General features: G+C 58.6%; 93 protein-coding genes and 4 pseudogenes (1 of these 97 running past the window's edge). 54 read left to right on the top strand and 43 right to left on the bottom strand.

Annotated elements, in window-relative coordinates; translation table 11 throughout:
* Nucleotides 1-129 precede the first annotated feature (129 nt).
* From LIX91_RS06330 to LIX91_RS06315, 4 genes are all read right to left on the bottom strand, one after another.
* A complete protein-coding gene (locus tag LIX91_RS06330) occupies nucleotides 130-2,457 on the bottom strand; it encodes an ATP-dependent DNA helicase (protein ID WP_003417050.1) in 2,328 nt (775 codons plus the stop codon).
* A gap of 105 nt (nucleotides 2,458-2,562) precedes the next feature.
* On the bottom strand, nucleotides 2,563-3,969 hold the full coding sequence (locus LIX91_RS06325; RefSeq protein ID WP_226488173.1) for a PLP-dependent aminotransferase family protein: 1,407 nt from the start codon (nucleotides 3,967-3,969) through the stop codon (nucleotides 2,563-2,565).
* 91 nt (nucleotides 3,970-4,060) lie between these two features.
* Nucleotides 4,061-5,563, bottom strand: a complete 1,503-nt coding sequence (locus LIX91_RS06320) for a hypothetical protein (protein ID WP_226488172.1) — start codon at nucleotides 5,561-5,563, stop codon at nucleotides 4,061-4,063.
* Nucleotides 5,564-6,155: 592 nt separating this feature from the next.
* Nucleotides 6,156-7,178 (bottom strand): zinc-dependent alcohol dehydrogenase family protein, encoded by a 1,023-nt coding sequence (locus LIX91_RS06315; protein ID WP_003426370.1) that lies wholly within the window; start codon nucleotides 7,176-7,178, stop codon nucleotides 6,156-6,158.
* Nucleotides 7,179-7,488: 310 nt separating this feature from the next.
* Between LIX91_RS06315 and LIX91_RS06310 the strand changes: the two genes are divergently transcribed.
* The 6 genes and pseudogenes from LIX91_RS06310 to LIX91_RS06285 form a co-directional block, all read left to right on the top strand.
* The gene (locus tag LIX91_RS06310) at nucleotides 7,489-8,403 is read left to right on the top strand and encodes a LysR substrate-binding domain-containing protein (RefSeq protein ID WP_003347707.1); all 915 of its coding nucleotides are present in this window, start codon (nucleotides 7,489-7,491) and stop codon (nucleotides 8,401-8,403) included.
* A gap of 578 nt (nucleotides 8,404-8,981) precedes the next feature.
* Nucleotides 8,982-9,827: a GTPase gene (locus LIX91_RS06305; protein ID WP_226488171.1), complete on the top strand. Its 846-nt coding sequence runs from the start codon at nucleotides 8,982-8,984 to the stop codon at nucleotides 9,825-9,827.
* Between the two features lie 29 nt (nucleotides 9,828-9,856).
* Entirely contained in the window at nucleotides 9,857-10,321 is a 465-nt protein-coding gene (locus LIX91_RS06300) for a hypothetical protein (protein ID WP_226488170.1), read from the top strand.
* Entirely contained in the window at nucleotides 10,318-12,171 is a 1,854-nt protein-coding gene (locus LIX91_RS06295; protein ID WP_226488169.1) for a dynamin family protein, read from the top strand. Before LIX91_RS06300 ends, LIX91_RS06295 begins: the two co-directional genes overlap by 4 nt.
* Nucleotides 12,158-13,783, top strand: a complete 1,626-nt coding sequence (locus LIX91_RS06290; RefSeq protein WP_226488168.1) for a GTPase — start codon at nucleotides 12,158-12,160, stop codon at nucleotides 13,781-13,783. The genes LIX91_RS06295 and LIX91_RS06290 overlap by 14 nt, the downstream gene beginning before the upstream one ends.
* A gap of 117 nt (nucleotides 13,784-13,900) precedes the next feature.
* A pseudogene (locus LIX91_RS06285) lies at nucleotides 13,901-14,071 on the top strand (5'-nucleotidase); the annotation flags it as partial.
* Nucleotides 14,072-15,986: 1,915 nt separating this feature from the next.
* On the opposite strand, the pseudogene LIX91_RS06280 reads toward LIX91_RS06285, so the two are convergent.
* The 4 genes and pseudogenes from LIX91_RS06280 to LIX91_RS06265 form a co-directional block, all read right to left on the bottom strand.
* Nucleotides 15,987-16,625 (bottom strand): annotated as a pseudogene (locus tag LIX91_RS06280) (DEAD/DEAH box helicase family protein); the annotation flags it as partial.
* Between the two features lie 107 nt (nucleotides 16,626-16,732).
* Entirely contained in the window at nucleotides 16,733-18,691 is a 1,959-nt protein-coding gene (locus LIX91_RS06275) for a hypothetical protein (RefSeq protein WP_226488167.1), read from the bottom strand.
* Nucleotides 18,688-20,052: a hypothetical protein gene (locus tag LIX91_RS06270; protein ID WP_226488166.1), complete on the bottom strand. Its 1,365-nt coding sequence runs from the start codon at nucleotides 20,050-20,052 to the stop codon at nucleotides 18,688-18,690. Before LIX91_RS06270 ends, LIX91_RS06275 begins: the two co-directional genes overlap by 4 nt.
* 22 nt (nucleotides 20,053-20,074) lie before the next feature.
* Complete coding sequence (locus LIX91_RS06265; protein WP_226488165.1) at nucleotides 20,075-20,872, bottom strand: HNH endonuclease; 798 nt, start codon at nucleotides 20,870-20,872, stop codon at nucleotides 20,075-20,077.
* Between the two features lie 493 nt (nucleotides 20,873-21,365).
* On the opposite strand from LIX91_RS06265, the gene LIX91_RS06260 reads away from it, so the two are divergent.
* The 7 genes from LIX91_RS06260 (at nucleotide 21,366) to LIX91_RS06230 (ending at nucleotide 28,620) form a co-directional block, all read left to right on the top strand.
* Nucleotides 21,366-22,127 carry an abortive infection family protein gene (locus LIX91_RS06260; RefSeq protein ID WP_226488164.1) on the top strand — a complete coding sequence of 254 codons (762 nt, stop codon included), beginning with the start codon at nucleotides 21,366-21,368 and terminating at the stop codon, nucleotides 22,125-22,127.
* A 56-nt stretch (nucleotides 22,128-22,183) separates the two neighbouring features.
* Nucleotides 22,184-22,828, top strand: coding sequence for a DUF2026 family protein (locus tag LIX91_RS06255; protein ID WP_226488163.1), 645 nt, complete (start codon nucleotides 22,184-22,186; stop codon nucleotides 22,826-22,828).
* A gap of 301 nt (nucleotides 22,829-23,129) precedes the next feature.
* Nucleotides 23,130-23,807: a DUF5710 domain-containing protein gene (locus tag LIX91_RS06250; RefSeq protein WP_226488162.1), complete on the top strand. Its 678-nt coding sequence runs from the start codon at nucleotides 23,130-23,132 to the stop codon at nucleotides 23,805-23,807.
* A 626-nt stretch (nucleotides 23,808-24,433) separates the two neighbouring features.
* Nucleotides 24,434-25,663: an ABC-three component system protein gene (locus LIX91_RS06245; protein ID WP_226488161.1), complete on the top strand. Its 1,230-nt coding sequence runs from the start codon at nucleotides 24,434-24,436 to the stop codon at nucleotides 25,661-25,663.
* A complete protein-coding gene (locus LIX91_RS06240) occupies nucleotides 25,653-26,162 on the top strand; it encodes an ABC-three component system middle component 1 (protein WP_226488160.1) in 510 nt (169 codons plus the stop codon). The genes LIX91_RS06245 and LIX91_RS06240 overlap by 11 nt, the downstream gene beginning before the upstream one ends.
* Before the next feature lie 15 nt (nucleotides 26,163-26,177).
* Nucleotides 26,178-26,318, top strand: coding sequence for a hypothetical protein (locus LIX91_RS06235; RefSeq protein WP_226488159.1), 141 nt, complete (start codon nucleotides 26,178-26,180; stop codon nucleotides 26,316-26,318).
* A complete protein-coding gene (locus LIX91_RS06230) occupies nucleotides 26,293-28,620 on the top strand; it encodes an AAA family ATPase (protein WP_226488158.1) in 2,328 nt (775 codons plus the stop codon). The genes LIX91_RS06235 and LIX91_RS06230 overlap by 26 nt, the downstream gene beginning before the upstream one ends.
* 201 nt (nucleotides 28,621-28,821) lie before the next feature.
* Here the strand turns inward: LIX91_RS06230 and LIX91_RS06225 are convergent, their stop codons facing one another.
* The 4 genes from LIX91_RS06225 to LIX91_RS06210 are packed head-to-tail and all read right to left on the bottom strand — an operon-like array spanning nucleotide 28,822 to nucleotide 36,396.
* On the bottom strand, nucleotides 28,822-29,868 hold the full coding sequence (locus LIX91_RS06225; protein WP_226488157.1) for a Wadjet anti-phage system protein JetD domain-containing protein: 1,047 nt from the start codon (nucleotides 29,866-29,868) through the stop codon (nucleotides 28,822-28,824).
* The gene (locus LIX91_RS06220; protein ID WP_226488156.1) at nucleotides 29,868-34,202 is read right to left on the bottom strand and encodes a hypothetical protein; all 4,335 of its coding nucleotides are present in this window, start codon (nucleotides 34,200-34,202) and stop codon (nucleotides 29,868-29,870) included. Before LIX91_RS06220 ends, LIX91_RS06225 begins: the two co-directional genes overlap by 1 nt.
* Nucleotides 34,203-34,209: 7 nt before the next feature.
* Nucleotides 34,210-34,920 (bottom strand): DUF6063 family protein, encoded by a 711-nt coding sequence (locus LIX91_RS06215; RefSeq protein ID WP_226488155.1) that lies wholly within the window; start codon nucleotides 34,918-34,920, stop codon nucleotides 34,210-34,212.
* Between the two features lie 9 nt (nucleotides 34,921-34,929).
* On the bottom strand, nucleotides 34,930-36,396 hold the full coding sequence (locus LIX91_RS06210; RefSeq protein ID WP_226488154.1) for a hypothetical protein: 1,467 nt from the start codon (nucleotides 36,394-36,396) through the stop codon (nucleotides 34,930-34,932).
* Between the two features lie 190 nt (nucleotides 36,397-36,586).
* On the opposite strand from LIX91_RS06210, the gene LIX91_RS06205 reads away from it, so the two are divergent.
* From LIX91_RS06205 to LIX91_RS06190, 4 genes and pseudogenes are all read left to right on the top strand, one after another.
* Nucleotides 36,587-37,408, top strand: a complete 822-nt coding sequence (locus LIX91_RS06205) for a WYL domain-containing protein (RefSeq protein WP_226488203.1) — start codon at nucleotides 36,587-36,589, stop codon at nucleotides 37,406-37,408.
* 670 nt (nucleotides 37,409-38,078) lie between these two features.
* Nucleotides 38,079-38,339 (top strand): annotated as a pseudogene (locus LIX91_RS06200) (AAA family ATPase); the annotation flags it as partial.
* 105 nt (nucleotides 38,340-38,444) lie between these two features.
* On the top strand, nucleotides 38,445-38,939 hold the full coding sequence (locus LIX91_RS06195; RefSeq protein WP_003393924.1) for an Hcp family type VI secretion system effector: 495 nt from the start codon (nucleotides 38,445-38,447) through the stop codon (nucleotides 38,937-38,939).
* A gap of 96 nt (nucleotides 38,940-39,035) precedes the next feature.
* Nucleotides 39,036-39,728, top strand: a complete 693-nt coding sequence (locus tag LIX91_RS06190) for a DUF4225 domain-containing protein (protein ID WP_410524745.1) — start codon at nucleotides 39,036-39,038, stop codon at nucleotides 39,726-39,728.
* 317 nt (nucleotides 39,729-40,045) lie between these two features.
* On the opposite strand, the gene LIX91_RS06185 is transcribed toward LIX91_RS06190, so the two are convergent.
* Nucleotides 40,046-40,990, bottom strand: a complete 945-nt coding sequence (locus LIX91_RS06185) for a GlxA family transcriptional regulator (RefSeq protein ID WP_226488153.1) — start codon at nucleotides 40,988-40,990, stop codon at nucleotides 40,046-40,048.
* A gap of 193 nt (nucleotides 40,991-41,183) precedes the next feature.
* On the opposite strand from LIX91_RS06185, the gene LIX91_RS06180 reads away from it, so the two are divergent.
* The 8 genes from LIX91_RS06180 (at nucleotide 41,184) to LIX91_RS06145 (ending at nucleotide 49,160) form a co-directional block, all read left to right on the top strand.
* On the top strand, nucleotides 41,184-42,128 hold the full coding sequence (locus tag LIX91_RS06180; protein ID WP_024683106.1) for a choline ABC transporter substrate-binding protein: 945 nt from the start codon (nucleotides 41,184-41,186) through the stop codon (nucleotides 42,126-42,128).
* 73 nt (nucleotides 42,129-42,201) lie between these two features.
* Nucleotides 42,202-43,089, top strand: coding sequence for a 3-keto-5-aminohexanoate cleavage protein (locus LIX91_RS06175; RefSeq protein WP_226488152.1), 888 nt, complete (start codon nucleotides 42,202-42,204; stop codon nucleotides 43,087-43,089).
* A gap of 57 nt (nucleotides 43,090-43,146) precedes the next feature.
* Nucleotides 43,147-44,112, top strand: coding sequence for an L-carnitine dehydrogenase (locus LIX91_RS06170; RefSeq protein WP_226488151.1), 966 nt, complete (start codon nucleotides 43,147-43,149; stop codon nucleotides 44,110-44,112).
* 107 nt (nucleotides 44,113-44,219) lie between these two features.
* Nucleotides 44,220-44,696, top strand: coding sequence for a thioesterase family protein (locus tag LIX91_RS06165; RefSeq protein ID WP_226488150.1), 477 nt, complete (start codon nucleotides 44,220-44,222; stop codon nucleotides 44,694-44,696).
* Nucleotides 44,697-44,884: 188 nt separating this feature from the next.
* The gene (locus tag LIX91_RS06160; protein ID WP_003364375.1) at nucleotides 44,885-45,604 is read left to right on the top strand and encodes a GntR family transcriptional regulator; all 720 of its coding nucleotides are present in this window, start codon (nucleotides 44,885-44,887) and stop codon (nucleotides 45,602-45,604) included.
* Nucleotides 45,601-46,614, top strand: a complete 1,014-nt coding sequence (locus tag LIX91_RS06155) for an ADP-ribosylglycohydrolase family protein (RefSeq protein ID WP_226488149.1) — start codon at nucleotides 45,601-45,603, stop codon at nucleotides 46,612-46,614. Before LIX91_RS06160 ends, LIX91_RS06155 begins: the two co-directional genes overlap by 4 nt.
* Before the next feature lie 160 nt (nucleotides 46,615-46,774).
* A complete protein-coding gene (locus LIX91_RS06150; RefSeq protein ID WP_226488148.1) occupies nucleotides 46,775-48,244 on the top strand; it encodes a purine-cytosine permease family protein in 1,470 nt (489 codons plus the stop codon).
* On the top strand, nucleotides 48,234-49,160 hold the full coding sequence (locus tag LIX91_RS06145; protein ID WP_226488147.1) for a PfkB family carbohydrate kinase: 927 nt from the start codon (nucleotides 48,234-48,236) through the stop codon (nucleotides 49,158-49,160). Before LIX91_RS06150 ends, LIX91_RS06145 begins: the two co-directional genes overlap by 11 nt.
* A 99-nt stretch (nucleotides 49,161-49,259) precedes the next feature.
* Here LIX91_RS06145 and LIX91_RS06140 read toward each other — a convergent pair whose 3' ends face one another.
* The 3 genes from LIX91_RS06140 to LIX91_RS06130 form a co-directional block, all read right to left on the bottom strand.
* Nucleotides 49,260-50,558 carry a type II toxin-antitoxin system HipA family toxin gene (locus LIX91_RS06140; protein ID WP_226488146.1) on the bottom strand — a complete coding sequence of 433 codons (1,299 nt, stop codon included), beginning with the start codon at nucleotides 50,556-50,558 and terminating at the stop codon, nucleotides 49,260-49,262.
* On the bottom strand, nucleotides 50,551-50,868 hold the full coding sequence (locus LIX91_RS06135; RefSeq protein ID WP_003347681.1) for a helix-turn-helix domain-containing protein: 318 nt from the start codon (nucleotides 50,866-50,868) through the stop codon (nucleotides 50,551-50,553). The genes LIX91_RS06140 and LIX91_RS06135 overlap by 8 nt, the downstream gene beginning before the upstream one ends.
* Nucleotides 50,869-50,971: 103 nt before the next feature.
* Entirely contained in the window at nucleotides 50,972-52,177 is a 1,206-nt protein-coding gene (locus tag LIX91_RS06130; protein WP_226488145.1) for an MFS transporter, read from the bottom strand.
* A 110-nt stretch (nucleotides 52,178-52,287) separates the two neighbouring features.
* On the opposite strand from LIX91_RS06130, the gene LIX91_RS06125 reads away from it, so the two are divergent.
* From LIX91_RS06125 to LIX91_RS06115, 3 genes are all read left to right on the top strand, one after another.
* On the top strand, nucleotides 52,288-52,914 hold the full coding sequence (locus LIX91_RS06125; RefSeq protein WP_226488144.1) for a TetR/AcrR family transcriptional regulator: 627 nt from the start codon (nucleotides 52,288-52,290) through the stop codon (nucleotides 52,912-52,914).
* A gap of 79 nt (nucleotides 52,915-52,993) precedes the next feature.
* Nucleotides 52,994-54,847: an ABC transporter ATP-binding protein gene (locus LIX91_RS06120; RefSeq protein ID WP_226488143.1), complete on the top strand. Its 1,854-nt coding sequence runs from the start codon at nucleotides 52,994-52,996 to the stop codon at nucleotides 54,845-54,847.
* Nucleotides 54,848-54,905: 58 nt separating this feature from the next.
* Nucleotides 54,906-55,778 carry a LysR family transcriptional regulator gene (locus LIX91_RS06115; protein WP_103695656.1) on the top strand — a complete coding sequence of 291 codons (873 nt, stop codon included), beginning with the start codon at nucleotides 54,906-54,908 and terminating at the stop codon, nucleotides 55,776-55,778.
* 54 nt (nucleotides 55,779-55,832) lie between these two features.
* Here LIX91_RS06115 and LIX91_RS06110 read toward each other — a convergent pair whose 3' ends face one another.
* The 4 genes from LIX91_RS06110 to LIX91_RS06095 form a co-directional block, all read right to left on the bottom strand.
* Nucleotides 55,833-56,258, bottom strand: a complete 426-nt coding sequence (locus LIX91_RS06110) for a VOC family protein (protein ID WP_003364399.1) — start codon at nucleotides 56,256-56,258, stop codon at nucleotides 55,833-55,835.
* A gap of 178 nt (nucleotides 56,259-56,436) precedes the next feature.
* The gene (locus tag LIX91_RS06105; protein ID WP_226488142.1) at nucleotides 56,437-57,306 is read right to left on the bottom strand and encodes a nickel/cobalt efflux protein RcnA; all 870 of its coding nucleotides are present in this window, start codon (nucleotides 57,304-57,306) and stop codon (nucleotides 56,437-56,439) included.
* A 7-nt stretch (nucleotides 57,307-57,313) separates the two neighbouring features.
* Entirely contained in the window at nucleotides 57,314-57,607 is a 294-nt protein-coding gene (locus LIX91_RS06100; RefSeq protein ID WP_003318923.1) for a metal-sensing transcriptional repressor, read from the bottom strand.
* 113 nt (nucleotides 57,608-57,720) lie between these two features.
* Nucleotides 57,721-58,833 (bottom strand): NADH:flavin oxidoreductase, encoded by a 1,113-nt coding sequence (locus LIX91_RS06095; RefSeq protein ID WP_226488141.1) that lies wholly within the window; start codon nucleotides 58,831-58,833, stop codon nucleotides 57,721-57,723.
* A gap of 139 nt (nucleotides 58,834-58,972) precedes the next feature.
* On the opposite strand from LIX91_RS06095, the gene LIX91_RS06090 reads away from it, so the two are divergent.
* The gene (locus LIX91_RS06090) at nucleotides 58,973-59,857 is read left to right on the top strand and encodes a LysR family transcriptional regulator (protein WP_103695652.1); all 885 of its coding nucleotides are present in this window, start codon (nucleotides 58,973-58,975) and stop codon (nucleotides 59,855-59,857) included.
* A gap of 9 nt (nucleotides 59,858-59,866) precedes the next feature.
* Here LIX91_RS06090 and LIX91_RS06085 read toward each other — a convergent pair whose 3' ends face one another.
* The 4 genes and pseudogenes from LIX91_RS06085 to LIX91_RS25700 form a co-directional block, all read right to left on the bottom strand.
* Nucleotides 59,867-60,829, bottom strand: coding sequence for a diguanylate cyclase (locus LIX91_RS06085; RefSeq protein WP_044309371.1), 963 nt, complete (start codon nucleotides 60,827-60,829; stop codon nucleotides 59,867-59,869).
* A gap of 18 nt (nucleotides 60,830-60,847) precedes the next feature.
* Complete coding sequence (locus LIX91_RS06080) at nucleotides 60,848-64,909, bottom strand: CHASE domain-containing protein (protein WP_226488140.1); 4,062 nt, start codon at nucleotides 64,907-64,909, stop codon at nucleotides 60,848-60,850.
* A 217-nt stretch (nucleotides 64,910-65,126) separates the two neighbouring features.
* Nucleotides 65,127-65,831 carry a methyl-accepting chemotaxis protein gene (locus tag LIX91_RS25705; RefSeq protein ID WP_371676316.1) on the bottom strand — a complete coding sequence of 235 codons (705 nt, stop codon included), beginning with the start codon at nucleotides 65,829-65,831 and terminating at the stop codon, nucleotides 65,127-65,129.
* 201 nt (nucleotides 65,832-66,032) lie between these two features.
* Nucleotides 66,033-67,055, bottom strand: a pseudogene (locus tag LIX91_RS25700) (methyl-accepting chemotaxis protein); the annotation flags it as partial.
* A 317-nt stretch (nucleotides 67,056-67,372) separates the two neighbouring features.
* Between LIX91_RS25700 and mexE the strand changes: the two are divergent.
* From mexE to LIX91_RS06050, 5 genes are all read left to right on the top strand, one after another.
* Nucleotides 67,373-68,614 (top strand): multidrug efflux RND transporter periplasmic adaptor subunit MexE, encoded by a 1,242-nt coding sequence (gene mexE / locus LIX91_RS06070; RefSeq protein WP_003417266.1) that lies wholly within the window; start codon nucleotides 67,373-67,375, stop codon nucleotides 68,612-68,614.
* A gap of 12 nt (nucleotides 68,615-68,626) precedes the next feature.
* On the top strand, nucleotides 68,627-71,818 hold the full coding sequence (locus LIX91_RS06065) for an efflux RND transporter permease subunit (protein ID WP_046235276.1): 3,192 nt from the start codon (nucleotides 68,627-68,629) through the stop codon (nucleotides 71,816-71,818).
* The gene (locus LIX91_RS06060; RefSeq protein ID WP_003417272.1) at nucleotides 71,818-73,215 is read left to right on the top strand and encodes an efflux transporter outer membrane subunit; all 1,398 of its coding nucleotides are present in this window, start codon (nucleotides 71,818-71,820) and stop codon (nucleotides 73,213-73,215) included. The genes LIX91_RS06065 and LIX91_RS06060 overlap by 1 nt, the downstream gene beginning before the upstream one ends.
* 142 nt (nucleotides 73,216-73,357) lie before the next feature.
* Nucleotides 73,358-74,452 carry a tetratricopeptide repeat protein gene (locus LIX91_RS06055; protein WP_226488139.1) on the top strand — a complete coding sequence of 365 codons (1,095 nt, stop codon included), beginning with the start codon at nucleotides 73,358-73,360 and terminating at the stop codon, nucleotides 74,450-74,452.
* A 485-nt stretch (nucleotides 74,453-74,937) separates the two neighbouring features.
* Nucleotides 74,938-75,300, top strand: a complete 363-nt coding sequence (locus LIX91_RS06050; RefSeq protein ID WP_002553302.1) for a histone-like nucleoid-structuring protein, MvaT/MvaU family — start codon at nucleotides 74,938-74,940, stop codon at nucleotides 75,298-75,300.
* Nucleotides 75,301-75,783: 483 nt separating this feature from the next.
* On the opposite strand, the gene LIX91_RS06045 is transcribed toward LIX91_RS06050, so the two are convergent.
* Nucleotides 75,784-76,392 carry a DUF4946 domain-containing protein gene (locus LIX91_RS06045; RefSeq protein WP_003411236.1) on the bottom strand — a complete coding sequence of 203 codons (609 nt, stop codon included), beginning with the start codon at nucleotides 76,390-76,392 and terminating at the stop codon, nucleotides 75,784-75,786.
* Nucleotides 76,393-76,492: 100 nt separating this feature from the next.
* On the opposite strand from LIX91_RS06045, the gene gloA reads away from it, so the two are divergent.
* Complete coding sequence (gloA, locus tag LIX91_RS06040) at nucleotides 76,493-77,014, top strand: lactoylglutathione lyase (RefSeq protein WP_003315308.1); 522 nt, start codon at nucleotides 76,493-76,495, stop codon at nucleotides 77,012-77,014.
* A gap of 92 nt (nucleotides 77,015-77,106) precedes the next feature.
* Here the strand turns inward: gloA and ahpF are convergent, their stop codons facing one another.
* The 3 genes from ahpF to LIX91_RS06025 all read right to left on the bottom strand — a co-directional run bounded on the left by ahpF (nucleotide 77,107) and on the right by LIX91_RS06025 (nucleotide 80,427).
* A complete protein-coding gene (gene ahpF, locus LIX91_RS06035; RefSeq protein WP_003315309.1) occupies nucleotides 77,107-78,669 on the bottom strand; it encodes an alkyl hydroperoxide reductase subunit F in 1,563 nt (520 codons plus the stop codon).
* Nucleotides 78,670-78,793: 124 nt separating this feature from the next.
* Nucleotides 78,794-79,357 carry an alkyl hydroperoxide reductase subunit C gene (gene ahpC, locus LIX91_RS06030; protein ID WP_002553298.1) on the bottom strand — a complete coding sequence of 188 codons (564 nt, stop codon included), beginning with the start codon at nucleotides 79,355-79,357 and terminating at the stop codon, nucleotides 78,794-78,796.
* Nucleotides 79,358-79,467: 110 nt separating this feature from the next.
* A complete protein-coding gene (locus LIX91_RS06025) occupies nucleotides 79,468-80,427 on the bottom strand; it encodes a site-specific integrase (RefSeq protein ID WP_226488138.1) in 960 nt (319 codons plus the stop codon).
* A gap of 176 nt (nucleotides 80,428-80,603) precedes the next feature.
* Between LIX91_RS06025 and LIX91_RS06020 the strand changes: the two genes are divergently transcribed.
* Nucleotides 80,604-81,614: a DNA-binding protein gene (locus LIX91_RS06020; protein ID WP_003417289.1), complete on the top strand. Its 1,011-nt coding sequence runs from the start codon at nucleotides 80,604-80,606 to the stop codon at nucleotides 81,612-81,614.
* A 9-nt stretch (nucleotides 81,615-81,623) separates the two neighbouring features.
* Here LIX91_RS06020 and LIX91_RS06015 read toward each other — a convergent pair whose 3' ends face one another.
* The 3 genes from LIX91_RS06015 to galU form a co-directional block, all read right to left on the bottom strand.
* Nucleotides 81,624-82,898, bottom strand: a complete 1,275-nt coding sequence (locus LIX91_RS06015) for a PAS domain-containing sensor histidine kinase (RefSeq protein WP_226488201.1) — start codon at nucleotides 82,896-82,898, stop codon at nucleotides 81,624-81,626.
* A 92-nt stretch (nucleotides 82,899-82,990) separates the two neighbouring features.
* Nucleotides 82,991-84,349, bottom strand: coding sequence for a glutathione-disulfide reductase (gorA, locus tag LIX91_RS06010; protein ID WP_003411255.1), 1,359 nt, complete (start codon nucleotides 84,347-84,349; stop codon nucleotides 82,991-82,993).
* 102 nt (nucleotides 84,350-84,451) lie between these two features.
* A complete protein-coding gene (gene galU / locus LIX91_RS06005; protein WP_002553293.1) occupies nucleotides 84,452-85,291 on the bottom strand; it encodes a UTP--glucose-1-phosphate uridylyltransferase GalU in 840 nt (279 codons plus the stop codon).
* 374 nt (nucleotides 85,292-85,665) lie between these two features.
* On the opposite strand from galU, the gene LIX91_RS06000 reads away from it, so the two are divergent.
* Complete coding sequence (locus LIX91_RS06000; RefSeq protein WP_003400694.1) at nucleotides 85,666-85,947, top strand: hypothetical protein; 282 nt, start codon at nucleotides 85,666-85,668, stop codon at nucleotides 85,945-85,947.
* 55 nt (nucleotides 85,948-86,002) lie between these two features.
* On the opposite strand, the gene LIX91_RS05995 is transcribed toward LIX91_RS06000, so the two are convergent.
* Entirely contained in the window at nucleotides 86,003-86,356 is a 354-nt protein-coding gene (locus LIX91_RS05995) for a hypothetical protein (RefSeq protein ID WP_003411257.1), read from the bottom strand.
* Nucleotides 86,357-86,523: 167 nt separating this feature from the next.
* Between LIX91_RS05995 and LIX91_RS05990 the strand changes: the two genes are divergently transcribed.
* Genes LIX91_RS05990 through alkB form a run of 3 tightly spaced genes read left to right on the top strand, consistent with a single transcriptional unit; the run spans nucleotide 86,524 to nucleotide 87,737 of the window.
* Entirely contained in the window at nucleotides 86,524-86,829 is a 306-nt protein-coding gene (locus LIX91_RS05990) for a DUF1883 domain-containing protein (RefSeq protein WP_003315318.1), read from the top strand.
* Between the two features lie 14 nt (nucleotides 86,830-86,843).
* Nucleotides 86,844-87,026 (top strand): hypothetical protein, encoded by a 183-nt coding sequence (locus LIX91_RS05985; protein ID WP_003364465.1) that lies wholly within the window; start codon nucleotides 86,844-86,846, stop codon nucleotides 87,024-87,026.
* 24 nt (nucleotides 87,027-87,050) lie between these two features.
* Nucleotides 87,051-87,737 (top strand): DNA oxidative demethylase AlkB, encoded by a 687-nt coding sequence (gene alkB, locus LIX91_RS05980; protein ID WP_103695642.1) that lies wholly within the window; start codon nucleotides 87,051-87,053, stop codon nucleotides 87,735-87,737.
* On the opposite strand, the gene LIX91_RS05975 is transcribed toward alkB, so the two are convergent.
* The 4 genes from LIX91_RS05975 to gnd are packed head-to-tail and all read right to left on the bottom strand — an operon-like array spanning nucleotide 87,738 to nucleotide 92,966.
* The gene (locus LIX91_RS05975; RefSeq protein ID WP_226488137.1) at nucleotides 87,738-89,555 is read right to left on the bottom strand and encodes a glycoside hydrolase family 15 protein; all 1,818 of its coding nucleotides are present in this window, start codon (nucleotides 89,553-89,555) and stop codon (nucleotides 87,738-87,740) included.
* A gap of 51 nt (nucleotides 89,556-89,606) precedes the next feature.
* Entirely contained in the window at nucleotides 89,607-90,416 is an 810-nt protein-coding gene (locus LIX91_RS05970; protein ID WP_226488136.1) for an HAD family hydrolase, read from the bottom strand.
* Nucleotides 90,409-91,941 (bottom strand): glucose-6-phosphate dehydrogenase, encoded by a 1,533-nt coding sequence (gene zwf, locus LIX91_RS05965; RefSeq protein WP_226488135.1) that lies wholly within the window; start codon nucleotides 91,939-91,941, stop codon nucleotides 90,409-90,411. Before zwf ends, LIX91_RS05970 begins: the two co-directional genes overlap by 8 nt.
* Nucleotides 91,941-92,966, bottom strand: a complete 1,026-nt coding sequence (gnd, locus tag LIX91_RS05960; RefSeq protein WP_323178387.1) for a phosphogluconate dehydrogenase (NAD(+)-dependent, decarboxylating) — start codon at nucleotides 92,964-92,966, stop codon at nucleotides 91,941-91,943. Before gnd ends, zwf begins: the two co-directional genes overlap by 1 nt.
* Before the next feature lie 263 nt (nucleotides 92,967-93,229).
* Between gnd and LIX91_RS05955 the strand changes: the two genes are divergently transcribed.
* Nucleotides 93,230-93,403, top strand: coding sequence for a DUF6026 family protein (locus tag LIX91_RS05955; RefSeq protein ID WP_003315324.1), 174 nt, complete (start codon nucleotides 93,230-93,232; stop codon nucleotides 93,401-93,403).
* A gap of 160 nt (nucleotides 93,404-93,563) precedes the next feature.
* Here LIX91_RS05955 and LIX91_RS05950 read toward each other — a convergent pair whose 3' ends face one another.
* The gene (locus tag LIX91_RS05950) at nucleotides 93,564-94,055 is read right to left on the bottom strand and encodes a GNAT family N-acetyltransferase (RefSeq protein WP_032703004.1); all 492 of its coding nucleotides are present in this window, start codon (nucleotides 94,053-94,055) and stop codon (nucleotides 93,564-93,566) included.
* 616 nt (nucleotides 94,056-94,671) lie between these two features.
* Here LIX91_RS05950 and glgA point away from each other — a divergent pair.
* The 10 genes from glgA (at nucleotide 94,672) to LIX91_RS05900 (ending at nucleotide 108,750) form a co-directional block, all read left to right on the top strand.
* On the top strand, nucleotides 94,672-96,270 hold the full coding sequence (gene glgA, locus LIX91_RS05945; protein WP_003411269.1) for a glycogen synthase GlgA: 1,599 nt from the start codon (nucleotides 94,672-94,674) through the stop codon (nucleotides 96,268-96,270).
* Nucleotides 96,271-96,286: 16 nt separating this feature from the next.
* The gene (gene treZ, locus LIX91_RS05940; protein WP_226488134.1) at nucleotides 96,287-98,101 is read left to right on the top strand and encodes a malto-oligosyltrehalose trehalohydrolase; all 1,815 of its coding nucleotides are present in this window, start codon (nucleotides 96,287-96,289) and stop codon (nucleotides 98,099-98,101) included.
* Nucleotides 98,091-100,169 (top strand): 4-alpha-glucanotransferase, encoded by a 2,079-nt coding sequence (malQ, locus tag LIX91_RS05935; RefSeq protein WP_226488133.1) that lies wholly within the window; start codon nucleotides 98,091-98,093, stop codon nucleotides 100,167-100,169. Before treZ ends, malQ begins: the two co-directional genes overlap by 11 nt.
* On the top strand, nucleotides 100,166-102,949 hold the full coding sequence (locus tag LIX91_RS05930; protein WP_226488132.1) for a malto-oligosyltrehalose synthase: 2,784 nt from the start codon (nucleotides 100,166-100,168) through the stop codon (nucleotides 102,947-102,949). Before malQ ends, LIX91_RS05930 begins: the two co-directional genes overlap by 4 nt.
* A gap of 17 nt (nucleotides 102,950-102,966) precedes the next feature.
* Nucleotides 102,967-103,368 (top strand): DUF2934 domain-containing protein, encoded by a 402-nt coding sequence (locus LIX91_RS05925; RefSeq protein ID WP_003411278.1) that lies wholly within the window; start codon nucleotides 102,967-102,969, stop codon nucleotides 103,366-103,368.
* A gap of 156 nt (nucleotides 103,369-103,524) precedes the next feature.
* Complete coding sequence (glgX, locus tag LIX91_RS05920; RefSeq protein ID WP_003315330.1) at nucleotides 103,525-105,708, top strand: glycogen debranching protein GlgX; 2,184 nt, start codon at nucleotides 103,525-103,527, stop codon at nucleotides 105,706-105,708.
* Entirely contained in the window at nucleotides 105,705-106,718 is a 1,014-nt protein-coding gene (locus tag LIX91_RS05915; RefSeq protein ID WP_226488131.1) for an acyl-CoA dehydrogenase family protein, read from the top strand. The genes glgX and LIX91_RS05915 overlap by 4 nt, the downstream gene beginning before the upstream one ends.
* A 13-nt stretch (nucleotides 106,719-106,731) precedes the next feature.
* On the top strand, nucleotides 106,732-107,505 hold the full coding sequence (locus LIX91_RS05910) for a PIG-L deacetylase family protein (RefSeq protein WP_153220532.1): 774 nt from the start codon (nucleotides 106,732-106,734) through the stop codon (nucleotides 107,503-107,505).
* Entirely contained in the window at nucleotides 107,502-108,128 is a 627-nt protein-coding gene (locus LIX91_RS05905; protein ID WP_016568340.1) for an SAM-dependent methyltransferase, read from the top strand. Before LIX91_RS05910 ends, LIX91_RS05905 begins: the two co-directional genes overlap by 4 nt.
* Nucleotides 108,097-108,750, top strand: coding sequence for a glycosyltransferase (locus LIX91_RS05900; protein WP_226488130.1), 654 nt, complete (start codon nucleotides 108,097-108,099; stop codon nucleotides 108,748-108,750). Before LIX91_RS05905 ends, LIX91_RS05900 begins: the two co-directional genes overlap by 32 nt.
* Nucleotides 108,751-108,759: 9 nt before the next feature.
* Here the strand turns inward: LIX91_RS05900 and LIX91_RS05895 are convergent, their stop codons facing one another.
* The 4 genes from LIX91_RS05895 to pcaD all read right to left on the bottom strand — a co-directional run bounded on the left by LIX91_RS05895 (nucleotide 108,760) and on the right by pcaD (nucleotide 112,691).
* Nucleotides 108,760-109,800, bottom strand: coding sequence for an alpha/beta hydrolase family protein (locus tag LIX91_RS05895; RefSeq protein ID WP_003417325.1), 1,041 nt, complete (start codon nucleotides 109,798-109,800; stop codon nucleotides 108,760-108,762).
* 376 nt (nucleotides 109,801-110,176) lie between these two features.
* Entirely contained in the window at nucleotides 110,177-110,785 is a 609-nt protein-coding gene (locus LIX91_RS05890) for an FMN-dependent NADH-azoreductase (protein WP_226488129.1), read from the bottom strand.
* A gap of 74 nt (nucleotides 110,786-110,859) precedes the next feature.
* Nucleotides 110,860-111,819 (bottom strand): LysR family transcriptional regulator, encoded by a 960-nt coding sequence (locus LIX91_RS05885; protein WP_226488128.1) that lies wholly within the window; start codon nucleotides 111,817-111,819, stop codon nucleotides 110,860-110,862.
* 80 nt (nucleotides 111,820-111,899) lie between these two features.
* Complete coding sequence (gene pcaD / locus LIX91_RS05880; protein WP_226488127.1) at nucleotides 111,900-112,691, bottom strand: 3-oxoadipate enol-lactonase; 792 nt, start codon at nucleotides 112,689-112,691, stop codon at nucleotides 111,900-111,902.
* Between the two features lie 126 nt (nucleotides 112,692-112,817).
* On the opposite strand from pcaD, the gene LIX91_RS05875 reads away from it, so the two are divergent.
* A complete protein-coding gene (locus tag LIX91_RS05875) occupies nucleotides 112,818-113,186 on the top strand; it encodes an MmcQ/YjbR family DNA-binding protein (protein WP_003411291.1) in 369 nt (122 codons plus the stop codon).
* On the opposite strand, the gene LIX91_RS05870 is transcribed toward LIX91_RS05875, so the two are convergent.
* Both LIX91_RS05870 and LIX91_RS05865 read right to left on the bottom strand, forming a co-directional pair.
* The gene (locus tag LIX91_RS05870; RefSeq protein ID WP_103695631.1) at nucleotides 113,181-113,615 is read right to left on the bottom strand and encodes a DUF1294 domain-containing protein; all 435 of its coding nucleotides are present in this window, start codon (nucleotides 113,613-113,615) and stop codon (nucleotides 113,181-113,183) included. The genes LIX91_RS05875 and LIX91_RS05870 overlap by 6 nt on opposite strands.
* The gene (locus LIX91_RS05865; RefSeq protein WP_003394753.1) at nucleotides 113,612-114,442 is read right to left on the bottom strand and encodes an undecaprenyl-diphosphate phosphatase; all 831 of its coding nucleotides are present in this window, start codon (nucleotides 114,440-114,442) and stop codon (nucleotides 113,612-113,614) included. The genes LIX91_RS05870 and LIX91_RS05865 overlap by 4 nt, the downstream gene beginning before the upstream one ends.
* Nucleotides 114,443-114,693: 251 nt before the next feature.
* On the opposite strand from LIX91_RS05865, the gene pnuC reads away from it, so the two are divergent.
* Nucleotides 114,694-115,257 (top strand): nicotinamide riboside transporter PnuC, encoded by a 564-nt coding sequence (gene pnuC, locus LIX91_RS05860; RefSeq protein ID WP_226488126.1) that lies wholly within the window; start codon nucleotides 114,694-114,696, stop codon nucleotides 115,255-115,257.
* On the top strand, nucleotides 115,254-115,343 hold the beginning of the coding sequence (locus LIX91_RS05855; RefSeq protein WP_226488125.1) for an AAA family ATPase. It continues 456 nt past the right edge of the window; only the first 90 of its 546 coding nucleotides appear in the window; the start codon lies at nucleotides 115,254-115,256; its stop codon lies beyond the right edge, outside the window. The genes pnuC and LIX91_RS05855 overlap by 4 nt, the downstream gene beginning before the upstream one ends.

The raw sequence follows: 115,343 nt of genomic DNA, 5'->3' as shown, positions 1-115,343 counted from the left end.
AATAAAGACTTGCTGCAGTTGACAAGGTAATCGATGCCGCAGTTTACTGGCAGTTCGACAGCGCTGCTTGAGTATTGATCCCCGGCATCTGCGTCTGTTTCAGCTCAATCGCCAAAACGGCAACCGAGCTCAGGTCATTGACGTTTCGGGCCGCCACCACGCTGGAAACAACTGCTTCACCTTATGCTCGGCAAAACGGTCATCGATGAGCATGACCACACCGCTGTCACTTTGGCTGCGAATAACCCGTCCGGCTGCCTGTATCACCTTCTGCACACCAGGGTAAAGGTAGGTGTAGTCGTAACCGGCACCGAACAGCGCGGCCATGCGCTGCTTGAACTGTTCGTTGACCGGATTGAGCTGAGGCAGGCCCAGGGTAGCGATGAACGCACCGATCAGGCGTGCGCCCGGCAAGTCGATGCCTTCACCGAACGCGCCGCCCAGCACGGCAAAACCGATGCCCTGACTGCTCAGGGTGAACCGGTCGAGAAAGGCGTGGCGCTCACTCTCGCCCATCCCCCGCGCCTGCTGCCAAAGGCTGATGTGCGGGTGAGTGCGCGCCATCAGCTCGGCGACCTGCTGCAGGTAATCGAAACTGCTGAAAAACGCCAGGTAATTGCCCGGCCGCGTGTCGAACTGCTCGGCCATCAGTTCGACAATCGGCGCCAGCGAAGCCTGACGATGGGTAAAGCGCGTGGAAATGCGACTGACGATGCGCACGTCGAGCTGATCGTGATGAAACGGCGATTCCACGTCGATCCATGCCGTGTTGGCAGGCAATCCCAGCAGGTCCGCGTAATAGTGGCGCGGGTTGAGCGTTGCGGAAAACAGTACCGTGCTGCGCGCAGCGGTCAGGCGCGGGCGGATGAAACGCGCAGGGACGACGTTGCGCAGGCTGAGGCGCGACAGAATGCGCTTGCCGCCCGCCTCGCGCCGAGTGATGTCGAAAATGAAATGCTCATCGAACAGCTCGGCGATGCGCGCAAAACCGATGGCTTCCAGGTAGAACCCCTGCAACGTGCCATCCACGGCCTGCGGGTGCTCGTTGAAATGATCACCGATGGTCGAAATGCACTGGTTGAGGCTGCCGATGAATTTTTCCGGTGCTGCCGAATAAGCCTGATAGGCGCCGGGCTGTACCTTGTGCAGCGCATTCCATTGGCGATCCAGACGCTGCAAGGCTTTTTTCACCGGTTCCGGCGCTGTCTGGATCAAGGCTTTCAGCTGGCTCTGGTCAAGACTGGCGCTGTACATCTGGCGTGCCCGCTCGACCATGTTGTGGGCTTCATCGACCAGCACCGCAACGCGCCACTGATTGAGCTGACCGAGGCCGAACAGCAGCGCGCTCAGGTCGAAGTAATAGTTGTAGTCCGCGATGACCACGTCAGCCCAGCGCGCCAGCTCCTGGCTCAAGTAATACGGACAGACCTGATGCTGCAAGGCGACATCGCGTACGCCCGCCTGATTCAGCCACGGCGAGGTCAGCGCCGCCGAGCGAGCGGCTGGCAGACGATCATAAAAGCCGCTGGCCAGCGGACAGGAATCACCGTTACAGGCCTTGTCCGGATGCTCGCAGGCCTTGTCGCGCGCCACCAGCTCGAGGACCCGCAGCTTCAGCTCCGGCGCGCTGTGATTGATGACTTCCAGTGCATCCAGCGCCAGTCGACGCCCCGGCGTCTTGGCGGTGAGAAAGAAAATCTTGTCGAGCTTCTGGCCGGGCGCGGCCTTGAGCAACGGGAACAGCGTGCCCACCGTTTTGCCGATACCGGTCGGCGCCTGAGCCATCAGGCAACAGCCGGTACTGACGGCCTTGTACACCGACTCGGCCAGCACCCGCTGCCCGGTACGGAAAGACGCGTGGGGGAATTTCAGGCTGCCCAGTGTCGTGTGCAGCGCCTGCGTATGCGCCAGCTCCTGCTGCGCCCAGCCGAGGAATATGGTGCACTGTCGTTCGAAGAACGCTTGCAGCGTGGCCGCGCTGAACGGCTCGCGAATCAGGGTTTCCTGCTCGCTGACAATGTTGAAATACACCAGCGCCAGCGTCACGCTCTCAAGCTGCAGGCGCTGGCAAAGCAGCCAGCCGTAGACCTTCACCTGCGCCCAGTGCAACTGACGGTGGTTGGCCGGCATCGCGTCGAGTTCACCGCGATAGGTCTTCACTTCTTCCAGTTGATTGCGACTGGCGTCATAGCCGTCCGCCCTGCCCCTTACCGTTAGCTCGCGATAATCGCCACTCAACGACAACTCGGCCTGGTAATCGGCGCCGCGCCGCGTGGCGACCGTGCGATGCCCGGCAATGCCTTCCTGAGCCGTGGGTGACGGCGTAAAGCGCAAGTCGAGGTCGCCGACCTTGGCGGTGAACTCACACAACGCGCGCACGGCCACGACATAACGCGCAGGCAGCTCGCTGGCGAGGACAGGCTCGGGATCAGGGTTTACGGGGGCGTTCGGGGTCACTGCGCTGGGGAGCCGTTGGTTGTGAATACTGGACAGGCGTCCAGTTAACAACCTTGAACCACGTCTGGCAAACACAAATGGATCGACGGCCTGCCATGTCGAGGTCTATGGCAGACGAGCCTGGCTCAATGCCTCTCCCAGCGCACCCAGCAGCCTGGCGGGTTCACGGGTCCAGTCAGTGGCATAACTGATCCACAGATGTTGCGAGTAGCGGTTCTGCACAGTGAACAGTTCACCGGGGCTGACGACAATCGACCGGGCCAGCAACGCAATGAAGACCTGGCGCAGGTCCACGGGGTATGCACTCTCGGCCCATATGCCGCAGCCGCCCTCGGGCAACTGATAACGCAGCGCCCCGCCGGTGTGTTCATCCAATTGCCGGGTCATCGCCTGCATGCGCCCGGCCAGCGTCTCTCGCAACGCCAGCAGTTGCCTGTCCAGACGCCCGCTGCTGCATAACCTGGCGATGGCCCTTTGCCGAAGCGGCGGCAGTTCGAATGCTCGAAGGCAGAAATACTGCTGCCAACGCGCATCCAGGCTCTTGCATAGCAGGTAAGCATAGGGCGCTTCAGGCCCGAGGCTCTTCTCGAATCCGCCGATGATCACCAGCCGCTGCGGGTCGATCCAGTGGCGCAGCGGAACCTGCCCGGCAGCAAACTGCAGCTCGGCGTGACTGTCGTTTTCCAGCACCCAGACCTGATGACGATTGATCACTTCGGCGACTGCCTGGCTGTTGCCCTGCGCACGCACGCTGCCTCGCACCGGGTTCAGTAACGAGGGCAACACCGCGAGCCCGATGTCATGGCCGCGCAGCAGGCCGTCGATCCGGGCCGCATCAAGGCAGCCGGTCTCGTCCAGCGGCAGTTCGATAACCCGGATATCGAATGATTGCAGCAAGCGCAGCAACCCCCAGGCACAGGGCGATTCCACCAGTACCGTGCCGCCGCGCAGGCCCAGTGTGCCGAGCACCGCCTTGAATGCGCCATGAAAGTCAGCGGCGACATAGACATTGTCAGCGTGCCAGCAATGCGCTGCATCGCGGGTGTAACGGGCGGCAATTGCAGTGCGAAGTTCCGGCTCACCGAATGGCTGAAAAACCGGGTCCAGCTGACGCGGGTAATGCCTGCCCAGCTCGCGCTCCATCGCAGGCAGCGGACTGTCCTGGGCGTGCAAAAGCGCCGGCTCATCGCAACCCAGCAACACCATGCCGGGACGCCTGGCGTTGTCATACAGGGCCTGCAAAAGATCGCCGTCTGCGTCAGGCACTACGTGACCCTGCGCACTCAAGCTGCGCGGTACCGAGTAATAACCCGATTTGGGCAGCGAATAGACGCGCCCTTCCTTTTCCAGCAGCGAGTAGGCGCTTTGCACCGTCGATATCGATACGTTCAGTCGCTGCGCCAGCTGTCGCAATGACGGCATTTTCAGCGCGGGCTCGCCCTGCTGCTGGTCAACCAGACGCACCAGGTAGCGGTAGACCGCCTGATAGGCGAAATCCGTGTTGTTTTTCATGCAGGTACCCGCCGCTCAACCAGAACAGGCTTCAAAACATCGCCGCATGACCAACGCCGTTTGCCGGCAGCAGCCATGCCTGGCGACCGGATCAGCGTCCCGAGAGCATCTCGGCCACTGCCTGCCCTGTCGCCGGGTCGACGGTCATGATCCGGCGCTTGTCGGGGTCGGCAGCGCGGATTCTGGCGATGATTGACTGCGGGTCATCGAAGTTCACCCGCTGCTTGCCGTAGAGACTTTGCAATGACTTGAGGCTCAAACCGCTGATATCCACCAGCCACTGCATGACCTGGTCCGGCGCCGTCGAACCCGACAGCGCCTTGTGCAGATCCGGCAGCGCCACCAGCATCCCGGGGTGGCAACTGCGCAGAAACGAATCCAGGCCATGGCCATGATCCACGAACGGCGAAAACAGCATGCACACCAGCTGAGTCTCGTTCAGGCCGAAGCCCTCCTGAGCGAAGCTCGATGCCAGCTCGCGGCGCGCCTCGATGCGTGCCCGACCGGCATAAGCGCTGAGTGTCTGGTCGATCAATCGTGGTGGCATCTGCTTTCTGCGCATCAGTGACGTCGCCAGCTCAAGGTATTCGGCGATCCCGTCGGCATAAGTACGCGCTTGCAAGTACTGCGCCGTCAGGCCGCGCATGTGGGCCATCAACAAAGGGTTGGCGCAATCGGATTCACTGAAGCTGAACGACAGATCATCGAAGCGGAAATCGAGGAATTCGGTCAGCAGGTTCCAGTGTTCGTCCGCCTTGCAACTGACCAGATCGGCAATGGTGATGAACGCCGGCGAACTGCTTTTTTCAGGCAGCACCATGGCTCGGCTTGCCGGCGGGCTGTCATCGCCCTCGCCGTACAGCTCGTGATAGTAAGCCTGGCCAATCGTATCGATGACCTTGAGCACGCTGGCCAGCGTCTGCTTGCCCCAACTGCCCGAGTATTGCCCGGTACGCTGGGCCAGACGCATGATCCAGGTCGCGTACTGACGCTGCTCTCTGCGCGAGTCGCCACTGACCACCGCATCAACCCCACTGCCCCAGCTCAGGGCGCGCCCCAGAAACTCCGCCAGCCCGAGGTAACAGGTATTGCAAAACGTGGTGCGGGCGTCGCCTGCGGACAGGTGGCCACCCAGCAGCATATCCAGACGATTCTGCTCACGCCCCGCGCTGGAAAAAGGCAGGTCCGGCTCGAAGGCCTGGGTGTACTGATTGTCGATCACCAGCATCTCGACACGTGGGTCGTCGTAGAGAAACAACGCTGAATAGGTGCGGTTGATGTTATCCATCACCGCAGGGGTCATGCCCGCGTGACGTCGATTGGCAACGCGCAGGTTGAACGTACCGGGCGAGCGGCAGGCAATACTCAACTGGGCAGCACGCAGAAAAGCCAGTGTGTAGGCACTGTCCTTGCCACCACCGAACGCCACCAGCACCTTGAAGCCGGCAATCCGCTCGATGCCGCCGGCCGCAACAATCAGACGCTGGATCAACAACTGCAGCGCGGTGCGCTCTGCACGCGAGAAGTACCCCAACAAGCGTTGCAGCACTTGCTGGTAGACATAATTCATTGCCTGTTCGTGAATAGAACTCATTGTGTGCCACCTGCCTGTCGCTCAAGACATGACACCGTGCAGACAGAACATTGAACATCAAGCTGACAACCAAACTTATAGTCGCGCATGACTCATTCCCTGAGTGGTAATTACCGACGCATTATCAGCATCTTTGAAACAATTACAATAGACAGTTTGACGTTGAAAAACAGTGCAGTCCCGGGCAAACTTTCAACTGATTAAACACACTGTTTAATCAGTATCATTGAACGCAGGCGACAAACGATTTTTTTCAACTTAACAGCCTGCAACCCCAACAGCTAGGCCGCTCAGGCTTTACCACAAGCGGCCGAGCACCCGTCGCTGTTAATATTTCATTCTGCCTCGTAGGAAATGATATTTATAATGCCGCCTTCACTGACAGAACTCATACACTCAAATAAACAATCCTGCCGGCCCTGTTGTCGATTTTATTTTTACCCTTCATTCAAGGTTATGCACTTCTCGGCAAACTGACAGGTGCGTCATTCGACGTCGTTTAATGCCTGGCGTCTCTTTGGCAATATGGAATGCAAAAAGCCTTCCGATCGGAAGGCTTTTCAATAACGAGCGCTGACCAGGAGGTGATGAATCAGACCGCCTCGACTTCCAGCACCGCACGCCCGCCAATCGGGCAGACATCCATGTAACGGTGCGCCTGCACTACCTGCTCGAACGGAAAGCTGCGCGTCTGCAATGGCATCAGTACCTTGTCACGGGTCATCTGGTTGATGTCCTGCAAGGCACGCTGCAGCGCTTCTTGATCCTGGGTAATGCCCAGCTCGGGCTTGCCGGTGAAATTGCCCAGGCAATGCACGTAGAACTGGATGTTCTTCTGGAACGCGGCACAGGCCGGGAACGGCGTCTGATTACCGCCCTGCAGGCCATACAGCACCAGACTGCCACGCGGCGCAAGCACATCGCCCATGATCGACATCTGCGGACCACCAAGGCCATCGAAGACCGCATCGACACCACGGTTGTCGGTGTACTTGTTGATCGCCATCAACAAGTCCTGTTCTTCGGTGACTACCACTTTTTCAGCGCCCAGTGACAGCAGATACTCACGAGCATCCTCGGTCTTGGTCGCGGCGATAACCCGAGCCCCCAGCGCCTTGCCCAACTGCACGAATGCAGGGCCGGAGCAGTGGCTGGCGTCGGTGACCAGTACGGTTTGACCGGACTTGATACGCGCCAGATCAACGTATGCAAAGTAAGCCACTAGATACGGCGTGTAATGCACGCTGGCCTGGACCGGCGTCAGTACATCCGGGTAGCGGGTCAATGCGCGGCGCGGCATGACGATGGATTCGCCATAGACCGGGTGCTGGTTGGCATCGGCCGCAGGAAAACTGGCGACCTTGTCGCCCACTTGCAGATCATCAACACCGTCGCCCAGCGCGGTAACCACGCCAGCCATCTCATAACCCAGACCGGCAGGCAGCCGGGCTTGGGTAGACGCGAGATTTTGCCGCCAAAGAACGTCGTACCAGCTGACACCGATGGCCTGAACACGCACCTGTACCTCGCCGGTGACAGGCGACGCGACAGGATGCTCTTCGACTTTGAGCACCTCGGCCGGGCCAAACTGGTGAAAACGGATCGTGCGGGACATTTAGAACCTCGCCTGGTGAACCTTGATGCCACAAACTTTATCCGGGCATTGCCGGCAACACCATCGGTGGCTATTAATAGTCGACATGCCTGTCATCGATTGTGTCCTGTGCGCTGCACGGCGCAGCCAGACAGCGTCTGGGCGTCGATGCGCGTAATGGCCGCCATTGTTCGCATGTCGACGAAACATTGCAAGCCGTGTGGACATTCAGTAACCCCCACAGTAATTTTCGCTGCGCCCGACCCGCATTTGCTCGTACTATCGCACCCTGCTCACGTCCTCAACCGACAAATGGCCCGAGATATTCCGCATGAACCGCAACGACCTGCGTCGCGTCGACCTCAATTTGCTCATCGTTTTCGAGACCCTGATGCATGAGCGCAGCGTCACGCGTGCGGCGGAAAAGCTGTTTCTCGGTCAGCCGGCAATCAGCGCTGCGCTGTCAAGGCTACGCGGCCTGTTCGATGATCCACTGTTCGTGCGCACCGGGCGCAGCATGGAGCCCACCGCCCGAGCAACGGAAATCTTCGCCCTGCTCTCCCCGGCACTCGACTCCATCTCGACAGCGGTCAGCCGCGCCTCGGAGTTCGACCCGGCGACCAGTACCTCGGTCTTCCGCATCGGCCTGTCCGATGACGTCGAGTTCGCACTGTTGCCCACCCTGCTCAAGCGTCTACGCTCCGAAGCACCGGGCATTGTGCTGGTAGTCAGGCGAGTCAATTACATCCTCATGCCGCCCCTGCTCGCCTCCGGAGAGATTTCCGTCGGCGTCAGCTACACACAAGACCTGCCCGCCAACGCCAAGCGCAAAGTCTTGCGCAGGAGCAAGCCGCAACTGCTGCGCGCCGACTCGATACCCGGCCCGTTGAGTCTCGACGACTTCTGCGCCCGCCCCCACGCACTGGTCTCCTTCGCCGGCGACCTGAGCGGCTTCATCGACGAACACCTGGAAAAACTCGACCGCAAACGCCACGTCGTCCTCGCCGTGCCCCAGTTCAACGGCCTGGCCACACTGCTCACCGGCACCGACATCATCGCCACCGTGCCCGATTATGCGGCGCAGGTCCTGACCGCCGCAGGAGGCGTGCGGTCTGAAGACCTGCCGATTGAAACCAGGACGTTCGAACTGCACATGGCCTGGCGCGGCGCGCAGGATAATGACCCTGGGGAGCGTTGGTTGAGGTCGCGGATTCAGATGTTTTTTGGGGATCCGGATAGTCTTTAGGCCACATAGGACAGGCTGCTCTTCTGATCATTTTTGCCTTTCCACAAACTATCGAGCTCCATTCACTTCCAGTTGATTGCTAAATTGGGGGCATATTTGAGGGCATGCTTTGGATGGTTGGAAAAGGATGCCCCCAGCCTAGAGTTCAACAGTCCCCTCTCGAAAACTCACCCGTTACTCTTCCCAAACACCGCGGAGTGAAGGTAGGCCGATGAGATGCACTACTCTGCCCAAGTGCGTGAGCAACCGAGTGAAACCTCCTGTGCAATTAATATCGCAGGTGTAGCTTGCCAAGCTGAATTCAGACCTCATCCCGACGCTTTTCAAAGCGCTGCCAGAAAGTCGGCCGCTCACTCCTAGTGATGCTGGAGGCTTGACCAGACTTCTAGCAGACGTGACACCGTAATCCTTCGTACATCGTATGGAGCACGTACACTCCATTCGCTTCTGGGCTATTTGGATGCCAATGACATGATTGCCCCATGCAGCCTACGCTCTAACGACTAATAGCCAGTTGCCATTTAGCCATCTCATCGCCATGCTATGCACCAAACGGGATCCAACATATGGAGCGAAAGGTGCCGGACGACGACCTGCTGATTCAGCTTACCCAGCAACACCCTGACTTCTGCCGCCTGCGCACGGAGCTGGAAGAGGCGAAAAGCCTTGGCCCGGCACCTCGGATTGCCGTATGCGGACTCATGAATGCGGGCAAGAGCGCACTGCTCAACGGCCTGACCGGGCATATTGAAACGGAAGTCTTTGAAACCAAGGAAATACGGGCAACCACGCAATTACAGGCGTTGGAGCATGAAGGACGCCTCTATCTGGATACCCCGGGAATCGATGCCTGCGATGAGGATGATCGACTCGCGTGGTTGGGCCTGGCCAATGCCGATGTCATTTTGTTCGTGCACAACTTGCGTACCGCCACGCTTGAACAAATCGAAACGGCCTTCTTGTGCGAACTCAAGCGCCGTCGCCCGGATCTGGAGCGCCACCTGGTGGTGGTGCTAACCCATGCCGAAAGCGTCACCCAGCGGGAAGTCAGCGAGCAGGCGATCGGCAAGATCTTGCAGTCGCTGTTCGGGACCGTGCCGGCTGCCTTCGCAACCTCGTTCACCACCTTGCGCAACGGTGTGCGTAAGGGCAACACGAAGCTGCGCGTACTGAGCGGCTTCGACTCTTTGCGCGAGCATCTGCAGGCGCATCCGGGGCTGCTTGAGCGAGGCGTGAGCAAACAGCGTGCCGAACGCGACGATCACCGTCGCGACGTCCTGGAGCATTTCCTCGACCAGCAGATTGCCCAGCGCAGAAAGCGACTGGGCAAGCTCGAGGGCACGCAGGCCGCTCAGCTCGAACAGTTGCAAAGCAGTGTCGACGGACTCTTCGAATCGGTAAGCCATGGCTTGGCCCGCGGCTGACTGATTGATATCACGCAAGGAGAATCAACATGTGGTGGTTACTGATACCCGTGATCGGAACCGTTGTGGCAGCGGTCGTCAGTTCCGACAGCAGTGAAAAGGAAGAAGCCGAGCGCCAGGCACGCGCCAAGTCGCGCGAACGCGCCGAGGCGCGGGCACGCAAGCAGGCAAGGAATCAGCTGCAGGCGCAGCGCAATCAACAGCTCACTCAGGACATCGACGCACAGCTGAGCGAGCTGATGGCCTCGCACAAGGCCGACATCATACTTTCAGGCAAAGGCCACGCCGGTGTGACGATAGAAAGCCTGCAGGCGTTTATCGCCAGCCCGCCTCAAGCCACGGCCCAAGGCCAGCTCAAGGCCCTGCGTCTGCTGGCCCCCAACACCCGATTCAGCCCTAAATGGCTAGAGTGCGAAGGCCAAGTCAAAGCCCTGCGCACTGAAATTCAAGGCCTCAAACGCTTGAAACGACAATTACTGGACAGATCGCTATGACGCCCGCTCCCGCCAACCGCAGCGAACTGTTGCATGTCTTTGCGCAGGTCGCGCAAGGGTTCAACGAAGTGCAAAGCCAGGTCGAGGAGCGCGAAGCGCGCCTTAAGCAGACTCTGGATGCGCTGGAGCGGATTCGCACAACTTCGCCATGGAGCCGCTCCGGCCTGGCTCCCGATCACCCCTTCCTGACCTTTGCCAAGGCCTGCCAAAACAATCTGGATGAGCGCTTCGACGCCTGGATCAAGAACGTCAGGAACTACGAGCGCAACACGCAGTTTCGCAGCAAGTTCGGCGACTCCCTGCTGGTGTTTGTCTTTGGCAAGGTCAAGGCTGGCAAGTCATCGCTGGGTAATTACCTGGCTTATGGCCGCACCGAACCCGATGCGCAACTGATCGCCCAGGCACAGCCCAAGCCTGAGTTTTTCAGCGAAACCTCCACTCGGTTGTGCGAGCAGACCAGCGATGCGCAGATCCGCGAAAACTGCTGTTTCGGCGTCGATGTCGTGGAGGCCACCAGCGCCATCCAAGGGTTCCGCCTGCCAGGGTTGACTTGGGTCGACTCGCCCGGGCTGCATTCGGTCAACGCGGGCAACGGTGAGCTGACCAAGGACTACGTCGACGCCGCCGACCTGGTGATCTTCCTCAGCAAATCCGAAAGCCCAGGCCGTCGTTCGGACTTGGACGAGGCCAGGGCTCTGTTGCACAGAGACAAGAACATGATCGTGCTGCTCACCGGTAGCGACGAAAACGACGTGGACGTCGATGATGACGGTGAGGTCGTGGAGAAGCTGATCATGAAAGGCGACAGCGCACGCCAGCTGCAAGTCGACTACTTCATCCAGTCCCTGCGCGAATCAGCCCCCGAATGCTCGCAGGATGATCTCAAGGTTCACTCCATCTCCTCCTGCTATGCCGAGCAAGGCCCCGCCGAGGAACAGCAAGAGCGCTGGCAAGTCAGCGGCTTGGCCGACTTTGCGGCAGAAATCGGCCGCCTTGCCGTTGCCGAAGGCCTGCAGATCAAGCAGCAAGTGCCGTTGAAGAATCTGCAAACCTTCTGCCGCCAATTGAGCGAGTCGATCAGTTTGCAGCAGACGCTCTTGAGCGAGTTGCAGAGCGAACTGACCAATGCGCGCAAAGAGCTGAAAAACAACACCAAGCGGGTGCTCTCCCAACTGCAGCAGCGCCTGCCCATGGAGATCAACAAGCTGGCTGATCAACACGCGCTGGACGACCAAGGATTTTCCGACGCCTGCTGGGCGCTGTTCGACCGCCAATTTGCCGAGTGCGCCGGGGCACTGTGCGAGGCCATCGGGCAGAAGTTCGAAGACTTGGGCTATGCAGCCCAGAGCGTGGCGCCGGCCGGCAAGGCGCTACCGGGGTTTACCCCTCGCACGCGCAGCGTCAACTACCAATCGCGGCGCAACGAAGGCATCGGCAAGGCCGGGGGTGCCGGGCTCGGCGGTTGGGGCGGGGCTGAGGCCGGTGCCGCCCTTGGTACGATGCTGCTGCCGGGACCCGGAACCATCATCGGCGGGTTGATCGGTGCAGTCATCGGAGGCTGGATGGGGGCCAAGGCTGGGGCGGCGGCGGGCGGCCAGTTCGATGAAACGACCCAATTCGAGATCATCGTCGGCGACAACCGTGACGAAGTTTCTCTAACGACGCGCGAGCATTTCATTGACTACGCCAAAGATCGCCTCAACCGGCTCTACCTCCAGCTCGATGCGCTGTGCTTCGTCGATGTATCGACCTGGCTGTCAAATCTCAGCCAGGCCCTGAAAAACTTGGACGACCTCGCTGCACAACAGATCAACGCCATTAGCAAGGAACTCGATCATGGCCCTGCCTGACTTCACTCGTGTACTCGCCACTTACGACACAGTCACTGCGCCGCTCCAGCGCTGGTTGCCAGCCGAACGCGTCAGCGAACTGGGCAACCAATTGCATAGCCGAGCGGCACGCCTGCGTCCGCAGATCATGGTCTATGGGCTCTACAACGCGGGCAAGAGCACGCTGCTCAACGCCCTAATGGGACGCGCCGAAGCGCCAATGGCCGACCACCCGGAAACCTCGGTGGTGGCCGAGTATCCTTGGCAGGGGTATGTGCTCCTGGACACACCGGGTATCGATGCGCCGATCAGGCATGAGCAAGTTGCGACGCAGCAATTGCAGGACAGCGAAGTGGTGCTGTTTGTGGTGGCAGCCGGCGGTACGATCGACGAGGCCGCCACCTGGGAACGCCTGGCGCAGATCGTCGTCTCGGGCCGCCGGGTGATGCTGATCGTCAACAACAAGGCCGGTGTGCAGCACGACAGCCGCGACTTCGTCAGCATCAACGACAACCTGCGCCAGCATCTGCAGAGCGCCGCCCTCGCCCATGGCATCGGCGATATCCTGGAGCAGGTGCCGATTCACTGGGTCAACGCCAAGGCAGCCCTGCGCGGCCGTGTCGAAAGTAAGGAGCCACTGGTGGAGTTCAGCGGCATCCCCGAACTGGAACAGGCGCTGGGCGATTTCCTTGCCAGCAGTGACAGTGGCGTGATCTTCAAGACCTGCCGCAAAGACCTGCAAGAAACCATCGAACTGGCCCTGATGCGCCTGCATCAGGCCGGCGGCGATGAACAGGCGCAGGCGCTGGACAAAGCCCGCATGCAGATCGATAGCGAGCGTGACCGGCTGCAGAACGTGCTGCGTCATCACCTCGACAGCCGCTGCGTGCGCGCCAAGTCGAGCGTCGTAGCGCTGATCAACGATGCGCACCTCCAACCCGCTGGACAGGGCGAGCAGGCCATGGAAGACGGCGCCTCAAGAGTCATCGCAGCGCTGACCGCCGACATGATGACTGCCCTCAAGACCGAGTTGCCGGCAACCCAGCGCAAACTTGAAGACATTGGCCAGACTTTGGCCGACAGCGCCTTCGGTGCTGCTCACGCCTGCGTGAATGGCGTTACTCGCGAGAGCAACGGCAATGACGACAGTGGATTGTCGCCAGCGCTCAAGGATGCCATGCGCAAAATGCCCATGGGCGACCTGAAAACGATGACCGAGCAAGGCGTGAAGAAGGCGCTGGAGCTGGGCAAAGAGCTGTTGCCCACCTTGTTCAAGGGGATCGGCAAGAAGACCATGGAACGTTGGGCCGCTATGGCCGGACGCTGGGCTGGCCCGCTGGTACAGGCAGGGATGGCCATCTACGGCATCTACCAGGCCATCAGCAGTGAAAAGGCCGAAAAGGCCACGCTGGAGCGCCAGACCAAGGCGGTGGAGGATGCGGCCAGCACCTTTGTCGAAGACTTGCGCCAAGCCTATCTGAACCAGATTGCCCTGGTGATTGAGGAAGTCTTCAAGCCGATCGATGAATGGATGGCGACCCAGCGCGCGCTGCTCGTGCAGAGCGGGCAAGAACAGACGCAAGACCAGCATTTGTTCGAAGAAGCCCTGCTGGCACTGCGTCAAGCGTATTGACTCGGTAAGGGGGGGCGTGCCCCCTCCTTACGCGACTGCGCAAGGCTCGATGGCGCTCAATTAATATACAGCCCGCTTCGCCAACATCAACTATTGCAACTCAGGCTGCGGATCATGAAGGTACTGTCGATCCTCAAGCCCCACGTGTTCTTCGACGATCAACGCAGTCAACTGCTGTCTCCAGCGGATGATCTGCCGATGGTGCATGTGCCATTTGGGGTAGCAAACACTGTCGGCCCGGCGCAGGAAACACAGCGCCATACGGATCCTGCAGAGGCTCGTCGCTGATGGGCACTGGTTTGCGCAGGAACCTACGCCACTGTTGAGCGTCACTGATCCTTAGCTGTTTATCGAAGTGCACCTGCACGCACGCATCCATTTGCTCTTCCACCTGATGCTTGCGCTCTATGAACGAAGCAACCTGGTCTTCATCGACCGATCCCTGCAAAAACGGATAGTAAATGCTCAACTCTGCGTTGCCTGACCGCTGCAGCCGCTGGTTCACGCAGCCAAACAGGCGATCCAGCCTCCCCACGCGTTGCTCATTGTCACCGGGTGAGCCGGCCAGGCCGTAATGATGGATCTGGTGGCACTGCAAATGCAGGTTGACCCCTTCCTGGAGTACCGAAGTGGAGACCAGCACGTTGGGATAGAACGGACTATTGAAGCCCAGGATGAGGCGCGGGCGCCCTTCGCTGTTGTCGCCACAGGCATACCAGCATGGGCTGGTGAGGCGCTTGAGGCTGCGCCACTCCTCGTCCCACTGCTCTAAACCATGATCGATGATCTTGCCGCACAGCGTGTCGAACGTCTCCAACGCTGCGATGAAATAGCGCAGCATCAACGAGTCATCGACACGTGCGCTTACCCACTCTTGAAAACCACGGTACGCACGCTGCGCTTCACGCTCATGGGTCTGCTGCCAGTATTCGACAAACCAGGCATAAAGCTCGACGACGACAGAACTCGCATAAAGAAACCCGGCCTTGATGTAGTTCGCGAAGTTTTCCGCGATCGCCTTGTTGTCGCGCGCCCAGCCTTCGAGCTTGCGATACAGGGTCTGCGGCAAGCGCGGTACCAACAGCGACCAAACGCTGTGCAGCGGATGCTCCAGGTGGTCGTGCGGCGCACCGCGCTTGCGGGCAGCGGTATCGTGGATCTGCGGCCCGTCCCAACCGTGCAAACGCACATACTTGGCAGCATTGGCATAATCAACCCGGCCGGTCTCCGTCTTGGCGTAGAACGCGGTGTAACCGCCAATCAAGTAGTCCGATGCCGGTTCCAGGAACAGTGCAAAGACGCTTTCCGGTTTGCTGAAGCGCAGGCGCACATTGGCACAATCGGTTTGCCCACCAGCGCCTTTCTTGACCACGAACAGCTCGGCAATCCGCGACGCCAGTTGCGTGCCCTCTCCCTCTCCCTCGTCTTGCTCTGCCTCCTCGTGCGCGTCCACTTCGGCAAACGAATGCTTCACGCCTTTAAGAAACTGGGTATAGCCATCGCGCGACCAACCCTGATCGCGCCAGTGCTTGACTGCAGGATCGTCCGCTTGCTTGCCCCATGCATTGACAATTATGCCGGCCAACAGCTCGTCATAGCGCTCGTTGATGCGCTGGGTCAACTCGCGGACAGAGGAAATACGCCGAACGAAAATCAGGTGTTTCAAGTCTTCGAGCGCGGTGCAGAGGTCACCCACTGCCGTGGGCACGCACTGGTCTATCAGCAAGCCGTACTTGGGATGATCGGGAAAGGTGTGAAACTGATCGTGATAGCTGCGGGTGAGGTCACGCAACAGTTCGGTATCGGTGGCCTTGGTGAAATCCTCGACCACCCGATCTTCGACCGCGTCCTGATAATCTGCATCGCCGCCAACGCCGATCTGCGGTTTCCAGCCAAAAGACTCGAATCCTTCCAGGTAGCCATAGGTAAGGCTCTTGTTCTCCTTCTGCCGGCCCAGGTCGGCCACCAACCGCTTCTGATACAGGGCAAAGAACATCTCGGCATTCGGGCGCCCATCGAAGCTTGCAGGAACAGCTTTTTCGTGGCGGTAATGCCGCTTGCCATACAAACCGCCCTGCCCCTCCATCAGTCGCAAACGCCGCAAGGCGTGCCGTTGCAGCAAATGGCGAGTGTGTTCGGCACCGTTCATGGCTTCAAGGCCAGCGTCACGATCGATCCGGGTGAAATAACCCAGGATGTTCTGCACATCGTCCAGCCGGGTATGGCTGGGCGTCGCGGTGAGCAGAAGGTTCCAGGCGCCCAGGCGGCTGCCAGCGTTGCCAAACAGTGCCCTTGCGGCACTCACGCGCTGCGATCCACCCGACACGTTGCGCAGGTAATGCGCCTCATCGACGATGATTAGGTCAAACCCCGAGGGGCCCAGGTGCTGCTTCAACTGCTGATGAAAATCGGCAGCGATCCTGCCTGCCCCCTGAGCACCTTCAGCGCGCCGCTCGGGGTCGAGCAAGCCACTGAGCGCGTAGACAGTGGTGAGGTAAAACTGCCCTTCATCGTTTTGCACCGCCTGCACCAGGTCTTCCAGCTTGTAGCGCTCACAGACCGTAGGTACCGGCATACCATCGGCGGTCTTGACCCTGCCATCGGTTTGGCGAATGTGCCCGCGAACGAAGCCTTCGAACTCCCTGCGCCAATGCCCGCACAAATGTCGGTTGGGCGCCATCACCAGCACCTTGGCATCAGGCTTGTTTTTCCACAGCCATGCCGCCACACCCAGCGCCTGGAAAGTCTTGCCCATGCCAACTTCATCCGCCAGCAGCGCCACCTTGTCCGCTGCCAACAGGTTCCACAGGTAGGCGACCCCTTCGGTCTGCTTGGCTGCCATGGACTGGCGATCATCTGCCAGATAGCGCCAGCCAGGATCCTTGCGCCCTTTGAAGTTGATCCACTGCGACACGGATTCAGGGGTCAGCACGCTCTCTTCAAATCGACTCATGCCCCACCCCACTTGCTTTCCAATCTGCCAAATTCCTGCTCGAGCGTTTGCCGATAATCATCGTTGGCCTCGGCTGGTAACGGCGGCATATCGACCTTCAGCGTGTGCCAACGCGACAAGGCAATTTTGCGGTCACCCTTGGGCAGGCGATGACGAAGCGCCAACGCCAGCTTGCAGAGCCCGTTAACCTCCTGGGCCAGGAACCAGTCGAAGACATTGGGCGTAGACCCGCTGAGGCGCTGACGGGTCTTGTCTACCCATTCCTGCAGGCATCCCGGTCGCATGAATACCCACTGTTCGAGCGCCGACAACCGTTCAAGCCCATGCAACCGGGCCGCAAACTGGTAGCTCGCCGTGAATAGCCGGAAGTAGCTGATGTGTGCAGGGGCTGAGCCGTCTTGCTCGCTTGATCCAGCGTCTTCGTCGACGCTCCCACCATCGACCTGTAGCTCACCCGTCTCTGATTCGCGTACACGGAAACCGACATCGTCCTGGTTGGGCACAATGTCGATCTGCGCCATGGCGTCGACCAGCCCAAGTAGGTCGTCGTAACGCTGCGCGCGACGGAACTCGGGGGTAGTCTCCAGCAACATGCCCACGAAGCATACCCGGCCGTCCTTGAGCACCTGGAAGCTGTGATCGGACAACAGCGCGTGCGCGTTCGCCACCGGCACCTTGCACTCTCGCAGTTCGCGGCTGCGGGGTTTCCAGCCAAGCGCGATTGCAACGTCGATGTCCGGCAGTTTGATCCGATACCCTTGGTCCGGTTCTTCCGCTGTATGCCATTGGCCGCGCAGTTGGTACACCTGCTCTGCCCAGTCGAACGCCACCACGATGTCGAAGGGAAGGTTCTGCGGGATTTGCAACGCTTGCGCCTGCAATGCTTCAGCGCTCAAGAACGACGCCGGGCTGGTGTCCATCGCGGGGCCGAGGACGCTTTCCACGGCACTGTTGTTCGCCAGGATGAACCCCGCCTCGATGTTGTTGCCGGGTAACCGCTTGCCCCGTGAGTCGAGCAGCGAGTTACTTCCCGCCCGGGTGAAATTCCATGAGCCGATGGCCAGGTGGGTGGAGGTTTTCCAAAGCTTGGCATGGGTCATCGGCGAGCGGTCATCGACCGTGCTCGGGTTGTGCCGCAAGCGCAACTCATCGTTGGCGAGAAGATATCCAAGCGCCTCGGTCCAACCGGTGCGCAGGAACTGCCCATCGAGCCGATCAGGCACCAGACTGACCTTCATGCGCGGCTGCTCGTAGCTGCGCTTAAGGTGGCTGACAAACTGTGCCAGATCCTTGGGTAGATAAGCGGACCAGACGGCCAGGTGATGGCAAGCACGCTCGCCCAGCAATTGCGCCAGAAACGGTTGCCTCTGAAAACTGTGACAGAACTGCACGGATGACTCAGCGCTGGCGAACGAGCTACTGCGCCTGTTCTCCAAGGGGCACGGTGTACCCACATTGTTAAACAGAGCCTGGAAGAACACTTTGACGGATTGATAAAGCGAAAACGCGTCGATCGGCTGGAAGTGGAATACCTCCTGATTACGCGCCCACCCGCTGAGCGTGAGGTTGGCACTGCCCGCGCCGAGCACGCGCCCCTGGGCACCTTCCAGGTAGATCACCTTCGCATGCAACAGGCTGTCTGCGTCAACGCCTGGGTAGCTCCATCCCGGTTTTTGCGCAGTACAGACACCGTGCACCTGGAGCGCCGTGCGCTTGTTCTGGTCGGCACCGATGAAACGCCGATCACAAAAGACCCTCAGATCGATTCCCTGCTCAGTCAGGGCCAACTGAAGCGCCTCGTACTCCATGCGCGTGCGGGGAATCTCGGCGCCCAATACCGTCGGCAACACATAGGTTTCAATAAATTCGATATCGATGTTGAAACTGGTGAGCCAAACCCTGCGCAACTGGCCGCAGGCCTTCACCTGCTCGGCGAACGCTGAATGCAGTTTCATGCCTGGCCTCCCCGATAACCGGTCACCAGGTTGTTGAATTGGTGAATGTAGTACGTGTTCACCCAGCGATGCATGGGCGTATCTTGCGCCTCTGGCAACGCCTTGGTGCGCGCATTGAGCTTGACCTTTTCGGCCTGCTCGATTTGCACCCATGGCAACTGACCACGCCCGCGCATCACCGCCGCGTGGTAGTCCACCAGATCGCGGAGCTGGTCGCTGAAGCGCTCCTGACGCGCCAAGCGCAGGAGCCGCTCCAGCCGCCGGCGGCCGGTGTGCGAAGGAATGTCGAGCAGTTCTGAATGCGCGTCGATACGCGCGGCGGCAGCCGGCAGGGTACCGGCATCCCGTCCCAGCCCCCGCCAGAGCGACTCGATTTCTCCGAGACTCTGGTGCCGGCCATGGCAGGCCAGGGTAAACAGCAGATCTGCCTGCGCAAGCAGTGGTTCGACCTGCTGCACGTGCACAAGCTTGCGCCGCTCAAGTGCGTCGCTGCAGTTTTTTTCGGCCAGGGAAAACAACTGCTGGATCGGCATGTGGCTGTCTGGATGGTGTTGTGCCTGATCATCCAGCACCCGCAGCAGCTCGCCCGCAGCGCCGGTGTCGAGGCCGGTCAAGGCCAGCCAGAAATCGCGCGTGTCAGCGCCTACTTGCGCCGAGTTCGGCAATGCTCTTTGGTAGGCCTCGATCAGGCTGTCAGGTACGTGTTTGAGCGCACAGCCGTCACCTGCTTTGAAGCGCCGGAAAAGCCCCTGCAAATGCATGCGTGCTTCTTGGAACAACACGCGAAACGGAGCATGAGCTTGAATCATTGCCTTAACTTGCACCCACAGCAGCGCGGCCTCTTGACTGTGATGGTAGTTGTAGCGATCGTTGAAGAAGCCTATTTGCATGAATGGCGTCTTGTAGCGCCCACTCACCCCCAAGCCTAACTGGCGTACCAACAGGTGCCCGGCAGTTTCATGGGTGAAGCGCAGAAACGGGTTGCTGTCGACCTCAAGGCGTGTACGGGCTTTGCTGGCACCCAGCACGCCTTGGCTGTCAACGCGGGTGTCGGGCGCCGCAGTCACCACGGCATAGGTGAAAATGTTCTCCAGGTAGACCAGACAAGCCTGGCGCAGCGCCAGGCAATGCCGCCCACCAGACTGCTCGTCCAGCGCTTTGCTCAGGTGGGTATCAACATCGTCCAACAAGTCCTTGATCACAGTATGATGCAGCAGATTGAGCGTGTAGTTACGTACATCGTTGGAAACCGAGTTGACCCGGTTGCGAAAAATCTCCTGGCCAAATGCAGACCAGATGATCAATACCCCCAGCGGGTCGATCTGGCTGTCGCCACTGAGGTCTTCATCATATTCAGTCAAGTATTGGCTTAATCGCATGGGGTTACCTGGTACGCTTGAGGCGATACGCGACATATTTCATCGCTTCCGGATGAAAACTGACGCTACGCCCTCCCATCAACTGATGAATAGCTCTCTCTTTTTGGCTCAGTTCGGGGTCGACGACCACATTCCCACTACGATCAAAGCCAAAGATGCCGGCGTCCATCAGTCGGTGCAACGAGGCAGTAAGGACGATGCCGTTGTAAGGATCATTCAAGGCTGGGTCGTCATCCTCGCAAATCGAAACCGGCTTCAGATGTGCGGCCTCAAGCGCCAACGTAGAGCCCGTGATGGCGCAGCGCCCACCCCAGAGTGCGGAGGTAGCAAAACTGAAAGAGCTTTGAAAATTTCGAGTCCGCATCGAACGATCAGTGAAATGTTCGCTCCCGCCGAAGCTTGTTGTCATGAGCGCCCTTGGAACCAGTAAAGCTCCTTTTGAATGAGCCTGACCAAGAGACTCGAGTTCGTCCACCGAAACTTCAAGCCATCCCCGCCTGGCCTTGAGTTGGTTCGGACGAGCGCCCCCATCTCGCCAACGAGCCTTCCACTGGGTTTCCGACTCTTCCTCTCCTACGCTCCCGACGATGAAGACCTGTTTTTCATCTGCTACTGAAGCTTTCTGCAAACCAATCAAGGCTGAGAAATAGTCGCTGATTCCTGGCTGCGCTTTGAAGCCCCACTTGTATGCTCCGGTGATACCTTTCCAAGGAAGGAAACACCAGCCGAGGGTGGTTGAATATCGACCGACTGGCACGAACACCGTCGTATCCCCCGGTTCGTAGACCTTAGGTTGGTTCACGAGCCGATCCTTGAGATGGACTCCAAGGCCGTCGTCCTGATTTTTCGAATTCATGTAGTGAACACTGGCCTTTTTGCATCGGCGCTCTGGAAAGTCGACGCCTTGAACAGCGGAGTATAAATGCACGTCCAGCTATCGCCGGCCGTCCGATCGGTTGAAAGCAGTTATTCTTGAGAACTCAGCCAAGCTGATCGCGGGCACTGGGTGCACCCGTGTCCTCTCATCCACCAACCTATCAATGATACAGCTCCGATCAAACCAGAACAGGCGGGAATTCCCGAATCGATAGTCACGTTGTACCCTGCTGGACACCCTACCCACCTTGGGGTTCATCGTTCGGGAATGGATTCGCTACCGAGCACGTTGGCGACTGCTTGCAAATCGATGAGTCACCATCAAGGCTGGAACAGGTGGAGAAATCGAGCCTGCACCAATCGCAGGCTTTCGGTCAGTGGCCCCACAGCACTGCGGACATAGTGAAAAGGATTTTCGTATGAATGAGTATTTGCTCCATGACCCATCTTGGAATGGCCCCCTGATCGTCGCCGTACAGCGAGCGATCACCGAGACGTTCTCCAAATCCGATTGGAATGAGGTTGGGCACCTCACAGGCCAGCACGCCTACATCACCGGCCACAAGCGGCTTTTGCGGAGCCTCGACTGGGGAGACCCGGATTACACTGACTGCGTGTTTGAAGTGATCACCCGTTTACAGCATCACAACGGCCAGGCACTGGCGCTACTGATTGAGCATCCGAAGGTACTGCCCCTTTTAGAAATATCCGTGCCGAGCCATCTCCATCAATTAGGAATCAGCGTCGGTCACGTCCGAGCAGTTGCGCCCTCGTTAAGCGCTTCTGAGGTTGTACGGCGGGCGCTTACGGACGCTGATCAACTCATCGAGACGAATGGTGCACAGAGCGCCGTGGATCGCCTCCATACCGCAATGCACGGCTACCTGAAGGCAGAATGTGCAGCGGCCAGCATTGCAATTTCCCCCGATGCAACCCTGACCCAGGCTTTCAAAGCACTCCGCACTAATCACCCGGCATTGACTAATTTGGGTGCTTATACGACAGATGTTGCCAAAGTACTTCAGTCATTCGCCTCTGTTCTGGATGCACTGAACACCGTCCGCAACCACGGAAGCGTCGCTCATCCAAACGAACACCTCATTGAGGCGCCAGAAGCCTTCCTGTTCGTCAATGCGGTCAGAACGCTTTTTCATTACCTGAACAACAAGCTTGGACACTGATTCTGTGCACCGGTGGAAGCCGGAGGACCGGGCCACCCTCATTGAAAAGGACAACCATGAGCAAGAAATCGCCTGAGCTAATACCGCTCCTCGACTATTTGCGGATTCATCGTGTCATCCGCAGCGTGCTGGACTCGTGTCAGGCCGACACTGCTCACGCCTGCTGGTACTTCAGCATGGCGGGCGCTGCAATTCTCCGTCAGCACTATAGGAGGGAGGCTCACCCCCTCGCGGGCGCAATGTGTCTGATGACAGATGTCGAAGACTCGAAGGTCATGTGCTTCGCAACAATTGAAGATGGCGAAGCCCATAGCAGCCCCAGCGCCTTCCACGCGATGGTTGCGTGCGACGGCTATCTAATCGACTTTATGAGCCCGATTTTTCCTGAGACGGCTAAATCTTCTCACCACGCATTCACCCCACCAGCCAAGTCCTTTCAGCGAAAATTCGACACCATGAATCCATCCCCCATGGAGCTCGAACAGGCTGGTGATTTTTTCTTTGATCCGAATCCAGTGCTGACCGACAACCTTGGGCGGAAAGTCCTGGAAAGCCGATTTCTCGGCGACGTGATAAAGGGATGCTGTGACTGGTACAGGCGCCCCCCGAAAACAATCCCCCTGACCATCACGGTGGGTGATGAAAAAGGCCAGATGACCACCGTGAAGCTCAAGGATGTGTCAGTAGTCGGTTCTTGGTAAGCAAAACAGGGTTGGGGCCATTCACAAGGTGGTCTGCCCCTGAGAGGATCCCACTCCTCCCACACTGGCCTGGCGACTTTCCGCGTAGCGGGCTACGCGTACAGCCTGATTGAAGACCTAACCATCGAGCGCAGTTATGGATCAGCCTGTGACCAAGACATACCAGAGGGCTATTGCAGCACATCCCTCCATCAGCCTGCTTTGTCGCTCGTTTTCTAGAATTCTGGGGTCCCCAACAAGGCCAGAAGGCTCTAGCATGGGATCCTGCGCTTACTGATAACCAATACGTACGGATACAGAAATGGCAAGGATTGATCTGAAAGTCCCCTTCGCAGAGAAAGATGAAGCAAAATCACTCGGTGCCAAGTGGGACCCGAGCCTGAAGACTTGGTACATCCCCGAGGGTGTCGGCATCGGCCCCTTGGCTCAATGGCTGCCGGCAACAGAGCACGCGGACCTGGAGCATGGACCAGAATTTTGCGTGAGAGCGCCTTACTACTACGTCATGGAGTCGGTGTCCGACTGCTGGGGCTGCTCCAATTTGACCCGCGTGTTCTCATTCAAGCTGCCCGAGCAACACGAAGAATTCGAATACTACGAGGATGAGGACGAAGATTTTGCGCTCACAAGCAACCTCGGCGAATGGAAGTGCCATGGGTATCGCGGAACGGTCTCCAACGTCGACAGCCTCTCCCCCTTGGTCACGAAGCAGATCCATCACTTCACCAACAAGTTCAAGCAGGCCTACAGCAAAACGGCAGACAGCCGTTACCTGATGAATCACTGCGAAAACTGCGGAGCAAAGCTCGGCGATTTCTTCATGCACAGCGAACCTGGTGGAGCTTTCTTCCCGACCTCACCACAAGAAGCTAAGCGGATGACTCTCATCAGAATCAACGAGCAGTTCGACGCCAACTGCAGCGTCGGCTTTGCATCCGAAGATTTTTTCGACTGGATGCAGGTTCGCGAGCAACCCTAATTACCCTATCCAATCCCGGACTGCCCGAGGACCTCACGCGCCTCAGGCCCACCTGCGGTATTGAGTAAAATCAGTAGCCGGCGATGATTCTTGACCACAGACCTTGCGACACTAACAGCAAGGGCGAACGAGATATCTACACCATATTCAAGATGGAGCTACCGGACAGCTACGTTGTCATCCAGCCTTCCTTGACTCTGCTCCGGTGTGAACAAGGTTGACCCTCACGCAAAGCCGACCGGAGAGATCGATTTTTTGATCGCCCATCAGATCTGCTCAAAATTCACAGTCAAGGAATGCCCACGCCAATTATAAGAGCAAGCGCATTGCAAGATGGTTTCAAAAGATTGCAGGAGTAGCAAGCCTCTGGCGAAGATCAAAACAGGTAAAACACCATATCAATTAATAATTTATCTTTAAATCCGGCCCATCAAACCTCCCTTTTCGCGTATCGCAGTATCATATAGATCACCGCGCTTAAACGTTAAAGCAAAACAAGACAAACAGCTTCCTGGCGTCAAAAAACCCAAAAAAACCCTCCGATCTGCGGTTTACAAAACGACACTTACATCGTGATATCCTTGTGCCAGTTATGAGCATCATTTCTATCCGTGAAGGGAGTCAACGTGAACGTCAAGAACAAAGGCTATCCAGCCACCGCCGTGTCTACGTGGAGCGGCTACGTCTACCAAGGAAAAATTGCACTCTACCACTCCCTCAAGTTAATCCATCAGGGTGACCTAAATTTTGAGCTTCAACTAGATAGCAGTGATGATTTCGCCATCTACAAAAGCGGCGAACTTGTAAGCGCTCATCAAGTAAAAGCCAAGATTGGCACGTACAGAAGCGAGTACATTGAAGCATTGGAAAAATCATCTGCTGTTGAATACGATAGAGCTAAAGGCGTGTCACGCTACTTCCATGTATCTGTCCAACTCAACGACACCGATGATTACACCGGAAAGAACAACGAACTGGTTCAATTCTACTCGTACGGCAACAACAAATACTGTGGTCTAGGCGAGATCGAAGGACTCACAAAATCTGTCATCAAAGATATATGCAGCAGCAACTCTATCCTGCTAACCGACGGACTCTTGCACTACAACTACTGTCTTCTGTCTGAGAAAATAAGCACACAAGCAGTCGCGATTCACCGAATGGTACAGGTCGACCGAAAAAAGGCCAACAAGGCAGCGTATGAAAGCCGCATTACAGCTCGGAGTCTAATAGACGATATTATTAATGAGACCCCCTACAACAACACTGAATATTATGCGATAGATCTGAGGGCAAAACTGTACAGCCATTTGGAAGATAGGCTTGATCAAGCCTTACCTGGTATGAGCGACGCCTCGTACGGACGAGCACGTCGGCTCTACGAACACATTCGGGATTCAGAAGCCAGCGACATGAAGACGCTTTGTCAATTGATAAAGCCATCGGAGCGTTTCTCCAGCATACAAAAAGCAGATATCCGCCGTTATTCCGGCCTTATCGAGGATATGTCGATTGAGCCGATTTTTAAACAATTCCCGCACTATCTGGACAGTGACAAGCGATTCTATCTTCCGACGGCCCTCGACCTGCCCTTCGTTGATGATCACGAGGGTTGCACTGCAGACCTGCTGGGAGAGATGGATACCAATGGAGATTTACTAAAGCTGCTCTTTGAGTACAACAACCTCATCCCCAGCAGATCTTCCGAGTCTTTCATTATCAACACCAAGTTCACGCACACCAACGACCTTGACGATCAGCAGGTCAGAGACCACATTGACAGCAACATTCTCAAATCATTTTGCTTAAGCATCGTGACTAAAGAAGACGCAGAGGCTCGTTTGAATGATAAATAAAATTATTGATGAGGCACTCATTTTTCATGGGTTCACCAAAGACTCTGAAACCGATCTTACGAGCTACTACGTTCGGGAATCCGGCTCCGCCATCCGCTTTGCGATTTTGCACAAGCTGGATCACTTACCTAGCCCCACCGAGCTGAATGCTCTTATTAACCAATCGGCCCCCGAGTCCTTCTTGAACCACCCGACGTTTAAGAAGAACTGCGACCTCATCTGCATTCATCACCTGAACCACCTAGCTGAATTCAAAGACCAGGAAGAACAGATTTTCGCGATTGAAGAGGACCCTCACTTCTTCAAGAAATATGTACTCTACTACAGCGATACCGAACAGCATGCCATCCAGGACTATACCTTTAACAAACTAGTCGCCACTGTTTCGGACAAGAGCCAGTTCCGCAGCTACAAGGAAGACCCTCTGGCAGCTACGCAGTACAGTGTTGCGGCAAAGATCTTCATCAAGCTTCCTTTTCTCGAGCTCCCGTTCACCTGAGGTGAGCTTATTTCCTTGCGCCTGCTAGCAGCCGATGCCGTAGCCGAAGCAGACCTTGATGAAACCTACAAAATCATCCAGAAATTAACCTCGAATAACGCTGAAGAATTGATCACGGAGTTGTTGAACAATGAAATGGAAAATAGCGCGAATTGAAGTTTCTCGCTTCAAGGCTTTTAAACACGTCAATCTGGATCTCGGCACCTCATCGCTGCTAACGCTCGAAGGGCCGAACGGGTACGGAAAAACCAGTATCTTCGATGCTGTCGAGCTGTTGCTCACGGGTCAGATCAAGCGGATCGACAATCTTTTTTCGACATTGATGACGAAGCTCAAAACAAACTATGACGACAACCTCTTCTGGAACCAGCGCACCGATCAAAAAGACCTGAGCATCAAAATCGAATTCCATGATGGGGACAAACGCTTGGTTCTGGCCCGGCATGCGCCCGTAAAAGCGTTCGACAAGAAATCGAACAACCGAGCCGACAAGTTCAAGCACTTCAAGCTGTATGAACTCTCCGATTTCGAATCGAAAGCCTTCACGCCGCCCAACCTGCGTGAGAACGAGTTTCTAGACGAAGTCTTCGGCAGAAACTTCCGGGAAAATTTCACCTTCCTCAACTACCTTGAGCAAGGGCAGAACAAGCTGCTTCACACGCGGGTAGACGAGCGTAAAGACCAGCTTGGCAACCTGTTCAACATCAACGATGTTGCAGCTGAGATTGAAAATTGCCGCTCACTCTCGACAAGGTTCACAAAATTCCTAGGGGACGAAAAACGCAAAGCTGATGAAGAAACGCTTAACAATGAGTGCACAGCCCTGCGCGCGATGGTGCAAGCCGATCTGGGAAATATTGATTACAAAAAGCTGTCCACGGTTGAGGTTGGGCCGGGTTGGGATAAGGAAGATCCCTTCCCCACCTACGACTCAGAGATTCACACCCAGTTCTCGAACGCCATTCGCAAGCTAAATGGCCTGCTCCCTCAGAAAGCAGCCATTCGGGTCAGAGCTCAGAATGATGCCATCAATGCGGACATCGAGTCGCACGCGGAGTCGCTGAGCAGCTTGGCACTGCTGGGCACCGACTTGAACAAACTAGATGACCTGGAACAGATCAAAAAGGAGCTCGACGGGCTCGATAAAGCAGCCAAAATCGTCAAGAAAGGTGCTTCCGCCATCACTGCTGAGCAGGCACGAACATTGCCAAGTTGGGCTGCTGGTCGACTTGAATGGTTTGAAGAACAAATCAAAACGCGTAATGACCTGAACGTCAAGAACACAGCCAATGACAGCGCCGCTGCCGAACTGGCCCGACTGAAGCAGCAGTTGCTTGATGAGCACGCCAAGCTTTATCCGGACGACAAGTTTTGCCCGTTGTGCGGGAATGACTGGAAAACTCACGTTGCGATGCTCGAAGCGATTGAGGTCAGAGCCCAAAAAATCTCTGACACCTTAGGAAAGGATGGGAAGGCACTCGTCGCGTTGACCACTGCGATGACCACTGAGTTGGGCACCATTGATACATTCATTCAGGGGCGCGAAGCGATCCTGAAACCTGGGTACAACGAGGCACTGCATCAGGCACTGGTCAAAGTTAAAACCCGCCTCCCTGCAATCCAGCAGCTCCTGGAACGGCTCAGGGGCGAAGGCATTCTGATCACCTTCACATTCAACAACGACGAAGTGGTGACAGAGGCTCGCCTGGAAGAACTGCGAAAATCGATGCACGCCAAAAAAACGGACGAGACAGTGGTGCTCCCTGACGATTGGCAGCAAACCATCGAAGCAGTCTTCAAGGACTTGCAGGATTTTTACATTTTCGACGCTCAGGATCTGGCAAAAAAAGAACTCTACATCACGATCAAAGCCAACGAAGCGCAGAGCAGCCGACTTCAAAAATGCCTTGAAGAACTGCAGAAAATGCAACGCGAGACGGAGGCCGCCACCAGAGCAAAGGGCAAGGTCATCCAGCTGCGCGCTACCTTGGAGAAAGCGGAGCAGAAGTATGCAGATCAGACCATCTCGGAGATCGAGCTCATCTTCCACATCTACAGTGGGCGACTGATCCAGAACTACCAACGCGGCCTTGGGTTGTTCATCGAGAGCCGAGATGGCAAGCAGCTCAGGTTCCTGACGGCAGAAAAATCTGAGCATGACGCTGTCATGTCCATGAGCACGGGCCAGGTGTCGGCGCTGAGCCTGGCCTTCTTCCTATCGCTCAACAAGGTCTACGCAGAAGTCCCGCTTATCCTCATCGACGATCCATCCCAATCTCTAGACGAGGTGAACATCGCATCTCTGACCGACCTGCTCCGCTGTGAACTCAAACATAGCCAGTTGATCGTGTCGTCGCACGAGGACGATATCTCGGCGTACATGCGCTACCGCTTCAACCGGGCCGGTCTGACGACGAGCTCGCTCAACATGCAACGCTTGGCCAAGCAAGCGTCCTAATGGTCACCGCGTAGCAATTCAGCGACAGGAGTAACCAGAGCGAGTCATCGATACTGACGCCTTCGAGGTCGGGGTGCATGGAGCGCCCCGGATACGTCAATGCTTCGACATTACCAGGCAAGATCAATAATGGCTGCGCGAAGCCTTCGATATCCAATGCCTATTGTCCGCAGCCGGCACAACGATCATTTTGTCGCTAGCCTACGACTGAGCGGCTGCAGATAAATTATCGATAGAGGCTTTGTTTAAGCCTAGTTCATAAGGCTGGGATAAGAGTTGCTCAAGCCCTATGCCCTCTTGTGGCAGACAGTCGCCCTCCTTCCACACATCGTGGACTTCCTGAGCGAGTTCAGGTATCCACGAAGTAACCGATTTGTTTTCACCTGCGTAAAGGATGGGCAGTGGCCTGTGGCGACCAATAGTCAGCAGCTTTCGGTAGAGCCAGATCGCCGGGTACAGCTGGGTCTTATGCTTAGAGTTGTATCGCAGCGGTATTGAAACACCCTCGGGGTCCAGATCTCCGAAGTATTCCGCTCCATCACCGTCAACCTCCCTGATGACTTCATCCAGCGCTGTACCCGTCGACGTAATGGCGCTGCCCGCGCCATATACGACGGCCGCGTAGCGATGTGCGGTGTCGTTCCATTCGCCAAGGCTGAAGAACGTGTGATGGTTTTCCACGACCAGCACCGGCCGCCCTGGTTTGCCAGGCTGCTGTCGGTAAGGCAAGGGAAGGTCCACCTTTCTGGCACCAATCGCTGACAGAGCAAGCCTGCCGCCAAAAAGTGCATTGGATCGCACCCTGCCATCGAGGTATTTCTCATCCCCGAACATCTCAAGCGATCGCTCACGCAACGGCACCATCATAAAGCGCCCCTTGCGGCGGATGAGCCATTCGTTGATGACCTTGGCCGTCACCTTTTCGCTTTCCGTCAATTGCATCCAAAACCCCAGTTCCGGCATCCAGGAAACGGTTGTCCAGTCTGGTTTCAACACCGAGATCGTTTCAACAATCACGGTGATAAACATGGGCATGGCCGGATTGCCAATACGCTCGAAACTGCGGGGAGAAGGAAGTCTCAGGATTCCTTGCTCATCGCCAGCCCTCAGGGCCTCCATGAGTAACCTATCCCGATTGGGATGCTGTTGGAGCTCTGGATGGTGTTCTATCCAGAGGCTCCTTAACTTCAGCAGCTCTATGCGCTTTTTACGGCTGCCGCGCAACGCTTCAAAAAAAGCAATGTTCATCAATTTGTACCTGCTCTTTGCACCGCAGTATTGAAGGTTGCAGTTGCCATTTGAATGTGAGATCGCCCACTTTTCACGCCCTCCTTGCGCAGACGGATCACTCGCTGAAAGCCGGCAAGGATGTTCACATCCTTCATGGCTGTGAAGAAAATCAACTGCACACCAATGGCCTCGGCCAGCATGATCTGGACATCAATCAACGCCCGGGTCTGTACCTTGGCAAACGGGTTATCAAGAATAAGGGGACACCCGCCACCGCGCTTAGTGACGGCCTGATGGGTACGCCGCAGTTGGCTCATCATCAGGTACATGAACATGGCGATGACCACCCCTTGGCCGCCGGACTTTTTCAGCCGCCCGGCATCCTGGTACTGGTGATCGGCATTCTGCTCCATTTGCAATAATTGCAAGCCGAACGCGCGTTGTGGGGAAAGGTTGATCATGCCGGCCGCGATAAGGTCCGCACCATGTTCAGGAATGACCTTAGTCTCGATCAACGTGTTCAAGTAATGCCGAATAGAAGCCTTCCCGGCTTCCGTCGAAACACCTGTAATCGGGTGACGCATCTTCATGATGACTTTGCCACCGACATAGGGGGCGCCTTTTGGCACCATGACCTCGCAAGCTTTCTTCAGGACACTCATGCCCTCTTCTACCAACTGATGCACTTCGCCCACGCAATTCTCAAAGTCGGGCAGCATGCCGTCCAACTCAGACTGAGAGGCATCCGTACGCTCAACGATCAGCATCATCAGTCGCTCAAAATCGCTGCAGGTGGTTTCAAATGAGTTGCTCGACAGCTCGTGGGCAAGGCCCGGATCAACGTCCTGCACGGCCTTTGACTTCACCACATCTGTAAGTCCATCGAAGTGCGACTGAGCCAATTTTCGAGCTTCTTCCAGACCGACACTTTGCTGCTTATAGCGGTCGAGCACCTCCATCACTTGCGCTTCGCCATCACCTTCAAGCTCAATAAACTCAGGAGCGGCAGCCTCATGAGGAACCGCAGAAATGAGCATTTTCTTATGCTTGTTCAGCACCTCGACGTTCTTCTTTCCTTGAGCACGCCTCTGCGATGCTTTCTCGGCTTCGCTCTGATCGGAAACCAGATTTTTCTCAAGCTGATCCGTATTTCCCTGGACCACCACGATGTGTTCTGCAAGCTCATCATCACTGAGTGATAAGACATCATCAGAAGGTTGAGGGGGATCGACCTTGGCGAAGAAGGCCTTTTTGTCGCTGCTAGCCACCGCATGTGCGTTCGATGATGATAAAAAAACCTGTTCGTACAAACCGACCTGCGTTATCTGGGCCGTACATTCATTCGCGAGATCGAGACTGAGTAGGTTGACCACGGCTTCTTCGCGCAGATCGGAAAATTCAGACCTGTATTCTTCGCGAAACGTGGCTTCCGTTTTACGCAATTGCTCAAGGGTTACCTTACGAACTCCCAATCGCTGAGATTCCTCAGTATCAAATACGACTTTGTCGGAGTCGTAGGTCTTGATCAGTGTTTGCAGATCGAAACCAGACTCAAGAGCTGTTCGATAATCGAGACTGGGATCGAAAATCTCGGTGAGGTCTTTGCGATTCAGCAACTGCTGGGCGCGACCCACAAGATCGAACTGCAATTGTTTCGAGTGGGTGATGATATCCGCTTTCGAATCGATCAGTCGCTCAAGGCCTTCACTTTCTGTTTCCGCCTTTTCCCGAGACGCTTGCACCGTTGCCAACTGCTGCTTCCATTGCGCAAGCGGTTGTTCATACTGGTGCGAATAACGCTCCAGACGCTGGATCTTACTGGTCTGATTGGCGATTTCACTTGGAATCGGATCTATCTCCTTTTCAAATCCCTTCGCACGCTCTAGCACTTCACTGGCTTCTTCCAGGCACCCTGCCTGCAGACTCGCGAACGCCTGTTCTTCCTCATAGTGAGTGTGAATTTTTTGCTCAAGCTCAGCGATTCGCGCAGCACCGAAGCGCCCCTGATAATCTTTGAGTTTGTTGGCTGCATCACGAGCGTCGTTGCGGCGCTGAATGTGTGCGTCGCGCGTGCCTGAGATTTCAGCGATTCGCTGTTCAAAATCGAGCAGCGCGGCGGCCGCGGCCTCTAGGTTATAGGCAGAGTCGTCTTCTGCCGGTATCACAACCCGGTCGAATGCAACGACGGTCGCATCCAGGGTGGCAAGCGCGACAGTCACCGGGGTATTCAGGGATAAGTCAGCACCCGCAACAATCTTGCATGACGTCTCCCACTCTTCGGAGGCCACGCAGACGCCGAGAAACCGGGCTGGGTCGGAGGCGACCAGTCGACGAGCCTCTTCAGCATCGGGGACAACCTTGGCAATGTAGGAATTGGTTGCTCGCGCAGAATGAATGCCGGCGGACCGAAGTAGCCTGACAACTTGATCGACGTCATCACTCTGGCCCGTAAGTTCGGATTCTTCGATGGACTGCCTGGCGCGCTCCAGGTTGGCAAGGCGAATGTCCCGCTCCAGCACTTCACGGTCCATGGATTGGATAAATTCGTTAACGGTGCCCAGCAGTGTCAGAGAGTCAGGGTCACACAGCTCAGCTTCGACCACCGAACACAGCAACCGATTTTGCTGAAGATCTTCTTGAAGGGTTCTGGCATCACCGACTTCTCTGCTCAGATTTTCCTGAATGTGCGCTTCCGCTTGGGCACGCGATCCGTGCTGCGTCGCCTGATCACGAAGACGGTCAACGTGTTGTAGATAGTCCGCTCGTTCAGTGCGCAACGTGTCGAGGCGACTTTGCGCTTGGGCAATGGCTACCGTGATTCTTTCGATCGCAGCAGCGGCGTCATGATCGAACGCGTCAAGTACCCCGTCGTCCAGCAAACTGGTGCGTTGAATCTCAGCATTATCGATGTCGGCCCCGACTTTTGCCTCCTCTTGCTGAAGCGTCCTGATGGATAAGCTCAACGTTTTAATTTGGGCCTTGGCTTGAGCCACTGCCTCAGCAGCCTCCAGCTCAAAATTTTTCTGCGCTATGTGTTTGTCGTCATTCTGCTTGAGCAGAATATCGATAGCGCCACGAAGCAGCGCCCCCTGTCTTTCGAGCGCTTCCTTGATCGGGCGCAAGCCCTCAACTTCTTCTGCCAGCGACTGCTCTTCAATGAGAACTTGCTCATGAGCGCTGGTGATCTTCTTGTACGAAATGGCACCCTTGAGATGCCTCAGACGCAATTGAGCCGCGTCCCTGCCAACCTTAGCCGCTTCAAACGCCGCTGCTGTGCGATTCACACTGCGCGTGTGCTGCAAAGCATGCATGGAAAACGTGAACGCTCGCTGATGTGCCAATAGCTCCTGGTTTTCCAAAATGCGTGAGTTGAGGTTATCGATCAGGTCACCAAAATTAGTGACCTGCTTTTCTTCACTTAAACGAGCCAGCTCCATGACAGCGGCCAGTCCCGACGCACGGCGTAACAACCCGATGCGCGTTTCAAGTGCAAGCTCAAACGCTTTAGAAGATTCACCCAGGGGCTTCATGGACGACAGGATTCTGGCCAACTGAACAAGCCGCGCTTCAAGGCGAGGTTTATTCTGGTATTTATCAGCCACATTCACCACGGTGTTGCGTACCGTTTGAGCGCGCTCAGGGTCCATCGTCAGCGCCATGAGCTTACGAACCAGATCCTCTTCATCCTTGAAGGTCAGGAAGCCGCTTTCCAGGCCACCTTCTTGCCCATTGAATTGTCGTTGCATAACCAGAAGATCGAGATCCAACAACCGTGTGGTGGCAAGATGCGTGATCCAATCGTGCTGATTGCGAGTGTGATAAAAGTCTTCAGGACACTTCCTGTACATTTGGGTTAGCCATTGATTGAGCTCTCCCATCGTGCTCACCCCAGGCATGCCAAGCGTGTTAATGCCGGGTGCTGGGATATCTTCAAAAGTTATGCCGTGCTGGGATTCGAAAGCAAAAAACACCCGATCAACGTCATTACCGCGTTCAATGACATCTCGCGTCGCAACGGCTTGGGCAATGACCAACTTGTAGTCCTTGCCCCCAGGCAGCCGTGATGGCATCGACCATTCGATGATGATGAAAGATGGCTTTCCGTCTTTAGCGAAATAGTCATTGAACTGGTGGTTGGGGTTCTGCATGTGCTGAATGAACAGATCCCGGCGCGGCTCGAAGATGCTGAACACATACGAAAGCAACGAGGTTTTGCCACCGGTGTTTTCAAGGTTGACAATTGCGTTGACCGCCTCGTGCGTATCCGGCGCAGTGAAGTCGAGCAAGGTCTGGTCGTACCAGGCAGTGGCAGTACCGTAGCGACAAACATGCATTTGGGTAATTTTTTGCATAAAATCCTCAGGCCGTTGCGCCGGAACGCACATAGTCAAATAGTCGCGGTAGCGTCCGTTCACGTAGCTGAATGCGCAGTCGATGGGTGGCGGTGTATTCAACCGCTTCGCCCTCATCCTGGGCCCCCACGTTATTCACCAGCCCGTACTCAATCAGGTAGTTCAGTGCCATGCGCACCAAACCTTCAATCGAGTTTGGCGACGCGCGATCAGCTTGGGGGATCGAAGTAGGCAGGCTGTGAATGTAGCTCCAGCCTGGTCGCAGCTCCTCTCGGGAATAATTATCGGAATCTTCGAGTGCATTCATGCGCCCGGATAAGCCAGTCAAGGTGTCCCTGAACATGGCCAACGTCGCCGGCATTGGAAACCGGCTGTCATCTTCAATCAAAGCGGTCGTTGGATAAAACACCGCGCAGATGGCCAGGAAGCTCAGCGCCAGCGCGACACGCTGGTCTTCAGATAAGTTTTTGCGTAGATCACCAAGTCGAATCGAGAAGCGACTTTCCTTGCGCGCCGGGGCGATGATCAAGCCACGCTCGCTGACATCGAGCACCATCAGTTCCATCCCTTCAGCAATTTGCGCAAGGACCTGCTGCAGTTCTGGGCTAGCACGGTACCGAGCCAATAGCTCGCGATACTCCGCGTCATTGGCCGGGGTCGCACTTAGATTAAGTGCCCGATAAATCAGACGTGCTGCGGCGCTGTTCTGGTTATCCAAATGAACCTCCTAAACCTTTGTCTTGACGTCGAATCTGAGGTTGTCGCCTCGGACCACCCAGGTTTCGTATTCACCATCGAGCATCGCATGGTGGTTTTCAAATTCTGATTCGCTGTCGGGGAAGCTGCGGTAAAGGCAGAACGCAATGCACTGCTGCTCAATCGCACTGAAGCCTTCGTTCGCTCCCGCATCAATCAGTTCATCAATCCGCCAAGAACGGTTTTCTTCAAATTTTGCGGATAGCCATTGAGAAATTTTGACAACCAATTGATCTGGAAAAGGATCCGGCCAGACCTGGAACGGCTCGATCTCGTCGTCATCCTCGTCGTCATCTGCGTCCTTGGTTAACTGACGTCGCTCCAGCAGGATGCTAAGCAGGTTCGATAAATCAGGTGTTTTGGGAAACACTGCCGGGAACAAACTGACAATTAGCTCCTCGGCCGCCACAGCCAACTGCGCGCCTGGGCGGATCATTGCTTGCGGGAGAAGATGTGTCTCAAGATCAGGAATGCCGGAAGATTTTCGGGCACGGAACGCGGCTGTCTGAGCGTCGATGAAACGCCCTTCGGCGCTGCTAACCTCCAGCTGCAGCCGAGCTCTTACGTTGCCAGCCTTCGACAACAAGTCATGCAGGCTTGAAAGCTCTTGCTTGCTCTTGATGTTTTCTACTTCACCAATCTTGTTGCGAATCGCCATGAGCAGCCGCCCCTCTTCCTCCTGGCGAGCTTTAACGTGCTGGCGGGAGTCGTCTAATCGAGGTTTGATATCCGTACTCCATCTCACCGTTCCCGGTGCGCGAATCGCCTGAGTAATATGTCCCTGAATGTGTTGCCGATGCTCAATGGAAAGCACCATGGCGCGCCTGGCGAACTCCGCGGCCTGCTCAAAGCGCCCTCTCTCGATCAGGATATGCAGCATCTTTTCCATTAGGATCTGCTGATCTTCAACGTCCACATTCAGCATGCCGATCAGAAGCAGATAACCCTCTGGTGAGGGGCGATACCGATAAACGTCATCAAGATCCGGCTCAAGATTCACCAGGCGAAAGCGGTATATGAGGGTTTGTAGAGTGGGGGCGTGAAAGTAGGTGAATTCGAATTCTTTGTAGTTCTCGGCTTTATTACTCAGGCAGCCAATCACGACATCGGCTGCCTTTGCACACGCTGAGCCGGTTTTTTCTGGCCGGATCCGACTGATCAGTGAACTCACATAGGTGTGCACATCCGCCATGCTGTACCCCGCGCCAACTGCGGATCCCTCCATCATGAAATTGAGGGTGGCCATGCACAGGTAGTGGGTGTCCAGGCCATCAAATAGCGGCTCTCCAGCCTCGTCTTGATGGAAGTTACGAGTCGAATGGAGCTGGTTCATTGGTTCCAGCAACCGCTGATTTCGCAACTGAGGCGATAAGTCGATCAACTCGCTCTTGGGCTCGCCCAGCGAATCGGATGCATCGGGCAACTGTTCGTTTGGCATAGGGCTTTCATCTGCTCAGTAGTGAGGCCAACGCCACTCTTAAATGGTCATCAATTTGATAACCTTGCATGAAGTCTATTGATGATGGTGTAGTATGGCAATCCCCTTCACCACAAAAAGTTCGACCATGCTTGAGAACCTCAGTCAGCCACAACGAGACCGCCTCGCCTTCATAGATCTCAGATTGCGCATGCTGGGTGAACTCAAGCGTCAGCACTTGATCGAGCGCTTTGACATTCAGGAAGCGGCGGCCAGTCGTGACATCGCGCTGTACAAAACGCTCAGTAAACACAACCTGGTGTATGACGCGAGTTCGCGCCTCTACAAAGCCAGTGAATCCTTCAAGAGCCTGTTTGACCCCACGGCGGAACACGCGCTGATCTGGATCACCAAGGGGCTCGGTGATGGGGAACCCAGAGACGCCAAGCCTGGGATTACGGTCGATTTTCCAGATCAGCTGACGTGGCCGAAGCTCGATATCCTGGGCCACGTCACCCAGGCGATTCACCAGAAATGCCCCCTGCAGATTGATTACGAGTCGCTGAACGGATCCAGCCAGCGCGTCATCGTGCCTTTTTCTCTGGTCGACAATGGACTTCGCTGGCACGTCCGTGGGTTTGACAGAAAGTCGGACGAGTTCCGAGATTTCGTCATCACCCGGATCCGCAAGGCAAGCCCTCTTCTCGATGATGCCGTTGCTGTTCACGAGACGAGCGATCAAGACATTCAGTGGACAAGGATCGTTGAGCTGACACTTATCCCTCACCCTGATCAACCGCGACCGGAAGTCACGCTCATGGATTACGCAATGGTTGATGGCATGCTGTCACTTAAACTTCGGGCGGCTACGGCGGGCTACATCCTACGTAAGTGGAGCGTGGACTGTTCACCAGATCACAGTCTAAGGGGGCCAGAATATAGGTTGTGGTTGTCCGATCCCTTGGCAATGTACGGTGTCAAGAACGCGATCCTTGCTCCTGGTTATGTCGCACCTGACGCGCGCGAATTTTGAATTGGATGGTAGGTGGCTCTGGCGATGGTCTTCTCGTTTGGGTGCTCAATCGGTAGATTTGACCTCGAGCTAATCACCTTATCGCTCTGCAGGTAAAAGCCATTGACGATGATCATTCAGCTACCAGTGTTCTAATCACGGCTATTCCGTTAGCTACCGTTGATGTGTTAGATCAAAACAAAGGCAAGTTCCTATTCCACCGCATCGACACTAAGGCACTAGACGCCCCTGATGTAATCGCAGAGCCAAGGCCGGCGTCGGCATAAGCGGTACCTGGGCACGCGGGCGCTCGCATTCGACCGCCCGCGTGCTGCGCCTCGCTATCCGACAAGTGTCGAAACCGAACCGGTCACTTTGCATTAGCAGGGCCAAACAAGAATTGGGCTGCGCATAACCTGCTTTGGTTTCCAGTTCACCGAGGGAGAACCTCTGAGCGTGCCACTTCCCTCCCCCCCCAGCTAACCCCAGTTCGGGCGTAAACTCAAAGCCACCCAGAGCCATACCGGATTTCGTCAGGAATCGCCATTCGTGATCGCTCATGTAAGGCGTCTGAGTGGGGGCAAAATTGGGGGCATATTAAGATTTTTTCAAACTGAAACTACCGTGCTAGAGCCAAGTCAAAATGTTTTTTGGGGATCCGGATAGTCTTTAGGTTTCGTTGGGAGGCTGTGGTGATGGCGCCATTGCCTTGCACAATCCTTAGGGCATCCCTCTGCTATCACTCGGCACGGGATCGTCTCGCTTGCTGGTAGCGGGCCTTCAACGCCAGGTAGCACAGGCAGCCTCCATAGCATTGGTAGATGAGGTGGAGCATGGCCTGGAACCTCATCGTTTGATTCGTTTCATGGACTCCTTGGGCACCAAGGACACACTGGAAACCCTCCAGGTTTTCCTGACCACCCACTCGCCTGTTGCCCTACGAGAACTGTCAGACGCCAACGGAAGGTGATTGTGCATTCTGCAGTGGTACAATTCTGCAGAAATACTAAAATGCGACTGATTTTTTCATTTTTGTTTTTGAAGAACAGGGAGTTCTATGTCTTTTGATGCGTTTATGAAGGTTGATGGTGTTGAGGGCGAGTCTCTTGACGATGGGCACAAAGGTTGGGTCGAGTTGCTTTCCTACCACTACAACGCCATGCAGTCAATCAGTCAGACAGCCAGCTCGAATGGGGGAGCTACTGCTGGAGGGGTTTCCCTTGGCGATTTCCAGATCAGCAAATATGTGGATAGAGCCACCCCGAAGCTATTTGAGCTTTGCTGTAGGGGTTCGCATATCAAAAATGTGACCATTCGAATCCATCGTGCGGGAACTGAAAAGTTCAAGTATCTAGACATCGTACTTGAAGAAGTTCTGATCTCATTAGTAAGTGGTCAAGGTGCCGACCAGTCAGGCTTCCCCATAGAAGTAGTAAACCTGAATTACGGCCGCATTAAATTTGAATACTCACAACAACGTCGCGCCGATGGTGGTAGTGCCGGTATCGTTTCTGGTGGCTGGGACAGGACTGCGAATAAGCCATTTGCGTAAGCAACTGGATTGAGCACCAACAAATAAAACTGAAAAATTAATCTCAAGGGTAGATGTATGACTAACCGCACATACATCACCTGGCGGGAGTGAAGAATGAAACCAACAGACGAAAACAGCACAAACTATTTGATGGTCAGTGCCGCCGCTAAAAAGCTAGGGGAGCAAGCCTGTACATTAGGGATTAAGCATATTAAAAACGGCACACTGCGCTTGCAGTTCAACCGTGAAGTCGCCTATTACGCTAAAAGTATTGTTAATGATGTCTCTGAAGGTAAAAAAAGTCCTGAGCAGGGCCTAAAAGAACTAAAAGATGAACAAAATAGCTTGTTTACTCAGTCATGGGAGGTTGCCAAAAAAGGAGTTGGCGCAGTCGCCGGAGCAATGCAATTCGTAGCGGGTGCGGGCATTTGCTATGGCTCTGTAGGTACGCTGTGCCTCGTTGCCGGTGTACCAATTATGGCTCATGGTGCGAATAACGTTTATGAAAACGGGCGCAACCTTTGGGAGGGGCGCAGTGACACAGAAGGCCCAGTAAGAAAGGGGTACCAAGCAGCAGCGAAAGCAGTTGGTTACGGAGCACACGAAGGAAATATGGCCTACGGGTCAGCCGACCTTGCGATGTCTGTATATGGTGTCACTAAGCTGGTTCTAAAACCAGACTCTTGGCGCCTATTTAGATACATTAGAACTGATTATGTTCGTGCATATAGAAACACCTCAATACCTGTATTGGTCATAGATAGGGCCGCCGACGCTATCACCGTAGACGGAATGCAAAAACAGTGAACCGACAAAAAGCTGGACGATTTTTTTCAAACGCAAGAGTTTATTTATTTGCGATTGCGTGCGCGGCTTTTCATTCAGTATGGATATTGCTTCTACTTAGTTATTTTTTTGATCTTAGCGTCTTTGCGGCTAGATTTGTAGCAACACTACTTTTTAGTATAATTTCTTTTTTTTGCATTAAATTATTCCATGGAAAAATAAAGAGAATTTGATTTATATAGTCTGCAATATACAGTTTTTCTTAATTAATCAGAGACTCAATAATGAGTCGATCAGTATACCGATTACGTACGCCCGCCCACGTCCAATACTAAAGCTCAAACCCCCTCCCGCCGCCGATCCTCCCTCGGGCATTTCGCAAACCGCGCTCGATAGCTGCGGGTGAAATACGACGGCGATTCGAACCCGCAGGCGATGCTTACTTCCAGCACACTCAGACCGCTTTGCCGCAGCAGTTGCCGGGCTTTCTCCAGGCGCAGGCCCAGATAGAAGTTGCTCGGCGTGTCGTTCAGGTGCAGGCGAAACAAGCGTTCCAGCTGGCGCCGGGTGACGTTGATCGCTTCGGCAAGGGCCAGCGTGCTGAGGGGGCGTTCGGTTTGCTGTTCCATCTCTCCGATCACGTGCACCAACTTCTTGTTGGCGATGCCATAGCGCGTAGCGATCTGCATGCGTTGGTGGTCCTTGCGCGTGCGGATGCGGCCCAGTACGAATTGTTCGGACACCTGAATCGCCAACTCGGGGCCGTGCGCCTGTGCGATCAGGTCGAGCATCAGGTCGATGGACGCTGTGCCCCCTGCGCAGGTGATGCGGCGGCGGTCGATCTCGAACAGTTCCTGGGTCACGGTGAGCTGTGGGTAGGACTCCTTGAACGCTTCAATGGCTTCCCAATGCAGGGTCAGGCGATGGGCATCGAGCAAGCCGGTTTCAGCGAGCACGCAGGCGCCAGTGTCGATGGCGCCCAGGGTCACGCCTTCATGATCAAGGCGACGCAGCCATTGCTGCAGGGCCGGCGTGGCGAACTGCAGCGGTTCAAAGCCAGCCACTACCAGCAGGGTCGCGCCTTTTTTCAGCGACTCAAGCGCCGCGTCGGCGTTGACCGACATGCCGTTGCTCGCCTGTACCGCGCCGCCATCGGCGCTCAGGACGTGCCAGCGGTACAGCTCGCCACCAAAGCGGTTGGCCACCCGCAAGGGCTCCAGCGCGGAGATAAAGCCGATGGCCGAGAACCCCGGCATCAGCAAAAAATAGAAATCCTGGGCCATGGTAACGCTCTCGTCGGACCTGCAGCGTGGCACGTTGATACTCCCGTTCATGGTCGCATTCAAGGGGCAGGTCGCCGCAGTGCAAAAGCGGGTCGCTGCAGTGCGCTTGGCCGCCCTCCAGGCAGGGTAATTTGTTTCCACGGTGCACAAAGACGCCGACACCCCACAATAACGATCTGCCGAGGGCCCCACCATGAACCGACTGATTAGTTGCAGCGTGCTTGCACTCAGCGCCAGCGCGCTCTTGAGCAGCAATGTAATGGCGGCTGATGCCGCTTCATGCCAGAACGTGCGCATGGGTGTGGTGAACTGGACCGACGTGATCGCAACCAGCGCCATGACCCAAGTGTTGCTCGACGGCCTGGGTTACAAGACCAAACAGACCAGCGCTTCCCAGCAGATCATTTTCGCCGGCATCCGCGACCAGCGCCTGGATCTCTTTCTGGGCTACTGGAACCCGCTGATGACCCAGACCATCACGCCGTTTGTCGAGGCCCGGAAGGTCAAAGTGCTTGACAAACCGAGCCTGGAAGACGCTCGCGCCACCCTCGCCGTGCCGACTTACCTGGCGGACAAGGGCCTGAAGTCCTTTGCCGATATCGCCAGGTTCGAGAAGGAACTGGGCGGCAAAATCTACGGCATCGAGCCTGGTTCAGGCGCCAATACCCAGATCAAGGCGATGATCGCCAAAAACCAGTTCGGACTGGGCAAATTCCAGTTGGTGGAGTCCAGCGAAGCCGGCATGCTCGCCGCCGTGGACCGTGCCGTACGCCGCAAGGAAGCCGTGGTGTTTTTCGGCTGGACGCCGCACCCGATGAACGTCAACGTGGCGATGACTTACCTCAACGGCAGCGACGACGCCCTGGGCCCGAACGAGGGCATGGCCACTGTGTGGACGGTCACTTCGCCGACTTATGCCGAACAGTGCCCCAACGTGCACAAATTGCTGACTAACCTGACATTCACCGCCGCCGACGAGAGCCGGATGATGCAGCCGTTACTGGATCACAAGGATGCTCTCGAGTCCGCCAGACAATGGCTCAAAGACCATCCGCAAGACCAGGCGCGCTGGCTTGAAGGCGTCACCACCTTCGACGGCAAACCGGCTGCGGCAAACCTTCAATTGAGCAGCCAATAACCTGATTTTGAACGGCCGTTTCGCGATCATCCAGGGTCGCGAACGGCGTCCTCACGCCTGTAAGGAGCCACCCATGAACCACGACGTCATCATCACCTGCGCACTCACCGGTGCTGGCGACACGACCGCCCGAAGCCCTCACGTACCGGTCACGCCCAAGCAAATCGCGGCCGCCGCGGTTGAGGCCGCCAAAGCCGGTGCCACCGTGGTGCACTGTCATGTGCGCGACCCGCACACCGGTAAGTTCAGCCGCGACGTGGCGCTGTACCGCGAAGTGATGGAGCGTATTCGGGAGGCCGACATTGACATCATCGTCAACCTCACCGCTGGCATGGGTGGCGATCTGGAGATTGGCGGCGGTGAACGCCCGATGGAGTTTGGTCCCAATACCGACATGGTCGGCCCGCTGGCACGTCTGGCCCATGTCGAGGATCTGCTGCCGGAAATCTGCACCCTCGACTGCGGCACCCTGAACTTTGGCGACGGCGACACTATTTATGTGTCCACCCCGTCGCAACTGCGTGCCGGCGCCAGACGTATCCATGCGCTGGGCGTAAAGGCCGAGCTGGAAATTTTCGACACCGGCCACCTGTGGTTCGCCAAACAGATGATCAAGGAAGGACTGCTCGATAACCCGCTGTTCCAGCTGTGCCTGGGTATTCCATGGGGCGCACCCGCCGACACCACCACCATGAAAGCCATGGTCGATAACCTGCCCGCCGACGCGGTTTGGGCGGGCTTTGGCATTGGCCGCATGCAGATGCCGATGGCTGCGCAAGCGGTGTTGCTGGGCGGCAACGTCCGTGTCGGTCTGGAGGACAACCTGTGGCTGGACAAGGGCGTGCTCGCCACCAACGGTCAATTGGTGGAACGCGCCAGTGAAATTCTCAGCCGCCTGGGCGCACGAGTCATGACCCCGGCAGAAGGCCGCATCAAGATGGGCCTTACCAAGCGTGCCTAAAGCCTCCGAGACATAAAACCCCGTGATTGAATCACCGCACTCTTCAGGAGCGTCGCCATGAGCTTTATCACCGAAATCAAAACCTTCGCCGCTCTCGGCAGCGGCGTCATCGGCAGTGGCTGGGTATCCCGCGCCCTCGCCCATGGACTGGATGTGGTCGCCTGGGACCCCGCGCCCGGCGCCGAAGCAGCGCTGCGTAACCGTGTTGCCAATTGCTGGGGTGCGCTGGAACGACAGGGTCTTGTACCCGGTGCATCCCAGAACCGCCTGCGCTTCGTGGCCACCATCGAGGAATGTGTCAGCGACGCCGACTTCATTCAGGAAAGCGCCCCGGAACGCCTGGAACTGAAACTGGATCTGCACAGCAGAATCAGCGCGGCGGCCAGGCCGAATGTGTTAATTGGTTCAAGTACGTCCGGCCTGTTGCCAAGTGACTTCTACGAAGGCTCCGCGCACCCGGAACGCTGCGTAGTCGGTCACCCGTTCAATCCGGTGTACCTGCTGCCGTTAGTGGAAGTGGTGGGCGGCAAAAATACCGCTCCGGCGGCCATACAAGCGGCAATCAAGGTCTATGAATCACTCGGTATGCGCCCGCTGCATGTGCGCAAGGAAGTCCCCGGCTTTATCGCTGACCGCTTGCTCGAAGCGCTATGGCGCGAGGCGCTGCACCTGGTCAATGACGGCGTGGCGACCACCGGTGAAATCGATGATGCGGTTCGCTTCGGCGCCGGACTGCGCTGGTCGTTCATGGGCACCTTTCTCACCTACACATTGGCGGGTGGCGATGCAGGCATGCGCCACTTCATGACTCAGTTCGGCCCGGCGTTGCAGTTGCCGTGGACCTACCTGCCGGCCCCGGAACTGACCGAAAAACTGATCGACGATGTGGTCGACGGCACCACTGACCAGTTGGGTAAACACAGTATTTCGGCATTGGAGCGCTACCGTGACGATTGCTTGCTCGCCGTGCTGGAGGCGGTAAAGACTACCAAGGCCAGGCATGGCATGAGCTTCGCGGAATGAACCTACGGTAGCTGGCTTGCCTCCGGTGGGTGGCTGTGAGTCTTCCATCACCCTGCAAAGCACGCCAGTTACCTCATTTGATCAGTACTGACCCGGAATCCCCCGACATGCCTGCACTGACCACCTACACCACCCGAGTCCAACCCGACTGGGTCGACTACAACGGCCACCTTCGTGACGCGTTCTACCTGCTGATCTTCAGCTACGCCACTGACGGGCTGATGGACGCCCTGGGACTGGATAGCGATAACCGCGAAGCCAGCGGCCACTCGCTGTTCACCCTGGAACTGCACCTCAACTACCTGCACGAAGTGAAACTCGGCGCCGAGGTCGAGGTGCATACCCAACTGATCGCCCACGACGCCAAGCGCGTGCATCTCTATCACAGCCTGCATTTGGCAGGTGATGACATGGATCTGGCTGGCAATGAGCAAATGCTGTTGCACGTCGACCTGAGCGGCCCGCATGCAACGATGTTTACCGAGGCAACGAAGGAAAGACTTGACGCTATAAGCGCCGGGCAGTCCGATCTGCCGAGGCCCAAACTCCTCGGCCGAGTGATCGGGTTGCACACAGGAAAATAATCGAAAAGCCCCCTACTGCCAAAGTTTTGGCCCGCATCGGACTGCCTTGAATGGCACTGGAGAGCGTGTGACCGCGAGGTGACTTGTCGAACTGCGAGCATCATTCGCGTAACCCGTTAAACATTGGTGCCTCGCATATCAATTCGCACAAAAACAGCTTGCATTCCGATCCAACATGCAACTATAAAATGTACATGACTAGACAGGTTCGATTCGACAAGAAAACCCAGGTGATCAATGAGCTGATCCGCCGTATCGAAAGCGGTCAGATGAGCTCCGGTGCCCTGCTTCCGGGGGAAAATCTCCTGGCCCAGGAATTCAACGTCAGCCGCGGCACGCTGCGCGAAGCGCTGTCCGAGCTCAAGCGGCGTAACTTCATTGCCACGCAGACCGGCGTGGGTTCGATCGTCACCTACGACGGTTTCAGTCTGGACCAGCGTGCCGGCTGGGCCCAGGCCCTGGCCGACACGGGTGCTGGCGTGCGCACCGAAATCCTGCGCCTGGTAGCGGTGCAACGCCCCGACATGGAGGTGCGTCTGGGCACTTCCAGCCTGGTGGCCCTGGACCGCCGACGTATCGCCGCCGATGGCAGTATCGTTTCTCTCGAGCGTGCACTGATCCCGGCGGTCGATGGCCTGGAAAACCTGCCGCAAAACGGTCTGCTGGAGCAGTCACTGACGGTGACCATGGCCGCCCACGGCTTCATTGGCGACAAGGGCGATCAGTGGATCGGCGCAGGGCCTTTGAACCGTGATGACGCCGTGCTGCTGGCACGCGAGCCCGGCACGGTGTTTCTCAAGGCCGTGCGCACGACCTTTGACCGCCGTGAACGTTTTATGGAGCACGTGGAGAGCCTGTTGGACCCCGTGCATTTTCGCCTTCATCTCGCCTTCGGATCGTCCACATGAGCGCAACATTCCTGCAAGACCGAGGCCTGGGCGCCTTTTATGGCCTGGCCCTGGGCGACGCCTTGGGCATGCCGACGCAGTCGCTGCCGCGCGCGTTGATCCTGCAACGCTATGGCCGTATCAGTACGCTGATTGGCGCCGATGCCGACCAGCCGATCGCACCGAACATGCCGGCCGGCGCTATCACCGATGACACCGAGCAGGCCATCCTGGTGGCACAGTTGCTGGTGGCCGGCGGCGGCAGCATCGACCCGACAGCCCTGGCCCACAGCCTGATCGAGTGGGAAGCCGCGATGAAAGCCAAGGGCTCGTACGACCTGCTGGGGCCATCGACCAAGCGCGCGATTGAAATGATCCTTGACGGCCACAGCCCTGAAGAGGCAGGCCGCTTCGGCACCACCAATGGCGCGGCAATGCGTATCACCCCGGTAGGCATCGCGGGCGACGTGAGCAACCGCGAGGCCTTCATGGCGCTGGTGGTGCAAGCCTGTCAGGTGACCCATAACACCACGCTGGGCATCTCCAGCGCGGCGGCGGTCGCGGCCGTGGTGTCCGCCGGGATCAATGGCGCGCCCTTGGCCGAAGCCCTGGAGATAGGTACTGAGGTGGCCCTGAGTGCCGAACGCCATGGCCATTGGGTTGCGGGTGGGCGTATCGCCGCGCGCATTCAATGGGCCAAGGCATTGTGCGCCGACTGCACAGACGAACAACTGGCCGACCGAGTGCACGATGTGATTGGCACCTCGGTCGCCTCACAGGAATCAGTGGTCGCTGCCTTCACCCTCGCCCACCGCGTGGCAAGCAGCCAGCTCAGTCCGTTCGATGCGGTGTGCATGGCAGCCAGCCTGGGCGGCGACACCGACACGATTGCCGCCATTCTCGGCGCCATGCTGGGTGCCTGTAACGGCATGCACGCCTGGCCGGCGGCGTTGATAGAGCAAATTGATGCGGTCAACGCGCTCCACCTCGCGCCTTTGGTCGAACAACTGCTGGCCCTGCGCACCGGTTGATGGACCGCACTGTGCTCGCCCACTGTGAACGAGATCACCCTCGCCCTCAGCCTTCCGAGCGGCGATCAGGCTGACCCGATTTCGGAAAAGCCAATTTGCACTGGATTGCACCTGCTGACGTACTGCCACAACCACAATAAAGGCAATAGGAGCAACGCAAATGACTACATCGTCCCCCTCTCAAGGTGCGGGTCAGCTGGAAACCCGCGGCATCGAGCCGGTTCCTGAAAACGAGTGCAACGGCCACCCGCTGCAACTGTTCTGGGTCTGGTTCGCCGCCAATATCAGCATCCTGGGCTTGCCGCTCGGTGCCACTTTGGTAGCGTTCCAGGGGCTGGCCATCTGGCAGGCAATTATCGTCGCCATCCTCGGTGCCGCCGGCTCGTTCGCCGTGGTGGGCGTGATCTCCATTGCCGGGCGCCGCGGGCGGGCCCCGAGCCTGACGCTGTCCCGGGCCATCTTCGGGGTACGAGGCAATATCGGGCCCACGCTGGTTTCGCTGATGTCGCGGCTGGGCTGGGAAACGGTCAACACCACCACTGCCGCGTTTGTCCTGCTGTCACTGTTCGCGATCCTTTTCGGCACCCCCGTGGAGGCGAAAAACTCGCCTGGCCTGACCCTGGTGTTCATCGCCTTGTTCGTGCTGCTGACTTTGACCGTCTCGGGCCTGGGCCATGCCACCTTGCTGGTCATCCAGAAATGGGCGACTTACCTGTTTGGCGCTCTGAACCTGGTGGTCGGTGGCTTTCTGCTCACCCACATCGACTGGAGCCTGGTCTTCGACGCGCCAGCAGCGCCGCTGAGTGCGATGATAATCGGTGTCGGCACCATGGCCGCAGGCACTGGTATCGGTTGGGCCAACGCGGGCGCCGACATGTCGCGCTATCAGCACGCCAGCGTCAAGGCCACTCGACTGGTGGCCTCGGCAGCGTTTGGCGCGGGGATCCCCCTGGTCCTGCTGATCACTCTTGGCGGCCTGTTGTCGGTGGGCAACGATCATCTGGCGTCAGCCACCGACCCGATCATTGCCATTCGCGAAATGTTGCCCACCTGGATGGCCGTGCCCTATCTGATCACTGCGTTCGGCGGCCTGCTGCTGTCCAACAACCTGTCGGTCTACTCGGCCGGCCTGACCACCTTGACCCTCGGCCTGAAGGTCAAGCGAGTGCACGCGGTCATCGTCGATATCATCGCGATCTTTGCCGGTTCGATCTATTTCATGCTGATCGCCGACAGCTTCTACGGCCCCTTCATTACGTTCATCTCGATGTTGGCGGTGCCCATTACCGCGTGGGTCGGCATCTTTGTCGTCGACCTGCTGCACCGCCACATCTACTCCCCAAAAGACCTGCTGGACCAGACCCCACGCAGCGCTTACTGGTATCGCGGCGGCGTCGAATGGCGCGCGCTGGGCTCGTGGGCATTGGCTATCGTGCTTGGCTTCAGCTTCACCACCGTGGCCACCACCCCGGAGCATGTGCTGTTCAAAGGCTTTCTCGCAGATTCCTGGCTGGGTCATAACGGCCTGGGCTGGATCGTGACCTTCATTGTCGCCGGCGGCCTGTATGCGCTGCTCGGCGGGGCGCGTGATCGCCGTGTCGTTACCAAAGAGGCTGCCCATGCCCGCTAAATTGCTCTACACCGGCCAGGTCGTGATTGACCTGGTCATGGCCATCGACCGCCTGCCGCCGTCGGGCGGAGACGTGTTGGCTACCAGCGCTACGTTCGAGGCCGGAGGCGGCTTCAATGTCATGGCCGCTGCCTGCCGCAATGGCTTGCGCACCGTTTACCTGGGTCGCCATGGCCAGGGCCGCTTCGGCGATATTGCTCGTCAGGCCATGCGCGACGAAGGTGTGGAGATTGCTACGATGCCTGTTCCCGGTGAGGACACCGGCCTGGCTGTTGCCCTGGTGGAAGCCTCGGCCGAGCGCTCGTTCATCTCCTATGTGGGCGCTGAAGGTGGTTTGTCTGCCGATGACCTGCATGGCGTGCAGGTCAGCGCCGAAGATTACGTATTTGTCAGCGGCTACAGCCTGGCCCACAAAAACAAGGTGACAGCCCTGCTCGCCTGGCTGGACGGATTGCCTGGCGGCACTGCCGTGGTATTCGACCCGGGCCCATTGGTGGATGCGCTTCATGGCGTCGAGATGCGCGCCGTACTTCCGCTGATCAGCGTATGGTCCAGCAACTGCGAAGAAGCCCTGCGCTTCACGCAAACCCGAACGCCAACCGACGCGCTCCACCGCCTGGCGTCCATTCTGCGCGAAGATGCGCTCATAGTGATTCGTGACGGCCCTGCAGGTTGCTGGATACACCATGCTGGACAGACGCGGCTCATACCCGGCTTTGCCGTCACGGCAATCGACACCAATGGAGCCGGCGACGCCCACGCCGGTGTGCTGCTGGCCGAGTTGGCCAGGGGCAGCAATGTCGACCGCGCAGCGCTGCGCGCCAATGCGGCAGCAGCGATTGCGGTCACCCGCCGGGGGCCGGCGACGGCGCCTGCCCGTGAGGAGGTAGATGCGCTGGTGGGGGCCGATTTTTAGGCTGGCTTGAGCCGCGCTGCACCGTGATGAAGGTAATGACAGGGCAACTTTGCGGATGCACAAAGTCTTGCACATGGCCCTGAGCACTGGCAGCGTCGTTTATGAGAATCGCCCGTGCCGACCGCCGTCGGCCTGACTGTGGTGTAACCGGGCTACGTTCTGATCAATGCGGCTTTGGATCATGCGCAGGGTGTCTCGAGTAATAACCTGCGGGCACAGGTTCTCGGCGATGGCTGTAAACCGGCTCGCGACGTCACACATGCCGTCAATCACTCCAGTTGCAGCGTCCGGGGACATCTCGGCTTCCTCGGCAAGCCGAAGCATTTGCGCACGGGAAATCTCCAGCGCCTCTCCCATCACGTCCATCTGATGGTATCCGCTTGGCCCCTCGCAGAAGGTTACGTCGTAAGCCGGCGACAGTTTCCACTGACCGTCCTGCGCCATGATGTAGGCGAAGTTCTTGGGATGATCGTCTCGGTTGTTGAACGCAACGTTAAAAACGGCACGTTCGAACGCGCGTGCCATCTCTCGCACATCGTTGGTACACATTTGTGTTGCCCGCAAAAAGTTGACGTAGTCCAACACACCCGGAGACTGGTAATTTGCCCCCGTAAAGGCGGCCAGGCTTTGCATGGGTATCCGTAGACCATCGCGACGGTCAAATCGCTTACTGGCAAACGCTGCCAGGCCATCAGGCAGATTGAAGTGCTGGGTGTCAGGGGTCTCGATACCGCATATGCGCAGGCACTCGGCGTAGACCATTTCGATGGCGCACACTTCTGCGTGTTCTTCTTTGGCCGGAAACTTGATCAACCATGCTTCAAAGCCCGGCGTAGCAGCAGTGGTAAACCTGCCAGTTTCAGGATCGCGATAGACGAGAGCCTTGGGCCTTGCACCTTGAGGCGAGCCCCCCACCAGCAGCAATGCCTGCAGGAACTCGCCACCGTTTCCACGCAGTACTTGCTTCACATAGGCGGCGAGCTGTTCCAGCGGGATGTGGACGTCAGATTCCTGCCCTTCGGGGGCCAAGGGCTCAAACGTCATGGCGCCCATTGCGCTGCTACCGATGTAGGCCAGCCGTTCCAGAGGGCCGATGCGCGCGGTGGTGAGCCCGCGGCGCCTGAAAAGACGGTCCATCAACAACATGCCCCATCCATCCGGCAACGAGTCGTAAACAGGCCCTGGCAAGTGCAGCTGATGGTCCGGGAAGTCTCGGCGCAACCTGCCCCCCTCCAGGGGCAGCGTATAGGAGGACAGTTCCAGGCCTCTTTGCCTGGCTTCATTGCTGTATTCGAACACGATCAGCGGGCGACCGGTCAAAGCGGTCGTCGAGACCAGCGTGCCCCACTGCCATCGCTCACCCCAGCCCTCGTAGAAGACGTTAACCTGCTCAAGCATCGCCGGACTTCCTCTTTGTACGGAGACGATTGGCGCTGTTTTCGTAGCGTCGAATGTCTTCGATGCTGTCCAGCTTTGGCAGAAACAGGCCTTCGAGTTCCTTGGTTCGGCCAAGAGCCATAGCCACCCGCACGACGTTCTCGAATCCGACATTGCGTCCGGCTTCGAGGTTGGAGACCGTATTTGTGCCGATGCCGGCACGCCCGGCGAGGTCGGCTTGTGTCATATTCAGCGCCAGACGCTCTGTGCGCAGGCGGTCACAAAGGCGCTTGACGATCTCACCGGGCTTGCTGAAGCTTAAATCCAACATAATGTGTATAAAGCCCGATTCAGCCATTTAATTCACAAAATTATAGAATTAACCCCCTACATCAGCAAGCAGCTTGACGTCCATATTACGGGTCTTGATCAGATCACCCTGCCAGACCACATTCCCGGTCCAGCCGGCTGCCCCGTGTAAAACCATGAGCACCTGCGCGCAGTGCGATCAACAGGCTCAGCAGCAAAAGCATCAACAAGACCCAGGGAAAGGAACCTGCTCCCCAGTGGCCAAGCAACACGCCCCCCAATAACCCTCCGCCTGCGATGGCGCTGTTCCAGACCACGACGTTCATCGAAAGCGCCACATCTGCGCCCGCGCCTGCCGAATCGGCGAGCGCGGTTTGCAGCAGCGTGGCGGCACCGCCGAAGGTCAGCCCCCAGATGAAGGCGCCGATGTAAATGGCCGTTGCAGAGCCGGAAAACACGCCGAAGAACACTGACACCGCTGCGAAGGTTGCGAGGCTGGCAATCACTGTCTTGCGCAGATGGCGATCAACCAACCGTCCCGTAACCCAGATGCCAGCCAGTGCGGCGACCCCGAATGCCAGCAATACCAGGTCCACATCATTCGCCAGCCCCGCCGCGGAAACGAAGGGAGCGACGTAGGTGTAAAGCAGGTTATGAGCCAGCATCCAGGTGAACACCACGCCCAGCACCGAGCGTACGCCGGGCGTGAAAAAGACCTGACGCAATGCCATGCGCTGTGAGGAGGACTTGCCCGGATAGTCCGGCACTTTGACCAGCACCCAGATGATCAACAGCACGGTCATCCCGGACATCAGGCCAAACGCCATGCGCCAGCCCATGAACCCGCCAAGCCAGGTGCCCAGAGGTACGCCCAGCGACAAGGCAACGGGCGTACCGACCATCGCCACTGCCAATGCGCGGCCTTGCAGTTGCGGGACCACCATGCGCCGTGCGTAACCGGCGATGAGGCTCCACGCCAAGCCCGCCGAGACGCCTGCGAAAAACCTTGCGATCAGGGTCAGTCCGTAACTGGAAGACAGCGCAGTGACGCTGTTGAAAACCAGAAAGCCGATAATCGTCACCAGCAATACTGTTCTGCGCCGCCAGCTTTGCGTGGCGATCGTCAGTGGAATGGCGGCCAGCAATGAACCCAACGCATAAACAGTCACCATCTGCCCGGCAAACGATGCGGACACTTCCAGCCCGTCGGCGATCTGCGGCAACAAACCCGCCGGCAAGGTCTCGGTGACAATGCAGATGAAACCCGTCATTGCCAGCGCCAGCAACGCCCCCAGCGGGAGTGTTTCGCCCTGCTTTTCATCTGTAGTCATTTAAAAACCCTCACTAATATACTGATCGGTACAAATATAGGCGGATGAAGTGAGGTGGTCAACGACTTATGTATCGATTAGTATTTAATTAATTCCGAAGGAGACTCGATATGGCACAGCTGGGGCGTCCGCGTACATTTGACCGTGATGTAGCGATCACTCAGGCGCTGCATCTGTTTTGGGAGCACGGCTACGACGCAACCTCCCTCAGCCAGCTCAAGGCAACCATCGGTGGCGGCATCACGGCACCGAGCTTCTACGCAGCGTTTGGCTCTAAACAGGCCCTGTTCAATGAAGTGATGGAGCGTTACCTCGACACCTACGGCCGGGTCACCGACAGCCTGTTCGATACGAACCTGCCGCCCAAAGACGCAATTGAACTCACCCTTCGCCGCTCTGCGAAAATGCAGTGCGAGCCAGGGCATCCCACGGGGTGCCTGGTGGCTTTAGGGCTGATGAGCGCCTGCTCGGACGAGAGCAAGGCCATTTCCGAACCTCTTGCGCGGGCCAGGGATCTGAACCGTACAGGTATCGTTGCCTGCATCCAGCGCGCCATTGCAGCAGGCGAGTTACCTGCAACGGTAATACCGGAAACGCTCGCGGCCGTGTTTGACAGTTTTCTTCTGGGCTTATCTACACTGGCGCGCGACGGTGTCCCACATGCCACACTGGACGCTGCAGTGACCCAGGTGATGAGGCTGTGGGACAGCCTGGGCAGTGTTGCCGACAATCATTGACCCTGAAGCTCAATCTGGAAGAGGTTCGGGAGGCGTCGAGGACGCCAGACTCTTTGCACTGATTTTTTTGGAGAACACCATGCTTCGCGCGTTTGAAAAATGGCTCGACCCCTTCCCGCCTGACGAAGTGCCGCCGCCGCCTGACGGCCTGGCAAGGTTTCTATGGGCCTGCACGCGAGGGGCACGCGGTTACATCCTGGCGTTTGCGCTGCTGTGTGCCGGTGTGTCGATTTACGAAGCCTGGTTGTTTTCCTTCCTCGGGCAGGTCGTGGACCTGCTGTCCACCTGGAAGGCTGGCGGCGACACGGCCGCGCAGGAAAGTAGCGTGCTGTGGGGCATCGGCCTGGTATTGCTGAGCAGCATCGTGCTGGTGGCATTGCGCACGATGGTGCAGCACCAGGTATTGGCGATCAACCTGCCCCTGCGGCTGCGTTGGGACTTCCATCGATTAATGTTGCGGCAAAGCCTGTCTTTCTTCTCCGATGAGTTCTCCGGCCGCGTCACCACCAAGGTGATGCAGACAGCGCTGTCAGTGCGCGAGGTGCTGTTCACCATCGTCGAAATCGTCCTCGGTATCGGCGTCTACTTCATCGCGATCATCGCCCTGGCCGGCGGCTTCGACCTGAAACTGATGCTGCCTTTCCTTGGCTGGCTGATGCTGTTCGGCCTGGCCATGCTGTACTTCGTGCCGCGCCTGGGCAAGGTCGGCCAGGAGCAGGCCAACGCGCGCTCATCGATGACCGGACGGGTCTCGGACGCGTACACCAACATCACCACGGTAAAGCTGTTCTCGCACTCCAAGCGTGAAGCGCATTTCGCGCGCGCAGCGATGGAGGACTTCAAGCTCACGGGCCTGGCCCAGATGCGTCTGGTCAGTCAGTTCGAGATCGTCAATCAGGCCCTGGTGGTCGCGCTGATCATGGGTGCTGGCGGTTACGCCCTGTGGCTGTGGCACCAGGGCCAGGTCGGCACCGGTGCGGTCGCGGCGATCACCGCCATGGCGTTGCGTATCAACGGCATGTCGCACTGGATCATGTGGCAGATGACCTCGTTATTCGAGAACATCGGCACCGTTCAGGACGGCATGGAAACCTTGACCCGCGGTCCCAAGGTCGAGGATGCACCAGACGCGAAGGCTCTGGTCACCCGCGGCGGCGCGGTCACCTTCGATAACGTTAGCTTCAATTACAACGGCGAACGTCAGGTGCTCGATGCCCTGAGCCTGAGCATTCGTCCAGGTGAAAAAATCGGCCTGGTGGGTCGCTCCGGCGCCGGCAAATCCACGCTCATCAACCTGCTGCTGCGCTTCTATGACGTGGACAAGGGGTCGATCAGCATTGATGGGCAAGACATTGCGCACGTCACTCAGGACAGCTTGCGCAGTGCCATCGGCATGGTCACGCAGGACACCTCGCTGCTGCACCGCTCCATTCGCGACAACATCGCCTACGGACGCCCCGACGCGACTGATGAGCAAATCCGCAGCGCTGCGGCGAGTGCGCAAGCCGACGGGTTCATCAGCCAACTGAGCGACAAACAAGGCCACAGTGGCTACGACACGCTGGTGGGTGAGCGCGGTATCAAGCTGTCGGGCGGCCAGCGTCAACGCGTCGCCATCGCCCGGGTGATGCTCAAGAACGCGCCGATCCTGCTGCTCGACGAAGCCACCAGTGCGCTGGACTCGGAAGTCGAAGTGGCGATCCAGGAAAGCCTCGATGAAATGATGCAGGGCAAGACGGTGATCGCCATCGCACACCGTCTGTCCACGATTGCCGCCATGGACCGGCTGATTGTCATGGACGACGGCCGCATCATCGAACAAGGTACCCACGCCGAACTGCTGGGCAAAAACGGCACCTATGCGCGGCTGTGGCAGCACCAGAGCGGCGGGTTTCTCGGGGAGGATCAGGGTGTGGCCGAGGACATTGGATAGGCAGCAACAATAAAATAAACAAATGTGCTTTCAGTAAAAATACAATTATTCTTTGCCCATGATCAAAGAACTGAAAACGTTTATTGCCGTGGCGAGAGAAGGCACGTTCGCTGCGGCGGGCAGCAAGATCGGGCTCACCCAGGCCGCTGTCAGTGCGCAGATGCAACGCCTTGAAGCTGAGTTGGGCATCGAGCTGTTCGACCGAAAAGGACGTTCAGCCCAGCTTAACCGCATGGGGCAGCAAGTGTTGCTACAAGGTCAGGATCTGGTGCGCCAGTTCAGCAGCCTGGGCACTACTACGGTCGGGTTGCCCGCCAGCGTGCTGGTGACCATCGGCGCAATTGCCTCTGTGCAACGCTCCTTTCTGCCGGAAGCGCTCGCTCGGTTTCATCAGCAATTCCCCGCGTGCAGGACGCGCGTCATACCCGGCCTGTCCATGGACCTGGTCAATCAGGTGGACGCAGGCGAAATTGACATGGCAGCGATCATCCGCCCACCCTTCTCACTGCAAAGCGACCTGCGCTGGACGACACTGGTCCGTGAGCCCTATCGCCTTATCGTGCCTGCCGACATGCCGGGGGATGACTGGGCCGAGCTGGTTTCGGCTCATCCATTCATTCGTTACGATCGATCGTCGTTTGGTGGCCGTCAGGTCGACCGGTTCCTGCGTCAGACCCATGTCTCGCTGCGCGAAGTCTGCGAGCTCGATGAACTGGATGCGATCATCAAACTGGTCGCCAATGGCGTCGGCGTCGCATTGGTTCCGGAAACGGCAACCCTGCAGACATGGCACGCTGGTGTGCGCTCTATCGACTTGAAAGCGCATACGTTCCATCGCGATATCGGGCTGGTACACCGCGCTCGCCGCAGCCTGACCGAACCGGTGAGCGCGCTGGTGCGACTGATTAACGACCACGCTCTGACTGGTTAGCGCTGCGCCCGCTCAAGCAGGCCTGGCGCAACATGATGTGCGCCAGGCTTTTTACTATTTTGCGAACAGCTGACTCATGTCCTTGAACGCCTTGAACTCAAGCGCATTACCGCAGGGATCGAAAAGAAACATGGTGGCCTGTTCACCCACCTGCCCCTTGAAGCGAATGTAGGGTTCGATGACGAACTCGGTGCCGAAGGATTTCAAGCGTTCGGCCAAGGCCTCCCACTGGGCCCATTCCAGAATGATGCCGAAGTGCGGAACCGGCACGTCGTGACCGTCTACCGGGTTGCTGTGCACGCTCTCTTGAGAGGCGGTTTTAGGGTGTTCATGAATCACCAACTGGTGCCCGTAGAAATCGAAGTCGACCCACTGATCGCTGGAGCGCCCTTCGGAAAGACCGAACACTTCACCGTAGAAGGCACGTGTCGCGGCCAGGTCATAAACCGGGATTGCAAGGTGGAAAGGAGAAAGACTCATCAGGACTCCGACTGCAGCTCTTGGTGGCGGGTGAATCCGGACGGCGCGCTCGCTGTCCGGCGACTTCTTCGAGTTCCACTCATGCTAAGGCCGGACGACACCAATAAAAATCAATATATATTTTAAAGATGCACAAATTATTTTTGTGATAGCTGCTTCGCTCAAGCACCAGCCCAGCTCACGAATGCAGGCTGATCCAGCCGTTGATCCCTACATACATCCCGACACAGATAATCAGGGCGCTGGACAGGTAAGGTGCGCGTCGAGCGGCTGCACTGAGCCAGGGGAAACGATTCGAGGCTTTTCGCGCACCGATGGCGGCGGCAGCGCCAACAGTGACCAGCGTAATGGCGAGCCCCACGCTGAAACAGATCACCATCATCGCGCCCAGGGTGACCTGCTGCACCTGCAGACACAGCAGCAGCACGGTGATGGCCGCCGGGCAAGGGATAAGGCCCCCGGTCAATCCGAACATCAGGATCTGGCCATTGCTGACCTCGCGATGGGTGAAGCGCTTGCGGATGTCCTCGGCATGGGCCTTTTCATGGGCGTCCTGATAGCCTTCGGCGCTCAGGTTCAAGCCTTCCAGATCACTGTGGTCATGGCTGTGACCGTGCTCATGCTCATGGGAGTCCACGTCGTGCTCATGGCCATGGCCTGTATTTCCGTGACTCAGCCGGGCACTTTCGAACTGATACAGCTGCTCGCCACGCCAGGTGCGCCATAGCATCCACAATGCAATGGCGATGATCACGGCAGATGACCCGAGCTGAAAGTAAGGCTCCGTGGTTTCAGCATCCAGCCCCTGCCCCAGATACATGCCGCCGATGGCCACCAGCCAGACAACAGCGGTGTGCGAAACGGTGGCGGCGACACCGAGCATCACGGCCTGTTTAACAGAGCCACGAATGGCCACAATGAACGCCGCCATCATGGTTTTCGAATGCCCGGGCTCCAGCCCGTGCAACGCGCCCAGCAAAATGGCACTGGGGAAATACAGCCAGGCATGCGAACCACCTTGCTGCAACAGCTCGACGAAATTCGGCATGCGAGACCTAAAGGTATTTGGTGATTTGCTTGAAGGCTTCCAGCGGTGCCCGCTCGCCCCTGGCGAGTGAACCGAGCGTGTCTTCGAGGCAGTGATCGATATGATCCTGAATCAACGTGCGCTTGGCCTGGCACACCGCTTTCTCGACCGCGTGCAGTTGCTGGGCGATGTCCACGCACTCGCGCCCTTCTTCGATCATGGTGATGATGCCGCGCAAATGACCGTCAGCCCGTTTCAGGCGCTTGATGACAGCTTCGTGGGACTGGTGCGTATGGCCGTGGGGATGGTCGTGTTCACTCATGGATCGAGCTCCAGTCTGGGTGATTCAGACCGGCACTCTATCCCCCCAGGGGGGATAGAGTCAAAGGTAATGCAGGATTGGAACCGGAAGCGAGCCCACCGGTGAAAACCTGTTCAACTCATCCCGTTGACTGCCAGCTCGCTGTCCTTGATGTTGGCAATCGGCCCGAGAATGGCTGGATCGAAGTCGCGGAGTGGCGCGCCCTGACGCAACAACTCTGGCAGGTCCGGATTGGCCAGCGCGCCCTTGCCCACCGCGATGATGTCGGCACCGTCGCGAAGCACCTGTTCGGCTTTTTGTGGATCATGCAGGCCGCCATTGGCGATCAGCGCAACATCCGGCGCGTAACGACGGGCCAGTTCGACCAGGCTGGCTTCACCCTGGGCAAACGCCGGCTGCCATGCTTCGTGTTCGGTCACATGGATGTAATCGACGCCAGCATCGGCCAGCGCAGCGAAAATGACTTCGGCATCGCGTTCGCCCCCTGCCCATTTGTGCTGAAAGTCGTTGACCTTGCCTTGTGAGAGACGCACGCCCACCGGTGCCTGCCCGACGACTTTTTTCACTGCGGCGATGACCTCGAGCGTCAGTCGCAGACGCTGTCCGACCTCACCGCCCCATTGATCGGTGCGTTGATTGCTGTAATCGGTCAAAAACTGATCCAGCAGGTAGCCATTCGCACCATGTATCTCGACACCGTCAAAGCCTGCAGTGCCGATAGCCAGTTGCGCAGCGCGAGCGAACCCGTCAATGGCCTCGGCAATATCCTTGTCACTCATCGCCCGCGGAATCCGGTAGCTGCCCGCGCCGTAATAGAACGCCATCTGTTCGCCCTTGGGACGAATGGCCGAAGGACCCGCCGACTCGCTGACGAAGCGATTGGCCTGACTGAGCGCACCGGCGTGCATGAGCTGCGCAATCATGACACTGCCATGCCGGTGCACAGCATCGGTCGTGGCACGCCAGGCCTGAGCTTGCTCGTCATCAGTGAGCCCGGGCTGGAAGCGGTAGCCTTGGGAAGAACTGCGATCGGTGTAGTTGCCCTCGGTGATGATCAGGCCAAAACCGCCCTTGGCGAACCGCTCGTAGTAGCGCGCCATGGTCTGCGTTGCACTGCCCTGCTCGTCCGCGCTCACGCGTGTCATGGGCGCTACCGCAAACCTGTTCTTCAGTTTCAGATGACCTCTATCGAACGGCGCTGTAACGTGTTTGTTTGTCTCGCTCATACTTCAAATCCTCACTGTGCAGACCGGCTGCGAATTGCCCGCAGTCATTGACAGAACCTGCAGCAACGTTAAGGGCTGGCGCAGCCCATTGGAACCCGGCCGTGCAGATAAGGCGCTTTAACGAAAATGGATAGAATCCGTGCAAATATCTGATATAGAGGTGTTCGCCGCCATTGCCTCCAGCAGGAGCCTGTCGGAAGCGGCGCGTCGACTCGGGTTGTCGCCGATGGCAATCTCCAGACGTCTGGCTGCGCTGGAAAACGACCTGGGCGTCAGGCTGGTTCACCGCACCACCCGCTCGGTATCACTGACGCCGGAAGGCGAAGTGTTTCTGCCGCACGCCAAAACCATGCTCCACGCCAGCGAAACCGCCCGTGCAACGCTGAAAGCCGATGCCGGCACGGCCAGTGGCGTATTGCGGGTCACAGCCCCCAGCGTGTTTGGCCAGACCGTCATCATGCCGCTGCTGCCTGCGTTGATGCAGGAGAATCCGGCACTGAGTATCGACCTGACGCTGTCGGACAGCATCGTGGACATCGCCGGGCTGGGCATCGATGTCGCCATTCGGATCGCCACGATACGTGACTCCGCCCTGGTGGCCAGATCGCTGGCACCCAACCCCCGGGTCGTGTGCGCAAGCCCCGACTACCTGGCGCGGCGCGGCCAGCCATCGGTGCTGGACGAACTACGTCAACACCCGTGCATCACCTTGCATGCGATGCCTTACTGGCCGTTCATCAGAGACGGCGAGCCGGTGGCCATTCGCGCGCAGGGAGCGTTCTCGGCCAACAGCGTCGAAGCGGTGCGCACGGCGTGCAAACAGGGCCTGGGGCTGGCCATGCTGACCTATTGGGACGTTCAGCAGGAAATCCGTGCAGGCAGCCTTCTGCAGATACACTTCGAAGACGTCATCCCCGAGCAACTGTCGGTGACGGCCGTATTGCCGACCCGCCAGCGCGTACCTCACCGGGTACGCCTGTTCGTCGACCGCCTTGAAGCAGAGCTCAAGAAAAATACGGTTTGAAGCAAGGTGTCAGTGCCATGGTGCAACCTGTATCGGCTCAAACCGGCTGCAGTTTCGTCCTTCATGCTTGGCCCGGTACAAGGCCCGGTCGGCTTCCGCCAGCAATGCTGCTGCAATCGAGTCAGGCGCAGTACCGGCCGCCACGCCCGGGCGCGGGATGGGCAGCGCGCCAGCCTCCAGACTTGCCACCCCCACCGACACTGTCACCCGGCCCAAGTCGCTGGTTTCATGGGGCCTGGCAAGGCCATGAATGTGCTCCACGATTTCCTCCGCCAGCCGGCAGGCACCCTCTGCGCCGGTATCCGGCAATAGCACGGCGAACTCCTCGCCCCCATAACGGGCCACCAGATCGGTAGACCTGTGCACGCAATGTTTCACGGCATGGGCAATGGCAATCAGGCACTCATCGCCTTGCAAATGGCCATAGTGATCGTTGTAGCGCTTGAAGAAATCGATATCGAGCAACAGCAGCGAAAATGCCCCCTGATTGCGCCGCACGCGCAGCCATTCACGCTCGATGCTCTCGTCGAGAAAACGCCGGTTGGCCAGCCCCGTCAGCCCATCGGTCTGGGCCAGCAGGTTGAGTTGGTCCATCGCCATTTTCAGGCGCAGGTGGGTCTTTACGCGCGCCGTGACGATCAACGGCTGAATGGGTTTGCCGATGAAATCCACCGCACCCAGCGCCAGTCCGGCTTCCTCGATGCGGGTTTCGGTGTGGCTGGTGATGAAGATGACCGGGACGTCTTCCAGCAGTTGATCGGCCTTTAGCGTCTCGCAGACCTCAAACCCGCTCATTCCAGGCATCTCGGCGTCGAGAAGGATAAGGTCCGGACGCATGTCCCGGACCATCTTCAGGGCCTGGGCGCCACCCGTGGCAAAACGAATCTGTCCCAGGCCATTGAGAACTTTGCTCAGCACACGAATGGCGGAAATATCATCATCGACAATCAGCAGGCTAGGTACAGGTTGCATGATGGATGAAGCTCCTTTTTATAAGTCGGCACGTTCGAGCAGGTGCAGTGCCTGTTCGAACTCGAGTCCTTCAATGGTTTGCCAGAGCTGTTCGACCAGTGCCTGCCCGGCCAGCTCCTGAAGCGCGGCAGCAGCCAGCGGAAACTGGTCCAGCGCGGCGATATCACGGTTTTCAAGCAATTCACGCAAGGTCGATAACGCCTGTCGGGAGGCATCGGGATCCGCATCGATACGCGGGGCCGGTGTCCTTTCCTCAAGTACCGGCGTGCGGTCTTGCAAAGCACGGAAAGCGGCGCTCACACCCCGCAGAGCCGGCTCAGGGTCCGTACCGTGGCGCAGCAGGGCTTCCGCCTGCCCGGCATGCAGCCCTACTTGCCTAGCGCCGAGCAGCAGCGCAGCACCGCGCAGCTTGTGCAGGTCAGCCATCGTTTGATCGGGGCTCTGTCGCGCCCGTGCCAGAAGGCTCTCGCTCTCGCCGAACGCGACAAATTCATTGAAAAAGCGCCGCAGGGACGAGAGAAACAAGGGCACATCATTGCCTAGCCGAGCGGCGACCTCCTGGGTGTCGATACCTTCGATCACCGGCCATGCAGAGCCTGTCGGGGCTTCCTGCAGCAAGGTGCCGACCGCCAGCGGAGCGCCTCGAACACGCTCGACGGCACGACGTACCGCCCGGATCAGGGCGGCGGGGTCCAGAGGCTTGGTGAGGAAATCATCCATACCCGCGAGTTCGGCCTGCCGCCGCTCTTCTGCCAGAGCGCCTGCGGTCAGCGCCAGTACGGGTAGGCGTGTCAGGCCCAGTTCGTTGCGCAAGCGCCGCGTGGCCTCATAGCCATCCATTTCCGGCATCTGCACATCCATCAGCACCGCGTCGAAGAAATCCGGCGTCTGACGCAGTCGTTCAAGGGCCAGCAGACCATTGCTGCAGGTCTGGACCACTGCGCCCTGTTGCTGCAACAACAGGCTGGCGACCTCAAGGTTGATCTCGCTGTCGTCCACCAGCAGCAGGTGCAATCCATTCAGCCAGAGCGTCATGGAGGTATCCATCCGCGTGGCCTGGATGACCCTTTCGGTACTGCCCTGATACCTTGCGATGCAAGCGTTGACCGCGTTGAACAAGGCCGAGCTGTCCAGCGGCTTGAGCAATACCTTGTCGACCAGAGGGTACAGTTCTGCCTGGACCTCGGTCGGTGTCACCAGAATGATCGGCAGCGGCGTCGCCTCGATCAGTTGCTGTAGCTCATCAACCTGCGGCTGCTGCCAGTCCACCAACAGTACGTCCGGCAATGCCGCGTTGACATGATTGCGCTCGCGCAAAGCTGCGTGCAGGGTATGTTCGCCGATCAGACTTGCCACTCGCCATCCCAGGCCGCGACACAGCCGCTGCAGGGCCATGGACGATTGTGCGTCGTCGCTGAGCAGCATGACCTCCAGACTGCTTCCAGGGCCGGACGGCTCAAGGTCGCTATGGCTGATCTGAAACGGCAACTCCACCCAGAACTCGCTGCCTGTGCCGAGTTCGCTCTCCACCCCTATCCGGCCGCCCATCTGCTCGGCCAGCCCGCGCACGACCGACAACCCCAGTCCGGTGCCGCCAAACCGCCGCGTGGTAGAGGCATCCGCCTGCGTGAACGGCGAAAACAACTGGCCGAGCACATCGCCCGGTATGCCGCAGCCAGTGTCCTGCACAGCGAAGCGCAACCAGCAGGTATCGGCGTGATCGTCTTTACGACTCACCGTCACATCGACACCACCCACGGTGGTGAACTTGAGCGCATTGCCGACCAGATTCATGAGGATCTGGTTGACCCGCAAAGCGTCACCTATCAACTGGCCAGACAGCGGCGTTACAACGTTGATAGAAAAGCGCAGGCCTTTTTCCTGAGCCTGGGGCGTGAACAACTCGCCCAGTTCGTCGAGCAGTTGCCGCGGGCTGAAGGGGTTATGTTCCAGGCGCATCTCTCCCGCTTCGATCTTGGCGATGTCGAGGATATCGTTGATGATCCCCAACAGTGTCCGGCCGGCGATCTGCAATTTGGTCAGCAACTGACGCTGCTGGTCGTTCAAGGCGGTGTTGTGCAGCAGATGGGAGATGCCGATCACGGCATTCATGGGCGTGCGGATCTCATGGCTCATGTTGGCCAGAAACAGACTCTTGGCCGCATTGGCCGCCTCGGCGCTGGACTTGGCCGCGTGCAACTCGGCGCTGTGGTGCAGCCGTTCGGTGATGTCCTGAGCAATACCCAGATGACCGATGAGTTCTCCGTCGGCGGTACGGATCGGGGTGATGATCATCAGCACAGGCACCGTCGTGCCATCCTTGCGCACGTAGGTCCATTGCCGGGTTTCCGAACCTTCGCGGGACGCCTTGTAGCAAAAGACGTCAATGCCTTCGATCAGGGTGCCGTATTCACGACTCAGCTCAGCGGAGCGTGCGGCCACTTCTTCAGGAAGATGAAACACGCCTGGACCGTTGCCACTGAGCATTTCCGCATTGCTGTAGCCCAGCAGCAATTCGGCGCCCCGATTGAACACAAAGATCTGCCCCTGTGTATCGGTAGCGATGATCGAAACTTCCGAAGAGGCGTCCAGCACCCCCTGCAGCAAACCCGCCACTCTGGACAGCTCTGCAGTGCGCTCGCTGACCTGCTGTTCAAGCTGTGCGTTGAACTCCATGAGGTAGCGTTCGACGCGTTTGCGATCGGTGATGTCGTGCATCATTTTCGCCGCGCCGAGTATCGTGCCGTCAGTCTCGCGGATGAAACTGCAGGTAATGGTCACATCGATCAACTGGCCGTTCTTGTGCAGCCGCCGGGTTTCCAGTGTCGGCCCGCGCTCACCGCGGGCCACCCTTTCCAACAGCTGTTGGTCTTCATGAACCAGCTCTTGCGGAACCAGCAGTGGCGCCAACGGGCAGCCCAGTACTTCGTGCTCGTCATAGCCGAACATCTGCCCGGCAGCCCGGTTCCAGGTGATGATTCGACCGTCCAGGGCTTCACCGATGATCGCGTCGCTGGAGTTTTCGACGATGGTTGCCAGCCTGGCCTGACCGGCAACCACCTGCTGTTTGCGCTGACGGGACAGTAGCAGCGTGCCGACCAGCACCGTCAACATCAGGCTGACCAGCGTGCCGATGATGAACACCCTGCCCGCCGGAACCGGATCGAGAGCCGCGATAAATGCCGGGTGAGCACCTACCTCCATGCGCCATACACGCCCGTAGATTTCTCGCTCGAAGGCGTAAGTCTGCAAGACCTCCTGCTCATGATCGTTTTCCGGAGTCTGGTAGATCAGTTGCCTGCCTTCACTGACGTCATAAAGCTTCAAGTGTAGCCTGTGGTTCAGAGGGTCCAGATTGCTCATCACCTCACGCATGGCCAACGGCGCATAGGTCCAGCCGATCAGGGATGTTTCGCGCTGGGCGATATCGGTCGGGGTTTCAGGGGTGCTGTAAACCGGTAACAGGAATAGGAAAGCACGCAAGTGGTCATCATTGTCCTGCAGCAGGGTAATGGGCGCCGACAGGGTGGCAGCGCCACTGCGCATGGCCTGAAGGGCTGCATCGCGACGATGCTCCTCGGAGGCGATGTCCAGCCCCAGTGCCTGGACATTGCGGTCCAGCGGGTCGATGAATTGAATGATGAAACGGTCTCCCTGCCGGGTGCCCGGCCCACTCAATCGACTGAGACTGAAGTCCGGCCTGCCATCCGCCCTGACACGCCTTACGAACTCGGCCTCATCGCTGGCCGCAACGCGGCGGATAAAACCGAATCCGCGCGCGCCCGGGTACTCCTTCTCGATATCGCGCCCTTTGCTGTAACGACTCATCTGGCTGCTATTGACATGCTCGAGGTCCAGCATGTGAACCGCACCGCGCAGACCTCGAAGGCGGTACTCATAGACCCTGAGCCGTGCCTGCAAGTTATCGCCGATCCCCTCACCGGCCTCTTTGAGAGCCTGGCCTATGCGTGCATCAATCGACCTGCGCTGTTCATGGCTGGCGATAAAGCTGACGCTAAGCCCGGCCAACAGAACCACAGCCATCCAGCCAACGAGCCACGTGAGAGAGCTTTTCTTCATCGATCAGACACTCGTTTTCAATCCTGAATACTGGGAGGTGACCAGAGGACACCATCCGCCTGCCTTGGCGTGTCTCTGCGAACTGAAGCGTAGATTGTCTTCGTACAAGCGCCAGTGGCCTGGTCTCTGCAGAGGGTGGAGCAGCGCTGATTGCCAGCGCCGCTCTTTTTACAGGATGAGACTTTTGGGCCTCGCGACTTTTTGAAAGTGGCGACAATCAGATCCGGAAACGCGCAACCATGTCCTGCAGGTTGCTGCCCAGGCGCGCCAGCTCCACGGTAGACGCTGCGCTTTGTTCGGTGGCCGTAGCCGACTGGTCGGCGATGTCCCGTACGCTGATGACACTGCGATTGATTTCGTCGGTGACGGCGCTCTGCTCTTCAGCGGCAGCAGAAATCTGTTGGCTCATCTGTTCGATGGTCACAATCGAATGAGTGATTTCAAGCAGCGATTCTTCGGCCTGGCGCGCCAGCGCCACGGTGCCTTCAGTACGTTGACGGCTGGCATTCATCAGCTCCGATGCCGCGCCAGTGCCATCCTGCAAGGACTTTATCAGCGCCTCGATTTCAGTCGTGGATGACTGTGTACGCTGCGCCAGCGAGCGCACCTCATCGGCCACCACGGCAAAGCCACGGCCCTGCTCACCGGCACGTGCAGCTTCGATCGCGGCATTGAGGGCCAGCAGGTTGGTTTGTTCTGCCACCGCCTTGATCACATCGATGACGCCGCCAATCTTGTCACTGTCCTGAATCAGGCGCTGCATGGCCTCGCCCAGTTGCCCCACTTCACCGGCAAGCTGGCTGATTTCACGCGTGGCGTGTTGCACCACGCTGCTGCCATGGGCTGCACGATCACTGGCCTGTCTGGCGGCCTGCGATGCATCTTCAGTGTTCTGCGCTACTTCCTGGACGGTGGACGCCATCTGGTTCATGGCGGTCGCCACCTGATCGACTTCCAGTTTCTGCTGAGTGACACCCGCGCTGGTCTGCTCGCTGACCGCTGAAAGCTCCTCGGCCGCCGTGGCAATTTGTGTCACGCCATTGCTGATACCGCCAATCAGGGTCCGCAGCGATACCGTCATGTGTTGCATGGTGTTTTGCAGCAGGCCCAGTTCATCCTGGCGAGTGGTGCTGAGGTCGTTGGTCAGATCGCCGTCGGCAATCCGACGCGCCGCGATCACCGTGGAATCGAGCGGACGGGTAATCTGACGGGTAATCAGAATCGCCGCGAAGATGCCCAGCAGCAATACGATCACCGCCACCGTGAGCAACTGGGTTACGGCGCTGTCTTTTTCTTTATTGGCACTGACTACCTGGCCCGCCATCAGCTTTTCGGTACTGGTGACGATGTCCATTGACTGCTGGCGAAGGCTGTCGCGAATCTGATCGTTCTGTTGCATCAGTTGCGAGATGGAGACCATCAACGACTTGTACTGTTGCAGCGCCGCGAGCGCCTCATCCACCGCCGGGCCGGCCTTGTTCGGGAATTGGTTGCGCGCACTGCTCACCTGAGCGATCAGTGAGTCGGCAGCATCGAAGGTGATCTGCCTGTTTTCAGAGGTCGGGATACTGATATAACGGCGAAACACCAAGCGAAAATTGGTCATGCCATTGCGCAGGTCGCCGGCAATCTTTACCTGGTCGATACCGCTCTGATCCAGCGAGCGGGAAACGTCGTCCAAGGTCTTTTGCAGGAGTGTCTCAAAGCTTCCGCTCACTTGTTCGGAAATGGTGATCAGCGGCTGCATGGCCTGATCAATTTGCCGATTGTTATCGACCAATTGACTGAACGTTTGCCTCAAGCCACCCGCCTGATCGCGAATCCCTCTGAGGATATCGGCGTTGGCCGGAACGGTCAGAATCTTCAGGCCTTCCTCGATGGTCTTGCCCAGATTGTCCAGGGCGGCCGTGTAGCCCTGCGAATTACTCGCGTCAGGCTTGGCGGTATAGGCCTGCGCAGCGATCCTGAGGCTCAGCGCATCGGCTTTTACCTCAGAAACCCTGGCTGCCTTGCCCAGCCGCTCGATCAGCAGGTTGGTGCTGAGGTAACCGATCGCGGTGACCGTCAGCACACCCAGCAGTATCAGACCGAAGCCTACACTCAGCTTTTTGCTGACCTTCAAATTGTCCAGCCATGTCGACTTCATCAAACTTTTCCTCGGGATTTATCGCAATAACCAAGGATCGACTGTCCGCTGGCGAACTTGATAGCCGCGGCGATTGCAAAGATTGATCGAAGAGATAGCAATATGACATGAGCTTTTTTGGCTCACCATAAGGGGAGCATTCTCAGCCCCTAATGCCTGGCCGCCATCCACCCTGCGGGTCACCCGGCTGCAGGTTTTCGAAGACCTATGGGTACTCATCATTGCCAGTGATAGTAACCTTCGGTTTATTCGATTCGTTAATAACACCCCGTGCGCAACAGAATCCGCCCCATTCTTCACTATTGGCGGAACTTCCCATGCACCAGACAATCAGCCATCTGCGCTACCCTCTCACCGCCCTCGCCTTGATCGTCATCAGTGCCTGCGGCCGTGCGCCGGAAGCCACCAGTGCGCCTGGCGCAGCCAAAGTCAGTGTGGCCAAGGTACTGGAACAGCCAGTCAACGAGTGGGATGAATTCACCGGTCGTCTCGAAGCACCTGAAACGGTCGAAGTTCGCCCAAGAGTCTCCGGCCAGATCGATCAGGTAGCCTTCACCGACGGCTCGCTGGTCAAGAAAGGCGACCTGCTGTTCCAGATCGACCCTCGCCCCTTCCAGTCGGAAGTCCGCCGTCTCGAAGCCCAGTTGCAACAGGCCCGCGCAGTCGCTTCGCGCAGTGACAGCGAAGCCCAGCGTGGCGAGCGTCTGCGCAGCAACAATGCGATTTCCGCCGAGCTGGCCGAATCGCGTACCACCTCGGCGCAGGAAGCCAAGGCCGGTGTCGCGGCCATTCAGGCGCAACTGGACCTGGCTCGACTGAACCTCAGTTTCACCCGTGTCACCGCACCGATTTCAGGCCGCGTGAGCCGTGCCGAAATCACCGCTGGCAACATTGTCACCGCCGATGTCACCGCCCTGACCAGCGTGGTCTCCACCGACAAGGTCTACGCCTACTTCGACGCAGACGAACGCGTGTTCCTCAAGTACACCGAGCTGGCCCGCAAAGGCCAGCGCGGGCAGACCACGCCGGTGTACCTGGGGCTGTCCAACGAACCTGGCAACCCGCACCTGGGCCAGATGAACTTTGTCGACAACCAGGTCAACCCGAGGACCGGCACCATTCGTGGCCGCGCCGTGTTCGATAACGCCGACGGTGCGTTTACCCCCGGCCTGTATGCGCGCCTGAAACTGGTGGGCAGCGGCACTTACTCGGCCGTGCTGATCAACGACGAAGCGGTGGGCACCGACCTGGGCAAGAAGTTCGTGCTGGTCATGGACAAGGACAACAAGCCCGCCTACCGCGCTGTCGAGCTGGGGCCGAAAATCGAAGGCCTGCGCATTGTGCGCAATGGTCTGGCCAAGGATGACACCATCGTCGTCAAAGGCCTGCAGCGCGTTCGTCCCGGCCAGCCTGTGGACCCTGAAGTCACTCCGATGGCCAGCGCCGACACCCTCGCCGCACTGCTCAAACAACGCCAGGCCCTCGAAGCCAGCAACCTGCCACAAGTGGCGCCCAAAGCGGCCGTCAAAATCGCCAGCGCTGCCGCGCCGCGCGGCTAAGGGACTCGTCCGATGAACTTCTCCAAATTCTTTATTTCACGGCCGATCTTCGCCGCAGTGCTGTCGCTGCTGATCCTGATCGCCGGTGCCATCTCGCTGTTCCAGCTGCCGATCAGTGAATACCCGGAAGTCGTGCCGCCAACCGTGGTGGTACGCGCCAACTTCCCCGGCGCCAACCCCAAGGTGATCGGCGAAACCGTGGCCTCGCCACTGGAACAGGCGATTACCGGTGTCGAAGGCATGCTCTACATGTCCTCGCAGGCTACCGCCGATGGCAAGCTGACCCTCACCATCACCTTCGCACTGGGGACCGACCTGGACAACGCGCAGGTGCAGGTGCAGAACCGCGTGACCCGCAGCGAGCCGAAGCTGCCTGAAGAAGTGACACGCATCGGCATCACCGTGGACAAGGCCTCCCCCGACCTGACCATGGTTGTGCACTTGACCTCACCGGACAAACGCTACGACATGCTGTACCTGTCCAACTACGCCGTGCTCAACATCAAGGATGAGCTGGCGCGACTGGGCGGCGTCGGTGACGTGCAACTGTTCGGCATGGGCGATTATTCGCTGCGGGTCTGGCTCGATCCGAACAAGACCGCCTCACGCAACCTGACCGCCACTGATGTGGTCAATGCGATTCGCGAGCAGAACCGTCAGGTAGCCGCAGGCCAGCTGGGTTCGCCGCCCTCCCCGAATGCCACCAGCTTTCAGATGTCGATCAATACTCAGGGCCGCCTGGTCAGTGAGGAAGAGTTCGAAAACGTGGTCGTGCGCGCCGGTGCCGATGGCGAAATCACTCGCCTCAAGGACATTGCACGCATCGAACTGGGCTCCAGCCAGTACGCGTTGCGCTCGTTGCTCAATAATCAGCCTGCGGTAGCCATCCCGATCTTCCAGCGTCCCGGCTCCAACGCCATCGACATCTCCAACGATGTACGCGCACGGATGGCCGAGCTCAAGAAAAGCTTCCCGGAAGGCATGGACTACAGCATCGTCTATGACCCGACGATCTTCGTCCGCGGCTCCATCGAGGCAGTGATTCACACGCTGTTCGAAGCACTGATCCTGGTGGTGCTGGTGGTGATCCTGTTCCTGCAGACCTGGCGTGCGTCGATCATCCCGCTGGTGGCCGTACCGGTCTCGTTGATCGGCACCTTTGCGGTCATGCACATGTTTGGTTTCTCGCTGAACGCGCTGTCCTTGTTCGGTTTGGTACTGGCAATCGGTATCGTGGTCGACGATGCCATCGTGGTGGTGGAGAACGTCGAACGGAACATCGAACTGGGCCTGGAACCGGTCGCCGCCACGCACAAGGCCATGGCCGAAGTGACGGGGCCGATCATCGCGACGGCGCTGGTGCTGTGCGCCGTGTTCGTGCCAGCGGCATTCATTTCCGGGCTTAGCGGACAGTTCTATAAGCAGTTTGCGCTGACCATCGCCATCTCGACGGTCATTTCCGCCTTCAACTCGCTGACCCTGTCGCCTGCACTGGCGGCGGTGTTGCTCAAAGGTCACGACGCGCCCAAGGATCGCTTCTCGCGCTTCCTCGACAGAATGCTCGGCAGCTGGCTGTTCCGCCCGTTCAACCGCTTCTTCGAGAAAGCCAGCCACGGCTATGTCGGCACGGTCGCCAGGGTCATTCGCAGCAGCGGCATTGCCTTGCTGGTCTATGCGGGCCTGATGGTTTTGACCTGGATGGGTTTCGCCAGCACACCGACCGGTTTCGTCCCGAGCCAGGACAAGCAATACCTGGTTGCATTTGCCCAGCTGCCGGACGCCGCGAGCCTGGACCGCACCGAAGATGTCATCAAACGCATGTCGGAACTGGCCCTCAAGCAGCCTGGCGTACAAGACGCCATTGCCTTCCCGGGCCTGTCGATCAACGGCTTCACCAACAGCCCGAATAACGGCGTGGTGTTCGTGACCCTCAAGCCGTTCGACGAGCGCAAGGACCCGAGCCTCTCGGCCAACGCGATTGCCGGTGCGCTGAACGGCCAGTTCGCCTCGATTCAGGAAGCCTACATGGCGATCTTCCCGCCACCACCGGTACAAGGGCTGGGCACCATCGGCGGCTTCCGTCTGCAGATCGAGGACCGTGGCAACCTGGGCTATGACGAGCTGTACAAGGAAACCCAGAACATCATCGCCAAAAGCCGCAGCGTGCCGGAGCTGGCCGGGCTGTTTACCAGCTACACGGTGAACGTACCGCAAGTCGATGCCGCGATTGACCGCGAGAAAGCCAAGACGCACGGCGTGGCAGTCAGCGATATTTTCGACACGTTGCAGGTGTATCTGGGTTCACTGTATGCCAACGACTTCAACCGCTTCGGCCGCACCTATCAGGTCAATGTCCAGGCTGAGCAGCAGTTCCGTCAGGATTCCGACCAGATCGGTCAGCTCAAGGTGCGCAATAACCTGGGCGAGATGATCCCGCTGGCGACCTTCGTCAAGGTCAGCGACACCGCCGGCCCCGACCGCGTCATGCACTACAACGGCTTCATCACTGCTGAAATCAACGGTGCAGCGGCACCCGGCTACAGCTCTGGCCAGGCTCAGGCAGCGGTCGAGAAACTGCTTCGCGAGGAGCTGCCCACCGGCATGATCTACGAATGGACCGACCTGACCTATCAGCAGATCCTTTCGGGCAATACCGCACTGTTCGTGTTCCCGCTCTGTGTGCTGCTGGCGTTTCTGGTACTGGCGGCTCAATACGAAAGCTGGAGCCTGCCGCTGGCGGTGATCCTGATCGTACCGATGACCCTGCTCTCGGCGATTGCCGGGGTGATGATCGCCGGCAGTGACAATAACATCTTCACTCAGATCGGCCTGATCGTACTGGTAGGCCTGGCGTGCAAGAACGCGATTCTGATCGTCGAGTTCGCCAAGGACAAACAGGCCGAAGGGATGAGCCCGCTGGATGCGGTACTGGAAGCCTGCCGCCTGCGTCTGCGGCCGATCCTGATGACCTCGTTCGCCTTCATCATGGGGGTCGTGCCTCTGGTGCTGTCCAGCGGTGCGGGTGCCGAGATGCGCCATGCCATGGGTGTCGCCGTGTTCTCCGGGATGCTGGGTGTCACGTTCTTCGGCCTGCTGCTGACGCCGGTGTTCTACGTGCTTATCCGTAATTACGTCGAGCGCCAGGAGGCCCGCAAGGCCGCCAGGGTAAACAGCCAGCAAAACCTGCCTGCGGAGATGCATTGATGAGCGCGTACAAAGTCTTCATCCCGAGCCTGCTGGTCATGGCACTGGCGGCCTGCGCCGTCGGCCCGGACTACCAGGCACCGGTCACGGCGCCAGCGAAACTGGCGTCCGCCGCCCAGGGCAACTATGACCGCAGCAAAGTGGACAGAGCCTGGTGGCAGCAGTTCGAGGATCCGACCCTCAATAAACTGGTGGCCAGGTCACTGGACGGCAACCGCGATCTGCGCGTCGCCTTCGCCCGGCTCAAGTCGGCGCGAGCCATTCGCGATGACGTCGCCAACGATGTGATGCCAGTGGTGACCAGCCGCGCCAGCAGTGACATCGGCAAGGGTCAGCAACCCGGCATCACCGAGCGCCGAGTCAACAGCGAGCGCTACGACCTGGGCCTGGACATGGCCTGGGAAGTGGACCTGTTCGGGCGCATCCAGCGCCAGCTGGAAGCCAGCGACGCCGATCAGGAAGCTGCAGAGGCCAACCTCTATCAGCTGCAGGTCACCCTGATTGCCGAGGTGGTCGACGCCTACGGCCAACTGCGCGGCGCACAGCTACGAGAAGCCATTGCCCGCGACAACCTGAAAAATCAGCAGAGTTCTCAGGACGTGACCACGCAACTGCGCGATGCGGGTGTGGGCAATGAGCTGGATGTGGTGCGTGCAGAGGCACGACTGGCCGCTGTCGAAGCGACCGTTCCGCAGTTGCAGGCCGAGCAGGCTCGCCAACGCAACCGTATCGCCACGTTATTGGGTGAGCGTCCGGAAAACCTCAGCGTCGACTTGAGCCCTAGCAAACTGCCGGCCATCGCCAAGGCCTTGCCGATTGGCGACCCGACACAAGTGTTGCGCAATCGTCCCGACATCCGCGCAGCCGAGCGACAACTCGCTGCATCAACCGCACGTATCGGGGTCGCGACTGCCGATCTGTTCCCAAGGGTCAGCCTGAGCGGTTTTCTGGGCTTTACCGCCGGACGCGGATCGCAGATCGGTTCGTCAGCGGCCAAAGCCTGGTCGCTGGGCCCCAGCATCACCTGGGCGGCCTTCGATCTGGGCAGTGTCCGGGCGCAGATTCGCAGTGCCGACGCCGATGCCGAGGGCGCACTGGCCAACTATGAGCAGCAAGTGCTGCTCGCGCTGGAAGAGTCGGAGAACGCGTTCAGCGATTACGACAAACGCCAGCAGCGGTTAGTCTCGCTGATGCGCCAGAGCGATGCGAGTCGCTCGGCGGCCAGACTGGCCTCGGTGCAGTATCGCGAAGGCACGGCGGACTTCCTGGTCCTGCTGGATGCCGAGCGCGAGCGTCTGGCGGCCGAGGACGCTCAGGCGCAGGCAGAAATCGAGCTGTACCATGGCATCGTGGCCATCTACAAGGCACTGGGTGGTGGCTGGCAGCCTCAGGCCTGAACCTGAAAAGCCGGTAAATCCGCCCCGCGCCCGATCAGGCCGCGGGGCTTTTTTTGCCTGAAATCCGGCTGCATCATGATTGCCGTTTGACAGCTGCCAGCCACTCCCCGAAGCTGCAACCCGTCAAGCATTGGAAATCGATATGCCCAGACTTTCTACCACGGGGTTATCGCCTCAACCCACTTCTCGACGTCGCTGGCTGATCGGCGCAGCGGCTGCAGCGCTGCTGGTGCTTTCGATGGTTCTCTGGTGGTGGCGCATGCCCGTCCAGACCGCTCCGGCCAAGCTGAGTCATACCTATGCCCAGGCGCTGGAGCAGGCACAAGACGGCAAACCGGGTGCCGCGCGCGTGCTGTATCAACAGCTGGCACGCACTGACCTGTCTGACACGCAACGCATCAGCCTGCTCGCCGAACTGAGCGACTATCCCAGCCCCCAAGCCCTCAAGTTGCTCGACGCTGCATTGAGTAACCCGTCCGCTCAAGTGCGCGAAGCGGCCATCGATGTCAGCGTCAGGCTGGTCTCCAACAGCCAGCGCAGTCTGTTGCTCGGCCCGCTGCTGGATGACGCCGAACAATCCGTCAGGTTTCGCGCCACCAGCGCCCTGCTCGGTCTCTCACCCGATGAGCTGGGCCTGTACTTTGCCGTTCTGCAGCAAAGTGCCGAGGCGTTTCAGGAGTCACTCAAGAGCCAGCCGCAAAGCGCACAAAACCAGTTGCAACTGGCCAGGCTGTATCTGCAGACCGGCGATCTGGAGCCCGCGCTCACGGCACTGCAGCGGGCAACCGCGCTGGACCCGGGCAATATCGAAGCAGCGCTGGCGCACATTGAATTACTGGACCGCAAGGGCCAGGCCGAGCAGGCGCGCGGCCTTTTCGCACAGTTGCTGGAACACAACCCGGGCTCGTCCCTGCTCCAGCACGCGCTGGGCATGTGGCTGCTGAACCATGGCCAGGCGGAGTTCGCCGTGCTCAGCCTGGCCAAGGCCACGGAACTGGCACCCGATAACAACGACTATCGCTATGACCTGGCGGTTACCCTGCACTCGTTGAGCGAGCTCGAAGCGGCACAGCGCCAGTTGACCCAGATCGTTCAGAACCAGCCCGCCAATCGCAAGGCCAGGGTGCTGCTGATCCAGTACTGGAAAGAGACCGGTCAGTTGCAGAACGTGCAGATTCTGCTGGCCGAGCTCGAGCAGCAGAACCCGGATGACCCGGTGCTGCAACAGGGACTGTAGGGTCACAAACGCAACGCTGAAACGGGCGAAAGGCCATCTTTGCGTGGTCTACCCGCCTTTCAGCACGTGGCCTTCAGACATTCCCGCCATTTCCTCACCCGACACTCCTTTTGCCTGTCGGATATTTCTTTTTCTAAGCCATTCACTCTCTCATGGCACGTTTTCCATCCGTGGCTAATATCGGAAATAACTTACAACGCCCCTCTGCCTACAACACGGACATCATCCCCTATATCCAACATCGTCTCCCTGCGCCATTTAACGAATTTGAGAAAGGCTATTTTCTAACTGGAAAAAAAAGTGCATCATTTGCGGGCGACTGAGTTATAAATACGCTCTATCTGCGCAACGACAAGCCGCAAAGGCCAAGTTTCAGCATAGAAACCGCAGTATCGGGCACCCTCGAGTGAGCGAATCGACCTATCAGTTTTGTCTCATCGCTTTATAGGGCTGACAACAGCCATTACATTGTTGGAGTATATTAATTGTCCAGACTTGCCGAGTTTCGAGCAGCAGAGAAAGCCCTTCAGGAACAGCTTGCACAGCTGGAATCGTTGAAGAATGACGCGGGATTGAAGAAGGAGATCGAATTCGAGCAAAAGCTCCAGGACCTGATGGGCACCTACGGCAAAAGCCTGCGTGACATCATCGCAATCCTTGATCCTTCGAGTGCTACCTCGCTGGTCGCACCCGCAGGGCCAAAGCGTCGCCGTGCACGCGTGGTCAAGGTTTACCAGAACCCGCACACAGGCGAGCTGATTGAAACCAAGGGCGGCAACCATCGCGGCCTCAAGGCGTGGAAAGAGCAATACGGTGTAGACACTGTGGATTCATGGCTGCGTGCCTGATTGCAAGTTGTCACTTGAAGCCCTGCACTTGCAGGGCTTTTTTATCTCCGGCGCAGCAGGTCTTCACCTGCGCACTGCAGCGCTGTGCTCAGGCGTCATCACACAGTGCCTGTCGATCCGCAACGGGAATTCATATACATGATTAGGTGAACTGACCGGTTCGTATACTTCAATGCACCGGGTAAATGCCGCGAGAATAATGACGCCAATAAATCCGGATTATGCGATTCAGCACACAGTTACAAACCTGAACAGTTCCTGAAGTGTGTAGAGTAATTATTCAGTTTCACTGCGTGATGAGATACACCATTATTTGTTTCTCAATGAGTCGGCGCGCTGAAAAGCATCGACAGCGCAGCACAGCACAGCACAGCGGAGCTTCACACTTTTTTCACATGAACTCTCGGATGATGAAGACCGCTAAAGGAATAGCGCCCCATGCCCGCCTCGGCGGGCTTCTTTTTGTCTGCGAAAAGGCAGATGTCACTGCGTAACGTCCAGGCGCAGACTCTCGCGAATACGCAGTGCCTCATCCTTGTTGCTCGCATAGCCGTCTGCCGATCCCGCGTAGGACAACGACCAGGCCAGCTCCTTGCTGGCGGCCGCAACCAGTGTCTGGGTCAGCACGTGCACGCCATTCTGGGTAATGGTGCAGGTGGTTTCGAGTGCGGGCACCACGCTAAGCCGACTTTCACGGACATGCGTGCAGGCGCTCTGCAATCCGCTGCGCGCAAAATTAACCTGAACCGACTTGCGCATTTCCAGCAGAACGCCCTGGACATTGACTTCATGCCCTGGCGTAAGACGTGTCTGGGTGAGCTCCATGACCATCAGCGGATTTCCACTTTGATCGTTTTTCACCGCGCGCTGTCTGACCTGCACGGACGGTTGAACGGGCTCGCCCGACTCGGTCGGTATCGACTCGACCTCCCAGCCTGCGGGCCAGACGATCATTGCATCGGCGGCATGGACCTGCGCAGTGCCCAGCAGCAGGAACAGGCACAGGCCTGGCACGGAACGTCGGTGGTGCGAAAGGATCATGATCGGGTCGCCAAAACGGTTGACCGGAAATTCTGAGCCTGTTGTCGGCATCGAGCAAGGCCGACGCGACGTTATCCGCGCCGGGTTTGGCACTGCGCGCCCTGCCCCGTATCATTTGGCATTATTTGTACATTCTGTTGGAGACACATTGATGAGCTTGCACGAACTCAACACACTACCGGGCGTCACAGCCAATCCTGAAGCGGCCACCCGGCAGTTTGTGTTCAACCACACCATGCTGCGCGTCAAGGACATCACCAAATCGCTGGATTTCTACACCCGCGTACTGGGCTTCAGCCTGGTCGAGAAGCGTGATTTCCCGGAAGCCGAATTCAGCCTGTACTTTCTGGCGCTGGTCGACAAGGCACAGATCCCGGAAGACGACGCTGCCCGCAACGAATGGATGAAGTCGATCCCCGGCATTCTGGAGCTGACCCATAACCACGGTACCGAAAGCGATGCCACAGCCTCGTACCACAACGGTAACAGCGACCCACGCGGCTTTGGCCATATCTGCGTGTCGGTACCGGATGTGAAAGTCGCCTGCGAGCGATTCGAAAGCCTGGGCGTCGACTTTCAGAAGCGCCTGTCCGATGGCCGCATGAACAGCCTGGCCTTTATCAAGGACCCGGACGGCTACTGGGTAGAGATCATCCAGCCAACGCCGCTCTGAGCCTGCGCTGATCGCTCCGGCAAGGAACGATCGACGTAGAAAGCAAAAAGCCCCGTGATCGCTCACGGGGCTTTTTGTTTACCGCTGTCCGATCAGGCCGGTGCGGAGGTACGGATCAGGTGGTCAAAGGCGCTCAGGGAGGCCTTGGCACCTTCGCCCAGGGCGATGATGATCTGCTTGTACGGGGCAACCGTTACGTCACCGGCAGCGAAAATACCCGGCACCGAAGTTTCACCACGGGAGTCGACCACGATCTCGCCACGCGGCGACAGTTCGATGGCGCCTTTGAGCCATTCACTGTTAGGCAGCAGGCCGATCTGTACGAAGATACCTTCGAGCGGCACGGTGATCTCTTCGCCTGTGGTGCGGTTCTTGTAGCGCAGGCCGTTGACCTTCTGCTCATCACCGGTCACTTCAGTGGTTTGTGCACTGGTGATCACAGTCACGTTCGGCAGACTGTGCAACTTGCGCTGCAGCACTGCGTCGGCACGCAATTGCACGTCGAACTCCAGCAGTGTCACGTGCGACACGATACCCGCCAGGTCGATTGCCGCCTCGACACCCGAGTTACCGCCACCGATGACAGCGACGCGCTTGCCTTTGAACAGCGGACCGTCGCAGTGCGGGCAATAAGCCACACCCTTGTTACGGTACTGCTGCTCACCCGGCACGTTCATCTCCCTCCAGCGTGCGCCAGTGGCAAGGATCAGCGTCTTGGCCTTGAGGCTGGCACCGCTGGCAAACTTCACTTCGTGCAACTCGCCGGCTGCGCCAGGAATCAGCTTGTCGGCACGCTGCAGGTTCATGATGTCGACTTCGTACTGCTTGACGTGCTCTTCAAGCGCCACGGCCAGCTTCGGCCCCTCGGTATGCTGTACCGAGATGAAGTTCTCGATGGCCATGGTGTCCAGCACCTGACCGCCGAAACGCTCGGCGGCAACACCGGTGCGGATGCCTTTGCGGGCAGCGTAGACGGCCGCCGCAGAGCCAGCCGGACCACCGCCCACGACCAGCACATCGAAAGCCTGCTTGGCGTTGAGTTTTTCCGCCTGACGCGCACCAGCACCGGTGTCGATCTTGGCCAGAATCTCTTCCAGCCCCATGCGGCCCTGACCGAACAGCTCACCGTTCAGATAGATGCTTGGTACCGACATGATCTTGCGATCAGTCACTTCGTCCTGGAACAGCGCACCGTCGATAGCGACGTGCTTGATACCAGGGTTCAGCACTGCCATCAGGTTCAGTGCCTGGACCACGTCCGGGCAGTTCTGGCAGGACTGCGAGAAATAGGTTTCGAAATGGAATTCGCCCTCAAGTGCGCGAACCTGTTCGATGGTTTCCGCACTGACCTTGGGTGGGTAGCCGCCAACTTGCAGCAGCGCCAGGACCAGCGAGGTGAATTCGTGACCCATGGGGATACCGGCAAAACGCAGGCTGATATCGTGGCCAGGGCTACTCAGCGAGAACGACGGCGTACGTGCGTCGGTGCCGCTGTCATTGAGGGTGACGTCCTTGGAAACGCTAATCACATCATTGAGCAGTGCAAGCATTTCCTGAGACTTCGCGCCGTCATCAAGGGACGCGACGATCTCGATGGGGCGAGTAACCCGCTCCAGATAGGATTTCAACTGGGCTTTAAGATTGGCGTCCAACATGTGGCGGCTTCCTGTTTACAAAGGGTAGAAATAACAACGCCCAGGCGATTACCGCCCGGGCGTTTTTTGGGGCGATGCGGTTTACTTGCTCAAGAGCTCAACGCCCCCAGCCGATTCATGCGACTCAGATCTTGCCAACCAGGTCCAGGGACGGAGCCAGAGTAGCTTCGCCTTCTTTCCACTTGGCTGGGCAGACTTCGCCCGGGTGAGCGGCAACGTACTGAGCAGCCTTGATCTTGCGCAGCAGCTCGGAAGCGTCACGGCCAACACCGCCGTCGTTCAGCTCGACGATTTTGATCTGACCTTCAGGGTTGATCACGAAAGTACCGCGATCCGCCAGACCGGCTTCTTCGATCAGCACGTCGAAGTTGCGGGAGATGGTCAGGGTCGGGTCACCGATCATGGTGTACTGGATCTTGCCGATCGCTGGCGAAGTGTTGTGCCATGCAGCGTGGGCGAAGTGGGTGTCAGTCGAAACGCTGTAGATTTCAACGCCCAGCTTCTTGAACTCTTCGTAGTTGTCAGCCAGGTCTTCCAGCTCGGTCGGGCATACGAAGGTGAAGTCGGCCGGGTAGAAGAATACGACGGACCACTTGCCTTTGAAGTCAGCGTCCGAGACGTCAACGAAAGCGCCGTTCTTGAATGCGGTAGCCTTGAACGGTTTTACCTGGCTGTTGATGATAGGCATCGGTATATCTCCTGATGGGTTGGATGGGTTGTGAATTCGATGGAGTGAAGCTTACGCATGATCGATGACAATCGCTCATTGGCAAACCTGATGTCACTGATTGCTTTTCACTATGAAGGCAGCTTATTGATAGAAGAAACCTTCGGACCGCTCCCCGCCTCCGATGGGCTCAGGAACGGAGCGGCATCAATGTAGCGCATCGCCGACTTGATGTCCCTCCAGCCTACATAGGACATCAGTGACTTGAGGTCCCAGCCGTTACTGTGCGCCCAGCTTGCAAAACCGCGACGCAACGAGTGGCTGGTGTAGCGCTCGGCGGCGATGCCTGCACGCTGGAGCGCCTGACGCAGCAATGGGATGACGCTGTTGGCGTGCAGCCCCTCCTCTTTAAGGTTACCCCAGCGGTCCACTGCCCGAAAGACCGGACCGCGTATCAGCGCAGCACAGTTGATCCACTCTATATAGGCCTGCACCGGGCACAGCCGCTGCAAGGCCGGTGTCTGGTAGGTGCGGCCCAGGTTGTCGCGATCGCCTTTGCTGCGTGGCAGATAAAGGCTGATTCCCGAGTTGGCGATGGCCTTGACGTCCTGTACCTGCAGGCGGCAAAGCTCGTCGCTGCGAAACCCGCGCCAGAACCCCAGCAGGATCAGCGCCGAATCACGTCGGCCGCGCAACAGACGCGGCTGATCTTGTTGTGCGCTCGCTTCGCGTATTTCGATCTCCAGCCAGGCGATGACTTTTTCCAGATCCTGCAACTGCAAAGGCTCGGCCTGCTTTTCCTGCGCCGGGTGCAGCGCGCGAATGCCCTTGATGACCTTGCGCACCATCGGTGCCTTGGTGGGATCGACAAAACCCTGACTGACGTGCCACTGGGCCAGCGCTGACAAGCGCAGCTTCAGGGTATTGACCGACAGCGTTCCCGCGTGGCTGGCCAGGTAGCGCGCCACGCTTTCGCTGGTCGCCGGCAGAAAGCCGCCCCATGTCACCTCGAAATGCTCGATGGCAGCCCGATAGCTGCGGCGCGTGTTGTCGCGGGTCGCCGCTTCGATATAGCGATCAACGTCATTCATGGCTCAAACCTGCTGGGTGTACCGGTAAAGGCGCCGTAAAGGTAGCTGACAGCGCCTGACACGGGATAATACGCCAATATCCCGTGTTAATTAATTCAAAAAATAGCTAATTATTTCAAAACATATAGTATGTAATTACAGAGTACATACTACAGTACGAAATCGTAGGAGACAGCATGGCCCGCGGCGGTGTAAACAAGGCATTAGTGCAGAAAGCAAGGGCGTCCCTGCTGTCCCGAGGCGAAAACCCGAGCATCGATGCGGTACGTATCGAAATGGGTAATACGGGGTCGAAAACCACCATTCACCGCTATCTGAAGGAGCTCGAATCCACGCAAGCCCCGGCGCCGGATATCAACGAGGAGTTGAGCGATCTGGTGGCTCATCTGGCCCAGAGGCTTCAGGAGCAGGCACAGGAACGTATTGATCAGGCGCACGATCAGCATCAGGCCGAGCGCGACATTCTTCAGCGGCAACTTGCGGCGACTCAGGAGCAGATCGGCAAACTGGAAAAACACGCACGGCAGCGTGAAGAGGCGCTGGAAAAGCAGGCTGCCGCCCTGCTCCATACGCAAGGCACACTGCAGGATGTGCAGACAGAACGCGCCCGGTTGCTTCAGGCCCATCAGGACCTGGAGGCTCGTCTGCACGACAAGGACGGGCAGATCCACTCCCTGGAAGAAAAGCATCAGCATGCCCGCGAAGCGCTGGAGCACTATCGCAACTCGATCAGAGAACAACGCGAGCAGGAGCAACGACGCCACGAAAGCCAGGTTCAGCAGTTGCAAATGGAACTGCGACAGGCACAGCAAGGCCTGGCCATCCACCAGGAAAACATTACACAGCTCAATCGAGACAACGAAAGACTGCTGGCTGAAAATCGCACCACCCTGCGCGAACTGCATAGCCAGACCGACCAGCTGAAGCAAGCCAATACACAGAATGTCGCCTTCGCAGACCAACAGCAGCAGACCCACACCCAATGCGCACTGCTGGAAGAAAGGTTACGCAGCGCGCAGGACGAAAACGCCGCGCTCAAACAAGGCATGATCGATGCGCAGCAACAGAGCCGCATGCTGGAACTGTTGCTGACCAAGAAGGAAGCAGCACTGGAAAACCTGCAGATCAGACTCGATCAGCCGGACAAACCCAAAACCGCCAAGAAGAAGCCATCAGACAAGCCATGACCAGAAGCCTCAGGCAAGCGCGGCCTCGCCGCACGGCAGATGCAGATCAACCCGCGTCCCCTGACCTTCAGTGCTGTCTATACGCACGTGCCCACCAGTCTGCCGGGTAAAGCCATAGACCATCGACAAACCCAACCCTGTTCCCTGACCTACCGGTTTGGTGGTGAAAAACGGATCGAACACCTGATCGATAACGTCCCGAGCAATGCCGCAGCCATTATCTTCGACACTCAGCAGTACATAGTCGCCAGGCAGCAGACCGTCTTTCTGCGTCGCCAGCGTTAGCGAGCGGCTGCGCACGCACAGCCTCCCTCCGACAGGTACAGCGTCGCGAGCGTTGATGACCAGATTCAACAGGGCATTTTCCAGTTGGTGCTCATCAGTGCGTACCGCACTCAACCCCTCCTCCAGTTCGATGTGCAGATGCGCATGGGCGCCCACCGTACCTCGCAACAACTCTTCCATCGAGCGGACCATGCAATTGACATCCACCACGGTGACGTTAAGCGACTGCCGGCGGGCAAATGTCAGCAGCCTGCGGGTCAGTGCAGCAGCCCGATTTGCCGAGCTTGCTGCGGCATCCAGGTAGCGCTCGACCTCACCGATCCGCCCGGCTTCCACACGCAGCCTGATCATGTCCAGCGCGCCAATCACGCCGGAAAGTACATTGTTGAAGTCATGGGCGATGCCCCCGGTCAACTGACCGATTGCATCCATTTTTTGCGCGTGACGCAAGACCTCTTCAGCCATCGCTCGCTCGGCAATTTCGGCCTGCAACAACTCATTGGTGGCTTTCAGCTCGCGCGTGCGCTCGGCGACGCGTAACTCAAGACTCTCGTTGAGTTCGCGTAACGCTTCTTCTGCATTGACCTGGGCGGTGATATCGGTGTGAGTACCCAGCCAGTGAGTGATGTGGCCCCGTGCATCGCGCAGGGGTAGCGCGCGTGACAGGAACCAGTTGAATGCGCCGTCCTTGCCACGTATCGGGAAGGTATCTTCCCAGATCGAGCCGGTGGAAAAGCAGTATTGCAAACGCGCCATCACACGCTCGCGATGTTCGGGATGCAGAACCGAGCGCCAACCCAAGGCCGTCATGGCCTCAAGCGAGGCGCCGGTATACGCATGCCAACGCTCGTTGTACCAGTGGACCTGCCCTCGGGGGCTGGCAGTCCAGGCCAATTGGCTCATGTTGTCAGCCAGTGTTCTGAACTGACGCTCGCTTTCACGCAAGGCATCGATGTACTGCGCGACTTCGCGGTCCTGCTCAGCCGAATGCAATGGCATTCTGGCCGGTGGTTGCTCTCTATTCACGTCGGGATCCATCCTCTTCAAGCCTTTACCCCGGAGCTCTTCCTGAACTCCGGGTGCTGCGTGACTTAACGTTTGACAGGCGTACGCATGGTGACGAACTCTTCTGCCGCGGTCGGGTGTACCCCAATAGTATCGTCAAATACCTGCTTGGTCGCGCCAGCCTTGATGGCAATGGCCAGGCTCTGGACGATTTCGCCAGCATCCGGCCCGACCATATGGCAGCCCAGCACGCGGTCGGTTTTCGCATCGACGACCAACTTCATCAATGTGCGCTCCTGATCATCGGTCAGGGTCAGCTTCATCGGCCTGAAACGACTCTCGAAAATCTGCACATCGTGACCGGCCTTGATTGCATCTTCTTCGGTCAGACCGACCGTACCAATGTTCGGCAGACTGAATACCGCCGTCGGGATGTGATTGTAGTCTACCGGGCGATACTGCTCGGGTTTGAACAGTCGGCGCGCGACCGCCATGCCTTCAGCCAGCGCGACCGGGGTCAGTTGCACACCTCCGATGACGTCGCCGATGGCCAGGATGGAAGGCTCGCTGCTCTGATAATGCTCATCGACCTTGATGTAACCGTGCTCGTCCAGCTTGACGTCGACACTGTCCAGACCGAGGTTGTCGAGCATCGGCCGACGCCCTGTTGCATAGAACACGCAATCGGTCTCGAGCGTGCCGCCGCCCTTCATGGACAACAGCAGACTGCCATCGGCCTGCTTGTCGATGCGCTCGATATCGCTGTTGAAGCGAATCGTCATGTCGCGCTTGAGCAGCTCTTCGTGCAGATGGGTACGAACACCGCCATCAAACCCACGCAGAAACAGTTCGCGGCGGTAGACCAGCGTGGTATCGGCGCCCAGGCCGTTGAAGATCGAAGCGAACTCCACGGCAATATAGCCACCGCCCACAACCACTACGCGCTTTGGCAGCGTCTTGAGATGAAACGCCTCGTTGGACGTAATGGCATGCTCGCGCCCTGGCACATCAGGCACCTGCGGCCAGCCACCGGTGGCGATCAGAATGCGCTCGACGCTGTAGGTCTGGCCGTTGATTTCGACCTGCTGCGGCCCGACGATCTTTGCATGGCCTTCAAGCAGGGTAACGCCGCTGTCGACCAGCAATTTACGATAGATGCCGTTGAGGCGGCTGATCTCACTGTCCTTGTTGGCAATCAGCGTGGACCAGTCAAAACTGGCCTCGCCCAATGACCAGCCAAATCCTTTGGCGTGATCGAAATCCTCGGAAAAATGCGCTCCGTACACCAGCAGCTTCTTGGGCACGCACCCGACGTTGACGCAGGTTCCACCCAGATAGCGGCTCTCGGCCACAGCGACCTTCGCGCCGAAACCGGCAGCAAAACGCGCCGCTCTGACGCCGCCCGAGCCGGCGCCAATTACAAACAGATCAAAATCAAAGGCCATCGATATCTCCTTGGCAGAGGCACAGCATAGCCGCTTGGCGGCCAGTCAGAAATGACAAAGCCACCCGAAGGTGGCTTTGTCCCGGACGTCATCAATCAGAGATCAATGCGCTTTGCCGGTTTTGTAGAAATGCTCGAAGCAGAAGTTGGTAGCCTGGATGTAACCTTCCGCACCACCGCAGTCAAAACGCTCGCCCTTGAACTTATAGGCGAGTACGTTGCCTTCGGCAGCCTGTTTCATCAAGGCGTCGGTGATCTGAATCTCACCACCCTTGCCCGGCTCGGTCTGTTCGATTTTCTCGAAAATGTCCGGGGTCAGGATGTAGCGGCCGATGATCGCCAGGTTCGACGGCGCATCTTCAGGCTTCGGCTTTTCAACCATGTTGGTCACGCGGAACAGGCCCGGCTTGATCTCTTCGCCAGCGATCACGCCGTACTTGTTGGTTTCCTGCGGGTCGACTTCCTGGATGGCGATGATCGAGCAGCCATAATGCTTGTGCAGCTTGACCATCTGCGCCAGCACGCCATCACCATCAGGGTTGACGCACAGGTCATCTGCCAGAACCACGGCGAACGCTTCGTTGCCGATCAGCGGGCGACCGCTGAGGATGGCGTGGCCCAGACCCTTCATTTCGGTCTGACGAGTGTACGAGAAGCTGCATTCGTCGATCAGCTTGCGAATACCGACCAGATACTTTTCCTTGTCAGTACCCTTGATCTGGTGCTCGAGTTCGTAGCTGATGTCGAAGTGGTCTTCAAGAGCGCGCTTGCCACGACCGGTCACGATGGAAATTTCGGTCAGGCCTGCAGCGAGGGCTTCCTCAACACCGTATTGGATCAGTGGCTTGTTGACCACCGGCAGCATTTCCTTGGGCATGGCCTTGGTCGCTGGCAGGAAGCGAGTGCCGTAACCGGCTGCTGGGAACAAGCATTTCTTGATCATAAAAGTCCTTGGTAAGGGCTGTTGGTGTTAACGGCGCAGTCTAATGATGAGGCAGGCACCTTACAATGCCCTGCCTTTGGCCGTCCGATGCCATGATAGAGGAATACTCGTACAGATAGTTCCGCACTTTCTGGATATTGCCTGTATATAAATGCAGCGCAGGACACCGTCAAAACATCCTCAGGACCAGCGCAGCCGGACCTCAATGCCGTTTCTCGACGGCGGCGGCAGTTACACCACGCTTCGCCAATGGCAGGCAGCGACAAGCGGGAGGCAGGCAGTTTATGATGCAAAACATGGCGGAACGATGGCACCCGTTATCAGTCCAACGCTCGCATTTGTTAATTCCCTGGCCTTATCTCGAAGCGAAAAACATGATCAGAATTTTGTCCATTATTGCTGTGCTGGGCCTTACCGGCTGCGCAACCGCCTCCAATACCTACCTGAAAAACGGCAAACAGGGCTTGAGCATCGACTGCTCCGGCGAGGCGATGTCCTGGGCAAGCTGCTACGAAAAAGCGGATGCGTCCTGTGCAGGCACAGGCTATGAAATTGTCGGTACAGATGGCACCCCACAGCCTGCCGAAAGCGACAAGACGCTGGGCGTGGACGTTGGCAACTACAAAAGTCGCAGCGTGCTGGTGGTCTGCAAATAATCAGGCCTGCCGCCCTGCCCGCAACGGGCAGGGCCAGCTGACCGAGCCTGACCTATCAGCCTGAAATGCACGCTTCGGCAGCGTTCTGCACATCCCTGAAACGAATAGGCACATTGGAAAGTCGTTCGTAGACCTTGATCGTACTACCGCCCGAACGGCTTTCGATATCCACTACTGCCGCGGGTGACTTGCTGAGTTTCTGCGCGACGATGACCCGCAGGCCGTCATGGCGAGGCTCGATCAGAGGCGGCTTGCGACTGCTGCTGATCTTGCCAGCGAAGCAATCGGCGTATTCCTGAGGATTCTTGCCCGACATCACGTTCATGGTGGGGGGTGTATGCTCAATGTCGTTCACTGTGGCACAGCCAGTCATTGCCAGAGCCAGGACTACTACAGCAGCCAGTTTCATACAAAGCCTCCAAATAAAGGTCCTACGACAAGCCCCAGCGCAATTAAATCCCGACTAAGGCATTTTTTCCCGGAAACACGGCAAATTAATGTTCACCGACGTCAAATTGCGGGCGTCGCATGCTATCGTTTTGATTTTTCAGAAAAACCCCCATTTCGGAGCCCGTCATGAAATTCGTACACCAGCGTGAGCATCTCAACGAGGACGACCTTGTCGTCATCGAGTGCTCTCAGACCTGCAATATTCGCCTGATGAACGATGCGAATTTTCGCAGCTTCAAAAATGGTGGTCGGCACACCTATCATGGCGGCGCGTTTGACAGATTTCCGGCCAAGATCGCCGCACCAAGCACCGGTTTCTGGAACATCACCATCGATACCGCAGGCCGCAAGGCAGATACCAACGCCGGACGCAAACTGCCTTTCACTCACAAGATCAAGATCGTCCGGCGCTCGACCACTCGCCTGGGATGATGCAAGGAGTCACCGTGAACAATCCAGCCCCGCGCACGACCAAATTCGCTGTCAGCTACAAGCTCAATGGCGAACGCCGCTTCGAATTCGCCCAATTGCAATCGGCATCCACCGAGGAAGCCGAGGCCGCCTTGAAGAAAATGCACGGCGAGAGCGACGACCTTATCACCGACGTCAAGGTCAGCAAGGCTCTCTGATACTCACCGGAGCTCGATCCGATCATGCAACGCAAAGGTGACACTCCCGCCACGCTGGACCTGTTCGCAGACCAGACGGCCCAGCCTCGAGGCGATGAACGGATCGGGCCTGGGTCATGGCTGTTCAGAGGCTTTGCGCTGAGCACCATGGCGCAGTTGCTTTCCGCCCTTGAACAAACACTGGGCCTCTCCCCGTTCCGGCACATGCAGACGCCCAGCGGTCTGAGCATGTCTGCAGCGCTGAGCAGTTGCGGACAACTGGGCTGGATAACCGATCGTCACGGTTACCGGTACAGCGCAACCGACCCACAAACAGGACAGGCCTGGCCGGCGATGCCGGATGCCTTCATGCAACTGGCGCAGGACGCCGCACTCGCAGCCGGCTATGTCGGGTTCGTGCCTGACGCTTGCCTGATCAATCGCTATATCCCGGGCGCCAAGATGTCCCTGCATCAGGACCGAAACGAACACGACCATCGCTGGCCAGTGGTGTCGGTATCACTGGGCATACCGGCGATCTTTCAGTTCGGCGGCTTGCTGCGCAGCGACAAGACTCAGCGCATCTCCCTGTTTCATGGCGACGTGGTGGTCTGGGGTGGCGAGGACAGGTTGCGCTTCCATGGCATTTTGCCCATCAAGCAAGCCGAGCATCCGCAACTGGGTGAGCAACGGATCAACCTGACCTTTCGCAAGGCTGGCCGCGACAGCTGATCAGGCCTCTTCAAGCGCGCCGGAAGTCCTGGCCAGCGCCGGACATACCGCCCGGTGCAGGTTGAGCGCCGTATTGATGATGCCGATGTGGCTGAATGCCTGCGGGAAATTGCCCAGCATGCGCCCGCCCTTCGGATCGTACTGCTCGGCCAGCAGGCCAACGTCATTGCACAGCCCCACCAACCGTTCGAACAGCCGCGCGGCATCATCAGCCCGGCCCAGCAAGACATAGGCATCGGCCAGCCAGAACGAACAGACCAGAAACGTCCCTTCACGACCGGCAACGCCATCGACACTGCGCTCGTTGTCGTAGCGCAGCAGCAGACCATCCTGCATCAGCGTGCGCTCGATCTGCGCGACAGTACCGATAACTCGCGGGTCTTCCGGCGCAAGAAAACCGGTCAGCACAATCTGCAGCAGACTGGCGTCCACCTCTGTCGAGCCATAAGTCTGCACGAAGCTGCCAAGCTCGGCATCGAAACCGTGGCGACAGACATCGGCATGGATCTCGTCCGCCACTTTCCGATAGTGCACTGCCAGCGCACGATCCTCATCGCTCTCGGCAGCCTGGGCAATCTGCGTGGCGTTACGGTCAAAGGCCACCCAGGCCATGACTTTCGAATGCGTAAAGTGGCGCGGCTCGGAGCGTATCTCCCAGATACCCGCATCCGGCAGGTGCCAGATCTTCTCCAGATAAGGCATGACCACCTTGGAAATCGCCACGCTGCGCGGATGCTGCGCCATACCGCCGCGCAGCGCCTGGATCAGCGCATCGGCCACCTCCCCGTAGACGTCCAGCTGAACCTGCGTCGCCGCACCATTGCCGACACGCACCGGAAGCGAGTTCTCGTAGCCACTCAGCCAGGGCAGCTCGTACTCCTGCAAACGCCGCTCGCCGCCTACGCCGTACATGATCTGAATCTGCTCCGGGTTACCGGCAACCGAGCGCAACAGCCAGTCCCGCCAGGCCTGGGCTTCCTCGAAATAGCCCAGATTCATGAATGCCAGAAGGGTCATGGTGGCGTCACGCAGCCAGCAATAGCGGTAATCCCAATTGCGCTCGCCGCCCAACTGCTCGGGCAATGAGGTGGTCACGGCGGCGACGATGCCGCCGGTGGGCGCGTAGGTCATGGCTTTGAGCGTAATCAGCGAGCGCTTTACCTGCGCCGTCCACGGCCCGACGTCAGGGCAGCGATCAGAAAATTCGCGCCAATAGGCTGCGGTGCTCTCCAAGGCCAGGTCGGCATCGATCTGGTCGAGCAAGGGCGCAAAGGATGCCTGATAGGCCAGCGTGAAGACCTTGCGCTCGCCTTCATCGACGTGAAAATGGCTAGCGGTGTGATGATCCTGTGGGTGCAGCGCCACAGGGCTGCGCAAAACCAGCATTTCCGGCCCGGCCACTGCCGTCAGCGTATGAGCATCCTTTCGCTCGACCCAGGGCACACTGCTGCCGTAATCGAAACGGATGGCGAGGTCCACAGCGAATTCGACCTGACCGGACAGCCCGACCACCATGCGCACCACGTGGCCGGAGGTCTTCATGGGCATGAAATCGACCAGCATGGCGCGACCGTCACGGGTTTCGAAAACCGTTTCCAGAATCAGGGTGCCGTCGCGATAGCGGCGCTCGACCGCGATAACCTCGGCAGTTGGCGCGATCTTCCAGCGGCCGTGCTCATCACCGCCCAGCAGCGCGGCGAAACAGGCCGTCGAGTCGAAGCGAGGGAAACACAGCCAGTCCAGCGAACCATCACGGGCGACCAGCGCCGCCGTCTCGCAGTTGCCCAGCAATGCGTAGTCTTCGATCAGTGCAGCCATTCAGAAATGCCCGTCGTGATGATGATTCGTTAACGTGGGTATGCAACTCGATCAGGCGTTCAGGATGTAACGCTCGATGGCGTTGGCCACTCCGTCCTGCTCATTGCTATCAGTAACATGGTCAGCCTGTCCCTTGACTGTCTGCTCGCCCTGCCCCATGGCGATGGACAAGCCGGCCTTGTGGAACATTGCCACGTCGTTACCGCCGTCGCCTATGGCCGCCGTACGCGACAGGTCGACGCCCAGATAGTCCGCCAGCGCGACCAGAGCGGAACCCTTGTTGGCCTCCAGCGCAGTCACATCCAGGTAGTATTTTTGCGAACGGGCCGCCAGCGCGAGCCCTTCGATCTGCGGATTGAGCTGCGCCTCAAGGGTCTTGAGCAACTCGAAATCACCGCTGGCCGCGACGATCTTGTCGACGCGATCCAGATACGGCTCGAAACTCTCGACCTGAACATAGTCATAGCCCAGTGCATCGAGCTCATGATCGACGTAATCGGCGTCGGGATCGATCAGCAACCACTGATCATCGGCAAACACCCAGATGGCAACGTTCTGCCCGGCAAACAGCTCCAGACAGATGCGAACGGCGCGCGGGTCAATGCGATGAGCCACCAGCAGGCTGCCATCGGGATGAGTGATGGTGCCGCCATTGAATGCCACGGTGGGCAGGTCGACATCCAGCGCCTCGATCACCTGGCGCATGGCCCTGGGCGGTCGACTGCTGGCCAGCGTGAAGTGAACGCCCGCGTTACGCAGGCGCTTGATGGCGTCGATATTGGCTTGGCTAAGGCTGTGATCACGGCGCAGTAACGTGCCGTCGATGTCGGACAACAGGAACTGTACAGGCAGTTCAGACATTCAATTCTCTCCATTCCCGACCGTCACGACTCAGCAGCTCTTCACCCGCTTGCGGGCCATCCTTGCCAGCCTCGTAAAGCTGAACTTCCGGCTGTGCGGCCCAGGCGTCGAGAAACGGCTGCACGGCACGCCAGCCGTTCTCGATGTTGTCGGCCCGCTGGAAGAGCGTCTGATCACCGGTCAGGCAGTCATAAATGAGGGTTTCGTACCCGGTGGAGGGCTGCATCTCGAAGAAGTCCTTGTAGGCGAAGCCCAACGCGATATCTTCCATTTCCAATTTCGGGCCCGGACGCTTGGCAAACAGGTCGAACCACATGCCTTCGTTGGGCTGGATCTGGATCCGCAGGTAGTTGGGCTTGAGCCGGTCGACTTCGGTATCGCGGAACTGCGCGTAAGGAGCAGGCTTGAAGCAGATGGCGATTTCTGTGCTGCGAGCGCTCATGCGCTTACCGGTGCGCAGGTAGAAAGGCACCCCCACCCAGCGCCAGTTGTCGACCATGACCTTCAGCGCAACGTAGGTCTCGGTGCTGCTGTCCGGCTCCACGCGATCTTCCTGGCGATAACCGACGACCTCCTTGTCGCCCATCACGCCCTTCGCATACTGGCCACGCACCGAATTGGCCAGGGCTTCCTCCTGGCTCCAGGGCCGGATCGCGCCGACCACCTTGGCTTTCTCACCGCGAACGGCATCAGCACCGAAAGCGGCAGGCGGCTCCATCGCCACCATTGCCAGCAGCTGGAACAGGTGGTTGGGGACCATGTCGCGCAAGGCACCGGTATGCTCGTAAAAGCTGCCACGGGTTTCCACGCCTACGGTTTCCGCCGCCGTGATCTGTACGTGATCGATGTAGTGATTGTTCCAGAACGACTCGAACAGGCCATTGGAGAAACGGCTGACCAGAATGTTCTGCACCGTCTCCTTGCCCAGGTAATGGTCGATCCGGTAAATCTGCTTCTCGCTCATGACTTTCAGCAGACAGCCATTGAGCTCCACCGCACTGGCCAGATCGGAGCCGAACGGCTTCTCGATCACGACACGACGGAAGCCGTCTTCGGTTTCCTGCAACAAACCTGACGAGCCCAGCCGCTGGGCGACCTCACTGAAAAATCGCGGCGCGGTGGCCAGATAGAACACCGCGTTTGCGGTACCGGTGCTCTCGATCTTGCTGGCGATGTCCTGATAGGTGGAATCGTCGAGGAAGTCGCCCTGCACATAACTGATGCGCTCGGCCAGCTTGCTCCACAGCGCAGGATCGAGCGGATCCTTGCCGCCGCCGGCAACCTTGCCGGCGGCTTCATCACGAATGAAGTTCTCGAGCTTTTTCGCAAAGTCGGCATCACTGATCGAGTTGTGATCGACACCGACGATATGCAGCCCTTCATCCACCAGACCGTCGCGTGACAGGTTGTAAAGCGCCGGCATCAACAGGCGCTTGACCAAATCTCCGTGGGCACCGAACAGAAACAGGGTCGTGGGTGGGGCTACCTCGGTTTTTTGCTCGGCACTGCCACGCGACAGGCCCATTACTTGGGTTCCTTGTGGCCACCAAATCCAAAGCGCATGGCGGACAGCATCTTGTCTGCATACGAGCTTGTCTGGCGGGAACGGAAACGCGCAAACAGAGCGCTGGACAGCACAGGAACCGGAACCGCCTGCTCGATGGCCGCTTCGATGGTCCAGCGACCTTCGCCGCTGTCGGCAACCGAACCGGAGAACGCATCCAGGTGCGGGTCGGTGGCCAGGGCGTCGGCGGTCAGGTCCAGCAGCCAGGACGACACCACACTGCCACGACGCCAGACTTCGGCAATATCCGCCGTGTTCAGGTCGAAACGCTGTTCAGGCGGCAGGAGTTCGGAGTTTTTCTGCTTGAGAAGATCGAAGCCCTCGGCGAAGGCCTGCATCATTCCGTATTCGATGCCGTTATGGATCATCTTCACGAAATGCCCGGAGCCCGCAGGGCCGGAGTGGATATAACCGCGTTCGGCGCGATCATCGGTCGAGGTGCGGTCACGGGTGCGCTCGATCGAGCCAAGACCCGGAGCCAGTGTCGCGAACAGCGGATCGAGGCGCTCGACAACGGCGGCCTCGCCTCCGATCATCATGCAGTAGCCGCGCTCGAGGCCCCAGACGCCGCCTGACGTGCCGACATCGACATAATGCAGGCCCTTCGCGGTCAGTTCCTGGGCGCGACGGATATCGTCCTTGTAGAACGTATTACCGCCGTCGATGATCACGTCATCGGCGTCAAGCAACTCACTGAGGGTCTGGATGGTGTCTTCGGTCGGCGCACCGGCCGGGAGCATTACCCAGACAGCACGGGGCTTGGCGAGCGTGCTGACCAGTTCCTTCAGATCTGCGACCGCAGTCGAACCGTCATTGGCCAGGGCGTTGCGCGATGCTTCATCACGGTCGTACACCACAGTCGTATGACCATTCAGCATCAGACGGCGTGCGATGTTGCCGCCCATGCGGCCCAGTCCAATAATCCCAAGTTGCATGAAGGTGCTCCTTAAATCGTAAAAAGGTGCCTCGATTGCCGTCCAGCGCATCGACGGTTTGCGAGCATGCTGTTTAGTCAAGCGAGGCGGAACGTCGGTTCCCTTGCGAGAAGATGAAGACGCGAGCGCCCTCCTGTGGTGCATTTTGTCGCGATTAAGAGACATTCGCGACAATTAAAAATAAAAAAGTTCCAAAATCATGCAAAAGAAATCAGAATCGGTGCCGATAGAGAGGGTAAGCAGCGGCGGTCAGGGATTGAAAGTCATTGCCACGGACCTCTCTGAGGTTGAATCCGCCATTTGCGAGGTGAGCAATGGGCACTGTACTACCAGCAATTGCACCACAAACCCTGTATGTCACTATCCGTCGTGACGAACTGCGCACATTAAAAGAAGAGCGCGAGCAGTTGCAGAAAAAAGTGGCTCATTTGAGCTCGATACTGCAGCAATCGCAGTTATCCGCCCCCGGTAAGATGCTTCAGGCCTGACCGCAACTGTATCATTCTTCAAAACGCCTCAGGGCAAGACCGATAATCCGGCTTGCCCACCTGACCTGCCCCCCTCTGCTGATCCCGCCATCTGTTCCGTCGCCCGCTCAGCCCGGCTTGCATCTGAACGATCAAAAAAGACGTTTGGCGAACAGGTCCTCTACAGCGGCTTCTGCCAGAACATGGCACGCCCCATTTCAGGGCTCAACTGATAATTGTCAAAACCGAGCTTTCTGTAGGCCCCTTGTGCAACCTCGTTGCCCTCCAGAACCTCAAGCGTCAGCTTGCAGCAGCCACGCTGGCGCGCAATCTCTTCGACCTTGAGCAGCATTTTCTGGCTGATACCGAGGCCACGGTGTTGCGAGAGCACTGCGACGTCGTGAATATTGACCAACGGACGACAGGCAAAGGTTGAAAACCCCTCGAAGCAATTGACCAGTCCTACCGGCTCTCCCGAGATGAATGCCAGCACGCTGAACGCATACGGACGCTTTGCGAGTTCGATTGCCAACTGCTGACGGGTATCGCTCGACAGAGGCCGCCCTGTCCCCATGGCATCCATCGAATACTCATTCAAAACAAACCCTATCGCGTCTGCATGCACAGGATTGGTGTAACTCGCTTGCAGTACCAGTACCTCGGGGGCTTCCATTTCCATCCTCGTCAATTCAATCAGAGTGATTCAGTGAAATCAGTCAAAGGGTAATGCCTCAGGCCAGTATCAAGGCCGGGGCTTGTGGCCCGATTCTATCCTGCCCTGCGCCAAAATGTTCCAACGCAGATGTAAGGATTTTCTCGTAGCGCCCGCAGATTGACCGCTGCACGCCCCCGGAAAAGGCGTTATGCACCGTTACGGCTCGTCACGATCTGATACCAACGGGATTTAGTGATGAAAACCAGGCGCCTGGACTGGATTGTCCAACGATCCGACGGCCGGTAACGCTCCCTCCGGACGCAGAAAAAAGCCTTGAAAAAGCGCAGCGACAACCGGGCTGCCACCTGCAGCCTGTCATCATGTGGCGCGTCGAAGCCCATGCCAGACATCCGCAAATAAAAAAGTCGAAACTTCTCCAAAACCGCCGGGTCAGCTGATTAGAGCATCTATGCTATTGGCTGACATCCGGTTATGGCGACATCACACCGCTTTGTCACTATGCATGGTCCAAACGGGTATCGATCTTGCGTAGTGCACGTATGTGTACCCGGCCATAGGAAATGGCCAATAAAAATCAAGTGATGCACCAAGACTGTTTTAAGGGGAAAAATTGATGATTAGCGCCGCTGTGAAAACCCAGAAGGGAGAGAGTTTTAACCAGCCTGTCGGCGAGCTGACTCATCTGCCGGTGTTCTCTAACAAGAGCGTTCCTGTGCTGCAAATGCCAACGTCGACTGTTCAGCCTCAGCCGACCATGTCTCAGGTCAATAGACGCAAAGTGTTGTTCGTGACCTCCGAACTGGCCGATCTGGTGAAAACCGGCGGGCTGGGCGATGTGTCTGCCGCACTGCCGCGAGCCATGCGCCACCTGCACGACGTTCGCGTACTGATTCCAGGTTATCCGCAGGTCATCAACAGCGGTAACCCGATCCACATCATCAGCCAGCTGGGCGGGCATGCAGCGCTGCCGCCTTGCAAGGTGGGTCGCATGGACATGAAAGACGGTCTGGTGATCTACGTACTGATCTGCCCGGAGCTTTACGAGCGCGAAGGCACCCCTTACGCCGACAGTAATGGCCGCGACTGGTCCGATAACCATATTCGCTTCGCCCGTCTGGGCCTGGCAGCCGCCGAGTTCGCCGCTGGCGAAGTCAAGAGCCAGTGGTGCCCCGAGCTGGTTCATGCCCATGACTGGCCAGCCGGCCTGGCGCCTGCGTACATGCGCTGGCGCGGGCAGTCCACGCCAAGCATCTTCACTGTTCACAACCTCGCCTATCAGGGCACGGTCAGCACTGCCTCAAGCCGTGAGCTGGGCATCCCGGACTCCGCCATTACTCCTGAAGGCATGGAGTTCTACGGTCAGCTGTCGTTTATCAAGGCAGGCATGGCCTTCGCCAGCCACATCACCACGGTCAGCGCCACCTACGCTCGGGAAATCACCACCCCGGAGTTCGGCTGCGGCCTTGAGGGCTTTCTGCAAAGCAAGGCCAACAAGGGCCAGCTCAGCGGCATCCCCAACGGCATTGACGAAAGCTGGGATGCGGCCACTGACGAACACTTGATTTGCCACTTTGCGCCCAACGAGTGGACGCGCAAGGAAATCAACGCTGACTACGTACGTGAACTGTTCGAGCTGGATGCTTCCACCGGGCCGCTGTTCGCGGTGGTGTCGCGCCTTGTGTATCAGAAAGGCCTGGACCTGACGATCGGCGTTGCCGAACACATCGTCAACAATGGCGGACAGATCGCAATAATCGGCCGCGGCGAGCCCGAGGAAGAACAGGCCATGCGCGAGTTGGCGGAACGTTTCCCAGGCCGCATCGGCGTGCGCATCGGCTTCAACGAAACAGATGCACGACGCATGTTCGCTGGCAGCGATTTCCTGTTGATGCCTTCCCGCTATGAACCTTGCGGGCTGAGCCAGATGTACGCGCAACGCTTCGGCTCGCTGCCTGTCGCCCGCAATACCGGTGGCCTGGCAGATACGATCGAAGACGGCGTCACCGGCTTCCTGTTCAACGAGTCGACAGTCGAAAGCTACACCGAGGCCCTGAATCGCACCTTTCAGGTCTTCGCCCATCCGGAGCTGCTCAACGCCATGCGCTGCCGCGCCATGGCGGCTCCCTTCAACTGGCATCAGGCGGTAGAGCCCTACGCAGATCTCTATCGCGATCTGTTGAAGAAAAACGTGAGTATTTCCAGCAACTACTAGGTTAAGGATTTAATGGATGCCCCTGCGTACAGACGATAACTGGCGCCACGGCGCCGTTTTGTTGGACCCTGAACACACCCGGTTTGCCCTCTGGGCACCGGATGCCTCCTTCGTAAATGTCGAACTGCAGGATGGCCAGTCACTGGCCATGCTGCCTCAGTCCGACGGCTGGTTCGTCCTCGAGGCCCGCTGCAAGGCGGGTACTCGCTACCGCTTCAGGATCGACCACGAGCTGGACGTTCCTGACCCCGCTTCCCGCGCGCAAGTCGATGACGTTCACTCTGAAAGCCTCGTCGTCGACCCTGACGCTTATTCATGGCAAAACACTGCGTGGAACGGGCGTCCATGGCATGAAGCGGTTATCTACGAACTGCACGTGGGCGCCATGGGTGGCTACGCTGGCGTGGAAAAACACCTGCCGCGACTCGCCAAACTGGGCGTTACCGCAATCGAACTGATGCCGCTCGCGCAGTTCCCCGGTGATCGCAACTGGGGCTACGATGGCGTTCTGCATTACGCTCCGCAATCCTCCTACGGCACGCCGGAACAGCTCAAGCGCCTGATCGACACCGCTCACGGTCTTGGCCTGATGGTGATTCTCGATGTGGTGTACAACCACTTCGGTCCGGACGGCAACTACCTGGGCAGTTACGCCAAAGAGTTTTTCCGCAGCGACCTGCACACCCCATGGGGCGATGCGATCGACTTCAGACGCCCGCAGGTGCGCGACTTTTTCGTCGATAACGCCCTGATGTGGCTGCTCGAGTACCGCTTCGACGGCCTGCGCATGGACGCTGTTCATGCCATTCGCGACGAGACCTTCCTGCCGGAGTTCGCAGAGCGGGTTCGTGGCCGCATTGAACCAGGCCGCCACGTGTGGCTGAACCTTGAGAATGAGTTCAACCAGGCCGGTCTTCTGGAAAAGGGTTTCGATGCTCAATGGGACGACGACGGGCACAACACCCTCCACGTGCTGTTGACCGGTGAAACCGACGCCTACTACTCCGACTTCGCCAAAGAGCCTACGCAAAAGCTTGCGCGCCTGCTCAGCGAAGGCTTTGTCTACCAAGGCGAACCGACGCGTCACGGGCACACGCGAGGCGAGCCCAGCGCGCACCTGTCGCCGTCGGCTTTTGTGTTGTTTCTGCAGAACCACGATCAGATCGGCAACCGCGCCCTCGGTGAACGCCTGCCGCAACTCTGCGCGCCTGCGGCGTTGAAGGCCGCCACTGCCCTGTTGCTGCTTTCACCGATGATCCCGTTGATGTTCATGGGCGATGAATGGGCGGCCAGCGAACCGTTTCTGTTCTTCACCAGCCACCACGGCGAGCTGGCCGATGCGGTACGTGAAGGACGTCGCAAGGAGTTTGCTGATTTCGCCGCGTTCGCTGATCCGGAAAAGCGCGAGCACATTCCTGATCCAAACGACATCAAGACATTCGAAGCGTCACGCCCGGCGTTCGCCGCGGTCGATCTCGACACCGACACAGGCCTCGATCATCGCAGCTGGCTGGAGTTCTACACGCAGTTGCTGGCTTTGCGGCACCAGGAAATCATGCCGCGCCTGCAGGGCGCACGCTTCCTGAAGACCGATATTCTCGGTGACAAGGCAGTCAGTGCGCGCTGGACACTGGGTGATGGCAGCGAACTGCGTATTGACCTCAATCTCAGCGAGCACGCGGTTGACGCACCGCCACAAACGGGCGCCCGCGAGATATTCTCCAGCGCCGAAAAATCGTCCGAACTTTCCCCACGCGGCATCCTCAATGCTTACACGGCCATTGTCAGCCTGACAGCAAGTGATGTTCTGGAGGAACAGGATGAACAATGAGCAATTGGAGAGGCTTGCGACCGAGGCAGGCTTGTCGGTGCACTGGGTCGATGCCAACGCTCGGCCGCAGACCGTCAGCCCGGATGTACTGCGCAAGGTTCTGGAAGCGCTGGGCTATCCTGCTGAAAACGGCGAGGCTATCGATGCCAGCCTGCTGCGCCTGCAAAAAGCCAGTCACGGCACCAGTGCCCCGCCACTGCTGACGGTCGATGTGGAAAGCAATCTGGACCTGTCGCAGTGGTTCGCGCCACAAACGCCGTTCACGCTACACCTCGAAGACGGCTCTTCACTGGATGCCAGGCTGACCTCGAACGCAGAGCTTCCGGCGCTGGCCCCGCCGGGCTACCAGCAGCTGGAAATTGCCGGCCAGCACCTGACCATCGCGGTCGCGCCGAAAACCTGCTTCAGCATGGCAATGGCCACCGAGACCTCGAAGCCGCACGGCTGGGGCCTGACCGCTCAGCTTTACAGCTTGCGGCGTGAAGGTGATGGCGGTTTTGGTGACACCGAGGCACTGGAGAAGGTCTTGCGCTCTGCTGGCGAGCGAGGTGCCGACGCGCTAGGCATCAGCCCGATCCACGCCATGTTCGCCAACGACCCTCACCGTTACAGTCCTTATTCACCGTCCAGCAGGCTGTTTCTCAACAGCCTGTACGCGTCGCCGGGTGCGATTCTCGGTGAAAGTGCGTGGCGTCAGGCCATCGAAGACGCGCGCGTCGGCGACGAGATGAAGCGCCTTGAAACACAGACGCTGATCGACTGGCCAGCCGCGGCCAACGCAAAATGGAAAGCGCTGCACGCGCTTTATGAAGGCTTCAGTGCGGGTGATCACCCGCTGCACGAAGACTTCAACAGCTTCCGCCACAGCGGTGGCGAAGCGCTGGAAAATCACTGCCGCTTCGAAGCGCTGTGTGCCGAGTCAGAAACGCTGAACATCGGCAGCAATTGGCATGAATGGCCTGAGCAATTCAAAGACCCTCGCGGCGACGCCGTCGCCGAATTTGCCAAAAGCCATAGCGAGCAAATCAGCTTCCATGCATTCGCCCAATGGTTGATAGCCCGTGGTCTGGAGCGTGCACAGGTTGCAGCACGCAGCAGCGGCATGCGCGTCGGCCTGATCGCCGACCTGGCAGTGGGTGCCGATGGCGCCGGAAGCCAGGCCTGGAGTCGCCAGGACGAGTTGCTGTCGGCCCTGACCGTCGGCGCCCCCCCTGACATTCTCAACCGTGCCGGCCAGAGCTGGGGGATTTCCGCCTTTTCACCGGACGGCCTCAAACGTAATGGCTTTCGCGCGTTCATCGAGATGCTGCGGGCCAACTTCGCCCATGCCGGCGGGTTGCGTATCGACCATGTCATGGGCTTGCAGCGCCTGTGGGTCATCCCGCAGGGGGCGCCTCCCAGCGAAGGCGCGTATCTGAACTTCCCGCTGGACGACATGCTTCGCCTGCTGAGCCTGGAATCCTGGCGGCACAAGGCAATCGTGCTGGGTGAAGACCTTGGTACGGTGCCTGAAGGCCTGAGCGAAAAACTCAGTGCCAGGGCGATTCTTGGCATGCGCGTACTGCTGTTCGAACAGAACAATGGTCAGTTCAAGCCGATTCTCGACTGGTCCGATCAAGCATTGGCGACCACCAGTACCCACGACCTGCCTACCCTCGCAGGCTGGCTCAGCGAACTGGATATCGAGTGGAACGCGCGCCTCGGCCACATTGACGATCAGCACGAATCGCAGTGGCGCGAAGAGCGCACGCGGGAATATGAAAGCCTGCGGCGTGCCTTGAGTCAGAACATCGACAGTATGCCCTCCGGTACTGAAGACCCGGCGCAGATCATCGACGCGAGTATCAGCTACCTTGGCCATACACGTGCGCCATTGGTCTTGCTGCCGATAGAAGACGCCCTGGGTGTCGAAGAGCAGGCCAACCTGCCCGGCACCATTGACAGTCACCCCAACTGGCGCAGACGTCTTCCCGGCGATGCGGCCTCTCTGCTTGATAACCCGAATGCTGCTCGACGACTGGAATTGCTTTCCCGATCCCGGCTGCAGGCTACGGAGCGTGATCAATGACCCGTCCATTACAGCCTTTGCGCGCCACCCAGCGCCTGCAATTCCACAAGGATTTTACCCTCGACGACGCCGTGCCACTGGTGCCCTACTTCGCCAGCCTGGGTATCAGCCATGTCTACGCGTCACCGCTGCTCAAGGCGCGTGCCGGCTCGATGCACGGCTATGACGTGGTCGACCCGACAGTTATCAACCCGGAACTGGGCGGCGAACCTGCCCTGCTGCGCCTGGTCGAGACCCTGCGCGAGCACGGCATGGGCCTGATTCTCGATATCGTGTCCAACCACATGGCGGTCGGCGGTGCCGACAACCCGTGGTGGCTGGACCTGCTGGAATGGGGCCGTCGCAGCCCGTATGCAGAGTTCTTCGACATCCAGTGGAATTCGCCGGACCCGCTGCTGGAAGGCCAGCTGTTGCTGCCGTTCCTGAGCAGCGATTACGGCACGGTATTGCAGGCCGGTGAAATTCCGCTGCGCTTCGATGCCGAGCATGGCGCGTTCTACATCGAGCACTATCAGCATCACTTTCCGATCTGCCCACTGACTTACGACTCGCTGTTGCAGGCCGTGGATCAGCCACAACTGAAGGACATGGCCCAGCGTTTCAGCGCACTTGCGCAGTTCCCGCAGGCCTATGAGCGCGCACGCCAGGCCAAGGCCGAGCTGGCCGAACTGGCCAAGGACCCGCAGGTGCTCAAGGGTATCGAGCAGATCCTCGCGCATTTCGATTCCAGCAAACCGCAAGGCTTCCAGCGCCTGCACCTGTTGCTGGAGCGTCAGCACTATCGTCTGGCCAGCTGGCGCACCGCTGGCGATGACATCAACTGGCGGCGTTTCTTCGACATCAACGAGCTGGGCGGCCTGCGTGTCGAGCGGCCACAGGTGTTCGAAGCCACCCACGGCAAGATATTCCAGCTGATCGCCGATGGCCTGGTCGACGGGCTGCGCATCGACCACATCGATGGCCTGGCTGATCCGCGCGGCTACGGTCGCAAGTTGCATCGCCGGGTCAAAAGCCTGCTCAAACTGCGACCCGAGCACGCGCAGATCGATCATCTGCCGATCTTCGTCGAGAAAATCCTCGGCCCCGACGAGCCGCTGCGTGAAGACTGGAGCGTTGACGGCACGACCGGTTACGAGTTCATGAACCAGGTGTCACTGCTGCAACACGACCCCAAGGGCGAAGAGCCTCTGGGTGAGCTGTGGAGCCGCCTGACAGAACGTACCGCTGACTTCGATCAGGAAGTACTGGTGGCCCGCGATCTGGTCCTGCACGGCACCCTGGCGGGCGATTTCGAGAACGTCGCTCAATCGTTGTTGGAGGTTGCTCGCAGCGACCTGATGAGCCGCGACCTGACCCTGGGTGCGATTCGTCGTGCCCTGCTCGCGCTGATCGTCAATTTCCCGATTTATCGCACCTATATCTCGGTGTGCGGCCGCTCGGCGCAAGACGACAAGTATTTCCAGCAGGCCATGGAAGGCGCGCGTGCAACGCTGAACGAAGGCGACTGGCCGGTGCTGGATTACCTGGCACGCTGGCTGGGTGGCGAACCTTGGCGAAAACTGCCACGCGGCCAGCTGCGCAAGCTCTACAAAAATGCCTGCGTACGCTTCCAGCAACTGACCTCCCCGGTTGCCGCCAAGTCGGTCGAAGACACTTCGTTCTACCGCTCTGCCGTGCTGCTCTCGCGCAACGATGTGGGTTTCCATCCGCAGCACTTCAGTGCGCCGGTAGATGACTTCCATCAGGTTTGCCTGCAGCGTCTGGAGAAGTTTCCAGACAATTTGCTGACCACCGCAACGCACGATCACAAGCGTGGCGAAGATACGCGTACGCGCCTCGCGGTCCTGAGTGAATGCGCCCCGTGGTACGCCGAACAGGTGGAGCGCTGGAGACAGCTGGCAATACCGCTCAAGGGTGACGAGCCGACGATAAGTGCAGGCGACGAGCTGATGCTTTATCAGGCCTTGCTGGGCAGCTGGCCGTTGAGCCTGGAGGGCGAACAAGCTCACCAGGAATACGCGAAGCGCATGGTCCAGTGGCAGGAGAAAGCCCTGCGCGAAGCCAAGCTGCAAAGCAGCTGGAGTGCACCGAATCAGCCCTACGAAACCGCTTGCCGCGAATTTCTGGAGCGTTTGCTGCTGGCACCGGAAGCCCTGGCGCTGCGTCAATCCCTCAGTGCGACAGCCAACCGTATTGCCACCGCTGGCGCGCTCAACAGTCTGGCGCAAACCTTGCTACGCTTGAGCGTACCCGGTGTTCCCGATTTGTATCAGGGCACCGAGTTCTGGGATTTCAGCCTGGTGGACCCGGACAACCGCCGCCCGGTTGACTACGCTGCACGGAAACAGGCCCTGGCCGAAGACGCAAGCGTTACCGAGCTGCTGACTGACTGGAAGGACGGGCGCATCAAGCAGGCGCTGATCGCGAAGGTCTTGAACCTGCGGGCCGAACATCCGGGACTGTTCAGCGAAGGCAGTTATCAACCTCTGGACATAAAGGGCAGCCACGCCGAGCAGGTGATGGCCTTTGCCCGGGAGACGCAAGGAGTGCGCGCTATCATCGTAGTACCACGCACATGCAGTGAACTATTGGGTACTGCGCAAACTCCATTGATTAATGCTGCCAATTGGGGCGACACACGGATCATGTTGCCGTTTGCCGACTCCGGTTCTGACTGGAAGGGACTCTTTTCTGACGTTGTCGTGACGAGTGATCGGGAAGTACCGCTCAGTGCAGCGCTTGAAAGATTTTCCGTCAATCTGCTTATTCAAACTATGTAATAGCTGGGAGTCTCAAGATGAGTGCCGACGAAAAAAGAATTCGCGACTTTGCTTACCAAATCTGGGAATCGGAGGGTAAACCTTCCGGTCACGACGAGCGTCACTGGGAAATGGCGCGCAAACTGGCCGAGGCCGAAGCGCTGGCGCCGAACAAGTCCAGTGTGCGCAAATCGACCAAGCCCAAGCTGCCAGAGGTAGATAGCGCCAAGGCGCCTGCCAAGGGCGCAGCCAAGCCGGCCGCAAAATCGGCGCCTGCGCCAAAGCCTGCTGGTGAAGCCAAGCCCAAGCCTGCTCCCAAGGCGGCTGCCAAACCTGCGCCCAAGGCCAAGCCCGCTGCAGCCGCTGCAACCGACGCTCCTGCCAAAGATGCGCCTGCCAAACCTGCTCCGAAGAAGCCACGCAAGCCGTCGAATTCTTGAAACTCTTCTGGCCGCGCACCGGTCAGTTATTGCAGGTCTCGCTCTGACCAGAGATGAGGCCTGCTACACCCCCTTACATTATCGTCAGTATCGGAGCCTGCGGCTTCGATAGCGGCCTTGGCCGCTCAGAAAATCATTCGACGTCAGGAAGTCATCATGAATACGAAGTCCACTACACCGGCAGAAGATAATTCAGCCCCGCTAGACAACCCTGGCAGTACCCCGTCTCGCATTCGTGAAGGACTTCCCTTTCCTCTCGGTGCAAGCTGGGATGGCCTGGGCGTCAACTTCGCCCTGTTCTCGGCCAACGCCACCAAGGTAGAGCTGTGCCTGTTCGACTCCACTGGCGAAATCGAACTGGAACGCATCGAACTTCCGGAATACACCGACGAGATTTACCACGGCTACCTGCCGGACGCGCACCCGGGCCAGATCTATGGCTATCGTGTGTACGGTCCTTACGACCCGAAGAATGGTCATCGCTTCAACCACAACAAGCTGCTGATCGACCCGTACGCCAAGCAACTGGTTGGCGAGCTGAAGTGGTCGGAAGCGCTGTTCGGTTACACCATCGGCCATCCTGATGGCGACCTGAGCTTCGACGAACGCGACAGCGCCCCTTTCGTACCGAAAAGCAAAGTGATCGACGAGGCCTATACCTGGGGCCGTGATCAGCGCGTCGGTACGCCTTGGGACAAGACGATTTTCTACGAAACCCACGTACGCGGCATCACCATGCGTCACCCTGAGGTGGCCGAAGAGCTGCGCGGCACGTTCGCCGGTCTCGGATCAGCGCCGGTCGTCGAGCACATTCGCAAGCTGGGTGTTACCTCCGTCGAGCTGCTGCCGATTCATGCCTTCGTCAACGACCAGCATTTGCTGCAAAAGGGCATGACCAACTATTGGGGCTACAACAGCATCGCGTTCTTCGCCCCGGACCCGCGTTACCTGGCGAGCGGCAAGATTGCCGAATTCAAGGAAATGGTTGCGCACCTGCACCACGCCGGTCTTGAGGTCATCCTCGATGTGGTCTACAACCACACCGCCGAAGGCAACGAGCTGGGCCCTACCCTGTCGATGCGCGGTATCGACAACGCTTCGTACTACCGACTGATGCCGGACGACAAGCGCTACTACATCAACGACTCGGGCACTGGCAACACCCTCGACCTGAGCCACCCTTGCGTATTGCAAATGGTCACCGACTCCCTGCGTTACTGGGCTTCGGAAATGCACGTCGACGGCTTCCGCTTCGACCTGGCGACCATTCTGGGCCGCTACCACGACGGTTTCGACGAGCGCCACAGCTTCCTGGTCGCCTGCCGTCAGGACCCCGTGCTGCGTCAGGTCAAACTGGTCGCCGAGCCATGGGACTGCGGTCCGGGCGGCTACCAGGTGGGCGGTTTCCCGCCAGGCTGGATGGAATGGAACGACAAGTTCCGCGACACGGTTCGTGCCTTCTGGAAAGGCGACGAAGCTCAACTGGCTGACTTCGCTGCGCGCATGACCGCGTCCGGCAACATGTTCAACCAGCGCGGCCGTCGTCCGCAGGCGTCCGTGAACTTCATCACCGCGCACGATGGCTTCACGCTGCACGACCTGGTGTCGTACAACGACAAGCACAACGAAGCCAACGACGAAAACAACCAGGACGGCAGCAACAACAACCTGTCCTGGAACCACGGCGTTGAAGGTCCGACCGAAGATCCGGAAATCAACAGCCTGCGTCTGCGCCAGATGCGCAACTTGTTCGCCACCCTGCTGCTGGCACAAGGCACGCCGATGATTGTGGCGGGCGACGAGTTCGCGCGTACTCAGCACGGCAACAACAATGCCTACTGCCAGGACAGCGAGATTGGCTGGATCAACTGGGATCTGGACGAAGATGGCGAAGCGCTGCTCAAGTTTGTCACCCGCGTGATCAAGCTGCGTCAGACCTATCCGATCCTGCGTCGCAGCCGCTTCCTGGTAGGCGACTATAACGAAGAGATCGGCGTCAAGGACGTCACCTGGCTTGCTCCGGATGGCAACGAGATGAGCGTCGAGCAGTGGCACGATGCCAATGGCCGTTGCCTGGGCATGCTGATGGATGGTCGCGCACAGGAAACCGGTATCCGCCGCGCGGGTGCCGACGCCACGCTGCTGCTGGTGGTCAACGCGCATCATGACGGCGTCAACTTCACCCTGCCGGAAGTGCCTGAAGGTACCCATTACGAGTGCCTGATCGACACCAATCAGGATGATGCACGCAGCAAGGAGCACTTCGCGTTCGGTTCGCAATACACCGTAACGCCGCGTTCGCTGCTGCTGTTCGAACTGAAGCGTGAAGACCAGCAATGATTGATGCCTTGAGTGAGTTTCTCGACTGGCGCAAGCACGGTTATGCCGATACGCGTGCGCTGGGCGAGTGCTTGCAGGCATTGGTCAACGAAGGTCTGGATCAGCTTCCCCTGCCTGCCCGCGGTCAGACACTTGAGCGCTGGCGGGCGCTGGCCTGCGTTGCAGGCCACGACCTGGGGTTGTGCAAGTTGTACGAGGGGCATACAGACGCCTTGGCGATCATGGCGGAACTGGGTGCCCCGCCCCCCGAACAATTCAGCACCTGGGGCATGTGGGCGGCAGAGCCGCCGCAGGCACGGGTGAATATCAGCGGCACAGGCGATGCACTTCGCCTGCACGGCCGCAAGGCATGGTGCTCAGGCGCTTCGGCGTTGAGCCATGCATTGATCACGGCATGGGACGCCGAACATCGGCAGCAGCTGGTCGCGGTACGCCTTGACCAGCCCGGCGTACACATGACCGGCGACGGTTGGCGCGCAGTGGGCATGGGTGCGACCGGCAGCATCGACGTGGTGTTCGACAACGCCATCGGTCAAGCGATCGGAGCGCCGGGTGGCTATCTCGACAGGCCTGGCTTCTGGCAGGGCGGCATCGGCATTGCGGCCTGCTGGTACGGCGCATCACGCGCCATCGCGCAGCGCCTGCTGGCCCATGTCGGCAAGCGCGAAGAGCCGCACGCCCTTGCGCATCTTGGCGCTGCGGACGTCGCACTGCATGCCGCAATCGATGTGTTGCGCGCCGCTGCCGCGCACCTCGATCAGGCGCCAGCCGAGGATGCCGAGATGCTTGCCAGACGTTGCCGTGCTTATGTCGAACAAGCCGCCGACCTGGTGATTCAGCATGTGGGCCGTGCCGTCGGGGCCGGCCCTTATTGCAAGGACCCGCACTTTGCCCGGCTGATCACCGACCTGCCGGTTTTCCTGCGTCAGAGCCACGCCGAACAGGACCTTGCGGCATTGGGCCAGTTGTCCGGCAAGGCGTTGCCCGCTGCACGCACGTGGTCACTATGAGAGCGTATAGAGCATGAGTGAAGGGTTCGTAGTGAGTGATGACGAGTCCGGCCAGGGCACTTCCCTCGCCGCCTGGAACGCTTCGACCAAGCTGCACGGCCTGCCTGTGATTACCGCTGACTTGCTGGTGCCGACCAATTGCCGAGCCGTGATCATCGCCCCGCACCCGGATGATGAAATACTGGCCTGTGGCGGTCTGATGAGCCAACTGGCGCAACTGGAGCGCAGCCTGTTACTGATCTCGGTCACCGATGGTACAGCCAGCCATCCGGGCTCCACGCTCTGGCCCGTCGATCGTCTGTGCAAAGCCCGACCTGAGGAAAGTGCCGAAGCCTTGAATCGCCTCGGTATACCTGCAGAGCGCCTTGAGTGGTTGCGTTGCGGCCTTCAGGACGGCGCCGTGGCCGACGCGGAAGATCAACTGGTGGCCTTCCTTGAACAGCATCTGGGCCCTGCCGACGTGGTATTCGCCACTTGGGCGGAAGATGGCCACGGCGATCATGAGGCGGTCGGCAGAGCCAGTGCCAAGGCCTGCACGACCACCGGAGCACAGTTTCACGAAGTGCCGGTCTGGGCCTGGCACTGGGCTGATCCTGAAGACCAACGCCTGCCATGGGACAGAGCGCGCAAGCTGCTGCTCGACCCGGTCACGCTGGCCCATAAACGCAACGCTGCTCAGGCGTTCACCAGCCAGTTGCAGGGTGATCCGGCAATCGGTCTGTCCCCGGTTTTGCCGGACGCAGTGCTGGAAAGGCTGCTGCAGCCCTTTGAAGTGGTGTTCACATGAGCGTCGAGGACAGTTATTTCAATGAGCTGTTTCTCAACAACGATGACCCGTGGGCATTCAAGCAACGCTGGTACGAACGGCGCAAACGCGCCCTGACCCTGGCCGCCCTGCCCCGCGAACGCTACCGCTCGATATTCGAGCCTGGCTGTGCCAACGGTGAACTCAGTGCCGATCTTGCCGGGCGCTGCGATTCGCTGGTGTGCTGCGACACCTCGAACCTGGCTGCGGACCTGGCACGCAAGCGTCTGGCCGGCGTGCCACATGCCAAAGTGTTGCAGGCGCGTTTGCCGCAGCAATGGCCGCAGGGCGAATTTGACCTGATCGTCTTCAGCGAGATGGGTTATTACCTGGACGCCGACGACCTGCACGGCCTGATCGACCGCGCACTGGCTGCCCTGGCACCGGATGGCCAGTTGCTCGCCTGTCACTGGCGGCCTGATATCGAAGGCTGCCCGCTGAACGCCCAGGCGGTTCACGACATCCTTGCTGCACGCTTGTCCATGCACCGACTTTTCAGTCATCACGAACAGGATTTCCTGCTGGACCTGTGGAGTCGTGATGGAACCTCCGTAGCAGAACAGGAATTCTCCGATGATCGGCATACTGATCCCGGTGCACAATGAAGAGCAGTTACTCGACTTGTGTCTCGAAACGATAAAGCAGGCGGCTGCACACCCCGACCTCAAGGGCGAATGCGTGGAAGTGCTGGTGGTTCTCGACAGCTGCACTGATCGCTCGGCGGAGATCGCGCGTGCCCATGGCGTGATGATTCTCGAAGTGCGTGCGCGCAACGTGGGGCAGGCTCGAGCACAGGGCGCGGAGTTTCTTCTCGACCGGGGTGCACGCTGGCTGGCGTGTACCGATGGCGACAGTACCGTGGCCAACGACTGGCTCGCCGAACAGTTGGCGCTGGATGCCGACGCGGTGTGCGGCACGGTCACGCCCGGCGACTGGAGCAAGGACATTTCGGCCGCCGCGCAGGCCGCTTACCTGCAGCATTACCAGCACCGTGACGGTCACCGACATATTCATGGTGCCAATCTGGGCGTCAGCTCGATTGCGTATATCAGCGCCGGTGGATTTCCGGCCCTGACCTGTCACGAGGACGTGCACCTGGTTCGGCAACTGGAATTGATCGGTGCGCGGATCGCCTGGAGTTGCCGACCCAGGGTCACGACCAGTACCCGCCTCGACTCGAAAGCCAGGGGCGGGTTTGGTGATTTTCTGAGTTCGCTGAACGCCTGAACGGCGAGCTTACTGATGATGCGCCGTCTGCATGCCTGAACGGTCATCGTCGGCGGAATTGAGCGCGGCACTGAAGAAGCGCACCGCTTCGGCACTCAGGTTACGGTGAATATCCTCGCGGTCGACTCCGTCAGGGTCGTTACACAGCAACGGCGCACTCGCGCGTTGTTCATCACTGCACGGTGCCATGAACACGAAATGCCCTGCCCCGGCCAGTAACTTGTAGTCGGGCGGCTGCGGCAGCTTGCGCGCCAGTGCCTCTGCGTTTCGGTCGATCGCCAGCAACTGATCGTCATCCCCCGCGTACATCAGCACCGGCACGTGCACATCACCCAGCGTGTGACGGCCGAACATCAGGCTCAACGGGGCCATCAACATCAATGCGCCAACCCGCGGATCAGCCTGAGCGTGAAGGTCATCACGGTCTGCGACCAGTTCGCCCTGCGTCTTGCAGGCGTCGCGGTCTGTCGGGCGCTCGGCGCAGTACTGACGCAGACGCTGCAGGTCAGGCTGCGCGCCAGCGAGAATCAGCGCGGTTTCGCCACCGGCCGAATAACCGATCACGCCCACTTGCCGGGCATTGAGATAGGGGGCCAGCAAGGGGTCGAGCAAGGCCGTACTGATCGCTTCGGAAATCTGCAGCGGCCGACCGTACAGGTTGCTCAGGCTGCCGAGACGGCTGTGATCGCGATCATTGTCGCCAGGATGAACCACGGCAACCACCACAAACCCCTGCCGCGCCAGCGAAGTGGCCAGGTCATGCAGCGCAAGCGGAGTGCCGGTATTGCCGTGCGACAGCAACAGCAAGGGGAAACGGCCCATTGCGATAGGCGCCTCTTCGCCAGCCTCGACGCGATAGCCATGCAGAGTGCTCACTTGCTCGGCGCCGGTCGACGGGTAAAAGGCGATGGCCTCGACCGGCTGGGAATCCAGCGGATCAGGGAAACTCAACTGGTGATAGCCCGCGCTCCAGGACTCATCCGCCTGAGCGTGCACCGAAACAAGGCTATCGAGCAGGAAAACCAGCATCACTGCACAAAGACGTACCATGGCAAGGCCCAACCTTTGCAAATCCGGAAACTCGTCCGGACAATCCATCAAGCGCTTGTGTCGAGCTTCATGCTCCAGCGCGCCGTTCCCACCCAGATATGAGTGTTGAAAACAGAAATAGTGCACAAGCCGGGCCATAAACTGCCCGTTGTTTTTTCGCGAGGGCAGATATTTCCGCCAGCCTGACAAGGCAGTGCTCGAAAAGGCTAGTCTAGTCCTGTAAGAACCCCGCTACCTGTAAGAAAGCTGTCAAGGTTGTCTCCCGTCAGCGCGCCGTTCAGCGCAGCCCATCGCCCTGCATCAGAAACAAAAAAACTCCACAACCCGGCAGGAAAACCCCGCGCAGGTTGTAGAGTTTCGTGAAGACGGCTTTTGATCAGGCCGCGAACAGCTCGTTCTGGACGTATTGCTGAGCAGCGCTCATGGCGCTGGCACGCGGCTCTTCGCCATACGCCAGGCCGTGGGCACGGACGAATTGCAGGTCGGTGATACCGATGAAGGCGAACAGCGTCTTGAGCAGCTCTTCGTGACCGCTGCCACTAGGTTGCCCGGCGTGCAGGCCGCCCGAGGTAGAGACGATAATGACTTTCTTGCCGCCACACAGGCCTTCAGGGCCTGCTTCGGAATAACGGAAGGTGCGACCCGCGATCAGAATCCGGTCAAACCAGGCTTTCAGCTGGGTCGGAATGGTGAAGTTGTACATGGGTGCGCCGATGACCAGCACGTCCGAGTCGAGAAACTGCTGCAAAGTGGCTTCGTTGCCTGCCACTTCCTGCTGCTGGGCGGCATCACGGACGTCTACCGGCGTGCCCGCTGCGGCGAGGCTGGCGGCAGAGAAATGCCCAAGCGCATCGCTGGCCAGATCGCGGTAGGTGACCTGGCTGTCGGCGTGAGCATTCAGGTAGGCCTGGACAACCTCATGGGTCAGCTGACGCGAAGCAGAGTGATCGCCGAGGATGCTGGAGTCGAGGTGCAATAGATTCATAACGTAGCTCCCATAGGAAAATCGCCACGGGGCGATGAAGTGGCGAGCATCCTATCCTTGATCGCAATAGATGATTAGTGGTCTTGAATGCGACTGTTCGTTCTATTAAGAGAACAATAAAGCGAATCAGGACTCAGGCTCAGTTCCTTGAATGAGGTTTCGAACACATCCAGCAGGCCCCTGACCGCTGGAAGCAGCCCTCGGCGCGAGGCGAACACAGCGTGCACGATGCCGCACTTGGGCCGGTGCTCACTGAACAGCTCTACCAGGCGTCCGTCCTGCAGGGCTTCCCTGACAATCAGCTCGGGAAGCTGCGCTACGCCTACACCCTGCAAGGCAGCCTGCAGCATCATGTCCAGGTCCGAACTGATGAGCCGGGGCGTGTGGCGTATTTCGGCATACTGGCCGGGCTGCGTCTCCAGCAACCAGCGGTGCTCGTGATTCGAGGAAGGCATGTCGAGGCTTGGCAGTGTCGACAGCGCCTCGAGAGAAGGCGTCGCCGACAGCCTGGCCGCCAGGTCCCCGCGCGCCACCAGACGCTGGGCACTGTGCCCGAGCTTCTTGACCACCAGCCCGTCGTCCTCCAGCGGTGGAAAGCGCACGCGCAGCGCAATGTCAATGTTCTCGGTCAGCGGGTCGACGCGTCGGTTGGTACTTTCGACCTGGATCTGAACCTTGGGGTGCTCGGCCGCGAAACGGGCGATGGTCTCGTTGAAGCCCATCGCTGCCAACGCCGGAGGACAACTGATCACCACCCTGCCCTGCGGTTCGGATTTGGAACGCAGGATGGCCTCTTCGGCCGCCTCGGCCTCGACCAGCATGGCCACGCAGTGCGCGTAATAGTCACGCCCGCTTTCGGTCACCGCGAAGGTGCGGGTCGAGCGGTGAATCAGGCGCACACCCAACCGCTCCTCAAGCCCGGCAATACGCCGGCTGAGCTTGGACTTGGGGATCCCCAGCTTGCGACTTGCCGGCGCAAAGCCGAGGCACTCGACCACCTGGACGAAATAAAAAAGATCGTTGAGATCAAACACCCGGCCACCTCGTTTTCAGAGCCGGGAGTATGCAGCGCCGTGCCCCGTGCCTCAAGGCCGCGACTGAGGATCGCGCCGGGTCATTTGGCAGTCAGAAATGCCAGCACCGGCACAGTGAATGCGTCACCCGCCTCGACGCTGGACAGGTGCGCCGCGTGCAGCTCGATGATCTGCGAACCCTGAATCCGTTCAACCATGAAACGCCCGTCCGCCGGGGTCGTTACAGCATCCTGCGTGCCACAGACCACCAGCACAGGCAGCTCGATGGACGCGATCTGCTCACGGAAATCCGCATCGCGCACAGCCGCGCAATTGGCCGCGTAACCCTGTGGCGAGGTGCGTGCCAGCATGCCGACAACCGTGTCGACCGCAGCGGGCTCGGCGTCCGCGAAGGAAGGTGTGAACCAGCGCGCGATCGAGGCATCGCGCAACGCGACCATGGCCGACTGGCCGTCACGCAGAACGGTTTCGATACGAGGATTCCAGACATTGGGGTTGCCGATTTTGGCGGCCGTATTGCACAGCACGACCTTGTGCAGGCGCTGCGGCGCATTGATTGCCAGCCATTGGCCGATCAGCCCGCCCATGGACAGGCCGCAGAAAAAAGCCTTGTCGATGTCCAGCGCGTCGAGCAGCGCCAACACATCCCGACCGTTTTGCTCGATGCTGTAACTGCCCTCAGTGACCAGCGATTTGCCATGACCGCGCGTGTCGTAACGCAATACCTGAAAGTGACGGCTGAAGGCAGGCACCTGGTTGTCCCACATGTGCAGATCCGTGCCCAGGGAATTGGACAACACCAGCACCGGCGCGCCCGCCGGACCTTCGAGCAGGTAGTTCAGTTGACCATCAGCGAGTTGCACGGCAGACATTCGAGACTCCGGAGAAAGGCAAAGCTGCACACTAATCAGTGTCGCAGCAGCATACAATCGGCGGATCGAATATCCGTGCGGCTATCGAACAGCTTACCGTGCGCCGTCAGACCCCAGGGAGCATCCATGCCAAAGAGCCCGCAAAAGACCCTGCACAAGGAAGACATCGCCAGATTCTGTCTCGACCTGCCAGGCGCGCGTGAAGACTACAAGTGGGGCGGCATACGGGTTTTTTCCGTCGCCGAAAAGAAAATGTTCGCGGTCATGGATCTGGTCGGCGAGGACCTTGCGTTCAAGGTCCACCCGGAATTGTTTCTGGGTTACGTGGATCGACCCGGCATACGACCTGCGCCCTATCTGGCGCGTGCGCACTGGATCAGCGTGGCCGATCTGCAGACGCTGAGCGCCGATGAGGTGCGCGATTTGCTGACCCGCTCGCACCAGTTGGTGGTCGGCAAGCTGCCGAAACGGCAGCAGATCGGCCTGAAGCTATAACGGCAGCAGTTGCACAAGCCGCTTGCCCAAAAACAGCCAGTCAATCCACAGCGCCTGATGCACCAGCACGATCAGCCAGAACACGACCTGAAAAGACACTTTGCGGGTCTTGTGCCGGAACACCTGCTGTGCCAGCAGCGCGCCGGGCCAGCCGCCGAGCAGCTCGACGCCATGCAGGACGTTCTCCGGCGTGCGCTGGCCCGCGTTGCCGGCCTGTCGCTTGTCATGCCGGTAAAGCAAGAACGCCAGCAGGCTCATGACGATCAGGACCAGCGCCGGAATCGGCGTGACTTGCCTCAGCCACAGCGACGCCGTGCCGTAGACCGGTAACGCACACAGCAGAAACAGTACCAGTACCTTCAAGCGCAGTTGCCGGACCGGCGGCCTGCCACGGCTGGCTGGCCGTGACGACTCGCGGTTCGCTGTCATGCCTTGGCCGATGCCCAGTCGATCCAGCCAAACTGCCAGGTCGCCAGAATCAGCAGGCCGAAGGCGATGCGATACCAGGCGAACACCGCATAACTGTGAGTGGCGATGAACTTGAGCAAACCGCGCACTGCGATCATCGCGAAGATGAACGAGGTGATGAAGCCGATGGCAAACACCGCGAAGTCGTCCGGGCGAAACATGTCACGGTACTTGTAGCCCGAATACACCGCGGCACCGACCATGGTCGGCATGGCCAGGAAGAACGAGAATTCGGTCGCCGCCTTGCGGGACAGGCCGAACAGCAGGCCGCCAATGATCGTCGAACCCGAACGAGAGGTGCCGGGGATCATCGCCAGGCACTGTACCAAGCCTATTTTGAGCGCATCGCTCCAGCTCATGTCATCGACGGTTTCGGTGCGCACGGTGTGCTCGCGGCGCTCGGCCCAAAGCATGATCACCCCACCGATGACCAGCGCCGTGGCCACGGTAATGGCATTGAACAGGTAGTGGTGAATGGTATCGGCGAAAATCACGCCCAGCACCACGGCAGGCATGAAGGCGATCAGCAGGTTGAGGGTGAAACGCTGCGCTTGTTGCTGTTTGGGCAAACCCACGACGACGTCGAGGATCTTGCGCCGAAACTCCCAGACTACTGCCAGAATCGCCCCCAACTGAATGATGATGTTGAAGGCCATGGCGCGCTCGCCGCCAAAATCGATCAGGTCGGCGACGATGATCTGATGCCCGGTACTGGAGATCGGCAAGAACTCCGTCAACCCTTCTACAACACCCAATATCAACGCCTGAGCAGCGGTCCAAAGATCCATCATTCCCCCATGAAGCGATGCCGCAGGCTCGCTGTTTAATGTTGTCGTGTAAAAAATGCTTGCCACTATGCCGCCACATGCCTGAACGAAGCTTGAAGAAACTCGCGCAAATGCAAGGCGCGGAATGCTAGCAGACCTGCACGCACAACGCCTGCTGACGTAAGCTCCGGCGCAACACAAGCTGCACGCCGCGCGCAGAAGCGCATACAATCGCCGGCCCCGCCCCTCACTACCCTCACCAAGGAGCCGCCATGTCCGGGCTTGAACTGTTCGCTGCCGCCATCGGCGTTATCGCAGTCTGGCTGACAGTGAAGCAGAATCCCTGGTGCTGGCCAATTGGCCTGGTCATGGTGGTGATCTACATCTGGATATTCTTCGACGTAAAGCTGTATTCGGACATGCTCCTGCAAGTCATTTACGCCGGCCTGCAGGTGTATGGCTGGCTGCAATGGACGCGGCACGGTGCCGGCCTGCCGGTCAAAGCCGTGACCACGTTGCAGCACGGTTCGGTGCTCAAGGGGCTGGCGGTCGGCGCACTCATCAGCGTCGCACTGGGTGCCGGCATGGCGCATTTCACCGATGCGGCACAACCCTGGCTGGACGCCGCGCTGACCGGGTTCAGTCTGGTGGCGCAGGTCTGGATGGCGCAAAAACGCGTTCAGTGCTGGCCGCTGTGGATCCTGCTCGATGTGATTTTCGTCGGTCTGTTCATCTACAAGGACCTTTACCTGACGGCTGCGCTGTATGGCTTGTTCACCCTGCTGGCGGTGCAGGGCTGGCGCGAGTGGCGCAACGATCTGGCGCTGGCGCGATGAAAGTTCTGGTCCTCACCGGCCCGGAGTCCAGTGGCAAGAGCTGGCTGTCGGCGGAGATACAGCATAGGTTCGGCGGCCTGCTGGTC

The organism is Pseudomonas sp. B20 (assembly GCF_020515755.1).
Lineage (GTDB): Bacteria > Pseudomonadota > Gammaproteobacteria > Pseudomonadales > Pseudomonadaceae > Aquipseudomonas > Aquipseudomonas syringae.
Note: the sequence above shows the minus strand (reverse complement) of the source record. Positions and strands in the feature narration are given on the sequence as shown.

Bases quoted from the DNA above. Each gene is read 5' to 3' on its own strand.
- LIX91_RS06325 (WP_226488173.1), bottom strand. From the start codon at position 3,969: ATGAAAAACAACACGGATTTCGCCTATCAGGCGGTCTACCGCTACCTG.
- LIX91_RS06320 (WP_226488172.1), bottom strand. From the start codon at position 5,563: ATGAGTTCTATTCACGAACAGGCAATGAATTATGTCTACCAGCAAGTG.
- LIX91_RS06315 (WP_003426370.1), bottom strand. From the start codon at position 7,178: ATGTCCCGCACGATCCGTTTTCACCAGTTTGGCCCGGCCGAGGTGCTC.
- LIX91_RS06310 (WP_003347707.1), top strand. From the start codon at position 7,489: ATGAACCGCAACGACCTGCGTCGCGTCGACCTCAATTTGCTCATCGTT.
- LIX91_RS06300 (WP_226488170.1), top strand. From the start codon at position 9,857: ATGTGGTGGTTACTGATACCCGTGATCGGAACCGTTGTGGCAGCGGTC.
- LIX91_RS06295 (WP_226488169.1), top strand. From the start codon at position 10,318: ATGACGCCCGCTCCCGCCAACCGCAGCGAACTGTTGCATGTCTTTGCG.
- LIX91_RS06290 (WP_226488168.1), top strand. From the start codon at position 12,158: ATGGCCCTGCCTGACTTCACTCGTGTACTCGCCACTTACGACACAGTC.
- LIX91_RS06275 (WP_226488167.1), bottom strand. From the start codon at position 18,691: ATGAAACTGCATTCAGCGTTCGCCGAGCAGGTGAAGGCCTGCGGCCAG.
- LIX91_RS06260 (WP_226488164.1), top strand. From the start codon at position 21,366: ATGAATGAGTATTTGCTCCATGACCCATCTTGGAATGGCCCCCTGATC.
- LIX91_RS06255 (WP_226488163.1), top strand. From the start codon at position 22,184: ATGAGCAAGAAATCGCCTGAGCTAATACCGCTCCTCGACTATTTGCGG.
- LIX91_RS06250 (WP_226488162.1), top strand. From the start codon at position 23,130: ATGGCAAGGATTGATCTGAAAGTCCCCTTCGCAGAGAAAGATGAAGCA.
- LIX91_RS06240 (WP_226488160.1), top strand. From the start codon at position 25,653: ATGATAAATAAAATTATTGATGAGGCACTCATTTTTCATGGGTTCACC.
- LIX91_RS06230 (WP_226488158.1), top strand. From the start codon at position 26,293: ATGAAATGGAAAATAGCGCGAATTGAAGTTTCTCGCTTCAAGGCTTTT.
- LIX91_RS06225 (WP_226488157.1), bottom strand. From the start codon at position 29,868: ATGAACATTGCTTTTTTTGAAGCGTTGCGCGGCAGCCGTAAAAAGCGC.
- LIX91_RS06220 (WP_226488156.1), bottom strand. From the start codon at position 34,202: ATGCAAAAAATTACCCAAATGCATGTTTGTCGCTACGGTACTGCCACT.
- LIX91_RS06210 (WP_226488154.1), bottom strand. From the start codon at position 36,396: ATGCCAAACGAACAGTTGCCCGATGCATCCGATTCGCTGGGCGAGCCC.
- LIX91_RS06205 (WP_226488203.1), top strand. From the start codon at position 36,587: ATGCTGGGTGAACTCAAGCGTCAGCACTTGATCGAGCGCTTTGACATT.
- LIX91_RS06195 (WP_003393924.1), top strand. From the start codon at position 38,445: ATGTCTTTTGATGCGTTTATGAAGGTTGATGGTGTTGAGGGCGAGTCT.
- LIX91_RS06190 (WP_410524745.1), top strand. From the start codon at position 39,036: ATGAAACCAACAGACGAAAACAGCACAAACTATTTGATGGTCAGTGCC.
- LIX91_RS06185 (WP_226488153.1), bottom strand. From the start codon at position 40,990: ATGGCCCAGGATTTCTATTTTTTGCTGATGCCGGGGTTCTCGGCCATC.
- LIX91_RS06180 (WP_024683106.1), top strand. From the start codon at position 41,184: ATGAACCGACTGATTAGTTGCAGCGTGCTTGCACTCAGCGCCAGCGCG.
- LIX91_RS06175 (WP_226488152.1), top strand. From the start codon at position 42,202: ATGAACCACGACGTCATCATCACCTGCGCACTCACCGGTGCTGGCGAC.
- LIX91_RS06170 (WP_226488151.1), top strand. From the start codon at position 43,147: ATGAGCTTTATCACCGAAATCAAAACCTTCGCCGCTCTCGGCAGCGGC.
- LIX91_RS06165 (WP_226488150.1), top strand. From the start codon at position 44,220: ATGCCTGCACTGACCACCTACACCACCCGAGTCCAACCCGACTGGGTC.
- LIX91_RS06160 (WP_003364375.1), top strand. From the start codon at position 44,885: ATGTACATGACTAGACAGGTTCGATTCGACAAGAAAACCCAGGTGATC.
- LIX91_RS06155 (WP_226488149.1), top strand. From the start codon at position 45,601: ATGAGCGCAACATTCCTGCAAGACCGAGGCCTGGGCGCCTTTTATGGC.
- LIX91_RS06150 (WP_226488148.1), top strand. From the start codon at position 46,775: ATGACTACATCGTCCCCCTCTCAAGGTGCGGGTCAGCTGGAAACCCGC.
- LIX91_RS06145 (WP_226488147.1), top strand. From the start codon at position 48,234: ATGCCCGCTAAATTGCTCTACACCGGCCAGGTCGTGATTGACCTGGTC.
- LIX91_RS06140 (WP_226488146.1), bottom strand. From the start codon at position 50,558: ATGCTTGAGCAGGTTAACGTCTTCTACGAGGGCTGGGGTGAGCGATGG.
- LIX91_RS06135 (WP_003347681.1), bottom strand. From the start codon at position 50,868: ATGTTGGATTTAAGCTTCAGCAAGCCCGGTGAGATCGTCAAGCGCCTT.
- LIX91_RS06130 (WP_226488145.1), bottom strand. From the start codon at position 52,177: ATGACTACAGATGAAAAGCAGGGCGAAACACTCCCGCTGGGGGCGTTG.
- LIX91_RS06125 (WP_226488144.1), top strand. From the start codon at position 52,288: ATGGCACAGCTGGGGCGTCCGCGTACATTTGACCGTGATGTAGCGATC.
- LIX91_RS06120 (WP_226488143.1), top strand. From the start codon at position 52,994: ATGCTTCGCGCGTTTGAAAAATGGCTCGACCCCTTCCCGCCTGACGAA.
- LIX91_RS06115 (WP_103695656.1), top strand. From the start codon at position 54,906: ATGATCAAAGAACTGAAAACGTTTATTGCCGTGGCGAGAGAAGGCACG.
- LIX91_RS06110 (WP_003364399.1), bottom strand. From the start codon at position 56,258: ATGAGTCTTTCTCCTTTCCACCTTGCAATCCCGGTTTATGACCTGGCC.
- LIX91_RS06105 (WP_226488142.1), bottom strand. From the start codon at position 57,306: ATGCCGAATTTCGTCGAGCTGTTGCAGCAAGGTGGTTCGCATGCCTGG.
- LIX91_RS06100 (WP_003318923.1), bottom strand. From the start codon at position 57,607: ATGAGTGAACACGACCATCCCCACGGCCATACGCACCAGTCCCACGAA.
- LIX91_RS06095 (WP_226488141.1), bottom strand. From the start codon at position 58,833: ATGAGCGAGACAAACAAACACGTTACAGCGCCGTTCGATAGAGGTCAT.
- LIX91_RS06085 (WP_044309371.1), bottom strand. From the start codon at position 60,829: ATGCAACCTGTACCTAGCCTGCTGATTGTCGATGATGATATTTCCGCC.
- LIX91_RS06080 (WP_226488140.1), bottom strand. From the start codon at position 64,909: ATGAAGAAAAGCTCTCTCACGTGGCTCGTTGGCTGGATGGCTGTGGTT.
- LIX91_RS25705 (WP_371676316.1), bottom strand. From the start codon at position 65,831: ATGGCGTCCACCGTCCAGGAAGTAGCGCAGAACACTGAAGATGCATCG.
- mexE (WP_003417266.1), top strand. From the start codon at position 67,373: ATGCACCAGACAATCAGCCATCTGCGCTACCCTCTCACCGCCCTCGCC.
- LIX91_RS06065 (WP_046235276.1), top strand. From the start codon at position 68,627: ATGAACTTCTCCAAATTCTTTATTTCACGGCCGATCTTCGCCGCAGTG.
- LIX91_RS06060 (WP_003417272.1), top strand. From the start codon at position 71,818: ATGAGCGCGTACAAAGTCTTCATCCCGAGCCTGCTGGTCATGGCACTG.
- LIX91_RS06055 (WP_226488139.1), top strand. From the start codon at position 73,358: ATGCCCAGACTTTCTACCACGGGGTTATCGCCTCAACCCACTTCTCGA.
- LIX91_RS06045 (WP_003411236.1), bottom strand. From the start codon at position 76,392: ATGCCGACAACAGGCTCAGAATTTCCGGTCAACCGTTTTGGCGACCCG.
- gloA (WP_003315308.1), top strand. From the start codon at position 76,493: ATGAGCTTGCACGAACTCAACACACTACCGGGCGTCACAGCCAATCCT.
- ahpF (WP_003315309.1), bottom strand. From the start codon at position 78,669: ATGTTGGACGCCAATCTTAAAGCCCAGTTGAAATCCTATCTGGAGCGG.
- ahpC (WP_002553298.1), bottom strand. From the start codon at position 79,357: ATGCCTATCATCAACAGCCAGGTAAAACCGTTCAAGGCTACCGCATTC.
- LIX91_RS06025 (WP_226488138.1), bottom strand. From the start codon at position 80,427: ATGAATGACGTTGATCGCTATATCGAAGCGGCGACCCGCGACAACACG.
- LIX91_RS06020 (WP_003417289.1), top strand. From the start codon at position 80,604: ATGGCCCGCGGCGGTGTAAACAAGGCATTAGTGCAGAAAGCAAGGGCG.
- LIX91_RS06015 (WP_226488201.1), bottom strand. From the start codon at position 82,898: ATGCCATTGCATTCGGCTGAGCAGGACCGCGAAGTCGCGCAGTACATC.
- gorA (WP_003411255.1), bottom strand. From the start codon at position 84,349: ATGGCCTTTGATTTTGATCTGTTTGTAATTGGCGCCGGCTCGGGCGGC.
- galU (WP_002553293.1), bottom strand. From the start codon at position 85,291: ATGATCAAGAAATGCTTGTTCCCAGCAGCCGGTTACGGCACTCGCTTC.
- LIX91_RS06000 (WP_003400694.1), top strand. From the start codon at position 85,666: ATGATCAGAATTTTGTCCATTATTGCTGTGCTGGGCCTTACCGGCTGC.
- LIX91_RS05995 (WP_003411257.1), bottom strand. From the start codon at position 86,356: ATGAAACTGGCTGCTGTAGTAGTCCTGGCTCTGGCAATGACTGGCTGT.
- LIX91_RS05990 (WP_003315318.1), top strand. From the start codon at position 86,524: ATGAAATTCGTACACCAGCGTGAGCATCTCAACGAGGACGACCTTGTC.
- alkB (WP_103695642.1), top strand. From the start codon at position 87,051: ATGCAACGCAAAGGTGACACTCCCGCCACGCTGGACCTGTTCGCAGAC.
- LIX91_RS05975 (WP_226488137.1), bottom strand. From the start codon at position 89,555: ATGGCTGCACTGATCGAAGACTACGCATTGCTGGGCAACTGCGAGACG.
- LIX91_RS05970 (WP_226488136.1), bottom strand. From the start codon at position 90,416: ATGTCTGAACTGCCTGTACAGTTCCTGTTGTCCGACATCGACGGCACG.
- zwf (WP_226488135.1), bottom strand. From the start codon at position 91,941: ATGGGCCTGTCGCGTGGCAGTGCCGAGCAAAAAACCGAGGTAGCCCCA.
- gnd (WP_323178387.1), bottom strand. From the start codon at position 92,966: ATGCGCTGGACGGCAATCGAGGCACCTTTTTACGATTTAAGGAGCACC.
- LIX91_RS05955 (WP_003315324.1), top strand. From the start codon at position 93,230: ATGGGCACTGTACTACCAGCAATTGCACCACAAACCCTGTATGTCACT.
- LIX91_RS05950 (WP_032703004.1), bottom strand. From the start codon at position 94,055: ATGGAAGCCCCCGAGGTACTGGTACTGCAAGCGAGTTACACCAATCCT.
- glgA (WP_003411269.1), top strand. From the start codon at position 94,672: ATGATTAGCGCCGCTGTGAAAACCCAGAAGGGAGAGAGTTTTAACCAG.
- treZ (WP_226488134.1), top strand. From the start codon at position 96,287: ATGCCCCTGCGTACAGACGATAACTGGCGCCACGGCGCCGTTTTGTTG.
- malQ (WP_226488133.1), top strand. From the start codon at position 98,091: ATGAACAATGAGCAATTGGAGAGGCTTGCGACCGAGGCAGGCTTGTCG.
- LIX91_RS05930 (WP_226488132.1), top strand. From the start codon at position 100,166: ATGACCCGTCCATTACAGCCTTTGCGCGCCACCCAGCGCCTGCAATTC.
- LIX91_RS05925 (WP_003411278.1), top strand. From the start codon at position 102,967: ATGAGTGCCGACGAAAAAAGAATTCGCGACTTTGCTTACCAAATCTGG.
- glgX (WP_003315330.1), top strand. From the start codon at position 103,525: ATGAATACGAAGTCCACTACACCGGCAGAAGATAATTCAGCCCCGCTA.
- LIX91_RS05915 (WP_226488131.1), top strand. From the start codon at position 105,705: ATGATTGATGCCTTGAGTGAGTTTCTCGACTGGCGCAAGCACGGTTAT.
- LIX91_RS05910 (WP_153220532.1), top strand. From the start codon at position 106,732: ATGAGTGAAGGGTTCGTAGTGAGTGATGACGAGTCCGGCCAGGGCACT.
- LIX91_RS05905 (WP_016568340.1), top strand. From the start codon at position 107,502: ATGAGCGTCGAGGACAGTTATTTCAATGAGCTGTTTCTCAACAACGAT.
- LIX91_RS05900 (WP_226488130.1), top strand. From the start codon at position 108,097: ATGATCGGCATACTGATCCCGGTGCACAATGAAGAGCAGTTACTCGAC.
- LIX91_RS05895 (WP_003417325.1), bottom strand. From the start codon at position 109,800: ATGGTACGTCTTTGTGCAGTGATGCTGGTTTTCCTGCTCGATAGCCTT.
- LIX91_RS05890 (WP_226488129.1), bottom strand. From the start codon at position 110,785: ATGAATCTATTGCACCTCGACTCCAGCATCCTCGGCGATCACTCTGCT.
- pcaD (WP_226488127.1), bottom strand. From the start codon at position 112,691: ATGTCTGCCGTGCAACTCGCTGATGGTCAACTGAACTACCTGCTCGAA.
- LIX91_RS05875 (WP_003411291.1), top strand. From the start codon at position 112,818: ATGCCAAAGAGCCCGCAAAAGACCCTGCACAAGGAAGACATCGCCAGA.
- LIX91_RS05870 (WP_103695631.1), bottom strand. From the start codon at position 113,615: ATGACAGCGAACCGCGAGTCGTCACGGCCAGCCAGCCGTGGCAGGCCG.
- LIX91_RS05865 (WP_003394753.1), bottom strand. From the start codon at position 114,442: ATGGATCTTTGGACCGCTGCTCAGGCGTTGATATTGGGTGTTGTAGAA.
- pnuC (WP_226488126.1), top strand. From the start codon at position 114,694: ATGTCCGGGCTTGAACTGTTCGCTGCCGCCATCGGCGTTATCGCAGTC.